97 protein-coding genes and 2 pseudogenes (1 of these 99 only partly in view) are annotated in these 114,378 nt (G+C 74.6%); 64 read left to right on the forward strand and 35 right to left on the reverse strand.

Features of this window, described 5'->3' with window-relative positions:
- Positions 1 to 150 precede the first annotated feature (150 nt).
- Positions 151 to 891 (reverse strand): SDR family NAD(P)-dependent oxidoreductase, encoded by a 741-nt coding sequence (locus tag ABD823_RS02140; protein ID WP_344855283.1) that lies wholly within the window; start codon positions 889 to 891, stop codon positions 151 to 153.
- A gap of 156 nt (positions 892 to 1,047) precedes the next feature.
- Here ABD823_RS02140 and ABD823_RS02145 point away from each other — a divergent pair, with 156 nt between their 5' ends.
- From ABD823_RS02145 to ABD823_RS02155, 3 genes are read left to right on the forward strand one after another with little or no spacing between them, the layout of a single operon-like run.
- On the forward strand, positions 1,048 to 1,320 hold the full coding sequence (locus ABD823_RS02145; RefSeq protein WP_344855285.1) for a WXG100 family type VII secretion target: 273 nt from the start codon (positions 1,048 to 1,050) through the stop codon (positions 1,318 to 1,320).
- 49 nt (positions 1,321 to 1,369) lie between these two features.
- Positions 1,370 to 1,600: a hypothetical protein gene (locus ABD823_RS02150; protein WP_344855287.1), complete on the forward strand. Its 231-nt coding sequence runs from the start codon at positions 1,370 to 1,372 to the stop codon at positions 1,598 to 1,600.
- Positions 1,597 to 1,743 carry a hypothetical protein gene (locus ABD823_RS02155; RefSeq protein WP_344855289.1) on the forward strand — a complete coding sequence of 49 codons (147 nt, stop codon included), beginning with the start codon at positions 1,597 to 1,599 and terminating at the stop codon, positions 1,741 to 1,743. The genes ABD823_RS02150 and ABD823_RS02155 overlap by 4 nt, the downstream gene beginning before the upstream one ends.
- Positions 1,744 to 1,748: 5 nt before the next feature.
- Here ABD823_RS02155 and ABD823_RS02160 read toward each other — a convergent pair whose 3' ends face one another.
- The gene (locus tag ABD823_RS02160) at positions 1,749 to 6,908 is read right to left on the reverse strand and encodes a type VII secretion EssC family protein (RefSeq protein WP_344855291.1); all 5,160 of its coding nucleotides are present in this window, start codon (positions 6,906 to 6,908) and stop codon (positions 1,749 to 1,751) included.
- Positions 6,909 to 7,767: 859 nt separating this feature from the next.
- Here ABD823_RS02160 and ABD823_RS02165 point away from each other — a divergent pair.
- The gene (locus ABD823_RS02165) at positions 7,768 to 8,472 is read left to right on the forward strand and encodes a hypothetical protein (RefSeq protein WP_344855293.1); all 705 of its coding nucleotides are present in this window, start codon (positions 7,768 to 7,770) and stop codon (positions 8,470 to 8,472) included.
- Position 8,473: 1 nt separating this feature from the next.
- A complete protein-coding gene (locus ABD823_RS02170) occupies positions 8,474 to 9,460 on the forward strand; it encodes a hypothetical protein (RefSeq protein WP_344855295.1) in 987 nt (328 codons plus the stop codon).
- Between the two features lie 75 nt (positions 9,461 to 9,535).
- Here ABD823_RS02170 and ABD823_RS02175 read toward each other — a convergent pair whose 3' ends face one another.
- Positions 9,536 to 9,757, reverse strand: coding sequence for a hypothetical protein (locus ABD823_RS02175; RefSeq protein WP_344855297.1), 222 nt, complete (start codon positions 9,755 to 9,757; stop codon positions 9,536 to 9,538).
- On the opposite strand from ABD823_RS02175, the pseudogene ABD823_RS02180 reads away from it, so the two are divergent.
- The 10 genes and pseudogenes from ABD823_RS02180 to ABD823_RS02225 all read left to right on the forward strand — a co-directional run.
- A pseudogene (locus tag ABD823_RS02180) lies at positions 9,672 to 10,499 on the forward strand (TadA family conjugal transfer-associated ATPase); the annotation flags it as partial. The gene ABD823_RS02175 and the pseudogene ABD823_RS02180 overlap by 86 nt on opposite strands.
- A gap of 451 nt (positions 10,500 to 10,950) precedes the next feature.
- Positions 10,951 to 11,838: a type II secretion system F family protein gene (locus ABD823_RS02185; protein ID WP_344855299.1), complete on the forward strand. Its 888-nt coding sequence runs from the start codon at positions 10,951 to 10,953 to the stop codon at positions 11,836 to 11,838.
- A complete protein-coding gene (locus tag ABD823_RS02190; protein ID WP_344855301.1) occupies positions 11,831 to 12,781 on the forward strand; it encodes a type II secretion system F family protein in 951 nt (316 codons plus the stop codon). The genes ABD823_RS02185 and ABD823_RS02190 overlap by 8 nt, the downstream gene beginning before the upstream one ends.
- A gap of 2 nt (positions 12,782 to 12,783) precedes the next feature.
- Positions 12,784 to 13,044 (forward strand): Flp family type IVb pilin, encoded by a 261-nt coding sequence (locus tag ABD823_RS02195; RefSeq protein WP_344855303.1) that lies wholly within the window; start codon positions 12,784 to 12,786, stop codon positions 13,042 to 13,044.
- Between the two features lie 4 nt (positions 13,045 to 13,048).
- Positions 13,049 to 13,555: a TadE/TadG family type IV pilus assembly protein gene (locus ABD823_RS02200; protein ID WP_344855615.1), complete on the forward strand. Its 507-nt coding sequence runs from the start codon at positions 13,049 to 13,051 to the stop codon at positions 13,553 to 13,555.
- Positions 13,546 to 13,989 carry a TadE/TadG family type IV pilus assembly protein gene (locus ABD823_RS02205; protein WP_344855305.1) on the forward strand — a complete coding sequence of 148 codons (444 nt, stop codon included), beginning with the start codon at positions 13,546 to 13,548 and terminating at the stop codon, positions 13,987 to 13,989. Before ABD823_RS02200 ends, ABD823_RS02205 begins: the two co-directional genes overlap by 10 nt.
- An 83-nt stretch (positions 13,990 to 14,072) precedes the next feature.
- Positions 14,073 to 14,468 (forward strand): pilus assembly protein TadG-related protein, encoded by a 396-nt coding sequence (locus ABD823_RS02210; protein WP_344855308.1) that lies wholly within the window; start codon positions 14,073 to 14,075, stop codon positions 14,466 to 14,468.
- 142 nt (positions 14,469 to 14,610) lie between these two features.
- Entirely contained in the window at positions 14,611 to 17,619 is a 3,009-nt protein-coding gene (locus ABD823_RS02215; RefSeq protein ID WP_344855310.1) for a BTAD domain-containing putative transcriptional regulator, read from the forward strand.
- Between the two features lie 74 nt (positions 17,620 to 17,693).
- Positions 17,694 to 18,455, forward strand: coding sequence for a hypothetical protein (locus tag ABD823_RS02220; RefSeq protein WP_344855312.1), 762 nt, complete (start codon positions 17,694 to 17,696; stop codon positions 18,453 to 18,455).
- Complete coding sequence (locus ABD823_RS02225; protein ID WP_344855314.1) at positions 18,452 to 19,363, forward strand: hypothetical protein; 912 nt, start codon at positions 18,452 to 18,454, stop codon at positions 19,361 to 19,363. The genes ABD823_RS02220 and ABD823_RS02225 overlap by 4 nt, the downstream gene beginning before the upstream one ends.
- A gap of 91 nt (positions 19,364 to 19,454) precedes the next feature.
- On the opposite strand, the gene ABD823_RS02230 is transcribed toward ABD823_RS02225, so the two are convergent.
- From ABD823_RS02230 to ABD823_RS02245, 5 genes are all read right to left on the reverse strand, one after another.
- Complete coding sequence (locus tag ABD823_RS02230) at positions 19,455 to 19,955, reverse strand: methylated-DNA--[protein]-cysteine S-methyltransferase (protein WP_344855316.1); 501 nt, start codon at positions 19,953 to 19,955, stop codon at positions 19,455 to 19,457.
- Between the two features lie 181 nt (positions 19,956 to 20,136).
- The gene (locus ABD823_RS02235) at positions 20,137 to 21,675 is read right to left on the reverse strand and encodes an Ada metal-binding domain-containing protein (RefSeq protein WP_344855318.1); all 1,539 of its coding nucleotides are present in this window, start codon (positions 21,673 to 21,675) and stop codon (positions 20,137 to 20,139) included.
- 106 nt (positions 21,676 to 21,781) lie between these two features.
- Positions 21,782 to 22,711 carry an NYN domain-containing protein gene (locus ABD823_RS02240; RefSeq protein WP_344855320.1) on the reverse strand — a complete coding sequence of 310 codons (930 nt, stop codon included), beginning with the start codon at positions 22,709 to 22,711 and terminating at the stop codon, positions 21,782 to 21,784.
- 101 nt (positions 22,712 to 22,812) lie between these two features.
- The gene (locus ABD823_RS34540; RefSeq protein ID WP_425566555.1) at positions 22,813 to 23,010 is read right to left on the reverse strand and encodes an acyl-CoA carboxylase subunit epsilon; all 198 of its coding nucleotides are present in this window, start codon (positions 23,008 to 23,010) and stop codon (positions 22,813 to 22,815) included.
- Positions 23,007 to 24,599 (reverse strand): acyl-CoA carboxylase subunit beta, encoded by a 1,593-nt coding sequence (locus ABD823_RS02245; protein ID WP_344855322.1) that lies wholly within the window; start codon positions 24,597 to 24,599, stop codon positions 23,007 to 23,009. The genes ABD823_RS34540 and ABD823_RS02245 overlap by 4 nt, the downstream gene beginning before the upstream one ends.
- A gap of 152 nt (positions 24,600 to 24,751) precedes the next feature.
- On the opposite strand from ABD823_RS02245, the gene ABD823_RS02250 reads away from it, so the two are divergent.
- The 3 genes from ABD823_RS02250 (at position 24,752) to ABD823_RS02260 (ending at position 29,962) form a co-directional block, all read left to right on the forward strand.
- Entirely contained in the window at positions 24,752 to 25,522 is a 771-nt protein-coding gene (locus ABD823_RS02250; protein WP_425566559.1) for an ABC transporter ATP-binding protein, read from the forward strand.
- Positions 25,498 to 27,249 carry a hypothetical protein gene (locus ABD823_RS02255; protein WP_344855324.1) on the forward strand — a complete coding sequence of 584 codons (1,752 nt, stop codon included), beginning with the start codon at positions 25,498 to 25,500 and terminating at the stop codon, positions 27,247 to 27,249. The genes ABD823_RS02250 and ABD823_RS02255 overlap by 25 nt, the downstream gene beginning before the upstream one ends.
- Positions 27,250 to 27,322: 73 nt before the next feature.
- Positions 27,323 to 29,962, forward strand: coding sequence for a phosphoenolpyruvate carboxylase (locus ABD823_RS02260; protein ID WP_344855326.1), 2,640 nt, complete (start codon positions 27,323 to 27,325; stop codon positions 29,960 to 29,962).
- A 147-nt stretch (positions 29,963 to 30,109) separates the two neighbouring features.
- Here the strand turns inward: ABD823_RS02260 and ABD823_RS02265 are convergent, their stop codons facing one another.
- The 5 genes from ABD823_RS02265 to ABD823_RS02285 all read right to left on the reverse strand — a co-directional run bounded on the left by ABD823_RS02265 (position 30,110) and on the right by ABD823_RS02285 (position 34,686).
- Positions 30,110 to 30,481 carry a type II toxin-antitoxin system VapC family toxin gene (locus tag ABD823_RS02265; protein WP_344855328.1) on the reverse strand — a complete coding sequence of 124 codons (372 nt, stop codon included), beginning with the start codon at positions 30,479 to 30,481 and terminating at the stop codon, positions 30,110 to 30,112.
- A 2-nt stretch (positions 30,482 to 30,483) separates the two neighbouring features.
- Positions 30,484 to 30,753, reverse strand: coding sequence for a type II toxin-antitoxin system Phd/YefM family antitoxin (locus tag ABD823_RS02270; protein WP_344855330.1), 270 nt, complete (start codon positions 30,751 to 30,753; stop codon positions 30,484 to 30,486).
- Positions 30,754 to 31,374: 621 nt separating this feature from the next.
- Positions 31,375 to 32,847, reverse strand: coding sequence for an MFS transporter (locus tag ABD823_RS02275; protein ID WP_344855332.1), 1,473 nt, complete (start codon positions 32,845 to 32,847; stop codon positions 31,375 to 31,377).
- On the reverse strand, positions 32,844 to 33,203 hold the full coding sequence (locus ABD823_RS02280; RefSeq protein WP_344855334.1) for a hypothetical protein: 360 nt from the start codon (positions 33,201 to 33,203) through the stop codon (positions 32,844 to 32,846). Before ABD823_RS02280 ends, ABD823_RS02275 begins: the two co-directional genes overlap by 4 nt.
- A 247-nt stretch (positions 33,204 to 33,450) precedes the next feature.
- Positions 33,451 to 34,686: a M24 family metallopeptidase gene (locus tag ABD823_RS02285; RefSeq protein ID WP_344855336.1), complete on the reverse strand. Its 1,236-nt coding sequence runs from the start codon at positions 34,684 to 34,686 to the stop codon at positions 33,451 to 33,453.
- A 130-nt stretch (positions 34,687 to 34,816) separates the two neighbouring features.
- On the opposite strand from ABD823_RS02285, the gene ABD823_RS02290 reads away from it, so the two are divergent.
- Positions 34,817 to 37,540, forward strand: a complete 2,724-nt coding sequence (locus ABD823_RS02290) for a helix-turn-helix transcriptional regulator (RefSeq protein WP_344855338.1) — start codon at positions 34,817 to 34,819, stop codon at positions 37,538 to 37,540.
- 9 nt (positions 37,541 to 37,549) lie between these two features.
- Here ABD823_RS02290 and fdhD read toward each other — a convergent pair whose 3' ends face one another.
- Positions 37,550 to 38,494 (reverse strand): formate dehydrogenase accessory sulfurtransferase FdhD, encoded by a 945-nt coding sequence (gene fdhD, locus ABD823_RS02295; protein WP_344855340.1) that lies wholly within the window; start codon positions 38,492 to 38,494, stop codon positions 37,550 to 37,552.
- Positions 38,491 to 40,737, reverse strand: coding sequence for an FdhF/YdeP family oxidoreductase (locus ABD823_RS02300; protein ID WP_344855343.1), 2,247 nt, complete (start codon positions 40,735 to 40,737; stop codon positions 38,491 to 38,493). The genes fdhD and ABD823_RS02300 overlap by 4 nt, the downstream gene beginning before the upstream one ends.
- Positions 40,738 to 40,929: 192 nt before the next feature.
- Here ABD823_RS02300 and ABD823_RS02305 point away from each other — a divergent pair, with 192 nt between their 5' ends.
- From ABD823_RS02305 to ABD823_RS02345, 9 genes are all read left to right on the forward strand, one after another.
- On the forward strand, positions 40,930 to 41,760 hold the full coding sequence (locus ABD823_RS02305) for a biotin--[acetyl-CoA-carboxylase] ligase (protein ID WP_344855346.1): 831 nt from the start codon (positions 40,930 to 40,932) through the stop codon (positions 41,758 to 41,760).
- 136 nt (positions 41,761 to 41,896) lie between these two features.
- Positions 41,897 to 42,514 carry a PH domain-containing protein gene (locus ABD823_RS02310; protein WP_344855348.1) on the forward strand — a complete coding sequence of 206 codons (618 nt, stop codon included), beginning with the start codon at positions 41,897 to 41,899 and terminating at the stop codon, positions 42,512 to 42,514.
- A gap of 53 nt (positions 42,515 to 42,567) precedes the next feature.
- Positions 42,568 to 43,578 carry an adenylate/guanylate cyclase domain-containing protein gene (locus ABD823_RS02315; protein WP_344855350.1) on the forward strand — a complete coding sequence of 337 codons (1,011 nt, stop codon included), beginning with the start codon at positions 42,568 to 42,570 and terminating at the stop codon, positions 43,576 to 43,578.
- A 147-nt stretch (positions 43,579 to 43,725) separates the two neighbouring features.
- The gene (locus ABD823_RS02320; RefSeq protein ID WP_344855352.1) at positions 43,726 to 44,811 is read left to right on the forward strand and encodes an S-(hydroxymethyl)mycothiol dehydrogenase; all 1,086 of its coding nucleotides are present in this window, start codon (positions 43,726 to 43,728) and stop codon (positions 44,809 to 44,811) included.
- Positions 44,808 to 45,419, forward strand: coding sequence for an MBL fold metallo-hydrolase (locus ABD823_RS02325; RefSeq protein WP_344855354.1), 612 nt, complete (start codon positions 44,808 to 44,810; stop codon positions 45,417 to 45,419). Before ABD823_RS02320 ends, ABD823_RS02325 begins: the two co-directional genes overlap by 4 nt.
- A 167-nt stretch (positions 45,420 to 45,586) precedes the next feature.
- A complete protein-coding gene (locus tag ABD823_RS02330; protein WP_344855357.1) occupies positions 45,587 to 45,766 on the forward strand; it encodes a (2Fe-2S)-binding protein in 180 nt (59 codons plus the stop codon).
- Positions 45,767 to 45,782: 16 nt separating this feature from the next.
- On the forward strand, positions 45,783 to 46,265 hold the full coding sequence (gene bfr, locus ABD823_RS02335; protein WP_344855360.1) for a bacterioferritin: 483 nt from the start codon (positions 45,783 to 45,785) through the stop codon (positions 46,263 to 46,265).
- Positions 46,266 to 46,591: 326 nt separating this feature from the next.
- Positions 46,592 to 47,260 carry a response regulator transcription factor gene (locus tag ABD823_RS02340; protein WP_012888073.1) on the forward strand — a complete coding sequence of 223 codons (669 nt, stop codon included), beginning with the start codon at positions 46,592 to 46,594 and terminating at the stop codon, positions 47,258 to 47,260.
- Between the two features lie 3 nt (positions 47,261 to 47,263).
- Positions 47,264 to 48,541 (forward strand): ATP-binding protein, encoded by a 1,278-nt coding sequence (locus ABD823_RS02345; RefSeq protein WP_344855363.1) that lies wholly within the window; start codon positions 47,264 to 47,266, stop codon positions 48,539 to 48,541.
- Between the two features lie 90 nt (positions 48,542 to 48,631).
- Here ABD823_RS02345 and ABD823_RS02350 read toward each other — a convergent pair whose 3' ends face one another.
- A complete protein-coding gene (locus ABD823_RS02350; protein ID WP_344855366.1) occupies positions 48,632 to 49,141 on the reverse strand; it encodes a GtrA family protein in 510 nt (169 codons plus the stop codon).
- A 271-nt stretch (positions 49,142 to 49,412) separates the two neighbouring features.
- Here ABD823_RS02350 and ABD823_RS02355 point away from each other — a divergent pair, with 271 nt between their 5' ends.
- A complete protein-coding gene (locus ABD823_RS02355) occupies positions 49,413 to 50,570 on the forward strand; it encodes a 5-(carboxyamino)imidazole ribonucleotide synthase (protein WP_344855368.1) in 1,158 nt (385 codons plus the stop codon).
- 109 nt (positions 50,571 to 50,679) lie between these two features.
- Positions 50,680 to 51,183, forward strand: coding sequence for a 5-(carboxyamino)imidazole ribonucleotide mutase (purE, locus tag ABD823_RS02360; RefSeq protein ID WP_344855370.1), 504 nt, complete (start codon positions 50,680 to 50,682; stop codon positions 51,181 to 51,183).
- A gap of 93 nt (positions 51,184 to 51,276) precedes the next feature.
- On the opposite strand, the gene ABD823_RS02365 is transcribed toward purE, so the two are convergent.
- Entirely contained in the window at positions 51,277 to 52,596 is a 1,320-nt protein-coding gene (locus tag ABD823_RS02365) for a UDP-glucose dehydrogenase family protein (RefSeq protein ID WP_344855372.1), read from the reverse strand.
- 144 nt (positions 52,597 to 52,740) lie between these two features.
- Here ABD823_RS02365 and ABD823_RS02370 point away from each other — a divergent pair, with 144 nt between their 5' ends.
- Together ABD823_RS02370 and ABD823_RS02375 are read left to right on the forward strand one after the other, a co-directional pair.
- The gene (locus ABD823_RS02370) at positions 52,741 to 53,904 is read left to right on the forward strand and encodes an acyl-CoA dehydrogenase family protein (protein ID WP_344855374.1); all 1,164 of its coding nucleotides are present in this window, start codon (positions 52,741 to 52,743) and stop codon (positions 53,902 to 53,904) included.
- A 162-nt stretch (positions 53,905 to 54,066) separates the two neighbouring features.
- Positions 54,067 to 54,396: a cold-shock protein gene (locus ABD823_RS02375; protein WP_344855376.1), complete on the forward strand. Its 330-nt coding sequence runs from the start codon at positions 54,067 to 54,069 to the stop codon at positions 54,394 to 54,396.
- On the opposite strand, the gene ABD823_RS02380 is transcribed toward ABD823_RS02375, so the two are convergent.
- The 3 genes from ABD823_RS02380 to ABD823_RS02390 form a co-directional block, all read right to left on the reverse strand.
- Complete coding sequence (locus ABD823_RS02380) at positions 54,359 to 55,648, reverse strand: MFS transporter (protein ID WP_344855378.1); 1,290 nt, start codon at positions 55,646 to 55,648, stop codon at positions 54,359 to 54,361. The genes ABD823_RS02375 and ABD823_RS02380 overlap by 38 nt on opposite strands.
- A gap of 46 nt (positions 55,649 to 55,694) precedes the next feature.
- Positions 55,695 to 57,011: a YcaO-like family protein gene (locus ABD823_RS02385; protein ID WP_344855380.1), complete on the reverse strand. Its 1,317-nt coding sequence runs from the start codon at positions 57,009 to 57,011 to the stop codon at positions 55,695 to 55,697.
- A gap of 80 nt (positions 57,012 to 57,091) precedes the next feature.
- The gene (locus ABD823_RS02390) at positions 57,092 to 57,262 is read right to left on the reverse strand and encodes a hypothetical protein (protein ID WP_344855382.1); all 171 of its coding nucleotides are present in this window, start codon (positions 57,260 to 57,262) and stop codon (positions 57,092 to 57,094) included.
- 303 nt (positions 57,263 to 57,565) lie between these two features.
- Here ABD823_RS02390 and ABD823_RS02395 point away from each other — a divergent pair, with 303 nt between their 5' ends.
- From ABD823_RS02395 to ABD823_RS02405, 3 genes are all read left to right on the forward strand, one after another.
- Entirely contained in the window at positions 57,566 to 59,398 is a 1,833-nt protein-coding gene (locus ABD823_RS02395; protein ID WP_344855384.1) for a GMC oxidoreductase, read from the forward strand.
- Positions 59,388 to 61,142: a patatin-like phospholipase family protein gene (locus ABD823_RS02400; protein ID WP_344855386.1), complete on the forward strand. Its 1,755-nt coding sequence runs from the start codon at positions 59,388 to 59,390 to the stop codon at positions 61,140 to 61,142. Before ABD823_RS02395 ends, ABD823_RS02400 begins: the two co-directional genes overlap by 11 nt.
- A 279-nt stretch (positions 61,143 to 61,421) precedes the next feature.
- Complete coding sequence (locus ABD823_RS02405) at positions 61,422 to 63,392, forward strand: sensor histidine kinase (protein ID WP_344855388.1); 1,971 nt, start codon at positions 61,422 to 61,424, stop codon at positions 63,390 to 63,392.
- A 48-nt stretch (positions 63,393 to 63,440) separates the two neighbouring features.
- On the opposite strand, the gene ABD823_RS02410 is transcribed toward ABD823_RS02405, so the two are convergent.
- Together ABD823_RS02410 and ABD823_RS02415 are read right to left on the reverse strand one after the other, a co-directional pair.
- Entirely contained in the window at positions 63,441 to 63,800 is a 360-nt protein-coding gene (locus tag ABD823_RS02410) for an STAS domain-containing protein (RefSeq protein ID WP_344855390.1), read from the reverse strand.
- Between the two features lie 58 nt (positions 63,801 to 63,858).
- Complete coding sequence (locus ABD823_RS02415) at positions 63,859 to 65,439, reverse strand: LCP family protein (RefSeq protein ID WP_344855392.1); 1,581 nt, start codon at positions 65,437 to 65,439, stop codon at positions 63,859 to 63,861.
- A gap of 65 nt (positions 65,440 to 65,504) precedes the next feature.
- Here ABD823_RS02415 and ABD823_RS02420 point away from each other — a divergent pair, with 65 nt between their 5' ends.
- Complete coding sequence (locus ABD823_RS02420) at positions 65,505 to 66,533, forward strand: glycosyltransferase family 2 protein (RefSeq protein ID WP_344855619.1); 1,029 nt, start codon at positions 65,505 to 65,507, stop codon at positions 66,531 to 66,533.
- A gap of 54 nt (positions 66,534 to 66,587) precedes the next feature.
- Here ABD823_RS02420 and ABD823_RS02425 read toward each other — a convergent pair whose 3' ends face one another.
- Entirely contained in the window at positions 66,588 to 67,361 is a 774-nt protein-coding gene (locus ABD823_RS02425) for an IspD/TarI family cytidylyltransferase (RefSeq protein WP_344855394.1), read from the reverse strand.
- Between the two features lie 186 nt (positions 67,362 to 67,547).
- Here ABD823_RS02425 and ABD823_RS02430 point away from each other — a divergent pair, with 186 nt between their 5' ends.
- The 6 genes from ABD823_RS02430 (at position 67,548) to ABD823_RS02455 (ending at position 73,525) form a co-directional block, all read left to right on the forward strand.
- Entirely contained in the window at positions 67,548 to 69,143 is a 1,596-nt protein-coding gene (locus tag ABD823_RS02430) for a CDP-alcohol phosphatidyltransferase family protein (protein ID WP_344855396.1), read from the forward strand.
- A gap of 47 nt (positions 69,144 to 69,190) precedes the next feature.
- On the forward strand, positions 69,191 to 69,796 hold the full coding sequence (locus tag ABD823_RS02435) for a DUF5941 domain-containing protein (protein WP_344855398.1): 606 nt from the start codon (positions 69,191 to 69,193) through the stop codon (positions 69,794 to 69,796).
- A 125-nt stretch (positions 69,797 to 69,921) separates the two neighbouring features.
- The gene (locus tag ABD823_RS02440; protein ID WP_344855400.1) at positions 69,922 to 70,656 is read left to right on the forward strand and encodes a phosphocholine cytidylyltransferase family protein; all 735 of its coding nucleotides are present in this window, start codon (positions 69,922 to 69,924) and stop codon (positions 70,654 to 70,656) included.
- Positions 70,657 to 70,661: 5 nt separating this feature from the next.
- Positions 70,662 to 71,702 (forward strand): iron-containing alcohol dehydrogenase family protein, encoded by a 1,041-nt coding sequence (locus tag ABD823_RS02445; protein ID WP_344855402.1) that lies wholly within the window; start codon positions 70,662 to 70,664, stop codon positions 71,700 to 71,702.
- Positions 71,680 to 72,447 carry a CDP-alcohol phosphatidyltransferase family protein gene (locus tag ABD823_RS02450; protein WP_344855404.1) on the forward strand — a complete coding sequence of 256 codons (768 nt, stop codon included), beginning with the start codon at positions 71,680 to 71,682 and terminating at the stop codon, positions 72,445 to 72,447. The genes ABD823_RS02445 and ABD823_RS02450 overlap by 23 nt, the downstream gene beginning before the upstream one ends.
- 196 nt (positions 72,448 to 72,643) lie before the next feature.
- Complete coding sequence (locus ABD823_RS02455) at positions 72,644 to 73,525, forward strand: glycosyltransferase family 2 protein (protein WP_344855621.1); 882 nt, start codon at positions 72,644 to 72,646, stop codon at positions 73,523 to 73,525.
- An 89-nt stretch (positions 73,526 to 73,614) separates the two neighbouring features.
- Here the strand turns inward: ABD823_RS02455 and ABD823_RS02460 are convergent, their stop codons facing one another.
- The 5 genes from ABD823_RS02460 to ABD823_RS02480 all read right to left on the reverse strand — a co-directional run bounded on the left by ABD823_RS02460 (position 73,615) and on the right by ABD823_RS02480 (position 80,609).
- Entirely contained in the window at positions 73,615 to 74,352 is a 738-nt protein-coding gene (locus tag ABD823_RS02460) for an acetoacetate decarboxylase family protein (protein WP_344855406.1), read from the reverse strand.
- Entirely contained in the window at positions 74,337 to 75,419 is a 1,083-nt protein-coding gene (locus ABD823_RS02465) for a glycosyltransferase family 4 protein (RefSeq protein ID WP_344855408.1), read from the reverse strand. The genes ABD823_RS02460 and ABD823_RS02465 overlap by 16 nt, the downstream gene beginning before the upstream one ends.
- A 100-nt stretch (positions 75,420 to 75,519) precedes the next feature.
- Positions 75,520 to 77,091 carry an acyltransferase family protein gene (locus ABD823_RS02470; protein ID WP_344855410.1) on the reverse strand — a complete coding sequence of 524 codons (1,572 nt, stop codon included), beginning with the start codon at positions 77,089 to 77,091 and terminating at the stop codon, positions 75,520 to 75,522.
- 262 nt (positions 77,092 to 77,353) lie between these two features.
- A complete protein-coding gene (locus tag ABD823_RS02475) occupies positions 77,354 to 78,907 on the reverse strand; it encodes an LCP family protein (RefSeq protein ID WP_344855412.1) in 1,554 nt (517 codons plus the stop codon).
- A gap of 214 nt (positions 78,908 to 79,121) precedes the next feature.
- Positions 79,122 to 80,609: a hypothetical protein gene (locus tag ABD823_RS02480; RefSeq protein ID WP_344855414.1), complete on the reverse strand. Its 1,488-nt coding sequence runs from the start codon at positions 80,607 to 80,609 to the stop codon at positions 79,122 to 79,124.
- Between the two features lie 91 nt (positions 80,610 to 80,700).
- Between ABD823_RS02480 and ABD823_RS02485 the strand changes: the two genes are divergently transcribed.
- The 6 genes and pseudogenes from ABD823_RS02485 (at position 80,701) to ABD823_RS02505 (ending at position 86,972) form a co-directional block, all read left to right on the forward strand.
- Positions 80,701 to 82,941: a hypothetical protein gene (locus ABD823_RS02485; RefSeq protein ID WP_344855416.1), complete on the forward strand. Its 2,241-nt coding sequence runs from the start codon at positions 80,701 to 80,703 to the stop codon at positions 82,939 to 82,941.
- An 8-nt stretch (positions 82,942 to 82,949) separates the two neighbouring features.
- The gene (locus tag ABD823_RS02490) at positions 82,950 to 83,903 is read left to right on the forward strand and encodes a hypothetical protein (RefSeq protein WP_344855418.1); all 954 of its coding nucleotides are present in this window, start codon (positions 82,950 to 82,952) and stop codon (positions 83,901 to 83,903) included.
- Between the two features lie 40 nt (positions 83,904 to 83,943).
- A pseudogene (locus ABD823_RS34545) lies at positions 83,944 to 84,489 on the forward strand (permease-like cell division protein FtsX); the annotation flags it as partial.
- 160 nt (positions 84,490 to 84,649) lie between these two features.
- Complete coding sequence (locus tag ABD823_RS02495; RefSeq protein WP_344855420.1) at positions 84,650 to 84,859, forward strand: hypothetical protein; 210 nt, start codon at positions 84,650 to 84,652, stop codon at positions 84,857 to 84,859.
- A 71-nt stretch (positions 84,860 to 84,930) separates the two neighbouring features.
- On the forward strand, positions 84,931 to 85,860 hold the full coding sequence (locus tag ABD823_RS02500) for a glycosyltransferase family 2 protein (protein WP_344855422.1): 930 nt from the start codon (positions 84,931 to 84,933) through the stop codon (positions 85,858 to 85,860).
- A 2-nt stretch (positions 85,861 to 85,862) separates the two neighbouring features.
- A complete protein-coding gene (locus ABD823_RS02505) occupies positions 85,863 to 86,972 on the forward strand; it encodes a glycosyltransferase family 4 protein (RefSeq protein ID WP_344855425.1) in 1,110 nt (369 codons plus the stop codon).
- Here ABD823_RS02505 and ABD823_RS02510 read toward each other — a convergent pair.
- Entirely contained in the window at positions 86,891 to 87,913 is a 1,023-nt protein-coding gene (locus ABD823_RS02510; protein WP_344855427.1) for a lysylphosphatidylglycerol synthase domain-containing protein, read from the reverse strand. The genes ABD823_RS02505 and ABD823_RS02510 overlap by 82 nt on opposite strands.
- Before the next feature lie 100 nt (positions 87,914 to 88,013).
- Between ABD823_RS02510 and ABD823_RS02515 the strand changes: the two genes are divergently transcribed.
- From ABD823_RS02515 to ABD823_RS02545, 7 genes are all read left to right on the forward strand, one after another.
- The gene (locus tag ABD823_RS02515; protein WP_344855429.1) at positions 88,014 to 88,868 is read left to right on the forward strand and encodes a class I SAM-dependent methyltransferase; all 855 of its coding nucleotides are present in this window, start codon (positions 88,014 to 88,016) and stop codon (positions 88,866 to 88,868) included.
- A gap of 5 nt (positions 88,869 to 88,873) precedes the next feature.
- Positions 88,874 to 89,932 carry a lysylphosphatidylglycerol synthase transmembrane domain-containing protein gene (locus ABD823_RS02520; protein ID WP_344855431.1) on the forward strand — a complete coding sequence of 353 codons (1,059 nt, stop codon included), beginning with the start codon at positions 88,874 to 88,876 and terminating at the stop codon, positions 89,930 to 89,932.
- Between the two features lie 313 nt (positions 89,933 to 90,245).
- The gene (gene manB / locus ABD823_RS02525) at positions 90,246 to 91,340 is read left to right on the forward strand and encodes a mannose-1-phosphate guanylyltransferase (RefSeq protein WP_344855433.1); all 1,095 of its coding nucleotides are present in this window, start codon (positions 90,246 to 90,248) and stop codon (positions 91,338 to 91,340) included.
- 9 nt (positions 91,341 to 91,349) lie between these two features.
- Positions 91,350 to 92,246 (forward strand): DNA-3-methyladenine glycosylase family protein, encoded by an 897-nt coding sequence (locus tag ABD823_RS02530; RefSeq protein WP_344855435.1) that lies wholly within the window; start codon positions 91,350 to 91,352, stop codon positions 92,244 to 92,246.
- Positions 92,247 to 92,549: 303 nt separating this feature from the next.
- On the forward strand, positions 92,550 to 95,141 hold the full coding sequence (locus ABD823_RS02535; RefSeq protein ID WP_344855437.1) for a bifunctional FO biosynthesis protein CofGH: 2,592 nt from the start codon (positions 92,550 to 92,552) through the stop codon (positions 95,139 to 95,141).
- 79 nt (positions 95,142 to 95,220) lie between these two features.
- Entirely contained in the window at positions 95,221 to 96,975 is a 1,755-nt protein-coding gene (locus tag ABD823_RS02540; RefSeq protein ID WP_344855439.1) for a substrate-binding and VWA domain-containing protein, read from the forward strand.
- Positions 96,976 to 97,084: 109 nt separating this feature from the next.
- Positions 97,085 to 97,396, forward strand: coding sequence for a hypothetical protein (locus ABD823_RS02545; protein ID WP_344855441.1), 312 nt, complete (start codon positions 97,085 to 97,087; stop codon positions 97,394 to 97,396).
- A gap of 116 nt (positions 97,397 to 97,512) precedes the next feature.
- Here ABD823_RS02545 and ABD823_RS02550 read toward each other — a convergent pair whose 3' ends face one another.
- The 3 genes from ABD823_RS02550 to cofD are packed head-to-tail and all read right to left on the reverse strand — an operon-like array spanning position 97,513 to position 100,675.
- The gene (locus ABD823_RS02550) at positions 97,513 to 98,331 is read right to left on the reverse strand and encodes a sugar nucleotide-binding protein (protein WP_344855443.1); all 819 of its coding nucleotides are present in this window, start codon (positions 98,329 to 98,331) and stop codon (positions 97,513 to 97,515) included.
- A 56-nt stretch (positions 98,332 to 98,387) separates the two neighbouring features.
- Positions 98,388 to 99,710: a coenzyme F420-0:L-glutamate ligase gene (locus ABD823_RS02555; protein ID WP_425566556.1), complete on the reverse strand. Its 1,323-nt coding sequence runs from the start codon at positions 99,708 to 99,710 to the stop codon at positions 98,388 to 98,390.
- A complete protein-coding gene (cofD, locus tag ABD823_RS02560) occupies positions 99,707 to 100,675 on the reverse strand; it encodes a 2-phospho-L-lactate transferase (protein ID WP_344855445.1) in 969 nt (322 codons plus the stop codon). Before cofD ends, ABD823_RS02555 begins: the two co-directional genes overlap by 4 nt.
- Positions 100,676 to 100,918: 243 nt before the next feature.
- Between cofD and ABD823_RS02565 the strand changes: the two genes are divergently transcribed.
- The 4 genes from ABD823_RS02565 (at position 100,919) to ABD823_RS02580 (ending at position 108,047) form a co-directional block, all read left to right on the forward strand.
- Positions 100,919 to 103,066, forward strand: a complete 2,148-nt coding sequence (locus ABD823_RS02565; RefSeq protein ID WP_344855447.1) for a hypothetical protein — start codon at positions 100,919 to 100,921, stop codon at positions 103,064 to 103,066.
- Positions 103,067 to 103,289: 223 nt separating this feature from the next.
- Entirely contained in the window at positions 103,290 to 103,550 is a 261-nt protein-coding gene (locus ABD823_RS02570; protein WP_344855449.1) for a WhiB family transcriptional regulator, read from the forward strand.
- Positions 103,551 to 103,728: 178 nt separating this feature from the next.
- Positions 103,729 to 106,596: a glycosyltransferase family 2 protein gene (locus ABD823_RS02575; protein WP_344855451.1), complete on the forward strand. Its 2,868-nt coding sequence runs from the start codon at positions 103,729 to 103,731 to the stop codon at positions 106,594 to 106,596.
- On the forward strand, positions 106,593 to 108,047 hold the full coding sequence (locus ABD823_RS02580) for a DUF5719 family protein (RefSeq protein WP_344855453.1): 1,455 nt from the start codon (positions 106,593 to 106,595) through the stop codon (positions 108,045 to 108,047). Before ABD823_RS02575 ends, ABD823_RS02580 begins: the two co-directional genes overlap by 4 nt.
- A 113-nt stretch (positions 108,048 to 108,160) precedes the next feature.
- On the opposite strand, the gene ABD823_RS02585 is transcribed toward ABD823_RS02580, so the two are convergent.
- A complete protein-coding gene (locus tag ABD823_RS02585; RefSeq protein ID WP_344855455.1) occupies positions 108,161 to 108,616 on the reverse strand; it encodes a metallopeptidase family protein in 456 nt (151 codons plus the stop codon).
- A 273-nt stretch (positions 108,617 to 108,889) separates the two neighbouring features.
- On the opposite strand from ABD823_RS02585, the gene ABD823_RS02590 reads away from it, so the two are divergent.
- The 5 genes from ABD823_RS02590 (at position 108,890) to ABD823_RS02610 (ending at position 112,966) form a co-directional block, all read left to right on the forward strand.
- Positions 108,890 to 109,255: a DUF3499 domain-containing protein gene (locus tag ABD823_RS02590; RefSeq protein WP_344855457.1), complete on the forward strand. Its 366-nt coding sequence runs from the start codon at positions 108,890 to 108,892 to the stop codon at positions 109,253 to 109,255.
- A gap of 85 nt (positions 109,256 to 109,340) precedes the next feature.
- Positions 109,341 to 110,705: a phosphomannomutase/phosphoglucomutase gene (locus ABD823_RS02595; RefSeq protein ID WP_344855459.1), complete on the forward strand. Its 1,365-nt coding sequence runs from the start codon at positions 109,341 to 109,343 to the stop codon at positions 110,703 to 110,705.
- A gap of 3 nt (positions 110,706 to 110,708) precedes the next feature.
- Entirely contained in the window at positions 110,709 to 110,882 is a 174-nt protein-coding gene (locus tag ABD823_RS02600; protein ID WP_344855461.1) for a Trm112 family protein, read from the forward strand.
- On the forward strand, positions 110,879 to 111,985 hold the full coding sequence (locus ABD823_RS02605; RefSeq protein WP_344855463.1) for an SIS domain-containing protein: 1,107 nt from the start codon (positions 110,879 to 110,881) through the stop codon (positions 111,983 to 111,985). The genes ABD823_RS02600 and ABD823_RS02605 overlap by 4 nt, the downstream gene beginning before the upstream one ends.
- 42 nt (positions 111,986 to 112,027) lie before the next feature.
- The gene (locus ABD823_RS02610; RefSeq protein ID WP_344855465.1) at positions 112,028 to 112,966 is read left to right on the forward strand and encodes a cation diffusion facilitator family transporter; all 939 of its coding nucleotides are present in this window, start codon (positions 112,028 to 112,030) and stop codon (positions 112,964 to 112,966) included.
- A gap of 109 nt (positions 112,967 to 113,075) precedes the next feature.
- On the opposite strand, the gene ABD823_RS02615 is transcribed toward ABD823_RS02610, so the two are convergent.
- Complete coding sequence (locus tag ABD823_RS02615) at positions 113,076 to 113,843, reverse strand: response regulator (protein ID WP_344855467.1); 768 nt, start codon at positions 113,841 to 113,843, stop codon at positions 113,076 to 113,078.
- Positions 113,840 to 114,378, reverse strand: partial view of a sensor histidine kinase gene (locus ABD823_RS02620; RefSeq protein WP_344855469.1) — the 3' portion only. The gene runs 661 nt beyond the window's last position; only the last 539 of its 1,200 coding nucleotides appear in the window; the start codon falls outside the window, past its right edge — the gene reads right to left on this strand; it ends in the stop codon at positions 113,840 to 113,842. Before ABD823_RS02620 ends, ABD823_RS02615 begins: the two co-directional genes overlap by 4 nt.

The following is a 114,378-nucleotide window of genomic DNA, read 5'->3' on the forward strand; positions in this document are numbered from 1 at the left end:
AGGCGCGGGCGATCCGCACGGCGATCTCACCACGGTTGGCGATCAGGACCTTCTGCACCGAGGTCGTTCCCTTCATGCACGCGGACAACGGGGCCGGACGGGCCTCCAACGGAGTGTAAGCGCCTCCTGATTCCCCGGTTCCGCCGGGTCTCACCTTCCGAGATACGCGCCGCCGTTGACGTGGATGACCTGGCCGGTTATGTGGCGCGCTTCCGGAGAGGCGAGGAATCGCACGGTCTCCGCCACGTCCTCGGGGGTGCCGGCGCGGCCGTTCCTCGTGTTCTCCACCCGGCGGCGTATGCCCTCTTCGGTGAGGCGGCCCCGGAAGAACTCGGTGTCCACGATCAGGCCGGGGGAGACGACGTTGGCGGTGATGCCGCGCGGCCCGAACTCGGCGGCCAGGTCGGCGGTCCACGCCTCCACGGCGGCCTTGGCGGCGCCGTACGACCCGGAGCCCGTCCCCCTGGCGGCGATCGAGCCGATCGTGACGATCCTGGCGTGGTCGGCGAGCCGGGGGGTCAGCGCGGTCGTGACGAGCACGGCCGACATCAGGTTGGCGTTGAGGTTGGCCCACCAGCCCTCGGCCACGTCCATCAGGTCGTCGTCGGCGGGCGCGCGGTCCAGGTCCGTGTTCCCTCCGGCGTTGTTGACCAGCACGTCCACTCGGGCGGGCAGCCTGTCCAGCGCCTCGCCCACGGCGACCGGGTCGGCCGCGTTGAAGGCGGCGTGACCGGCGCGCCCGGTACGGCCCGCGTCCAGCCGGTCGACCGCCTCCTTGAGCACCTGCTCCCGCCGCCCGGTGACGGTGACCCGGTCCCCCTGCGCGACGAACGCCGCCGCGATGGCGTATCCGATCCCGGTGCCTCCACCGGTCACCACGATCTCCCGCATTTCCGGCTGCCCCTCATATCGCGATAAACGGATAAAAAAACAACGGTGTCTGGCGGAGATCATAACCGCTGGGTATAACGCTGATAGCAAGTGATCCATGCGCGTACCGTGAGTTCGTTTGGTGACCCCTCTGACACCGATCCCGAAGGAGACGGCATGAGTCACAGCATGGTCGGTGGGAACCTGGAAGAAATGGACGCCATGGCCCGCCAGTTCCAGCAGCGGGCCGGCCAGGTGCAGGAGATCGTGGCCGCGCTGAACGCCGAGGCGGGAAAGGTCGGCGTGGCCTGGACCGGCCCGGGCGCCACGCGGTTCGGCGAGGCCTGGCAGAACTACCGGGTCGCCTTCGAGCGCATGGCAGAGGAACTCGCCGAGGCGTCGAGAGTGATCAACTCTTATCGTGGCAGGATCCACTCCGCCACGCAGTGACCCCGCCCGCCACAGCGCTGGTTCAGCGCTGACGTGCTGAACCAGCGCTGTGGCGACGATCCAGATCCGCGACATCCCCGACGGGGTCTGCCTCACCTACAAGGAGCGGGCGATGCGTGCCCGGCAGTCCTCGCAGGAATATCCGCTGGGCGAACTCGTCGCTGACGCCCGTCAGCCCAGCCTCGAAGAGATCCTCGAACGAGCCGAGGCCGGCGCGGTCGACACCGCCTCCCCCGAGGACATCCCGAGCGAGCCGGCCAGAGGAAGATCTCAAAAGTGATCGCGGCGGACGCGAGTGCGCTGGTCGAAGCGCCGGTGGGGAAAGGCGGATCGGCCGAGCCGCTGTCCTGTCCGTTGATCACCAGTGATGCGCGCATCGTCCGGGGTAACGGAGTGCGCTGCCAGATCGAGGTCTTCGCCTGACGTCATCACCCCGGCAGGGCCGTCTGGACCGGGGTCACCGTTCCCAGAGTGACGAGCAGGCCCCGGCCCGGAGGGCCGCCGACCGCGCCGCGCGGAAGCCGTACGGTGAACAGATCGCCGTCGGCGGGGCTCTGGACCGCCAGCAGCAGGCCGGTGCGGGACTTGCGGGCCTCGGCGACGAAGCCCCGGTAGGCGGTGGTCAGGTCGCCGGTGGAACCGGCGAGGATCAGGCCGTGCTCGCCGTCGCGGCCGGTGCGCAGCGCCTGTTCCAGGGCCGTGCCGAGCGGGCTGTCCGGGGAGAGCAGTTCGGCGTCGTCGACGAGCACCGCGTAGCGCTCCCGGCCCGCGACGGCCGCCGCCAGGTCACCCTCCCCGTCGAGCACGCCCAGCACCCCGTCGGCGCCCTCCAGCGCGCGCAGCGGGCTGCGCCTGGGGGTGACGAGGACGACCGGGGTGCCGTGGCCGAGCAGGGAGCGGGCGGCCGTCAGCAGCGCCGAGGAGCGGCCCGACCGGGGCGGGCCCGCGACGACCGCGCCGGGACCCTGGGCCTGCAGGTCGACACCGAGCGGGGCCAGGGAGTCGCCGCCGGCGCCGAGCAGCGCCCACAGGGGAGAGGGCGGCTCGAAGTCCGGCACCAGGCCCATCGCCTGCGTGGCGGTGATCCGCAGTGGCAGCGCGTCCACCCGCAGCGGCGGCTCGCCGTCCCAGATCCACACGGGCCTGCCCGGGACCTCGGCGGGCCGTGCGGTGCCGATCCGCTCCGCGGGCCCGGAAGGGCCGGAGGCGGCAGCCGCGGCGGTGCCGTCCGAGCCGGTCGCGGTGGTGCCGTCCGCGCTCTGCGCGGCGGTGCCGGCGGAGTGCACCTGAGGGGCGGCGGTGCCGGGGAACCGGTCGGGCACCGTCCGGGCGAGCGCCTGCACCACGGCGACCTGCGCGGGACCGGAGGGGTCGGCGTCGAGCAGGGCGATCTGGCTCTCGGTCAGGCCGTGCTCTCCCATGGACAGCGCCCGGCCGGGAGCGAGGGCGGCGGGCAGGTCCTTGACGGGCAGCCCGGCCAGCCCGTAGTCGGCGGGGTCGGCCAGGCGCAGGATCAGTCGGTCGTCGAAGACGGTGGAGATCTGCCCGAGCAGCGCGGACCGGTCACCGGTCACCACGGCGCGGAGCCCGACGGCCGGGCCCTCCCGAAGCAGCTGCAGCAGGGCGTCGACCAGCCGCCCGTAGTCGTAGCCCTCGAACGCCGCGACGAACCCCTCCCAGCGGTCGAGCATCAGCACCAGCCAGGGCGGCCGCGGGGCGCCGGAGGAGGCGCGCATCTCGGCCAGGGAGGCGTATCCGGCCTCGGCCAGCAGTTGCTGGCGCCGCCCGACCTCCGCCCGCAGGCGGGCCAGCAGGCGCTCGACCCGGTCGAGCTGGTCGCGGGTCACCACGGCGCCGCAGTGCGCCATCGCCACCAGGGGAAGCAGCGCCCCCGACCCGCAGTCGATCGCGTGCAGGTGCACGTCCTGCGGGGACGCGCCCGCGGCGATCGCCCCCGCCAGCGTGCGCAGCGCGGTGGACCGCCCGCTGCGGGCCGTACCGGCGATGAGCAGGTGCCCGCCGTGCGCCAGGTCGAGCTCCAGCGCCCGCCGGTCCTGTGCCCACGGCAGGTCGGTCGTCCCGAACACCAGCGGGGGCACCTCCTCACTCCCCACCAGGTACGGCGGGCGGCCGCCCACCGGCTCCCGGGGCGGGTCCGCGCGTCCGTCCGCCCGCCCGGAACCGTCCGCACCGGGGCGCGGAGCCGGACCCGGCCCTCCGGAGAGGGCCGGGCGCCCGGAGGAACCGGACGGGTCGGGCAGGTCCGGAAGGACGACGAGGTCGGGGAGCGGATCGAGCCAGGGGCTGGGCTGCTCGGGGATCCCGGCGATCCGGGCCGCCTCCCGCAGGGCGTCGACGAGCAGCGACAGGTCGGTGTCGGGGGAGCCCTCCGCCCCGGAGTCGGGCGCGGCCACCGGGTGGCCCAGCGCCCGCCAGCCGATCTCGGTCACCCGTGTCCGGGCCTCGCCCGCCGCGGCGGGGCTCCGCCCGCCGATCCGCGCGGTCTGCACCGCCACCGGGGCGCCCGCCCCCGAGCGCACGTAGCACCGGCCGGGGGTGGACTTGGCGATGCGGGCGGCGTCGGGGGCGCCGATGACGTCGGAGGACTCGGAGGCGTCGGTCACCCGCAGCGCGATCCGCAGCGAGGTGTTCGCCTGGATGTCGGGGGTCACCACGCCCGCGGGCCGCTGGGTGGCGAGGATCAGGTGGACGCCCAGCGAGCGGCCCCGCCGGGCGATGTCCACCAGCCCGGCCATGAAGTCGGGCAGCTCGCCGACCAGCGCGGCGAACTCGTCGATCACCAGCACCAGCCGGGGCAGCGGCGCGGGCGGCGCCGGGGGCGGCCGGTCACCGCCCCGGCCGCGCAGCGGCGTGACCGGGGCGGCGATCGAGGAGGGGCCGCCGGCCACCAGCAGGTCGCGGGAGGCGCGGGCCGTCCGGGCGTCGCGCAGCGCGTGGTAGTCCTCGATGTCCTTGGCGCCGGCCGCCAGCAGCAACCGCTCCCGGCGCCGGATCTCGGCCGCGAGGGAGGCCAGGGCCCGCTGGGTGAGGTGACCGTCCAGGTCGCTGACCATGCCGACCGTGTGCGGGAGCCGTACGCACTCCTTGAAGGCGGCTCCGCCCTTGTAGTCGATCAGCACGAACGTCATCTCGTCCGGCCGGTTGGCGACCGCGAGCGAGCAGATCAGCGTCTGCAGCAGCTCGGACTTGCCCGCGCCGGTGGTGCCCGCGATGAGCGCGTGCGGCCCGTCCCGGCTCAGGTCCACGGAGAACGGGCCGTCCGGCCCGACGCCGATCACCGCCTCGGTGGAGCGGCCCCACCGCTCGGCGAGCGCCGCTCCCGACAGGACGCCCGCTCCGGCGCCGCCCGCGGCGCCGGAGGGGCCGGGGGCCGCGGGGCCCGCAGCCGCGGGGGGAAGCGGGCTCCGCGGGCCGGGGGAGCCCGGGGAGACGGGCGGCCAGGGGGACACGGAGGACGTGCGGAGCTCCGGGGCCGGGTGGAGCCGGAGCAGGTCCAGCAGCCGGGCGGAGGAGGGCAGGGCCGAGCCCGCGTCGTCGCGGCTGACGTCGCGCACCGGGGCCAGGGAGCGGGCCAGCCGGTCGCACCAGGAGGGCGAGACCTGGTCGGCCAGGACCTCGCCGAGGTCGTCGAGGCCGCCGCCGCGCAACCGGAGCAGGCCGTCCGGCTCCGCCCGCACGACGGTGGCGCACTCCTCGGGCAGCAGCCGCTGGTCGTCGTCCAGCGCCAGGGTGTAGACGCCCGCGCGGGGGCCCTGGCGCAGCACCTGCGGCATGCCCGGCAGGGCGCGCAGCACCCGGGCGCCGTCCAGGAGGACCAGCACGTCGTGGGGGCGCTCGTCGTAGACGGGCGTCTCCGGGGCCGCCGTGCCGGCGAGCCCGCCCCAGCCGGACGGGAGGCGGGCGGCAGCCGCCGGTCGACCCTCCTCGCCGAGGCGCTCGTCGATCAGCGCGGTCAGCTCGCCGACCCGGCGGGCGGCCGCCTCCGGGTCGGCGCCGACCAGCGCCACGCAGTCCTCGCCGCCGTGCGGGGCGCAGTGCGGCAGCCAGCGGACCCAGTTCCACCGCTCCTCGCCGTCGCCGTGCGCCGACAGCACCACGATCGCCAGGTCGCGCGGGCTGTGCAGGACGGCGGCCTGGCCGACGAGCCAGCGGGCCAGACCCGCGGTGACGTCCCGGGGACCGGTCAGACCCGCCACGCCGAGACGCCGCATGGCCAGCGCCACCGGCACCGCCCGGCAGATCGGCGGCTCGGGCAGCGGCGCGTCGGGCGGGGCGGCGCGCTCCGGGACGAACTCCAGGTCGGCGGCCAGGTCGGCGAGGCCGATCCGGAGGCGGAGCGCGTCGGGGTCGTGGTCGCGGCGCTCCCAGAGCCGCCGCCGCGGCCCGGTCGCGGTCAGCAGCACCTCGGCCGGGTCGGGGGAGGCGGCGCGGCGCGCGGCCTCGTCGGCGGCGCGGGCCCGCTCCACGGCGGCCTCGAAGACCGCCAGGCGCTCGCGGTAGTCCTTCATCTGCTGCCGGTACCGCTTGCGGCCGTGCCTGCGGTCGCTCCACCACTGCCCGATCATGATCAACGGGCTCAGCAGCGCGAACAGCAGGAAGTACCACGTCTTGAGGACCCAGGCCATGCCCAGGCCGAGCAGGAGGGGCAGGGCCGCGGTCAGCAGCTGCAGCCGCATGGTCTCGGCCCGCCGGGGCTCGGCCGGGACCTCCAGGCGCCGCTCGGCCGCCGGAGGGCGGAGCCGGGGCGGCCGGTTGTAGGCGAGCCCGCCGCCGGGCCGGGGGTCCAGGTGCGCGTCGGGCGGCTCGACGGCCGTCAGCGTCAGCACCGAGGAACCGCAGGTCAGCACCGCGTGCTCGGGCCAGTCGACCGCCCGCTCCACCGGCTCGCCGTCCAGCAGGAGACCCGCGACGTCCTCGGGGGACCGGGGGCGGGAAGGAGCGGTGCGCTCCGCCGGGCCGACGTCCGGGGCCGAGCCCCCGCGCCGCGGGCGGCGCGGCCCCGCAGGGCGGCCGGAGGAGCCCCGCGCCGGGGGGAGGGAGCCCGAGGAGGCGCCCGTCCGCGGCACGACGGGCTCCACGGTGACGGCGTCGGGGGTGAGCCGCACGACGGCTGCCCGGGCGGGCAGGAGGGGATCGTGCAGGGCGACCGTGCAGGCGGGGTCGGAGCCGACGGTGTGCACGCCGAAGCCCAGACGGTGCACGGATCCGGCGGCCGGGCCGCCGGCCACCCGGATCTCCACGATGCCGCCGGGCTCGTCGGCGAAGGTCGAGACGGCCAGGCGCCGGTCGAGGGTGACCAGGTCGCCGTCGCGCAGCAGGCCGAGCACGGGTGCGTCGGGGGGAAGGGCGCGGCCGTCCCGCCAGAGCTCGGGCGGCGCGGTCCCCGCGCCGGAGCGGCCCAGGCCGTAGGGGGCCCGGCTGCGGGTCAGCCGGACCACGTTGGTGTGCCGTTCGCCCGCCTGCCCGGCGAGCGCCTCGGCGAGCCGGGCGACCGTGGTCGTCTCGTCACCCTCGACCAGGACGTCCCGGTCGGCGTGCTCGCTGAGCACGGTGAGCATGATCCGCATCGCCGCTCTCCTCGGTCAGGCCCCCTGCCAACCTAGCGACTGGGGACGGTCTGGGAAGGGGCATTCGCGGCAGACGCGCGCACTCGGGGGCGCTATGTGGAAAACCTCCCTTCCTGTGGACAACTTCCGGTCGGTGCCGACGTGTCGTGCCGTTTCCCGTGGACATCCACCATGCCGGAAACGGTCGGGCGCGCGGGGAGCGTCCGGCCCCATCTGTGGAAAACCTCCCCGCCTGTGGATAACTCACGGGGACGGGGGGCTTCCCCGGCCGGGGCGGCCCGCCGGAATCCCGTGGGGGCGAGGCGGTCCGCGGAGAGGCGGAAGCGCGCGAGGGCGGCTCACCGGCGGCCGGCGGTCCGCTGGGTGACCCGCGGGGAGGGGCGGGAGCCCGGTGGTGCGGGCGGGGAGAGGCCGCCGGTGCCCCGGCGGCCCTGCGGGCGGAGCCGCCCGACGGCCGCCCGGAGGGCGCGGCGGAGTCCTCCCGCGCCGGGCGGGACCCGCCTGGACCGCGTTGCCATGGTCCCAGGACGGCATGTCTTGAACGGGTTCAGAATGAGTCGGCGTGAAAGGTGGTGCACAACCAGGAAGGGTCGGGGTGAACTTCGCCCGGATGGCGGTGAAATGGCTGGTGTGGCCAGTGTGACGGTTGTTAAATGCATTTATTTCCGTCCGTATCGCTAGCCGGTCCCGATGTCATCCACCGGACGAGCAAGGTTCCTGTGAACTGGCATTGACAAGCTGTTCCTACCAAACGAGCATTGGTCCTCGCTTTTGCCCTACGGCACATCGGCAAGGTACGCATAATGGCGTAAATTCGACCAGTAACCCATACGTGATCACTCTGGGAGCCCCCTCGCCCATGAGGACGACAAGCGAGAAGCCATCAGGCCGCGCGCCGGTGAACGCGGACCGGACCGCTCCGGCGGGCGCCCTGTCGGGGCCGGCGGCACGGAAACTCCCCGTTCCCCCGCGCGAGCGCAAACCCGCGCTCGCGGCGCTCGCCGTCCTGCTCATCCTGGGCGGGGCGCTCGCCACCACCCTGCTGGTGCTGCGCAGCGGCGACCGGGTCTCCGCCATCCAGGTCGTCCAGCAGATCGGGACCGGGCAGCCCATCACCGAGGCGGCGATGCGCGAGGTCCAGATCGCCGACACCGGCATCGGCTACGTGCCCTACTCCGCGCGCGCCGAGGTCGCGAAGACCTTCGCCCGCGTCACCATCCTCCCGGGCACGCTGCTCACCGAGGCGATGACCCTGTCCGCCAGCGAGGAGCTCGGCCCGGGGAAGGCCCAGGTGGGCCTGGCGCTCAAGCCCGGGCAGATGCCCTCCACGCTGCGGGCGGGCGACCGGGTCCAGGTCGTCCACGTGCCCGCGCGGGGCGAGTCGAGCGGCTCGCCCGGTCGCGTGCTCGCGCAGAGCGCGCTCGTGCACAGCGTCGGCGCGCAGGGCCGCGGCGGCTCCGCCGGGCAGATCACGATCATCGTGGACTCCTCGATCTCCCCCACGGTCGTGGGCTACTCCGCCCGGGGCGAGATCGCCCTGGCCGAGCTGCCGGGAGCGCGCTGACGTGGCGCTCATCGTGCTGGCCGCGGACAAGGGCGCACCCGGCGTGACCACGGCGGCCACGGCGCTCGGTGCGGTCTGGCCGCGCCCGGTGCTGGTGGCGGAGTGCGACCCCGCCGGAGGGGACCTCGCCTACCGGCTGCCCGCCGCCGACGGCGGCGTGCTCAATCCCGGCCGCGGGCTGCTCACGCTGGGGGCCACGGCCCGCCGCGGCCTGACCCCCGCGCTGATCCACGAGCACACCCAGAAGATCGTCGGCGGGCTGGACGTGCTGGCGGGGCTCACCCACGGGGAGCAGGCGGCCGGCCTGACCTGGCTCTGGGGACCGCTCGGCCGGGCGTTCGCCGCGTTGCCCGGCGCCGACGTGCTGGCCGACTGCGGCCGCCTGGGCGGGCACCCCGAGCTGGGGGAGCTCGTCGCCGAGGCGGAGCTGGTCGTCCTGTTCACCCGGGGGAGCCTGGACCACGTCGCCCACCTGCGCGAGCGCCTGCACGTGATGCCGAGGGGGACGCGGGCCGGGGTGGTGGTGATCGCCGACCCCCGGCAGTATCGGGGGACGATCGACGACGTCCGCAGGATCGTCGCCGCGACCGGCAGGGACGTCTCCTTCGTGGCGGGGCTCGCGCACGACCCCAAGGGCGCCGAACTGCTGCGCGGGCAGTGGGGAGGCCGCCTGGACCGCTCGCTGCTGATCCGTACCGCGCGAGAGCTCGCCGGCCGCCTGGCCGCCGAGATCCCCCCGGACGCCCCGCCCTCCCGCGAGGTCTCGGCCCCGTACGGCCCGGCGCCCGCCCCGCCCGGTGATCCCGGTCCGTACGGCGGTGCCCCCGGCCCGCGGCGCGTCCCGGGCCCACGGGACGACGCCCCCGGTCCGCGGAGCGGTGCGTCCGCCCTGCGCGGTGACGCCCCCGGCCCGTACGGCCCGGCACCCGCCCCCCAGGGTCCCCCGGCCCCGTACCCCGCCCCGGCCGGATGGCGGGAGGGTACGTGAGCGGGCGGAGCGAGCGAGCCATGGGCGCGGCAGCCCTGCTCACGCGGCCGACGAAGGAGGCCGCGTGAGCATCGATCACACCCTGGTGAAGAGGTTCCGGCAGGAGGTCGGCGACCGGCTGGCCCACCAGCGCCGTCTGGACCAGGCCAGCGGCCTGCCCCCGATGACCGGCGAGGACGAGCGGCAGTTCGCCCGGGCGCTGATCGCGCAGGTGCTGGAGGAGTACGCCCGCGGTGAGATCGGCGTCGGCCGTACGCCGCCCACCGCCGAGGAGGAGGAGGCCCTCGCCTCCGGCATCCACGCGGCGCTGTTCGGCGTCGGCCGGCTGCAGCCGCTGCTCGACGACCCCGAGGTCGAGAACATCGACATCAACGGCTGCGACCGGGTCTTCGTCGGCTACGCCGACGGCCGGGAGGTCATGGGGGAGCCGGTCGCCGACTCCGACGAGGAACTGGTCGAGCTGATCCAGATCCTCGCCGCCTACAGCGGCCTGTCCAGCCGGCCCTTCGACACCGCGAACCCCCAGCTCGACCTGCGGCTCCCGGACGGGTCGCGGCTCTCGGCGGTCATGGACGTGACGGTCCGCCCGGCGGTCTCCATCCGCCGCGCCCGGCTCGGCAAGGTCTTCCTCAGCGACCTGGTGGGCAACGGCACGCTCACCCCGACCCTGGGCCGCTTCCTGTCGGCCGCCGTCGCGGCCAGGAAGAACATCATGATCGCCGGTTCCACCAACGCCGGGAAGACGACCCTGCTGCGCGCGCTGGCCAACGAGATCCCGCCGACCGAGCGGCTCATCACCGTCGAGCGCGCGCTGGAGCTGGGCCTCGACCAGTTCCCGGAGCTCCACCCGAACGTGGTGGCCTTCGAGCAGCGGTTGCCCAACTCCGAGGGCCAGGGTGAGATCAGCATGGCCGAGCTGGTCCGCCGCTCCCTGCGCATGAACCCCTCCCGGGTGATCGTCGGAGAGGTCCTCGGCGACGAGATCGTCACCATGCTCAACGCGATGACCCAGGGCAACGACGGGTCGCTGTCCACCATCCACGCCAACTCCTCGATGGAGGTCTTCAACCGGATCGCCACCTACGCGCTCCAGGCCGCCGAGCGGCTGCCGATCGAGGCCACCCACATGCTGATCGCGGGCGCGATCGACTTCGTGGTCTTCATCGAGAAGCGCAACGACTACGCCCGGGGCGGGCGGCTGCGGCGCTTCGTGTCGAGCGTGCGCGAGGTGGCCGGCGTCGACGGCCGGGTGCTGTCCTCGGAGGTCTTCACCGCCGGGCCGGACGGCCGTGCGACGCCGCACGCGCCGCTGTCCTGCCTGGAGGAGCTCGCCTACCACGGCTACGACCCCGGGGAGTGGACATGGCGGCCGCCGCGCGCGGCGCGGCGGGCGGACGGCCCGGCGCGGCCGTCCCGTGCGGCGCGGCGGGCGGACGGCCCGGTGCGGGAACGGCCCCGCCCCGCGGGCCGCGGCCGGGGAGGCGGTGCCGGTGATCCCGATCCCGCCGGGGCTGCTCGACCCGCTGGCGCTGCTCGCCGGAGCCGCCGTGGGCGGCGGCCTGTTCCTGCTGGGCCTGGCCCTGTACGGCGTGCGTCCCCGCCCGCCCGCCCCCGGCAGGAAGGCCGGGCGGCGCGAGCTGCTGAAGGCCCTGTCCACCAGGTCGGCCGCCGGGGCGATCGCCGGGGTGGCCGTGCTCGCGGTGACGGGGTGGCCGGTCATGGCGGCCGGCGCCGTACTGCTGGCCCTGGGCTGGCGCGGTCTGTCCGGCGGCGCTGCGGAGGAGCGGACGGCGATGCGGCGGCTGGAGGGCCTGGCCGCCTGGACCGAGTCGCTGCGCGACACCATCGCCGGGGCCTCCGGCCTGGAGCAGGCGATCCCGTCCTCGATCCGGGCCGCCTCCCCGATGCTCCGCCCGCACCTGCGCGACCTGGTGGACCGCCTGCACACCCGGATGCCGCTGCCCGACGCGCTCCGCCTGTTCGCCGACGAGCTCGACGACCCCTCGGCCGACCTGGTGGTCGCCGCGCTGATCCTCAACTCCCGGCTGCGCGGCCCCGGCCTGCGCGACGTGCTCGGCGCGCTCGCCGTATCGGCCCGCGAGGAGCTGGACATGCGCCGCCGGGTCGAGGCCGAGCGGCGCTCCACCCGGCGCAGCGTGCAGATCGTGACCGGTACGGCCGTCACCTTCGCGGCGGTCCTGGTGGTGTTCAACCCCGACTACGTGGCCGAGTACGACGACGCCCTCGGCCAGGCGGTGCTGGTCGTGGTGGCGGGTTTCTTCGGCGCCGGGTTCGCGTGGATGCGGCGCCTGGCCCGGTTCGACAAGCCCGCCCGCCTGCTGGGCCTGTCCTCCGGAGGCGAGGTGCGTGATGACTGAGGCGCTGTTCGCCGGGGGAGTCCTCGGCCTCGGCCTGTTCCTGCTGGTGCGGGCGCTCTTCCCGGCCCGGCCGGGACTGGTGACGCGGCTGCTGGCGCTGGACGCGGCCCGGGAGGGCACCGACGCCCCGCGCATGCGGCTGGTCCTGCCCGACGAGGAGGTCAGCGCGTTCCGGCGCGGACTGGGTGAGCGGATGGCCCGCCTGTACGCGGCCCGCGGCTGGGAAGTCCGGTCGGCCAGGGCCGATCTGGCGCTGCTCGGCAAGTCCTTCGAGGGGTTCCTGGCCACGAAGGCGCTGCTGGCCGCCTCCGGCCTGCTGGCCTTCCCGCTGCTGGCGGGCTGGCTGGCGCTGATGGGCTGGGGCGTCTCGCTGACCGTCCCGCTGTGGAGCGCGCTCGCCGTCGCCGCGGTCTTCTTCTTCCTGCCGGACCTGCAGATCCGGCGGGACGCCGCGCGGATGCGCCGCGATTTCCGGCACGTGGTCGGCGCCTTCCTCGACCTGGTGGCGATGAACCTGGCCGGCGGGCGGGGCGTACCGGAGGCGCTCATGATGGCGGTCTCGGTGAGCACGGCGAGTGCGGCGAGCACGGCGGATCCCGGGGAGGGCGCGAACTGGGCGATGGCCCGGATCCGCGAGGCGCTCGGCAACGCCCGGATCGTCGGCATCACCCCCTGGCAGGCGCTCGGCCAGCTCGGCGACGAGATCAACGTGGACGAGCTGCGCGACCTGTCCGCAGCGCTCGGCCTCGTCGCCGACGACGGGGCCAAGGTCCGCGCCTCTCTGACCGCACGCGCCGCGACCCTGCGGCGGCGTGAGCTCGCCGAGGTGGAGGGGCAGGCGGGCGAGCGGTCCCAGTCGATGCTCGTCGCCCAGCTCCTGCTCTGCGCGGGTTTCGTGATCTTCCTGAGTTTCCCGGCCGCTATGAAGATGTTGGGGTCCTGACCATGGTCAACCATCCGTGGGTCGTCTATACGGTCGCGCTGCTGAGCGTGCGGATCGACAAGGCGCGCAACGCCCCCACCCGGGGGGCCTCGGCCGTCGAGTGGGTCATCATCACCGCCATCATCGCCGGGGTCGCGCTCGGCCTGGCCACGCTCATCAGGCAGCTGGTCCAGGACAAGCAGGCGGAGATCTCCGACCAGTTCGGCGGCGGAGGCGCGGGCGGTGACACCGGAGGTGACGGCGGTGGCGGCACCGAGCCGTGACCGGGTGCGCGGCCGGGACCGTCCTGCCGGTGCCGGTGCCGGTGCCGGTGCCGGTGTCGGCGTTCGCGTCCGCGTCCGTGACCGTGACCGTGTCCGCGTCCGTGGTCCGGAACGGGAACGGGGGGCCACCGCCGTCGAGCTCGCCATGATCATGCCGGTGGTGCTGGTCGTCATCCTGCTCGTGGTGCAGTTCGCCCTCTGGTTCCACGGCCGCCAGGTGGCCGACGCCGCCGCGCGGGAGGGCGCACGGCTGGCCAGGGTCGACACCGACTCCTGGCGGGAGGACGCCGAGGCCCGGGCCGGCGAGGTGCTCCGGGCCGTCGGCCCCGGGCTGCTGTCCGGGGCCACCGCCACCGCCTGGGAGGACGGTGACCGGCGCGGTGTCGAGGTCACCGCGACCGCGGTCCAGGTCGTGCCGCTGCTGCCGTCCACGACGTTCACCGTCACCGCGCGCTTCGGCGGCCCGGTCGAGTGCTTCCGCCCCGACGACGGGAGTGAGGGATGCCAGTAGCCCGCCCGGCCGGTCGCCGTCCCCGGTCTCCGCACGTCCGGTGCGCGGACGGGGCCGAGCGCGGGTCGCTCTCGGCCGAGACGGTGCTGCTCGCCCCGGTCTTCCTGCTCTTCCTGCTCTTCCTGGTCGGCGCGGGCCGGGTCGTGGAGGCCCAGGGCGAGGTCAACGGCGCGGCCAGGGACGCGGCCCGGGCCGCCTCGGTCGAGCGCACCCGCGCCGACGCTGAGGCTTCCGCCGCCGACGCGGCCGAGGCGTCCCTGTCCGGTGAGTGCGAGCCCGCGGTCAGTCTGGACGGCACCCAGTGGCAGGAGGGCGGCCGGGTCAGGGTCGAGGTGTCCTGCTCCCTGGATCTCGGATTCCTCGGCTTCGGCGCGGCCAAGGAGATCCGCGGCGACTCGGTGGTCCCCCTGGAGCGCTTCCGGAGGGTGGAGTGAACCGGATCCGCGCGGGCCGTACCCGTTCCCCCCGTCTCCGCTTCCTCCGTGCCCCGGCCCGGTACGGCGGGGACCGCGGGTCGATGGCGGTCTTCACGGTGCTGTTCTCCGCCGTGGTCTTCCTGCTGGCCGGACTGCTGGTGGACGGCGGGGCCGCGATCAACGCCCGGCTGCGGGCCGCGGACGTCGCCGAGCAGGCCGCCCGGGCCGCGGCCGACCGGATCGACGTCGAGCACCTGCGGCAGACCGGCCAGGTCCGGCTGCTGACGGGTGAGGAGGTCTGCGCCGCCGCCGAGGAGATCGTCTCCGCCCACGCCGCCGCCGACGCCGAGCTCACCGCGTGCGAGCCGGGGGAGGCGGAGGTGGAGGTGACCGTCTCCGTCCGCTGGGAGGCGTTCTTCCTCGCCGCGCTCGGCTTCCCGGGGTCGGCGATGGAGGCCGCGGTCGTGGCGGGCCCGGACATCGGGGAGGAGGCGTAGTGCCGCGGGACCGGCGCCGGTTCCGGGCCGGGATCCAGACCGATCGGGTCGCCCGGGCGGCCGGGGCGGCGGCGGGCGGCGACCCTGGACACGGGAGCCCGAAGGAGGCTGAGGAACGCTGAAGGACAGGGAGGGGAGACGCATGCCGGCACGGCAGCCCGTGCGCATCAGGCCCAGGCGCACGCCCGGCGACCTGCTCGCCGGGATCGGCGCGCTGGCCCTGCTGGTCGCGCTGGTCGGCGGGGTCCCCTACGCGCTGCTCCGGCTCGCCGGGCCGCCGCTCCCGCCGGAGCTGCTCGACCTGGACCTGCTGAGCAGCCAGGTGGGCACCGGCACGGTCGTGGCGATCCTGGTGCTGCTGGTCTGGCTGGCCTGGCTGCAACTGGTCGTCTGCGTGGCCGTCGAGCTCTACGCCGGGATCCGCCGGGTCGGCATGCCCGCCCGGGTCCCGCTCGCCGGCGGCACCCAGGCGCTGGCCAACCGGCTGGTCTCGGCGGTCCTGCTGCTGTTCACGGTCTCGGCGGTGGCCGTCCCCCTGGTGCGGCCGACCGGCCCGCCCGCCGACCGCCCGGCGGCCGCCGCCGCGGCCGACGCCTCCCCCCTGGCCGCGCCGGTCACCGGGGAGCGGGCGTCGCTGGTGCCGGTGGAGAAGGCCAAGAAGGTCTACGTGGTCCAGCCGCCGCACGGGCGGCACCACGAGAGCCTGTGGGAGATCGCCGAGAAGTGCCTGGGCGACGGCCGCCGCTACCCGGAGATCTACCGGCTCAACCAGCACAAGGAGCAGCCCGACGGCAGCCGGTTGCGCATCGCGGACCTGATCCGGCCCGGCTGGGTCCTCGACATGCCGGACGACGCCAGGAACGTGCACGTCGTCCCAGCAGGCCAGTCGCGCCCCGACACGCTCCGGGAGCATCCCGGAGCGCCCGCCGAGCTGGACGGCCGCACCCGGTACGAGGCCCCCGGCCCGTCCGGCGCGCCCGCCGTGCGGTCCGAGCCGGCCCCGGACGCCTCGCGGGAGCGGCCCGCCGTACGGCCCGGCGCCCCGGAGCAGGTCCGGGAGCCGGTCCCCGAACGGGCCGCGGAAGGAGCTCCCGAGCGGCCTGCGGAAGGAGCTCCCGAGCGGTCCGGCCCGCCCGCGGCGGCCGACCCCGGCCCCGCCCAGGCCGGCCCCGCCGTCCCCGGCGGCGGGAGGACCGGATACCCCGAGGAGACCGGGAAGCCGGGCGATCGCGGTGCCCCGGGCGGCCCGGCCGACCGCGGTGGCCACGCCAACCACGGTGATCCCGGTGATCCCGGTGATCCCGGTGATCCCGGTGATTCGGCGCCGGGCATGCTCGACTATCTGGCCGCGGCCTCGCTGGCCGCGGCGGGGCTCCTGGCGGCGCTCGGGCGCAGGCGCCGGGAACAGCTCTGGCACCGGGCGTTCGGACGGCGGATCGTCCGCCCCCGGCAGGACGCGGCCGAGGCCGAACTCGCGCTCCGGCTCGGCGCGGACGCCCCCGGCAGCCGGATGCTGGACCTCGGGCTCCGGCTCCTGGGCCGCTCCCTGGCCGAGGCCGGGCGGGTCCCGCCGACGGTCTACGCCGCCCACCTGTCCCCGCGCCACCTCGACCTGTGGATCCACCCGCCGGACCCCGACGCCCCCGCGCCGTGGACCGCCTGCGACGGCGGGCAGGTCTGGCGGCTGCCCGCGCACGAGGGCAGGATGCTGGACGAGCGGGCGCTGTCCGACGCGCCCGCGCCGTACCCGGGGCTCGTCTCCCTGGGCGGGGACGGCGAGGGCCGGCTCCTCGTCGACCTGGAGGCCGCGCACGGCCTGATCGCCGTCACCGGGGCGCAGACCACCGCCGCGCTGGCCGCGCTCGCCGTGGAGCTCGCCACCAACCGCTGGTCGGACCGGATGCGCGTGACGCTCGTCGGCTTCGGCGAGGAGCTGGCGGTGATCGCCCCCGAGCGGATCCGGTGCGTGAGCAGCCTGGCGGAGGTCCTGCCGGAGCTGGAGGCCGAGGCGCGGGCAGCGGACGCCGGCCGCGGCGCCGAGGTGCTCACCGGGCGGATCCACGGCCGCGCCGCCGACCCCGTCTGGTCGCCGCACTACCTGCTCTCCGCGATCGCGCCGAGCCCGGAGGAGGCGCGGAGACTGGCGCTGCTCGCCCGCAAGGGGGTGCGGACGGCCACCGGCCACGTCGTCGCCGGTGACGTGCCGGACGCCACGTGGCACTGGGAGATCGGCCAGGACGGCCGCCTCCGGGTGGACGCGCTCGGCTTCGAGGTGACGGCGCAGCTGCTGCCCCGCAGGCAGTACCGGGCGCTGGTCGAGCTGTTCTCCACCGCCCGGGACCTCGGGGGTGAGCCCCTGTCCGACGACGCCGGGCCGGTCCCGCAGGACCCCTCGGTGGAGGTGCGGATCCTCGGCCCGGTCGAGATCGCGGGGCCGCCGCCGATGGAGGAGGGCCGGGCCGCGCTCGCCGTCGAGATGGTGGTCTACCTGGCCACCCACCCGAGCGGCGTGCACCCGGTCGTGCTGGGCGGCGTGCTGTGGCCGCGCGGCGTGCAGGCCGTGGTGCGGGACGCCACCATCGCCCGGGTGGCCGCCTGGCTGGGCACCGACTCCGCGGGCCGCCCCAACCTGTACGCCGACGAGTCCGGGCGGCTCCGCCTCGGCCCGCAGGTGCGGACCGACTGGATGCTCTTCCGCGACCTGGTCCGCCGCTCCCACGCGGACGCCGCGGCGCGCGCCGGGCTGCTGGAGCAGGCGCTCGGCCTGGTGCGGGGGCCGCTGCTGAGCGGCCGCCCGCGCGGCCGCTACGCGTGGCTGGCCGCCGACGACCTGGAGTACGAGGTGACGGCGGGGGTCGCGGACGCGGCGCACCGGCTCTGCGAGGTGTGGCTGGAGTACGGCGAGGCCGACCGGGCGGTGGCCGCGGCCCGCGCCGGGCTGCTGCTGGCCGCCGACGACGAGGGGCTCTGGCGCGACCTGCTCCGGGCCGCCCACCGGACCGGCGACCCGGCCCGCCTGCGGGCCGTGGCCGACGCCCTGCACCGGCGGGCCGCCTCCCACCCGTACGGCGGCGGCATGGCGCCGGAGACGGAGGCCCTGATCGACGAGCTGCTGCCCACCTGGCGGATGAGTTCGGCGCCGTCGGCGTGAGGGGAGGGGCGCGAACCATGCCGATCCGTGCATACCGGTGGCCGCGGACGGGAGCGGCTCCTAGCGTGGTCGGCGTGCGTGTGCCGACCGCGCCGGCCGTGCCGACCGTACCGGCCGCGCCGGCCGTGCTGATCACCGCGCTGGTCGCCGTGCTGATCGCAGGGACGGCGGGCTGCTCCTCGCGGCCCGCCCCGGCGTTCACGCCCGGCGACCTCCGGGCGGGCGCGTCCGGAGGATCCGCCGCGCCGGGGAGCGGCGGGACCTCCGGGAACCCCGGGGGGCGAGGGAACCCGGAGGGCCCCGGCGACCCCGCGAGCACGGCCTCCCCGGCGGCCGCCGCACCCGGGACGGAGACGGTCCAGGCCGCGCCCGGCGTGCGGGTGGCGGTGGAGGCGCCGGCCGCGGCGGATCCGGACACGGCGGGCATGGTGGCGGTGGTCCGCGACTACTTCGCCGAGTCCCTGCGGGCGATCGCGGGCGGCGGCGAGGACGACGCCTACCTGGGACGGCTGGAGATGGACGGCAGCCGGCAGGGCTACGACTGGGTGCACTCCTTCGTCGACGAGGGCCGCTCGGTGCGCGGCACCGCCCGGCTGTACGGGTTCGTCGTCCGCGCGGTGGACGGTCCCGGGGCGGAGCTGGGCCTGTGCGTGGACCTGTCCGGGATGCGGGTGCTGGACGCGCGGACCGGGAGGGCCCGCAGGCCGGAGTCCTGGATGCGCAGGCCGTACTTCCAGGTCGTCGCGGTCCGGCGGTACGACGACGGGACCCGCAGGATCCGGAGGCTCCTCTACTCCCTGCCTCCCGGCGACAGTGCGGAGGGATGTCAAAGATGATCATGAAAGCGGTCCTGGCGGGCGTCCTGGCGCTCGCCCCGGTGCCCCCAGGGGAGGGCTTCCAGGAGGGGCGGACGGCCGGAGTCCGCCTGCAGAACTCGCAGATCGTCATCACCGGGACCGGGCTCGGGGGCGGCCGGGGCGACGGTTACCGGATCAAGCGCCCCTGCTGGTACGAGCCGGGCAAGGACGCCGCCGGCATGCTCCGGACCCAGGAGGACCTGCGGGCCTGGTGGTTCCGGCTCACGCCGGGCGCCACCGAGGAGAAGTTCCAGGAGTTCCTCAAGCAGTTCAAGGACAAGGTCGGCGAGGACGGCCGGTGGTGGACGCCCGCCTACAACGCGGCCGACCCCGGCGGGAACGCCTGCTGGAACGGCCTCGAACCCTTCGTCTGGGTGCCGCCGGGCACCACCCCGCCCGCCGGGATCACCATCGCCGAGCTGGTCGAGATCGCCCGCGCCGCGCTGACCGTGCCCGAGCCGCAGGTCGAGCTCAACCCGGACGCCAAGAGCTACGTCAACCTGCCGACCTGGGTCTGGCTGGACGGGGCGGGGCAGACCACCCGCTCGGTGACCGCCACGATCCCGGGCTTCATGAGCGCGACCGTGACCGCCACCCTCGACGGGCTGAGGATCGACCCCGGCACGACCGCCGACCGCGCCGAGGTCAAGGAGGACTGCGGGCCGCGCGGCCGGCCGTACGCCAAGGGGGCGGAGTTCACCTGCGGGGTCCGCTACCTGCGCGCCTCGGCCGACCAGCCGCGCAAGGTCTACGAGCTGACGGTGACCTCGGTCTGGGAGGTCGAGGTGGAGGACGACGTGGTGCCGTTCGCCTACGACCCCGTCGAGGTGGGCGCCACCCGCGACGTCCCGGTGGGCGAGGTGCAGAGCGTCGTCCGCGGCGGCTGAGCGGCGCGGGTCCGCCCGCGACGGGCGCCGCGGGCGGCCCGCCACGGCCCGCCACGGCCCGCCACGGTCCGGCCTGGTCCGGCCGGGCCGCCTACAGGACGGCCTTCTCGTGCGCCAGCAGCCAGCGCTTGACCGGCGTGCCGTAGTAGTAGCCGCCGTAGCCGCCGGTCGACGGCAGCACGCGGTGGCAGGGGACGAACGGGGCGATGAGGTTGCCCGCGCAGGCCCCGCCCGCGGCCCGGGCCGCGGTCCGCGGCATGCCCGCCCGCTCGGCCAGCTCCGCGTAGGTGACGGTGGTGCCGGGAGGCACCTCGCGCAGGGCCGCCAGCAGCCGCTGCCGCCTCGGCGTGCCGGGCTGGCTGACCGGCACGCCGTCCAGGGCCTTCAGGTCGCCGTCCAGATAGTCGCGTACGGCCTGCGCGGCGGGGCCCAGGTCGGCGACGGGGGTCAGGCCGAGGCTCCGCAGCGCGGGCGGGAGCCGGGCGAACATGTCCTCGGCCTCGGCGGTGAAGCCGGCCGCGACCAGCACCCCCTCGTGGGAGAGCAGCGCCAGCGGGCCGGTGGGGGTGGGCAGGATCTGTGCCTCGATCATCGGAACTCCTCGGAAGGTGGAGGCCCCGGCCGTCAGGCGCGGGGAGAGGCCGGGACGCGTGCTTCGGTCGTCGTGGGGGAGCGCCCGGTGCCCGGCGGCGCCGGGCGGGGGCTCCCGGGGAGCGGGACGGCGGGGCCCGGCCTCGCGGAGGGCGGGCAGGGGCTCGATCCCGGTGCGGCGGTCATGCGGAGTTCCACAGGTGCAGGGCGGCGTAGGCCCGCCAGGGGCGCCACCGCTCGACGTGGTCGTCGGGGATGCCCAGGCACGCCATGGACCGCCGGAGCACGAGGTCGCCCTCCGGCCACGCGTCCGGGTCCCGCAGCGCCCGCAGCGCGATGTATCCGGCCGTCCACGGCCCGATCCCGGGCACCCGGAGCAGCGCGGAGACGGTCTCGCCGGGTTCCTGGGCCCCGTCCAGGTCGATCTCGCCGCCCACCACCCGCTCGGCCAGCGCCCGCAGGGTGGCGACGCGCCGCCCGGTCAGCCCGAGCCCGTCCAGGTCGGCGGCCAGGAGCTGCCCGGCGGTGGGGAACAGGAGGGCGAGGCCGTCCTGTTCCGGGGGAGCGTCCGCCGGGGCGGGGAAGGCGGGCCTGCCGGCCCGGGCGACGATGCGGCCCAGGAGCGTGCGGGCCCCGGCGACGGAGATCTGCTGACCGACCACGGCGCGCACGGCCAGCTCGAAGCCGTCCCACGCGCCGGGCACCCGCAGGCCCGGGCGGGCCTCGACGAGCGGGCCCAGCGCGGTCTCCCCGAGGGCGGCGGAGATGGCCACGGGATCGGCGTCGAGGTCGAGCAGGCGGCGGCAGCGGGCGACCACGCGGGCGAGGTGGCGGGTGTCGCCGAGGCGCACGTCCAGGCGGACGTGGCCGGGCAGCGGCGTCAGCGTGACCACGCCCTCGGGGACGGCCCGGGTGTAGCTCCAGCGCTCCGGCCCGGGCAGGCCGCGAGGACCGCCGGGCAGGTCGCCGTCCGGTTCGGGCGGGCCGTCGACCCGCTCCAGGCCGGGGATCGCCCGGGCGCGCAGGAACCGCATCATGGCCGCGGCCTCGTACGGCTCGCGCCGGTGCAGCCGGAGCGTCAGGGCGGCCCCGGGAGCGGTGGCGGTGCCGGGGCCCGCGGCGGGGCGGCCGGCCGGTCCCGTCCCGGTCCGGCCCGCGGTGGCCCGCAGCTCGCCGGGGGTGAAGCCGTAGGTCTCCTTCATGGTCGCGTTGAACTGCCGCACGCTGCCGAAGCCCGCGGCGAAGGCCACGTCCGTGATCGGCAGCGAGGTCTCGGTCAGCAGCTGCTTGGCCAGCAGCAGGCGTTTGGTCCGGGCGACGGCCAGCGGCCCCGTGCCCAGCTCGGCGGTGAACAGCCGGCGCAGGTGCCGCTCGGTGATGTGCAGCCGCCGGGCCAGCCCCGCCACCCCGGCGTCGTCGGCCACGCCCTCGTCGATCAGCCGGAGCGCCCGGCCGATCACGTCGCCCCGCAGGTCCCAGCCGGGGTCGCCGGGGCTGAGCTCGGGGCGGCACCGCTTGCAGGGCCGGAACCCGGCCGCCTCCGCGGAGGCGGCGTGCCGGTAGAAGCGCACGTTGCGCAGCGCGGGCGTGCGGGCCGGGCAGATCGGCCGGCAGTAGATGCCCGTCGAGGTGACCGCCGTGTAGAACCGCCCGTCGAACCGGGGGTCCCGCGCGACGACGGCGCGGTAGCAGGAGTCGGAGTCGAGTTCTCTCAGGGACACGCTTACGACGCTATCCCCAGCGCAGGCCGTACGGCTGGCGGGAATCGGACGTCACCGTGGCGGGTCCGGCCGCGGCCGCCCGTCCCGGCGGCGGGCGGGCGCCGGGTCAGCGGGAGGAGATGCCGACGCCCAGGTCGAACTCGCGGTAGACGCGGGCCCAGAAGCCGTCGCGGAGCCAGACGCGGGCCTCCGGGAACGGGCGCAGCGAGTGGCCCAGCTCCTTCTCCGCCTCGATCAGCAGCTCGGTGTCGATCACCGTGGGCAGGATCGGGCCGGGGAGCAGGTCGCGGATGTTGTCGCGGCCGCGGGTGAGGATCCATTTCTGCGCGACGTGCTCGCCCACCTCCTCGACCCGGGGGCGGCTGGGGCCGAGCTTGGTGACCCCGCCCGCCGGGACCTTGGGCTTGACGGCGGGAGCGCGGCCGGCGAAGACCTGGGCGGGGGAGGGCGTGGCCGGGGGGACCGGCACGGGCTGGGGGGCGCGGCTGAAGAAGTCGCGCAGGAAGTCGGCGCTGAGGATCTCGACGGTGTCGGCCTCCCAGACGAGCCGCTCGGCCTGGTTGGTGCCGTACGGCGGCTCGACGCCCCACAGGTGGATGCGCACGCCGTACGCCTGGGCGGCCTCGACGGCCGGCACCATGTCCTCGTCCCCGGCGATCAGGATGGTGTCGCTGACCGCGTGGTGCCGGGCCAGCGCCTCCAGGTCGCTGCGGATCTGCGCGTCGACGCCCTTCTGCTGGCCGCGGGCGTTGAGGTTGCCCAGTCGCACCTTGACCCAGGGGAGCTGGGCGATGACGCGCTGGTCCACCGTGGGCACGCGGTCGCGGGCGGCGTCGTACCAGTAGATCCGGAGCAGCTCGCCGTGGATGCGGGTCTCGGCGTGCTTCTGCAGGGCCTGGATCAGCTCGTCCGCGGCGACGCGGTACTCCTTGCGCTCCTTGGCGCCGAGGAGCACCTCGCCCGCGGCCGCGTAGAGGTAACCCACGTCGACCAGCACGGCGTACTTCGCCGCGACGGGGCGAGCGGTGAGGTCCATGTCGTCCTCCAGGCCTCGCGGCTAGCTGATCGGCTGACTATTTGCGCCCATTTCTTAGATGCTCCCAACTCTCACGCGACTTGACACCCCGTTCCGGGGATCTATCCCGGTAGTCCGCTCGATCTCCACGCGCCTTGTCCGGTAGGAAGAGGCTTTCGCATGCGATGGGCGGGATTTCGCCAGTTTTCCTGCTTTTGTGGGACTTTTGCTTCCGGAACGGCGCGCGACGCCAGGGCGACCACCAGCGCGGTGATCTCCTCCGGGGTCGCGTCCCCTCGGATGATCTTCAGATGCGTCACAGCGGAATGTTCCCGTGCTTCTTCGGGGGCAGCGAGGCGCGCTTGTTGCGCAGCGCGCGCAGTGCCCGGACGATCTGGACTCGGGTGTCGGACGGTCGGATCACCGCGTCCACATACCCTCTTTCGGCCGCGAGATACGGGTTGGCGAGGGTGTCCTCGTACTCGGTGACGAGGCGGGCCCGCTCGGCGTCCGGATCGGCGGCCGCGGCGAGCTCGCGACGGTAGAGGATGTTGACCGCGCCCTGGGCCCCCATCACCGCGATCTGCGCGGTCGGCCAGGCCAGGTTGACGTCCGCGCCCAGGTGCTTGGAGCCCATGACGTCGTAGGCGCCGCCGTACGCCTTGCGGGTGATCACCGTGACCAGCGGCACGGTCGCCTCGGCGTAGGCGTACAGCAGCTTGGCGCCGCGGCGGATGATGCCGTTCCACTCCTGGTCGGTGCCGGGCAGGAAGCCGGGGACGTCGACGAAGGTCAGGACGGGGATGTTGAAGGCGTCGCAGGTGCGCACGAACCGGGCGGCCTTCTCCGAGGCGGCGATGTCCAGCGTGCCGGCGAGGCTCATCGGCTGGTTGGCGACGATGCCCACCGAGCGCCCCTCGACCCGGCCGAAGCCGACGAGGATGTTCGGGGCGAACTGGGCGTGCAGCTCCAGGAACTCGCCGTCGTCCAGGACGGCCTCGATCACCGTGTGCATGTCGTACGGCTGGTTGGCCGAGTCGGGGATCACCGTGTCGAGCTCGCGGTCGGCGTCGGTGACGGTGAGCACCGCGTCGGTGTCGAAGACCGGGGCGTCGTCCATGTTGTTGGACGGCAGGTAGGACAGCAGCGCCCGGGCGAAGTCCAGGCAGTCGGCCTCGTCGGAGGCCTCGTAGTGCGCCACGCCCGAGCGGGAGTTGTGCGTGTGCGCGCCGCCGAGCTCCTCGAAGGTCACCTCCTCGCCGGTGACCGTCTTGATGACGTCCGGGCCGGTGATGAACATGTGCGACTTCTCCGAGACCATCAGCACGAAGTCGGTGAGGGCGGGCGAGTAGACCGCGCCGCCCGCGCACGGGCCCATGATCAGCGAGATCTGCGGGATCACCCCGGAGGCGTGCACGTTCCGCTTGAAGATCTCGGCGTACAGGCCCAGGGAGACGACGCCCTCCTGGATGCGGGCCCCGCCGGAGTCGTTGATGCCGATGACCGGGCAGCCGGTCTTGAGCGCGTGGTCCATGACCTTGACGATCTTCTCGCCGAAGACCTCGCCCAGCGACCCGCCGAAGACGGTGAAGTCCTGGGCGAAGACGGCCACCGGCCGGCCGTCGATCGTGCCGTGGCCGGTCACCACCCCGTCGCCGTAGGGGCGCTCGCGGTCCAGGCCGAAGCTGGTGGAGCGGTGCCTGGCCAGCTCGTCGAACTCGACGAAGCTGTCGGGGTCCAGCAGCGCGAGGACGCGTTCGCGGGCGGTCATCTTGCCCTTGGCGTGCTGCTTGGCCACCGCGCGGGCCGATCCGGCGTGGGCGGCCTCGTCCAGGCGGCGCTCCAGATCGGCGATCTTGCCTGCCGTGGTGTGGATGTCGATCCCGGGGGAAACCGGCTCAGCACTCATCAAATCGGCTCCTGCTCGCACGTCCGGCGGTCCATCCCCAGCAGGGTAACCAGTCGCTGACATCACGAACGAACGGGGGCGTCCGTTCGTTGCCCCGGGGAGGCGTAGGGTCAACAAACAAGAAACAATGCAAGGTAGGTGTCAAAGTGGACATCGCGCAGGCGGTGCGGACCCAGGGGCTGTTCAAGAGGTTCGGTGACCAGGTGGCCGTGGGCGGCGTCGACCTCGTCGTGCCGCAGGGCAGCTTCGCGGGGCTGGTCGGGCCCAACGGCGCCGGCAAGACCACCACGCTCAGCATGGTCACCGGCCTGCTCCGCCCGGACGGCGGGACGGTCTGGGTCGGCGGCGCCGACGTCTGGCGCGATCCGGTCGCGGTCAAGGCCCGCATCGGCGTGTTGCCCGAGGGCCTGCGCCTGTTCGAGCGGCTGTCGGGCCGGGAGCTGCTGTCCTACAACGGCCAGCTGCGGGGCATCCCCAGGGCCGAGGTGGAACGGCGCGCCGAGGAGCTGCTGCGGGTCATGGACCTGACGGAGTCGGCCGACAAGCTCGTCGTCGACTACTCCACCGGCATGCGCAAGAAGATCGGCCTGGCCGCCGCGCTGCTGCACAACCCCCGGGTGCTCTTCCTGGACGAGCCGTTCGAGGGCGTGGACCCGGTCAGCGCCAACACGCTGGTCGAGGTGCTGCGGCGCTACACCGCCTCCGGCTCGACCGTCGTGTTCTCCAGCCACGTGATGGACCTGGTGGAGCGGCTGTGCGACTGGGTGTCGGTGATGAGCCGCGGGCGGATCGTCGCGCAGGGCCCGCTGGACGAGGTGCGCGGCGGGCGGAGCCTCAACGAGGCCTTCCTCGACCTGGTCGGAGCGCACGGAAACGGCGACGGAGGGGAGGGGCTCTCGTGGCTGGGCGCGACCTCGGCATGAACGCCGGCGACCCCGCCGCGCCGGGCGCGGCGCTCCCCGATCCGCAGTCGGGCCCGGCGGTCCCCGCGGCCCCGGGCGCGCGGGCGGGCACGGGACGCCGACCGCTGGATGGGCCTGCTGCTCACGCGGCCCCGGGCGCGCCGGCGGGCGCGGCGCCCGTGGGGCCCGCGGTCTTCGCCCGGCTCAAGCTCCGGCTGGTCGCCGGGAACCTGCGCGGCGACACCGCGCGCCTGCTGGGCTTCATCCTCACCCTGGTGCTCGCGCTCCTCGTCGCGTCCGGCGGCTTCACCGTCATGGCGCTGCTGGGCGCGGCGCCCGTGCGGACCGCGCTCGACGTCGTGACCGTGCTGTTCACCGCGATGCTGGTCGGCTGGGTGGTCGTCCCGCTGCTCGCCTTCGGCCTGGACGACACGCTCGACCCGTCCCGGCTGGCGCTGTTCCCGCTGACCACCGCCCGGCTCGCGGCCGGCATGTTCACCTCCTCGGTCACCGGCGTCTGGCCGGTCGCCCTGCTGATCGTCATGTTCGGCGCGGTCGCCGGCCTGGCCCGAGGCCCCGGCGGCCTGCTGCTGGGCGCCGTCGCCGTGCTGCTCCTGTTCGCCCTCTGCGTCGTCACCTCCCGGCTGGTCACCACCGCGCTGTCCGGGGTGCTGCGCACCCGCCGCGGCCGGGACGTGCTCGCGGTCTCGGTGATCTTCTTCATCCTGGCCGCGCAGCTGCCCAACCTGCTGCTCAACAACGGCCTGACCGGCGACCCGGTGCGGATGCTGCACGACGTCGCCTCGGTGCTGCGCTGGACCCCGCCGGGCATGGCCGCGCACGCCCTCGCCGACGGCGGCCTCGTCGCCCTCACCGAGGTCCTCTTCCTGGCCGCCCTCGCCGTCGCGGTCGGCCTGCTCTGGATCGCGGCCCTGCGCCGCGCCATGGTCACCGCCGACGCCTCCACCCAGGCCGCCGCCTCCGTGCGCAACTCCCGCGGCCTGGTGGCCCGGCTCCTGCCCGACGGCCCGCTCGCCGCGGTCGTCGTCAAGGAGCTCAAGTACGCCCGCCGCGACCCCCGCGGCCGGGTGGGCTGGTTCGCCGCCCTCGCGATCACCGGGGTCATGGCCTTCTCCCTCAACGGGGACGCGGGGGCCACCCCCGGCCCGGTGCTCGCCATCGCCCCCGCGTGCCTGGGCGCGCTGATGATCGGCCTGCAGTCGTGCAACTCCTTCGGCATCGACGGCCGCTCGCTGTGGATGAACGCCATGGTGTACGGCACGGCCCGGGCCTGGCGGACCGACCTCGCCGGGCGGTACCTGGCGGTGGCGGTGATCGCGGTGCCCGCGCTCGCGGTGCTGTCCGTGGTGGCGGGCCTGCTCGCCGGCGACGTGCTCTGGGCGGTGCCCGCGGTGCTCACCGCCTGGGGCGTGCTCGGGGTCGGTCTGGGCGCGGGCGCGGTGACCAGCGTGCTCCTGCCGTACACGGTGCCCGAGCGGCTCAACGCCTTCACCGGTGCGGCGCCGGGCCAGGGCGGCCTCGCCTTCGCCGGCTCGTTCGGCGCGATGATCGGCACCGCCGTGCTGGCGCTGCCGGTCGTGCTGCCCGTCATGCTCGGCCTGACCTGGATCAGCGCGCTCGCCGTGCCGTACGGGGTCCTCGCCGCGATGGGCGGGCGCAGGCTCGCCGGGCGGCTCGGCTTCGACCGGCACCCGGAGATCCTGGGGGCGATCTCGCACCAGACCTGAACCGCCCATTGGTCTAGTCCAATAGGTGAGACCGGTCTCCGCGGGAGAAAACGCACTCGATACCCTGGCAATCATGTCCGCCAGCGCGCCCAACCAGGCAGAACGTTCTTCCGCAGTAACCGAGATGCCCGACGAGCTCCGCGCGGACGTGCGGCTGCTCGGCGGGCTCCTCGGCGAGGTCATCGCCGAGCACGGCGGCGACGACCTGCTCGCCGACGTCGAACGCCTCCGCAAGGCCGTCATCGCGGCCCGCCGCAAGGAGATCTCCACCGACGAGGTCGCCGCGATGGTGGCCGAGTGGCCGATCAGCCGGGCCGTCAAGATCGCCCGGGCCTTCACCTGCTACTTCCACCTGGTGAACCTGGCCGAGGAGCACTTCCGCATCCGCACGCTCCGCGCCCGCGACACCGGCGAGCGGCCGCTGCCCGAGTCGCTGGCCCAGGCCGTGCAGGAGCTCGGCCAGGAGCGCGTCGCCGAGCTGGTGGAGGAGCTGCGGCTGCACCCGGTGCTGACCGCGCACCCCACCGAGGCGCGCCGGCGCGCGGTGGTCACCGCGATCCAGCGGATCAGCGCCCAGCTCGCCGCCTACAACGCGCCCGGCGTCGGCGCGGGCGAGCGCGCCGAGACCCGGCGGCGGCTGCTGGAGGAGATCGACCTGCTCTGGCGGACCGCCCAGCTCCGGCACACCAAGCTCGACCCGCTGGACGAGGTCCGTACCGCGATGGCGGCCTTCGACGAGACGCTGTTCCGGATGGTCCCGCACATCTACCGCGCGCTGGACGCCGTGCTCTCCGAAGGCACCGGGACCCGCGCGCCGCTGGCCCGCCCCTTCATCCGCTACGGCAGCTGGATCGGCGGCGACCGCGACGGCAACCCCAACGTCACCGCCCGGGTCACCCGGGAGGCCGTGCTCATCCAGGCCGAGCACGTGCTGATCGCGCTGGAGAACGCCACCTCGCGGATCGGCCGGACCCTCACCCTGACCTCCGAGTACACCCCGCCCTCGCCGGCGCTGCGGGCCGCGCTGGTCCAGGCCGAGCACGACCACCCCGAGCTCGTCTCGGAGATGGCCACCCGCTCCCCGCGGGAGCCGCACCGGCAGTGGCTGCTGTTCGCCGCGGCCCGCCTCGCCGCCACCCGGCAGCGCAGCCTCGACCTGGCCTACCGCTCGCCGGAGGAGTTCCTGGCCGACCTGCGCCTGGCCCAGGAGTCCCTGGCCGCGGGCGGGGCGAGGCGGCAGGCCTACGGCGAGCTGCAGCACCTGATCTGGCAGGTGGAGACCTTCGGCTTCCACCTGGCCGAGCTGGAGGTGCGCCAGCACTCCCAGGTGCACGCCGCGGCGCTGGCCGAGCTCGCCTCGGGCGAGGTCTCCGAGCGGACCGAGGAGGTGCTGGCCACGATCCGCACCATCGCCTGGATCCAGGAGCGCTTCGGCGTGCGCGCCTGCTCCCGCTACGTGGTCTCCTTCACCCGCTCGGCCGCCGACGTCGCAGCCGTCTACGAGCTGGCCGCGCACGCCCTCGGCGACCGGGCCCCGGTGCTCGACGTGGTCCCGCTCTTCGAGTCCGGCGCCGACCTGGCCGCCGCGCCCGGCGTGCTCTCCGGGATGCTGGAGCTGCCCGCCGTGCAGGAGCGGCTGGCCGCGGGCGGCAGGCGGCTGGAGGTCATGCTCGGCTACTCCGACTCCGCGAAGGAGCTCGGCCCGGCCGCCGCCACCCTGAAGCTGTACGAGGCGCAGGAGGCGCTGGCCGCCTGGGCCGCCGAGCACGACGTGAAGCTGACGCTCTTCCACGGCCGGGGCGGCGCCCTGGGCCGCGGCGGCGGGCCGGCCAACCGGGCGGTGCTCGCCCAGGCGCCGGGGTCGGTCGGCGGCCGGTTCAAGGTCACCGAGCAGGGCGAGGTCATCTTCGCCCGCTACGGGCACGAGGCCATCGCCCGCCGCCACCTGGAGCAGGTGACCTCGGCGGTGCTGCTCGCCTCCACCCCGGCCGTCGAGGCCCGCACGGCCGAGGCCGCCGGCCGCTTCCGCACGGTCGCCCAGCAGGTCGCCTCCGCCTCGGAGAAGGCCTACCGTTCGCTCACCGAGGCGCCCGGCTTCCCCGAGTGGTTCTCGCTGGTCAGCCCGCTGGAGGAGATCGGCTCGCTCCGCCTCGGCTCCCGCCCGGCCCGCCGCGGCCTGGGCGCCCCCCGGTCGCTGGACGACCTGCGGGCCATCCCGTGGGTGTTCGCCTGGGCGCAGACCCGGGTCAACCTCCCGGGCTGGTACGGCCTGGGCAGCGGCCTGGCCGCGGTCGTCGCCGAGAGCGGCGCCGAGGAGCTGCGCGCCGCCTACCGCGAGTGGCCGCTGTTCGCGTCCCTGCTGGACAACGCGGAGATGTCGCTGGCCAAGACCGACCGCGACATCGCCTCCCGCTACCTGGCGCTCGGCGGCCGGGACGACTTCGCCGAGCAGGTCCTCGCCGAGTACGACCTGACCCGCCGCCTGGTCCTGGAGGTCACCGGCCACAGCCGGCTGCTGGAGAACCGCCGGGTGCTCTCCCGCGCGGTCCAGCTCCGCGACCCCTACGTGGACGCGCTCTCCCACCTCCAGCTGCGCGCCCTGTCGCGGCTGCGCGCCGACGAGGACCTGCCGGAGGAGGAGCGCGAGCGCCTGTCCACGCTGCTGCTGCTGTCGGTCAACGGCGTCGCCGCCGGCCTGCAGAACACCGGCTGACCGTCCCGCATGCCGTACGGTCCCCGCACCCGCCCGGGGACCGTACGGCGGGCGCGCGGTGGGAGGGGGCGGGCGGCCGCCGCGCGTGGCGACATCGTCACGTCATCCGCCCGGGGCCGCGCGGGACCCGTCGGTTCGAGGCCGCGGTCAAGCGCGCAGGAGCATGACGTCGTACTTCTGGATCTCCTCGTCCCGGGTGACCAGCGTCAGCCCTTCGCAGCGGGCCTGCGCGACGAGCATGCGGTCGAAGGGGTCGCGGTGGAGAGCCGGTAGCCGGGCCGCGGCGAGGGCGTGCGCGGGCGTGACCGGAAGCTCGCGCAGCTCGCATGCGAGGATCTTCTCCGGCAGGTCCGCCGGCGCGAGCTTGCCGAGGGCCTGCTTGATGCCCACCTCCCAGATGGTGGCCGCGCTCACGAAGACGTCGACCTCCGTGTCGATCAGGTCTTTGATCTCACCGGACAGCGTCTCGTCGTCCGTGAGCCACCAGAGGATGACGTGGGTGTCCAGCAGCAGCCGCATGGTCAGAGCCCGAACTCTCCGGCGATGCCCTCGTTCGTCCGCCGCGAGTCCCAGTCGTCGGCCATGACGAGCGTGCCGCGGAGGGACCCCCGGCCCCGGCGCCGGGTGGAGGTCCGCAGCGGGACGACCTTCGCGATGGGGGTGCCCGCGCGGGAGATGACCACCTCCTCGCCGCGCTCCACCCTTTCCAGGATCTTGGAGAGCTGGGTCTTGGCCTCGTGGATGTTGAACTGCTCCGCCGCCCCGGCCGCCATGGCCCTCCCCTCCGTCATGTCTCGCTGCCTTCCCTTAGCCAGGCTTAGTCTAGCTCGTGCCGTTCCTGCTGGTCAGGCGGAGACCTGGTGGATGCCCGGAGGCGGACGATCCGTGTACTCGTCGGCTGGCCGACGACGGTGGACGCCACCCGGTTCCCTCCGTGGCCCGGCCCTTCCGCCGGCGGCCGGAGGCCCGTGCGGTGTCCGCGCGCACCCGGCCCCCCGTACGGCCGGGTGCGCGCCGCCGTTCCCCGGCCGGACAGGCACGTCCCCCGTCAGGCGCGCCGGTGCGGCCGGGAAGACCCGCACGGCGGGCCCGGAGAGGATCGCGCCCTCCCGGGCGGAGCGGCCGGGGACGCGGGCACACCGCTGCTCCGCCTTCCTGCGGTGCGGAACGGGTGGGACCGGCGATCACTATCCCGGCCCGCCGCCGCCGGGGACAAGCGGAAACCGTCCGATGTGCGTCCGGGCATTGTCCAGACCTTTCTGGACAAATGAATCCCCAGCTCAGAGCTTTCCCGGTCGCCGTGCCGCCGCATCGGCCGCGTCTCGCCGGGCGGTCCGAACCGGTCACGCCGCGCACGGCCGTACGGCCCGCACCCTCCAGGGGCGCGTGCCGTACGGCTCTCTCCGGCGGGTTCAGTGCGTCTCGGACGCGCCCGGTCGGGCCCGTCTCGGCAGCAGGAAGCCGATGAGGAAGGTCAGCACGGTGATCCCGGCGGTCAGCAGCGCCACGAGCGCGGCGGCGTCCAGGAAGTCGCGCAGGTCCGGCAGGGGCCCGACGGCGCCGAAGTAGACGGTGCCGAGCACCGCGACGCCCAGGGAGGCGCCGAGCTGCTCGAAGGACGAGAGCAGACCGGAGGCGGAGCCGATCTCCCGGTCCTCCAGATCGCCCACGATGATGTCGAAGAGCGGGACGAAGATCATTCCCATGCCGAGGCCGAAGACGGCCATCGGCGCGGCCAGGTCCCCCGCGCCGAGACCGGTCCCGGCGGAGGAGAAGACGGCGTAGAGGATCGCGAGCCCGGTGCCCATGAGCGCCAGTCCGATGTGCAGGACGTTGCGGCCGAGCCTGTTCATCGTGGCGCCGCCGAACGCCGAGCCGAAGAACGCGCCGACGGCCCACACCGACATCGTCAGGCTCGCCTCCAGCGGGCTGTAGCCCAGGCCGAGCTGGAGGAACAGGCCGACGGTCAGGGAGAAACCGGTGATGGCGCCGTAGAAGAGCACGGCGAAGGCGACGCCGCCGGTGTAGGAGCGCTTGGCCAGCACGCTCAGGTCGACCAGAGGGGCGCGGCCCGAGCGGGCACGGCGCAGCTGGTGGAGGGTGAAGACGGCGAGCACGGGGACCGACGCGGCGAGCATGGCCAGCGACCACGCGGGCCAGCCGAGCTCATGCCCCTGCACCAGCGGGTGGACGAGCATCAGCACGCCGGTCCCGGCCAGCAGAGCGCCTCCCAGGTCCAGGCGCTGCCCGCGGGCGACGGGTTCTCCGTCGGGCAGCACCTTCCAGCCCACCACCAGCGAGAAGACACCGACCGGCAGGTTGAGCAGGAAGATCATGCGCCATCCGGTGCCGAACAGGTCGGCCTCGATGAGCAGCCCGGCGACGACGGGCCCCAGGATCGTGGCCAGCCCGATGACCGGGCCCAGCACGGCGAACGCCTTGCCGACCTCGCGGCCGAACAGGTCGCGCAGCAGACCGAAGGACTGCGGGATCATGACCGCGGCGAAGGCGCCCTGCAGCACCCGGGCGGCGATCAGCGTCTCCGGGGAGAACGCCAGGGCGCAGGCCATCGAGGTGATGAGGAAGCCGGCGATGCCGAGCGTCATCATGCGCTTGCGGCCGAACATGTCGCCGAGCCGCCCGCCGGTGAGCAGGCCCACGGTCATCGCCAGGGTGTAGCCCGCCGCGATCCACTGCAGGGTGGCGAGCGATCCGCCCAGCTCGGCGCGGATCACCGGGGCGGCGACGGCGCCCACGGTCGAGTCCAGCAGGTTGAGCAGGTCCGCCGCCAGGATGGCGAGCAGGCCGGTCCAGCGGCGCGGATGCCGCGGGGGCGGGGACTCCGCCGCGGCGGGGGAGGGGACGGAGAGGACGTCGGTGGTCACGGAGAACCGCCTTTCGAGGAGGGGCGACCGGAGAGGGCGCCGGGGAAGGGGTCACAGGGCCGCGCGGCCGGCCGATCCGGGCCGGCCGGGGAGTCGGCAGTGCGTGCGCGAGGTCCTGCGGTGCGCTGCGGTTGGGCGAAGGCCGACAGGTCGTCGTCGAAGTGCTTGAGGAACGCCGGGCGGCGCATCGGCTCGGCGCGGGCGGTGCGGTGGCGGTTCCAGCCCTTATCGCGGGTGGGTCCGGAGAAGCCGGATCCGGGCAGGGACGGGATGAGCAGGTGGAAGGCGTCGGCGGCGTGGCCGCCGTGGGCGCGCGGGTCGCTCAGCGGGCCGATCAGGTCGGGGTATTCGGCCACCGAGTCGGGCCAGGCGGTCGGCGAGGTCGTCCAGGGCGGTCTGGGGGGTCTCGGCGCGGAAGGGCGTGATCTCGGCACTGTTCTCCATGGGGGTTTCCTCCTTGTGCGGGCGGAGCGGTGGTCCCGCTCCGCGTCGGTGGGCGGACGGCGCGTTCCGGGGATCGGGTCATAAGGGTCGGGATCGGGGCAGAAGGGGTGGTGGGTCAGAGGTCAGAAGGGGTGGCGGGTCAGAGGTGGAGCGGGCGGGTCAGACGCGGAGCATGCGGGTCGTGACCGTGTTCAGCTCGACGGGCGCCGTCTCGCCGACGATGACGGTGCCGCCGACTCCGGCCGGCCTGCCCTCGACGACGCAGTCGGGCTTGAGGGCGAACACCATGCCCGCGGCGAGGGGGAGGTCGGAGCCGATGGTCGGCGGCGCCGCCAGCCCGTACGGTCCCGCCTCGGGCAGGGTGCGCAGCCCCGTGCCGGAACCGGCGACGGCGCCGTACGGGTTCAGTCCGTGCACCGGCGGTCCCAGACTCCAGGCGCCCGCCTCCTCCAGGGGGCGCCGCATGGCCGTGACGACCTCCCCGAAGGTGGCGCCCGGCCGCAGGGCCGACAGGCCGGCCTCGTAGGCGGCGCGCGCCGCCCGCGCGGCCCGGTCGACGTCCGGGTGCGCCTCGCCCACGGCGAGGGTCACCCGCTGGTGTGCCTCCCGCATGCCGTACATGCAGACGGTCTCGGCCAGGACGACGTCGCCCTCGGCGAGGACGCGGGGCGGCTGCGGCCGGTAGGACCAGGCAGGCGGCCCCGAGGAGACGAAGCCGGGCCCGGAGGAGAGCGAGAGGCCGGGAGCGGAGACCCCGCGCCGGAGCGCCTCGGCGACCGCGGCCGCGTAGACGTCCGCCTCGCTCACCCCGGGACGGGCAGCCTGCGCCATCGCGCGGGCCATCGCCTCCCCGGCCTCGGCGGCGTACCGCAGCACCGCCAGCTCCTCCGGTGACTGGCGGAGCGCGCGGAGCATGAAGCCGTGCCAGACGGGCTTGAACGTGACCTGCGGCAGCATCTCCACCAGGGACGTCCAGAGCAGGTGCGGCATGATCGGGTTGAGGTGGAACAGCGGGTACGGCTCCAGACCGAGCACCCCCACCGCCGCGCGGTGCAGACCGTGCTCGCGCAGGACCTCCGCCACGCCCGGGGCGTGCCTGCCCACGCGCATGTCGCGCGGCTCGACCCAGGTCGCCTCCCCCCGCCGGCGGGCCTCCATGTGGTCGCCGACGTGCGCGGCGGACGGGACCAGCACGACCGGGCCCGCCGTCCGGGGGAAGACGACGATGGTGCCGGGCCGGTCGTTGGTGAAGTAGGCGTCGAGGGCGAACGGCGCGGGCCCGCCGGACTCGCGCTCGCCGTACACCACGAGGGCGTCCACGTCCTCGGCGTCCATCAGCTCGCGGGCCAGCCGCCAGCGGCGGTCGCGTTCGGCCGGCGAGTAGGTGGGCGGCATGGGGTCTCCTGCGGTCGTGGGTCGGCTCCGGCGGTGACCACGACGTTAGGGAGAACCGAGATCCGGAGAATCAGTAACGCTTCATGACTTGTCCGGAGGAACGGGGAGTCGCATCGGTAAGGTGAGCCCCATGTTACGGGGGCGTACCATCGAGCAATCGGAGATCGACAGGCTTCTCGCGGAGGCACGGACAGGTAAGAGCGCGGCGCTGCTCATCAGAGGCGAGCCCGGCATCGGTAAGACGGCGCTGCTGGACTACGCCGCCTCCTCCGCCGACGGCGTCCGGGTGGTCCGGGGCACGGGGGTCGAGTCGGAGGCGGAGCTGCCGTTCGCCGGCCTTCACCTGCTGCTGCGGTCGGCGCTCGACCGCGTGGACACGCTGCCCGACCGGCAGCGCGAGGCCCTGCGGGGCGCGTTCGGCCTCGCGCCCGCCGAGTCGGGGGACCGGTTCCTCGTGGGACTGGCCGTCCTGTCGCTCCTGTCCGAACTGGCCGGTGACGCCCCGCTGCTCTGCCTCGTCGACGACGCGCAGTGGCTGGACCGGGCATCGGCGGAGGCGCTGCTGTTCGCGGCCCGCCGCCTGGAGAGCGAGGGCGTCCTGCTGCTGTTCGCCGCGCGGGACGACGACCGGCCCTTCCCCGCTCCCGGGATCGCGGAGATGCGGCTGGGCGGGCTGGACGGGGCGGCGGCCGGAGCGCTCCTGGACGAGTACGGCGGCGGCCTCGACCCCCGCGCGCGGGAGCGTCTGCTCGCCGAGACCGGGGGCAACCCGCTCGCCCTCATCGAACTGCCCGTCCTGCTCACGGCCGAGCAGCCCGGCGACAGCTTCCGCCTCGGCCCGGTGCCGCTGACGAGCCGGGTCCAGGCGGCCTTCCACCAGCAGGTCGCCTCCCTGCCCGAGGGCACCCGGACGCTCCTGCTGGTCGCCGCGGCCGAGGACAGCCGCGACCTCGGCGTGGTCCTGCGCGCGGGCGCCTCGTTCGGCCTGTCGGTGGCCGACCTGCAACCGGCCGAGAGGATAGGGCTCGTCGCCCTGCGGGACGGGACGGTGGCCTTCCGCCACCCGCTGGTCAGCGCCGCGGTCTACCACGGCGCGCCGCTCAGCCTGCGGCTGGCCGCGCACGCCGCGCTCGCCGAGGCGCTCGACGGGCCGGAGCAGGCCGACCGCAGGGCCTGGCACCTGGCCGGCGCGGTGACCGGCCCGGACGAGCGGGTCGCGGCCGAGCTGGAGCGGACCGCCGAGCGGGCGGGCGGCCGGAGCGGGCACGCCGCGGCCGCCGCCTACGAGCGCGCGGCCCGGCTGACCACGGATCCCGGCGCGATGACCCGCAGGCTCACCCTGGCCTCGGAGGCCGCGATCGGCGGGGGCGAGCACGACCGCGCCCGGGCGCTCGCCGAACGCGCCGCGAACCGGACCTCCGACCCGATGCTCCGGGCCAGGTTGAGCCAGGTGCGGGCGAGCGCCGACTTCGCGCAGGGCGCGCTGCGCAGCGCGCACGCGCTGCTCAGCGAGGGCGCGGCCGCCGTCTGCTCCGCAGGCTCCCCCGACCGGGCGTTCTGGATGCTCATGGAGGCCTGCCACGCCGCCTGGTTCCTCCCGCTCGACCAGGAGCTGATCGCGTCGAGCGTCGACCAGCTCGACACGCTGGACCTGCCCCCCGACGATCCGCTGATGTCCCTGGTCTGGCTGCTGCGCTGGGACACCGCGATGTCCATCGGCAGGACGACCGAGGGGTATCCCGGCCTGCCGGAGGTGCTGGACGGCGCACGCCGCGCGGCCAGAGCCGGCGGGCCGCGGGGCCTGATCTCGATCACCGGCTGCGCGCTGCTGGTGGGCCAGGACGCCGTCGCGCACGAGCTGTCCGCCTCACTGGTCGAGGAGAGCCGGACCCGGGGCGCGATCGGCTGGCTGCCCGCGGGACTGACCTATCTCGCCGAGGCCGAGCTGTTCCTCGGACGGCACCGCCGCGCGGTCGTCGGCGCCGCGGAGGCGCTGCGCATCGCGCAGGACACCGGGCAGCGGCAGTGGGCGCACCACGCCGGCGCCGTCACCGCCTACCTCGCCGCGGTCGAGGGGGCCGAGAAGCGCTGCCGGGAGGCCGCGGGCGAGGTGCTCGCCGAGTCCGCCCGCGCCGGAGGGGTGGCCGCCTCCTGGGCGCAGTGGGCGCTCGGCCTGCTCGACCTGGGCCAGGGCCGGGTGGAGTCCGCCTTCGCCCAGTTGCAGGCGCTCTCCCAGGGGCCCAGCCGCCACCAGATCCCGGCCGTGCGCAGCGCCCCGGACCTGGTCGAGGCCGCGGTACGGCTCGGCCGGCCCGCGGCCGCCGCACTCGCCCGCTTCGAGCAGTGGTCCGCCTCCCTGGGCCTGGCGTGGACCGACGCCCTCGTCCACCGGTGCCGGGCGCTGGCCGGCCCCGACGACGCCGCGGAGAAGACCTACGAGCGGGCGCTGCTCCTGCACGAGGAGGACGACCGCCCCTTCGAGCACGCCCGCACCCGGCTGCTGTTCGGCGAGTGGCTGCGGCGCGCGCGGCGCAAGACCGAGGCGCGGATCCACCTGCAGGCGGCGCTGGCGGCCTTCGAGCATTCCGGCGCCGTTCCGTGGGCGGAGCGGGCGCGGGCCGAACTGGGCGCCACCGGAGCCTCCGCGCCGCGGAACCGGGGGTCCGACGTCTTCACCCGCCTCACCCCGCAGGAACTGCAGATCGTCCGGCTGGCGGCCCAGGGGCTGTCCAACCGGGACATCGCCGCCCAGCTGTTCCTCAGCCCCAAGACGGTCGCCTACCACCTCTACAAGGCGTACCCGAAGCTCGGCGTCGCCTCCAGGACGGAGCTCGCCGCGATCGAGGAGCTCTGAGCGGCGGGCTCAGCGGACGCGGTCGGGGCGGGAGTAGACGTTGAAGCGCTCGCCGCGCAGGAAGCCGACCAGCGTGATGCCGAACTCCCGGGCCAGGTCCACCGCGAGGGAGGACGGCGCGGAGACCGCGCAGACCACCGGGACGCCCGCGGCCAGCGCCTTCTGCATGATCTCGTAGCTGGTGCGGCCGCTCACCATCAGCACGTGCCCGGCCAGCGGGAGCCGGCCTGCGGTCAGCGCCCAGCCGATGAGCTTGTCCACCGCGTTGTGCCGCCCGACGTCCTCGCGGAGCGCCACCAGGGCGCCGTCCGGGGTGAACAGCCCCGCCGCGTGCAGGCCGCCGGTCTTGCCGAACACGCCCTGGGCCCGCCCGAGCGCCTCCGGCAGGCCGTACAGGGTCCCGGGGGCCAGCAGCGGGCCCGGCTCCGTGATCGGCGCCAGGCGGCGGGAGCGCAGCGCGTCGAGGCTCGCGGTGCCGCAGACGCCGCAGGCGCTGGAGGTCACGAAGTGCCGGTCGAGGGCGGGCAGCGCGGGCAGGGCCGGGCCGCGCAGCCGTACGGTGACCGTGTTGCGGCGCGCCTCGGGCGGCACGCCGGCGTCCGAGCAGTAGGAGATCGCCGCGATGCCGCCGGGTGCCGCGAGGCCCTCGCCGTGCAGGAACCCGGCGGCCAGCTCGAAGTCGTGGCCGGGGGTGCGCATGGTGACGGCGACCGTCCGCCGGGCCCCGCCCGCCTGGACGCGGATCTCCAGCGGCTCCTCGGTGGCGAGGTCGTCGCGCCGGTCCCGGACGCGCCCGCCCGCGACCTCGCGGATGCGCACCCGGGTGGTCGGCCCGGGCCGCACGGCCGCCGCCCGGGGGCCCGGCGCGCGGTCCCGGGACGCCTCCCCGTCCGGGCGCGGGTCTCCGGCGCGGGAGGCGTCACCGCCGGGGAGACCGGTCCCTCCGGCGATCACGGGTCGAGCCTCGTGACCGTGACCAGCGCGTTGTAGTCGGGGATCCGGGCGTCGGGGGAGCGGCGGACGGGATCGAGCAGCACGTTCCCCTCCGGCCAGTGGATCTGCAGGTTGCCGGGCATCAGCGGGGCCCGCAGCACCCGGCCGCGGAACGTCCGCTCCCCGGCGGCCGAGCGCAGCTCCACCGGCGTGCCGTCGGCCAGGCCGAGCCGGTCGGCGTCGTAGGGGCTCATCAGCACGGCCTCGCGGGTGGCGCCGTTGAAGCCGTCGCGCCGCTCGTGGACCATGCTGTTGAACTGCTTGCCGCGCCGGGTGGCGACCATGAACGCCCCGTCCGGGCGCTCCAGGGCGGGCAGCGCGACGGGCGCGAAGCGCCCCCGGCCGTCGGGGGTGGGGAAGCGGCCGCCGGGGCACAGGTGCCGCCCGCCGTACTGGACGTTGTCACCGAACTCCGCCAGGCCGGCGATGCCCGCGTAGAACGGCACCGCGCGCTCGATGTCGGCGCGGATCTCGGCGGTGCCTGCGTAGCGGAGCCGGTCGGCCAGCTCCGGGCGGGCGCGGGCGGCCAGCTCGGTGAAGATCTGCCACTCCGGCCGGGCCTCGCCGATCCGGGGGCCGGGCACCTCGGGGGAGAAGATGATCCGCCGCTCGGTGGAGGTCTCGGTGACGCCGCCGGCCATCTCGTAGCGGGTCTGGGCGGGCAGCAGCAGCACGGCGCCGTCGCCCGGGCCCTCGCAGGGCACCAGCATCTGCGACGAGAGCACGATGTCGATGTGCACGCGCAGCTTCAGCCGGGACAGGGCCTCGCGGCAGTAGCCCGGGTCGGGCAGCACCTCCAGGAAGTTGCCGCCGCTGGAGACCAGCGCGTCCAGCCCGCCCGCGTGGGCGGCGTCGATCATGTCGGTGGCGGTCAGACCGGGCGCGGTCGGCACCTCGAAGCCCCACAGCTCGCCGAAGCGCCGGGCGTTGGCCTCGGTGACCGGCAGGCCGCCGGGCAGGCCGGTCGCGTAGGCGCCCATCTCGGCGCCGCCCTGCACGCCGCTGTGGCCGCGGATCGGCATCAGCCCGCAGTGGTCGCGGCCGACGAAGCCCCGCGCCAGCGCGAGGTTCACGATCGCCTGGACGTTGTCCTCACCGTAGGCGTGCTGGGTGATGCCCATCGACCAGACCAGCACCGCCGAGCGTGCCTCGCCGAGCAGCCGCGCCAGCTCGGCCATCTGCTCCCGGCTCGCCCCGGACAGCGCCTCCAGCTCCTCCCAGGACTGCCCGGCCAGGGCCCGCCGCACCTCCTCGAAGCCGGTCGTGCGGGCGTCCACCCACGCCTTGTCCACCCGGTCGTCCTCGATCAGGTGCTTGAGAACGCCGTTCAGGAAGCCGATGTCGCCGCCGACGTTCACCCCGAAGAAGTAGTCGGTGATCTTCGTGCCGAAGACGGCGGACTCGGCGTTGGACGGCACCCAGTACTTCTCCATGCCGGGCTCGCGGTAGGCGTTGACCATCGCGACCTTCGTCCCGGCCTTCTTGGCGTGGTAGAGGTACTTCATCGCGACCGGCTGGTTGTTCGACGGGTTGGACCCGATGAAGACGATCAGGTCCGAGCCGATCCAGTCGGTGTAGGAGCAGGTGGTCGCGGCGGCGCCGATCGCCCGCTTCAGCGCGACGGTCGAGGGCGAGTGGCAGATGCGCGCCGCGTTGTCCACGGAGTTGGAGCCCAGCGCCCGCACGGCCTTCTGCGCGGCGAAGTAGTTCTCGTTCGGCACGCCGCGGCTGGTCAGGTAGACCCCGAACCGGGAGGGGTCGCGCAGGTGCGGCGCGGCCAGGTCCAGCGCCTCGTCCCAGCCGATCCGCGTGAAGCCCGGCTCGCCCGCGCGCCGCAGCATCGGGTACGGCAGGCGCCCCAGGTCGCGCAGCTGCGCGCTGCTCATGCGCTCCAGGGCGGAGACGTCCGCCAGCGCCGAGACGTCGAGGGCGGGCATGGTGTTCAGCTTGAGCAGCCGGAGCCGGATGTTGCACAGGTGGATCTCGTCCATGGTCCAGTCGCGCATGCCCTTGGTGCCCAGCGCGCACCCGTCGCAGGTGCCCCGGGTGAGGATGCGCCAGGCGTAGCGGCGGTTGCCCTTCACCGACCGGAACGCCTTGACCAGCTCCAGGTAGTTGTTCGGCTTGCGCTCACCGATCCCGAAGGGCTTCCAGCCCGCCCAGTTGCGGGGGTCGAGACGTCTGCGCGCGCGCGTGCTCCTCATGCGTCCATTCTTCGCCCTCCCGCACCGGTCCGGCAGCCCGGGAGCCGATCCCCGGTCCGATCCGCGCTCCCGGTGCCGGCCGGCCGCCGCCCCGCTCGTGGTCCCGGCCGCTGCCCCGCCTGTGGTCCCGGTGCCGGTCGGCCGCCGCCCCGTCCGGACGGAGGACGCCCGCGCGGGCGGGACAATGGAGGGGTGGAGCCCTCGTCGTCCCCGTACACCGACCTGGACCGGCCGCCGCTGTCGCAGGCGGCCCTGAACCGCGCCCTGGTGCGCCCCGGCGGGCTGTGGTCGGAGATCACCGTCGTCGGCAGGACCGGCTCGACCAACGCCGACCTGGCGCGGGCGGCGCGCGAGGGAGCCCGCCAGGGGGCGGTGCTCGTCGCGGAGTCGCAGGTGGCCGGGCGGGGCAGGCTCGGCCGGGTGTGGACCGCGCCGCCGCGCTCCGGGCTGACGTTCTCGGTGCTCCTGCGGCCCGACCCGCCCGCGGCCCGGCAGGGCTGGCTGCCGCTGCTCGTCGGCCTGGCCGCGGCGTCGGCGGTGCGCCGGGTGGGGGAGGTCGACGCCCGGCTCAAGTGGCCCAACGACCTGCTGGTCGGTGAGCGCAAGCTCGCCGGGGTGCTCGCCGAGCGGGTGGACGGCGCGGTGGTCGTCGGCGTCGGGCTCAACGTGAGCCTGCGCGCCGGCGAGCTGCCCGTGCCGACCGCGACCTCGCTCGCCGTGGAGGAGGCCGCGTGCACCGACCGCGACCCGCTGCTGCGGGCGGTGCTGCGGGAGATCGAGACGCACTACCGCGAGTGGTCCGAGGCCGGTGGCGACGCCGACGCGTGCGGCCTGCGGGCCGCCTACCTCGCCGCCAGCGCGACGGTCGGGCGGCGGGTCCGGGTGGAGCTGCCGGGGGAGCGGGTGCTCACCGGGCGGGCCGCGGGCGTCGACCCCGCGGGGCACCTGGTCGTGGCGGCGCAGGGGCGGGAGCACGTGCTCAGCGCCGGCGACGTCGTGCACGTCCGCCCGGACGCCCCCTGACGCACGGCCGGTCCGTTCCGGGCGGCCGCCCGTCCCCGGCCCGCCCGGTCCCGGCTCGCCCGGTCCCGCCCTTCCCGCGGGGAGGAGCCCCGCGGCCCCCTGACGGAGGCGGCGGGAGCGTGCCACGATTCATCCCATGGGTCTCCCCGATCACCACCTGACGGAGGGGGAGCGGCGCATCCGGTCGTTCCACCCGCACTGGAAGCGCCTGGCCGTCCCGTTCCTGGCGCTGCCCGTCATCGCCGCGGCCTCGGGCGCCGCGATGTACTTCATGCCCGCCTTCGCCTACGAGGACCACGCGCGGGCCGCCGTGGCCGTCATCGCCGTCGGGCTGCTCACCGTGTGGACGTTCGTGCCGTACCTGCAGTGGAAGAACACCTCGTACGTGCTCACCACGCACCGGTTCGCGATCAGCACCGGAGTGCTGAGCAAGTCGCACGACGACATCCCGATGAGCAAGGTCAACACCGTCAGCGCGGACCAGACCCTGTGGGAGCGGCTGCTCGGCTGCGGCACGCTCGTCGTCGAGTCGGCGGGCGAGCAGGGCCGCATCACACTGCGCGACATCCCGCGCATCCAGGAGGTGCGCGCCGAGCTGTTCGGCGCCCTCGACGCACTGGACGGCGCCCATGACAGCGCCCATGACAGCGCCCACGACGGCGCCCACGACGGCGCCCACGACGGCGCCCACGACGGCGCCGCCGGCGACGGTACGGCCGGCGACGGGCCGGGCGACGCCCGCCGCCCCGCCTAGCCGGCGACGGGGAGACGGCCATGTGGCGTAACCTCCTGGGCGGGAGGGAGAAGATGGGCACTGAGGGAGCGGGCGCGCGGGAGCCGGACGGCCGTCCGACGGCCGAGCAGATCGAGCGCCTGTTCGTCGGTCCCCCGCCCCGCTACACGCGGATCCAGGTGGCCGAGATCTCCGGTGTCCCGCAGCGCGTCACCGAGCGGATCTGGCGGGCGCTGGGCTTCCCCACCCTTCCCGACGACGAGGTGGCCTTCACCGACGCCGACGTGGCGATCCTGACGCGGGTCCGGGCGATGATGGACGGCGGCCTGCTGGACGAGCGGACGATCATCCGGATGACCCGGGCGCTCGGCCAGACCACGGCCAGGCTCGCCCAGTGGCAGGCCGAGATCATCATCGGGGCCATGCTGGAGCCGGACCGGCCGCCCAGCGACGCCGACCTGGCGAAGGTGATGACGCTCGCCCGTGAGCTGCTGCCCGACTTCGAGCGGGTGCTGATCCACGTCTGGCGCGCCCAGCTCGCCGCGGCCGGGACCCGGCTGCTGGCCATCACCGACATGGGAGAGGAAGCGGTCCCGCCCACCCGGCTGACGCTCGCGGTGGGCTTCGCCGACCTGGTCTCCTTCACCCGGGTCGCCCGGGAGCTGGACGAGAGCGGCCTGGCCGAGCTGGTCGAGGGGTTCGAGTCGCGGGCCGCCGACGTGGTCGCCGCGTACGGCGGGCGGCTGGTCAAGACGCTCGGCGACGAGGTGCTGTTCACCGCGGCCGAGCCCGGCAGGGCCGCCGAGATCGCGCTGGAGCTCGGCGACGCGATCCGGGCGGACGGCCCCGACGTCAGGGTGGGGCTGGCCTACGGGCCGGTGCTGCCGATGATGGGCGACGTCTTCGGCACCACCGTCAACCTGGCGGCCCGGCTGACCGCCATCGCCCGCCCCGGCTCGGTCGTCGTCGACGAGGCCATGGCCGGCGCCGTCGAGGGGACCGGCGGGATCGAGGTGCGCCGCATCCGGCGCAGGCCCGCCCGGGGGCTGGGGGTCGTCCAGCCGTACGTGCTGCGCCGCGTGTGACGGCCGGGCGAGGCCAGGTGCACCGCGGGGCCGGGCCGGGTAGGCACCGGCGTGGAGGTACCGCCGGGTAGGCATTGACGCGGAGGCGCCCGGTGGAAAAGGCTTCCGTCCGAAGAGATCGAGAACCTCGAAGGCAAGGTGCAGCGTATGCCGTACACCGTGCAGGGCGTGGTCGCGCGTGGTAAAGGTCAGGCGGTCTCCCTGGAGGCGGTCCGGGTGCCCGACCCGGGACCCGGCGAGGCGGTGGTGAACGTGCAGGCCTGCGGGGTCTGCCACACCGACCTGCACTACCGCGAGGGCGGGATCAACGACGAGTTCCCCTTCCTGCTCGGGCACGAGGCCGCGGGCGTGGTGGAGGCGGTCGGCGAGGGCGTGACCGGGCTGGCCCCCGGCGACTACGTGATCCTCAACTGGCGGGCGGTGTGCGGCCGGTGCCGGGCGTGCCTGCGCGGCCGGCCGTGGTACTGCTTCGACACGCACAACGCGACCCAGAAGATGACCCTGGCCGACGGCACCGAGCTGAGCCCGGCCCTGGGCATCGGCGCCTTCGCCGACAAGACGCTGGTGGCGGCCGGGCAGTGCACGAAGGTGGACCCGGCGGCGGCCCCGGCGGTGGCGGGCCTGCTCGGCTGCGGGGTGATGGCGGGCATCGGCGCGGCGATCAACACCGGCGGGGTGACCCGCGGCGACAGCGTGGCCGTGATCGGCTGCGGCGGCGTCGGCGGCGCGGCCGTGCTGGGCGCCTCCCTGGCCGGCGCCTCGAAGATCATCGCGGTGGACGTGGACGAGCGGAAACTGGAGTGGGCCCGCCGGTTCGGCGCCACGCACACGGTGAACTCCCGCGAGAGCGACGCGGTGGAGGCGGTCCGGGAGCTGACCGGCGGGTTCGGCGCCGACGTGGTCATCGAGGCGGTCGGCCGCCCGGAGACCTACAAGCAGGCCTTCTACGCCCGCGACCTGGCCGGGACCGTGGTGCTGGTGGGGGTGCCCACGCCGGAGATGACGGTCGAGCTGCCGCTGCTGGACGTCTTCGGCCGGGGCGGGGCGCTGAAGTCGTCCTGGTACGGCGACTGCCTGCCCTCCCGGGACTTCCCGATGCTGATCGACCTGTACCTGCAGGGGCGGCTGGATCTGGAGGGGTTCGTCACCGAGAAGATCGGGCTCGGCGACGTCGAGGGGGCCTTCGCCAAGATGCACCGCGGCGAGGTGCTGCGCTCGGTGGTGGTCCTGTGATCGACAAGGTCGTCACCTCCGGAACCTTCTCGCTCGACGGCGGGACCTGGGACGTCGACAACAACGTCTGGCTGGTCGGCTCCGCGAGCGAGGTCCTCGTCATCGACGCCGCGCACGACGCCGCCGCGATCGCCGAGCGGATCAACGGCCGGTCGGTGGCGGCGATCGTCTGCACCCACGCGCACAACGACCACATCAACGCGGCGGCCGAGCTCGCCGCCCGGGTGGACGCGCCGATCCTGCTGCACCCGGACGACCAGGTGCTCTGGGAGATGGTCTACACCGGCACGCCGTACACGCCGCTGTCCGACGGGCAGGTGCTGAAGGCGGGCGGGATCGAGCTGACCGTGCTGCACACGCCCGGCCACTCGCCGGGCGCGGTCTGCCTGTACGGCCCGGACCTGGGGGCGGTCTTCACCGGCGACACGCTGTTCCAGGGCGGCCCGGGCGCGACCGGGCGGTCGTTCTCCTCGTTCGACACCATCATCGAGTCGATCAGGGAGCGGTTGCTGACCCTGCCGGAGCGGACCGTCGTGCACACCGGGCACGGCCCGTCCACGACGATCGGCGCGGAGGCGCCGCACCTGGAGGAGTGGCTGAAGCGCTGACGGAGCCGGCCGGCGGGCAGGGCCCGCCGGGCGCATGGCGGGCGGGGGACCGGGTACAGGAGAGTGGCGGGGGCCACGTAGGCAAGCCTAACCAAAGTGAGTTATCTTAGGTATGCCTTACCTGACTGACCCGTGCGGTCATCTGCCTGAGAGGTGGCTCGCCCGCCATGTACGTCTGCATCTGCCGCGCGGTGACGGAGAACGAAGTCCACGACTGCATCGCCGCCGGGGCGAAGAGCGCCCGGCAGATCCGCGACACCACGGGCGCCGGAGGGGACTGCGCCCGGTGTGTCCGGAAGATCTGTGCGATCCTGAAGAGGTCCGAAGACCTCATGGCGACCGCATAGCACGAGGAGCCCGCCGATGCAGGGCGACAAGCAGATCATCGAACTCCTGAACGAGCAGCTCACCGCCGAGCTGACCGCGATCAACCAGTACTTCCTGCACGCGAAGATGCAGGAGAACTGGGGATACACCAAGCTCGCCAAGTACACCCGCGAAGAGTCCATCGACGAGATGCGCCACGCGGAGCGGCTGACCGACCGGATCCTCTTCCTGGAGGGACTGCCCAACTACCAGCGGCTGGGCACCCTGCACATCGGCCAGACCGTTCCCGAGCAGCTCCGCGCCGACCTCGACGTCGAGCTGGAGGTGGTCAAGCGGCTGCGGCCCGCCATCGCCCTGATGCGCGAGAAGGGCGACATCACCTCCGCCCGGCTCTTCGAGGAGATCCTCGCCGACGAGGAGCACCACATCGACTACCTGGAGACCGAGCTGGCGCTGATCGACAGCCTCGGCGAGCAGCTCTACCTCGCCCGGTACGCCGAGCCGCCGTCGGCGGACTGACCGGTCCCCCGCCGTACGGCGTGCGGAACGGCCCGCCGTACGGCTCGCTTTCTCCTTGCCCCTTCCTGCTCTTTGCGATGAATCGCCGGAACACGCCCGTCAAGTTCACCGGGGCCGGGTGTGTCCGCCTTTGCCGGTGACGATCGTGCGGGCGCCGCCCCTTCCGGGGATTCGTCCGGACGGCCCCTACCTCCCCGGCGTGCCGCGCTGCCGGGTGTCTATCCGGGATTTATCAGTGTTTGCCCAGGTCAATAGATAGGTCAACGGCGAGTCAAACCGCGCGCTATGCCCGGGAAACGATCGCCTAAGGTCCTACGATCCTCAACATGACCTGCGTACTTCTCGCCGAGGATGACACCTCGATCTCCGAGCCGCTGGCGCGTGCCCTGCGCCGTGAGGGCTATCAGGTGGAGGTGAGTCCGGACGGCCCGCAGGCCCTGGAGCGAGCTCTATCGGGTGGCATCGACCTGATCGTTCTTGACCTCGGCCTGCCCGAGATGGACGGCCTCGAAGTGGCCCGGCGCATCCGCGCCGAAGGGCACGGCACGCCCGTGCTCATTCTCACCGCCCGCGTGGACGAGGTGGACACCGTGGTGGGCCTCGACGCCGGGGCCGACGACTACGTCACCAAACCGTTCCGCCTCGCCGAGCTGCTGGCCCGGGTCCGGGCCCTGCTGCGGCGCGGCACCTCGGAGACGCCCGTGGTCCAGGGCGTGCGCATCGACGCCGACTCGCGTCGCGCGTGGATGGGCGACAAGGAGCTGCACCTGACCACCAAGGAGTTCGACCTGCTGCGCGTGCTGGTCCGGGACGCCGGCAAGGTGGTCACCCGCGAGCAGATCATGCGCGAGGTGTGGGACACCAACTGGTGGGGCTCCACGAAGACCCTGGACATGCACATCTCCTGGCTGCGCCGCAAGCTCGGCGACGACGCCGCCAAGCCGCGCTACATCACGACGGTCCGAGGGGTCGGCTTCCGGTTCGAACGCGAGTAGGGAATGCGTCGCCGCCTGCTCTCCTCGACCCTGCTCGTCGCGGTCATCGCGGTGCTCCTGCTCGGCGTCCCCCTGGGGGTGGCGGTCAACCGCCTGATCCAGGAGGAGGCCATCCAGGAGCTGTCAGGGGAGGCGAAGAGCCTGCTCAACGAGGTGGAGTACGCCCGGATCCAGGAGCAGCCCATCACCCGCGAGCAGCTGGGGAGGAAGTACCCCGAGCGCTACGTGCAGATCTACGCCAGGGGCACGCCTCCCCAGGTGACGACGGTCGGCACCGAGCCGCCCGAGGACCGCAAGATGAGCGCCGACGCCCAGTCGGAGAGCGGCGTCTACGTCTCGGTCAGCCGTGACAAGACCCAGGTCGAACAGCAGGTCCGCGCCTGGCTCCTGCTCATCCTGGCGCTCGCCGCGGCGGCCCTCGCGGTGGCGGTGGGGCTCGCCGTGGTGCAGTCGCGCCGCCTGACGCTCCCGCTCCGCGACCTGGCCATGATCGCCGAACGGCTGGGCTCCGGCGAGGCCCGGCCGAGCAAGCACCGCTACGGCATCGGCGAGCTCGACCGGGTGGCCGAGGTGCTGGACCGCAGCGCGACCAGGATCGCCGACCTGCTGGCCCGGGAGAGGGAGTTCGCGACCGACGCCTCCCACCAGCTCCGCACGCCGCTCACCGGCCTGACGATGCGGCTGGAGGAGATCGTGGCGGCCGCGGACGACCCCAGTGTGGTCAAGGAGGAGGGCGAGGCCGCGATCGTGCAGGCCGAGCGGCTGACCGCGGTGATCGACGAGCTGCTCGCCGCGGCCCGGCGGCAGCGCCACGCCCAGACCGCGGTGGTCGAGCTCGACCCCCTGCTGGACCAGCAGTTCATCGAGTGGGGGCCGGCCTTCCGGCGGGAGGGGCGCAAGCTCGTGCTGGCCGGCACCCGCGGGCTCCGGGCGCTGGGCACCAGCGGCGGCATCAGCCAGGTGGTCTCCACGCTGCTGGAGAACTCCCTGCGGCACGGGGGCGGCCCGGTGACGGTGACCACCAGCAGCACCGACAAGTCCATCGTGATCGAGGTCGCGGACGAGGGCCCCGGCATCACCGACGAGCTGGCCCCCCGGGTCTTCGAGCGGAGCATGAGCGGGGCCGGGGGCACCGGTCTCGGCCTGACCCTGGCCCGGGCGCTGGCCGCCGCGGACGGCGGCCGCCTGGAGCTCGTACGGCCCCGCCCCGCCGCCTTCGCGATCTTCCTGCGCCCGGTCGGGGACCCCGGGCGCAACCGGGTGGTCAGCGGGCCGGCGTGAGCCCCGGCGCCGGGGAGAACGCCGCGGCCGGTCCGCCGGAGCGCGGCACGGGCGGCGCGGCGGGCGGCGTGGGCGGCACCGTCCGGAGGGTCAGCGCGGTCCGGCGGTCCGGCGGGTCCGCGCGTCCTCGTCGGCGGGCAGCTCGCGCGGGGTGTCGATGTCCTCGGTCGCGGCGAGGAAGACCCACTTCTTGTAGGAGAAGAAGCGGAACAGCGTGCCCAGGCCGATGCCGAACAGGTTGGCGACGTTGATGCTCAGCGGGTCGGACAGTTCCAGGGTGTAGCGGGTGAATCCGACGACGAGCAGGCCGATCAGCAGCGCGACGCCGTTCAGCAGGAAGAACAGGAAGTACTCGCGGGTCAGCCCGCTCTGCTCCCGGTGCCGGTAGGTCCAGTAGCGGTTGCCGAAGTAGGCGAAGGTGGTGGCGATCACCGTGGCGACGACCTTGGAGGTCAGTGTCCCCCACCAGCCCAGGACGTAGTGGAAGAGGTTGAACCCGCCCACGTCGATGACGAAGGCGAAGGCCCCGACGGTCCCGAACTTCGCCAGCTCGTGCACCAGATCGGCGAACCGCTCGTATGCCTGTCGAAGGAACTGCACGTCTCCTGCACGGTCCTTTCCCGGTCGGCTGCCGGTCCGCCACACGGGTGGGGACCTCGGGCACCCCCTCAGGCTATCGGGCGGCCCGGGGAGTCCGTACGGTGGTCGGCCAGATGGATATCTCATCCAACCGACAGTGTTTCCAGAAATATCCTGCAAAGACGGATAAATCAGTGTGCCGAGGTTACGCCGATCCCGTCGGCCGCGGGAAGCCCACCGGGGGACCGGCCGTTTCCCGCCGCCGGACCGGTGCCCGGTAAGCTCGGCGGACGTGAGCAGCCCTTCCCTGACCGGTTCCACCACCCCCGTCGTCGGCATGATCGGAGCGGGCCAGCTGGCCCGGATGACCCAGCAGGCGGCCATCGCCCTCGGCGTGGAGCTGCGGGTGCTGGCGGGCTCCCGTGACGAGAGCGCGGCCCGGGTGGTCGCCGACGTCCGCCTCGGCGACCACCGGAGCCTGCCCGACCTGCGCGACTTCGCCAAGGGGTGCGACGCGCTCACCTTCGACCACGAGCACGTGCCCACCGAGCACATCCGCGCGCTCGCCGCGGACGGCTTCGCCGTCCGCCCCGGGGCGGAGGCGCTGGTGCACGCCCAGGACAAGGCCGTGATGCGCGAGCGGCTGACCGCGATCGGCGCGCCCTGCCCGGCCTGGCGGCGCGTCGCCACCGCCGCCGACGTGGAGGCGTTCGCCGCCGAGCACGGGTGGCCCGTCGTGCTCAAGGCCGTGCGCGGCGGCTACGACGGCCGGGGCGTGTGGATCCGCCGGTCCGCCGAGGACGCCGCGGAGGTCCTGGCGAGCGGGGTGCCGCTGCTGGCCGAGGCGTTCGTGCCGTTCGAGCGGGAGCTGGCCGTGCTGGTCGCCCGCTCCCCGCACGGGCAGGGCGTCAGCTACCCGGTCGTGGAGACCGTGCAGCGCGACGGCATCTGCGTGGAGGTGCTGGCCCCCGCGCCGGGCCTCGACCCCGAGCGGGCCGCAGCCGCCCAGGGGCTCGCCCTGAGGATCGCGACCGAGCTCGGCGTGACCGGCCTGCTGGCCGTGGAGATGTTCGAGACCGCCGGTGGGCTCGTGGTCAACGAGCTGGCCATGCGCCCGCACAACAGCGGTCACTGGACCATCGACGGGGCCCGCACCTCCCAGTTCGAGCAGCACCTGCGCGCCGTCCTCGACCTGCCGCTGGGCTCGCCGACGATGACCGCGCCCGTCGTGGTGATGGCCAACCTCCTGGGCGGCGAGGACCCGGACGTCTTCTCCCGCTACGAGCACGTCATGGCCCACGACCCCGGCGTGAAGGTCCACTTCTACGGCAAGGAGGTGCGGCCCGGCCGCAAGATCGGGCACGTCACCGCCGCCGGCACGGACCTGGAGGAGGTCCGCGCCCGCGCCCGGCACGCCGCCGCCTACCTGACCGACGGCGTCTACACCTGATCCGGGACCCCGGGCACCGCACCGGGATCCCGGGACGGCCCCGGCCCGGCCGGGGCGGCACGTCAACGCACACGACACGGCCGGACGCGCGTCCGGCGGAGGAGGACGCATGGCAGACGTCGGCATCGTGATGGGAAGCGACTCCGACTGGCCGGTGATGCGGCTCGCCGCCGAGGCGCTCGCCGAGTTCGGGGTGGCGTTCGAGGCCGACGTGGTCTCCGCGCACCGCATGCCCGACGAGATGATCGCCTACGGGCAGGGGGCGGCGGAGCGCGGCCTGAAGGTGGTCATCGCCGGGGCCGGGGGCGCCGCCCACCTGCCCGGCATGCTCGCCTCGGTGACCCCGCTCCCGGTGATCGGCGTGCCCGTCCCGCTGAAGTACCTCGACGGCATGGACTCGCTGCTCTCGATCGTCCAGATGCCGGCCGGGGTTCCGGTCGCCACCGTCGCGATCGGCGGGGCCCGCAACGCGGGGCTGCTGGCCGTACGGATCCTCGCGGCGGCGGACGCCGGGCTGCGCGCGAAGATGGAGCGCTTCCAGGCGGAGCTGCGCGACCAGGCCCATGCCAAGGGCGCCCGGCTCCGTGAGGAGGCCGCCCGCCTCGGCGGCTGAGGGGCGGGCGGCGGCGCGGCCCCGGGCCGGTCGGGGGAGGACCGCGGCGCGGCCCCCCGGGTCAGGAGGGGCGGCGGCGCGGCCCCGGGCCGGTCAGGGGCGGCCGAGAGCGCGGTAGTGCCAGCCCGCGGCGCGCCAGACCTCGGCGTCGAGGGCGTTGCGGCCGTCCACGATCTTCCGGGAGGCGACCACCGAGCCGAGCTCCTCGGGGTCGAGGTCGACGAACTCCTGCCACTCGGTCAGCAGCAGCACGACGTGGGCGCCCCGGGCGGCGTCCAGGGCGGAGTCGCCGTAGGAGAGCTGCGGGTGGGCGCGGCGCGCGTTCTCCTGGGCCACGGGGTCGTAGACGGTGACCTTGCCGCCCTGCTGTGCGATCTTGACGGCGACGTCCAGGGCCGGCGAGTCGCGGATGTCGTCGGAGTTGGGCTTGAACGCCGCTCCCAGCACGGTCATCTCGCAGCCGTGGAAGGAGCCCCCGGCCAGCTCGCGGGCCAGGTCGACCATGCGGGCCCGGCGGCGCATGTTGATCGCGTCCACCTCGCGCAGGAAGGTCAGGGCCTGGTCGGCGCCCAGCTCCCCGGCGCGCGCCATGAAGGCGCGGATGTCCTTGGGCAGGCAGCCGCCGCCGAAGCCCAGTCCCGGGTTGAGGAAGCGGCCGCCGATGCGCTCGTCGTAGGACAGCGCCAGCGACAGCTGCTTGACGTCCGCGTGCGCGGCCTCGCACACCTCGGCCATGGCGTTGATGAAGGAGATCTTCGTGGCGAGGAACGCGTTGGCGGCGACCTTGACCAGCTCCGCGGTCGGGTAGTCGGTGACCACCAGCGGGGTGCCGTACCCCAGCATGGAGGCGTAGACCTCGCGCATGATCTTCTCGGGCCGCTCCGAGCGCACGCCGAGCACGATCCGGTCGGGGTGCAGGGTGTCCTTGACCGCGAAGCCCTCGCGCAGGAACTCGGGATTCCAGGCCAGCTCGGCCGCCTCGCCCGCGGGCGCCAGCCGCGCCAGCTTGTCGGCCAGGCGCTCGGCGGTGCCGACGGGCACCGTGGACTTGCCCACCACCAGGCACTCGCGCTTCAGGTGCGGAGCCAGGGACTCGATCACCGCGTCGAGGTAGGAGACGTCCGCGGCGTACTCGCCTTTCTTCTGCGGAGTGCCGACGCAGACGAAGTGCACGTCGCCGAAGTCCGCGACCTCCTCGTAGGAGGTGGTGAAGCGCAGGCGGCCGGCCGCGAGGTTGCGGCGGAGGATCTCCTCCAGCCCGGGCTCGTGGATGGGCAGGTCGCCGGCCTGGAGGCTGGCGACCTTCTCGGCGTCGACGTCCAGACCGAGTACCTCGAAGCCGAGCTCGGCCATGCACGCCGCATGCGTGGCACCCAGGTATCCGGTCCCCAGCACGGTCAGGCGGTAGGCCACGGTGGATCCTTTCGGTTCTGCCCAATCCGACCCGCACAGGGTATCCGCATCCTTGACTCTCGCTTTGCCGTCGCTGTCCGGCCAGCGGCATATGTCACAGGTGACGGGTCGGCCTCATATTGTTGGACGTCCTAGTATTTTCCCATGAGCTTCCCTCTCTACGCGCTGCCCGAGGAGCACCAGATGCTCCGGGAGACCGCACGCGCCCTCGCCGATGAGAAGATCGCCCCCCGTGCGGCCGAGGCCGACGAGACGGGCGAGTTCCCCTGGGACGTCTACAAGGCGCTCGTCGCCGCCGACCTGCACGCCGTGCACGTGCCCGAGGAGTACGGCGGCGCCGGCGCGGACGCGCTCGCCACCGTGATCGTCATCGAGGAGGTGGCGCGGGCCTGCGCCTCGTCCTCGCTGATCCCCGCGGTCAACAAGCTGGGCACCGTGCCGCTGCTGCTGTCGGCGTCGGAGGAGCTCAAGCAGCGCTACCTCGCGCCGGTCGCGCGGGGCGAGGCGATGTTCTCCTACGCCCTGTCCGAGGCCGAGGCGGGCAGCGACGCCGCCTCGATGAAGACCCGCGCGGTGGCCGACGGCGACCACTACGTGCTCAACGGCGCCAAGATGTGGATCACCAACGCCGGGGTGTCGGAGTACTACACGGTCATGGCCGTGACCGACCCCGGCGCGGGCGCGCGCGGCATCTCCGCGTTCGTGGTGGAGAAGGGCGACGAGGGCGTCAGCTTCGGGCCCAAGGAGAAGAAGCTCGGCATCAAGGGCTCCCCGACCCGCCAGGTCATCCTGGAGGACGTGCGCATCCCGGCCGACCGGATGATCGGCGAGCCCGGCACCGGCTTCAAGACCGCGCTGGCCACCCTGGACCACACCCGCATCACGATCGCCGCCCAGGCGCTCGGCATCGCCCAGGGCGCGCTGGACTACGCGCTCGGCTACGTCAAGGAGCGCAAGCAGTTCGGCAAGGCCATCGCCGAGTTCCAGGGCGTGCAGTTCATGCTCGCCGACATGGCGATGAAGCTGGAGGCCGCCCGCCAGCTGACCTACGCCGCAGCGGCCAAGTCCGAGCTGGCCATGCACGGCGAACCCCAGGCCGACCTCACGTTCTTCTCCAGCGCCGCCAAGTGCGCCGCCTCCGACGCCGCCATGGAGATCACCACCGACGCGGTGCAGCTCCTCGGCGGGTACGGCTACACCCAGGAGTTCCCGGTCGAGCGCATGATGCGCGACGCCAAGATCACCCAGATCTACGAGGGCACCAACCAGATCCAGCGCATGGTCATGGCCCGCCAGCTGCTGAAGTAGGCCGCTGGACAGCGGAGACGCTTCTCCTGCCGAGAGATCGCCCCGGGGCTCCGCCGGCCTCGGGGCGATCTTCATGAAGGCCCTGTTCCGTCCCTGTTCCGTGAGACGTGGAGCGGGGACGGAGCAGAAGGCGTCCTGTGCCCGTCGGAGGGAGCCCGCGTGATGGACGAGGTCACCGGAACGGTCGTGTCCTGGGACGGCGAGGAGGGCTGGGGAGTCCTGGCCTCCCCGGGTGTCCCGGGGGAGGTGTGGGTGCACTTCTCCGCGGTAGAGGGCCCGCCCGGCCGGTACCGCACGTTGAACGAAGGTGAGGAGGTCCTGTTCACCTGGGAGCACGCCATGCAGGACGGCTTCGCCTACCGGGCCGTCGCCGTGACGCGGCAGGGAGCGGCCGCCGGTCCCGGCGCCGGAGAGGCCGAGGAGGACACCGCCGCGTACTCGTCCTCACTGGAGATCACTTTCGACGGCCCGCATGCGGGAGCCGACACGTGAGCGGCAGGTCCCGGCGCCCTCTGAAGGTCCGGGTGAGCAGGCACGCGCCCGCGAGCGCCACGATGCCGAGCATGATCCACAGAGTGGCCCTGACACCGAGCCAGGTGCCCAGCGCCCCGGCGACGAGGGCGCCGACCGGGTAGACCCCGTTCAGCACGAACCGGGTGGTCGCGGTCACCCTTCCCAGCATCCCCGGCGGGGCGTAGGCCTGGCGGAAGCTGGCGACGATGACGTTGGTCACCGCGATCCCCGCGACGCACGTCGCCACGCCGGCCACGTAGAGGACGAGGCCCGGACCCGGCCCGGTGAGCGGGACGAGCAGGACGAACGGGATCACGAACGTCGAGTTGAGCAGCAGGCCGCGCGCCGTACCGAAACGGTCGACGACACGTCCCGCGACCAGCGCGCCGGCGACCGCGGCGACGCCGCCGACGGCCATCAGCAGGCCGACGGCCTCGGCGCCCACTCCGACGTCGCGGACCAGGAACACCACGATGAGCGCGTCGTAGCCGGTGAGCCCGAAGTTGGCCAGGGCCGCCCAGATCGTCAGCGGGCGGAGGTAGCGGTCCCCGGCGACGAAGCGCATGCCCTCGGCGACGTCCTTCCAGAGACGCCGGCGAGGCCCCGCCCGGCGCGCGGGCCGCTCCTGCGGGGCGCGGACGGCGAGCAGGCAGGCCGCGGAGACCAGGAAGCTGAGCGCGTTGAGCACCAGCGCGGTGGCGGCGCCCATCGCCCGCACGAGGAAGCCGCCCGCGCTGGAGCCGCCGAAACGGGCCACGCTCACGCTGGCCTGCAGCTTCACGTTGCCCTCCACCAGATCGTCCGCGGAGACCAGGCAGGGCAGCTGGACCTGGTAGGCGGTGTCGAAGAAGACGTTCACCGTCCCGGTGAGGAAGGCGACCGCGAGGACCTGCTCGATCGTCAGGACGTCCAGCCACGCGGCGACCGGGATGCTGGCGTAGAGCACCGCCGCCGCCAGATCGGTGACGATCATCACGGTCCGCGACGGGAGCCGGTCGATCCACGCCCCGGCGGGCAGGCCCACCAGCAGCCACGGCAGGAACGTGAACGCGGTGAGCAGGCTGACGGTGAAGGTGCTCGCGTCGAGGACCGACACGACCAGCAGTGACATCGCCACCACGGCCAGCGAGTTGCCGATCTCGCTGGTCGTCTCCCCGAGCCAGAACAGCCGGAAGTCGCGCTGCCGCAGTATCCCGCCGAATCCCCGGGCCCTCGCCACGCCGTCCCGCACCACCCTGCTCCCCGTCCCCGATCGACCGTCCTCAGGAAATCGGATGTCAGGGAATCGGCGCCCCTCCGGCCTCCGGAACCGGGGCGGCGGCCGCCCGGTCCGTCCGGGCGGATTCCCGGAGCAGTCTGCGCGCCCCCCGCCCGGTGGGCAGGACGGGGATCCCCGACCGGCTCAGGAAGAACGTCTCGAAACCGGGGACGAGGACCGTGACGACCGGAACCGGGGAGTCCCGTTCATTCCATCTCACGTAGTAGCACCGGAATCCTTCGCGGGCCAGGGCGCCGGTCGCGGCCGCGAGCCGGGCGGCGACGCCGGGATCGGTGCCGGCCGCCTCCCACCAGGACCGCGGGCGGCTCCGGGCGTGCTCCGACCGCGCGATGAGGTCGCCGGGGTCCAGGGTCGCGCAGCGCCGTAGGAGGGGCCATCCGCCGAGGCGGTCGAGCCTCCGGCGGAGGTGCCGGTCCCTGTCCGGATCCTCGGTGACGGTGACGTGCGCCTGGACGAGCTCGCCCAGGGCGCGTGCGAGCGCGTGGGCGGGGATCGGCGACGCTCCTCCGCCGCCCACGCCGAGGTGGGCCGGGCGCGAGGGCAGGGCGTGGAACGCGGGGATCCCGAGCCCGGTCGTGGTCTCCAGGATGAGCGGGGAGCAGCCGATCGCCTGCTCGACGTCGTCGCAGAGCCGTCGCAGGTCCGCGGGGAGGTCGTCGGGGCGGACCCTTCTCGGACGGCCTCCGGGATCCGCGTACCAGTCGAGGAGCGCGTGCGAGAGCGCGTCCCCTTCCACCGCCTCCAGGAGCGCGTGGAGCAGCGCCTCCGGCTCCGACGTCCCCGCTGCGGTGCCGAAGTTCGTCGCGTAGCGGAGGTAGGCGTGGTAGCCGGTCCCGTCGTCCACGACGGGATACTGCAGATACCACGGGAAGCGCGCGAATCCCGGATACCAGAGCGGGTCGGCGTCCCCGTGGACCGGGTCGAACCGCAGGCAGGCGATGCGGCTGTTCGGGAGGTCGGCGGCGAGCCGGTGCACCAGCGCGTCGTCGGCGAGGGCCGGCTGCCCGGCGATCTCGCCGGCGGGGATGCGCCGCATGCGGGTCCCGTCGTCCCGGAACGCGGCGAAGCCGCTCTTGTGGCAGTGGTGCTCCCAGGCCTCGAACAGCGCACCGGCGGCGGCCTCGGCGCCTGAGCCCCTGCCCGAGGAGCGTGCCACCACCCGGCCGCGGGAGTCCCGCAGGACGCAGCGGGTGACGCCGATCCCGCCGCGCTCCCGCTCCACGACCTCCGCGGACAGGCCGTGCCCGGCGAGCTCCGCCTGCAGCACCGCGACCGCGTCACGGAGCGGCATCCGCCGCGTGCGCAGCCCTTCCACGCGTCCCCCTTCCGGTCGCCCCGCCGGCCGCTCGGACGGCGGCGCCGGGCGTTCCCGCCGCCCGGCGCCGCCTGCCGGCGTCAGGCCCTTTCCGGGATGCCGCCGTACGCCTGCTCGAACATCGCCAGCTCGCCGGGGGTGATGGAGAACTCCTCCATCGGCCCGCCTTCTCTGCGCTGCACTTCGGGGTTCTGGCTGTTGGAGACCACTCGACCACCCATTCGTGTCGTGGGGACCGGTTCGGGTTCCACTCTCGGAATTCTCATGGTTCGAGTCAAGAGTTGTGAACGATCGTTTCAAGCAGGCGCCGCCCGCCGCCCGGTCTCGGTGCTCGCGGCCATCGCCGTCGGCGACGCCACCAACGGCGGTATCGCCGGTTGTACCGGGCGGCCTGGGCCGGCTCTATCCGGCCGACCGGGGCTGAGGAGCGACCGCCGCGGGCACGTCCGGTGGTTCGATGGGGATGGGTGGGGAATATCCGCTTTTTTCGTGTTATGTCATCAATTATCCCTTCGGGGGATGGGCCCGGGAACGGGCGCACGGGGGCGGGTGACATGGAGACCTTCGACGTGGTGGTGGTCGGCTCGGGCTTCGGCGGCTCGGTCACCGCGCTCCGGCTCGCCGAGGCCGACATGAGCGTCTGCGTGCTGGAGCGCGGCAGGGCCTACCGGCCCGGCGACTTCCCGCGCGGGGTGCGCGGCACGGCCGCGAACTTCTGGGCCCCCGACCACGGCCTGTACGGCATGTTCGACGTGTGGAGCTTCTCCAACCTCGACGCGGTCGTCTGCAGCGGGCTCGGCGGGGGCTCCCTCATCTACGCCAACGTCCTGCTCCGAAAACCGGAGAAGTGGTTCGTCCGGGAGGACCCCGCCGGCGGGTGCGAGTACTGGCCGGTGACCCGCACCGAGCTCGACCCCTTCTACGACCGGGTCGAGACGATGCTCGGGGCGCAGGCCTATCCGTACGGCCGGGAGCCGTACCGGGGCACACCGAAGACCGCCGCGCTGCGGGAGGCCGCGGACCGGCTGGGCCTGGAGTGGGGGCTGCCCCCGCTGGCCGTCACCTTCGCCGGCCCCGGCCGCGATCCGGCGCCGGGGGAGCCCGTCGCGGGGGGCGAGGACAACCTGTACGGCGCGCCGCGCTACACGTGCCGGCTCGTCGGCGAGTGCGACCTCGGCTGCAACGCCGGGAGCAAGAACACCCTCGACCTGACCTACCTCAGCGCCGCGCGGCGCCGGGGGGCCGAGATCCGGACCGGCTGCGAGGTCCGCTCCTTCGAGCCCGTCCCCGGCGGGTTCGCGGTCTCCTACCTGGTGCACCCGCCCGCGGAGGGGGTGTACGGCGCCCGCGGGGACCCGGGGCGCGGGGCCGGTCCGAGGCGCGGGGCGGATCCGGGCGCCCGGTGGGACGGCGGCGGTCCGGCCGTCCGGGGCGGCGGTCCGGAGCCCCCCGCCCGGCGCACGGTCAGGTGCCGCCGGCTGGTGCTCGCGGCGGGCGCGCTCGGCACGCCGTACCTGCTGCTGCGCAACCGCAGCGCCCTGCCGGGGATCAGCCCCGCGCTCGGCACGCGCTTCTCCGGCAACGGCGACTTCCTGGGCTTCGTCCTCCAGGCCGCGACCGAGGCGGCGGCCGGGCGCGCGAAGGGCGGCGGGCGCGTCCCCCGCCTGCTGGAGCCGACGTTCGGCCCGGTCATCACCAGCGCGATGCGCATGCCGGACGCGGTCGACGGCGGCGCCGGGCGCGGGTTCTACATCGAGGACGCCGGCTATCCGGAGCTCGTCGACTGGCTGGTCGAGCAGAACGTCCTGACGCTCTCGAAGCACCTGCTGCGGTTCCTGCTCCGGCGGGGCTGGTCCCTGCTCACCCGGAGCGCCCGGAGCCAGGTGGGCCGGGACCTGTCCGGCGTGATGGGCGCGGGGCTGCTGACCGCCACGTCGATGCCGCTGCTCGGGATGGGCAGGGACGTGCCGGACGGCCGGATGCGGCTGCGGGACGGCCACCTGGACCTGGAGTGGGACACCGATTCCTCGGGCCCCTACTACGACCGGATGAACCGGACGATGCGGGAGGTCGCCCGGAGGCTGGGCGGCTGGTACGCCTCGCGCCCGCTGGCCCGCCTCAACCGCCTGATCACGGTCCACCCGCTGGGCGGGGCCCCGATGGGCCGGGACCCGCGGGAGGGCGTGGTCGACTCCTTCGGGCGGGTGTACGGCTACGCCGGCCTGTCGGTCGCCGACGGCTCGGTGATGCCCGGCCCGGTCGGCCCGAATCCCGCGCTCACCATCGCCGCCCTGGCCGAGCGGGCGGCGGAACGGATCGCCGAGGACGCCGGACGGGCGCGGGCCCGCCCGCGCGCGGGCGCGCACGGAGGAACGCATGGCGGATGAGCGCGGCGGTCCCGGCGCGCGGGACGGGCGCGCCGGACTCGGCAGGCAGGGCGAGCACTCCGGACACGGCGGGTACGGAGGGCGCGCCGGACTCGGCGGGCAGGGCGGGCGCTCCGGGCGTGACGGGCGCGGTGAGCGCGCCGGGCGCTCCGAGCGTGACGGGCGCGGCGAGGGCGCCGGAGACGGCGGACGAGATGCCGGACGCGGCGCCGAGGACGGTGCTCCCCGCAGGGCGCTGATCCTGGCCGGGGGCGGCCTCAAGGTCGCCTTCCAGGCGGGCGTGCTCCAGGTCTGGCTCGACGAGGCGGGACTGCGCTTCGACCACGCCGACGGCGCGAGCGGCGGGGTGTTCAACCTGGCCATGTACTGCCAGGGGATGACGGGCCGGCGGATCGCCGACAACTGGCGCCGCCTGCGCCCGCTCCGCGGCGTCACGCCGAACTGGCGGGAGTGGCCCAAGGGGCCGTACGCCGCCTCGCTCCTCACCCTCGACGGCTACCGGCGGCACGTCTTCCCCGCCTGGGGACTGGACTGGGCGCGGATCCGCGCCACCGACCGGGTCGCCACCTTCAACCTGTACGACTTCACCGCGGGCGAGGTGGAGGCCGTGACCGCCGACCGGATGGACGAGGACCGCCTCGTCTCCGCGGTCGCGCTGCCCATGTGGTTCCCGCCGGTCGTCATCGACGGCCGGACGTACATCGACCCGGTCTACGTCACCGACGCGAACATCGGCGAGGCGATCCGCCGGGGCTGCGACGAGCTGTGGATCATCTGGACGGTCAGCCGGCGCCGCCGCTGGCGCGGCGGGTTCGTCGCGCACTACTTCCAGATCATCGAGGCGGCGGCCAACGGCCAGCTGCGGGAGTGGCTGCGCAGGATCGAGGCCGGCAACGCCGCCCTCCGCTCCGGCGGGCGCAGCGAGTTCGGCCGGCCGATCGAGGTGAAGCTGCTCCAGGCCGAGGTCCCCCTCAACTACCTGGTCAACCTCAGCGGGGACCGCTTCCGGCAGGCGGTGGAGCTCGGGGTGCGCGAGGCGCGGCGCTGGTGCGCGGAGCAGGGCCTGCCGCTGTCGGTCCCGGCCGGGGAACCGCCGGCGGAAGGACCGCCCGCCGACGGGACGCGGCTGCGCTTCGCCGAGCGGATGACGGGCACGATCACGTTCGGCGGGGCGGACGGCGGAGGCGCCGCCCGGTCAGCCGGGGGACCGGCGGAGGAGCTGTCCGTGCACCTGGTGATCGACACCGGGGGGCTCGACCGCTTCGTCGTGAGCCCGGAGCACGAGGCCGCCGTCACCGGGGAGGTCCGCTGCGAGGCGCTGGGCGGCCGGCTCCCGGTGGAGCGCGGGTGGTTCAACCTCTTCGTGCAGGAGGCCGACCCGGCGCGGCTGCGCATGCTGTACCGGCTCTTCTTCACCGACCGGGCCGGGCACCGGCTCACCCTCAGCGGGCGCAAGGACGTCACCGAGGACTCCCGGCTCGGGCTCTGGGCCGACACGACGACACTGCGGCTGCGGATCCTCCGCGGCCACGTGCGGGCGGACGAGGAGGAGGGGGCCGAGGCGGTGGCCTCGGGGGTGATCCGCATCCGCCTGCCCGACCTGGTCCGCCAGCTGGCGAGCTTCCGCGCGCAGGCGCCGACGGCCGCGGGCCGGCTCTCCGCGCTGGGCAGGTTCGGCCGGTTCTTCGCCGGCCGCCTCTGGGACGTCTACGCCCAGGACCTGCTGCCCTGGTCGCCGGTGTGAGGCGCGGATCCACCCGGACCCGGACCCGCGCGGACCCGGACCCGCGCGGACCCGCCCGGCCGTGGCGCGCCGCCGTACGGATCTTCCCCGGAGGGGGCGGGGACCGGAGCGAAGCGGCCTCCTCGCCGAGGAATGCGTGGGAAACCAGTGCTTTCCCCGCGGAATCCGTGAGAACGTTTCTCCGCGATCCGGTGTCTGACAAGTGTCCGCGGAGGTCCCGCGGGACATCGGATTCGGTACGACCGGCCCTGCGGGAAGGGTACGGAGAGGAAGGAACGCATGCGCCGCTCGGCGGTGGTTCTGGCGGCTGCGGCTGCGGCCGTGGCCGTGGCCATGGTGGTGGCGGGGGCGGCGGCGCGGTTCGCGCTGCCCGGCGGCGGGCCGCGCCCGGCCGTGCTGACCGGCGACGACGTGGTGGGGATCGCCTACCCGGTGCTGGGCGCCCTGCTCGTGCTGCGCCGGCCGCGGCTGCGGGTGGCCTGGCTGATGATCGCCGGCGGCTTCGCCACGGCGGTCCTCAGCCCCTCCCAGGCCGTCTTCGAGTGGCTCCGCCACGGAGGCGAGCAGGCCGCGACGTACTGGCCCCTCGCGGTCAACGCCGGGGTGGGCGCGCTCGCGGTCGTCCTGGTGGACCAGCTGCTCCCGCTGCTGTACCCCGACGGGCGGCCCCCGTCGCGGCGCTGGCTCCCCGTCACGGCGGCCGTGCCCGCCCTCACGCTGCTGCAGGCCGCGGCGTTCGTCTGCCGGCCCGTCCCGGCGGACTCCCCGCGCGGCCCCAACCCGCTGGCGGCGGCCTGGGCCGGACCGGTGAACGACTGGTTCGCGGCGCTGCCGGTGAACACCTACCACGTCGCCGAGGCCGTCTGCCTGCTCTCGCTGCTGTTCCGGTTCGCCTCCGCCGGCGCGGTACGGCGCCGCCAGATCGGCTGGCTGCTGTACGCGGTGGCGGCCAACCTGGCCGTCGAGTCCTGGGACCCCTACTCGACGGCGGCGATGGTGACGACCGCGGCCATCCCCGCCGCCGTCGTGGTCGCGGTCACCCGCCACCACCTGTACGCCATCGACACCCTGGTCGGCCGCACCGTGATCGCGGCCGCCCTGCTCGGCGCACTGGGCGCGGCCTACCTCGGGGCCGCGGCCCTGGCCGGGCTGCTCGTCTCCGGCCGCCACCAGTTCGCCGGGATGGCCGGGGCGCTGCTGGCCGGGGCGTTCTTCCGCCCGCTCCAGCGCGCCCTGCGGCGGCTGCTTGACCGGGCGTTCTACGGGCCGGGCGGGGATCCGGAGCTGCTGGCCGTACGGCTGCGGGAGGCGGTGGCCCACGCCGAGCCGGCGGGCGCGCTCGCGGTCGCGGCGGAGGCGGTCCGCGCCGGGATGTCCGCGGCCGGGGCGGCGGTGGAGGTGGACGGGGTGCGGACCTGCGCGGGCGAGCTGCCGGAGGTGGCCCGCGAGGTCCCGCTGGTCTGGCACGGCGTGCGGGTGGGGCGCCTGCTGGTCGGCCCGGCCGGTGCCCGGAGGCTGCCGGACTCCTACCAGGAGCGGGTGCTGGCCGCCCTGGTGCCCTACGTCGCCGACGCCGCGCACGCCGCGTGGCTGTCCGGCGCGCTGACCCGCTCCCGGGAGCGCGTCCTCGCCGCCCGGGAGGAGGAGCGCCGCCGCCTCTACCGCGACGTGCACGACGGCCTGGGCCGCTCGATCCACGTCATGGCCACGTCGATCAACGCGGCCCGGCTGTCCGTGCGGACCTCCCCCGAGGAGGTGGAGCTGACCCTGCGGCGGCTGCGCGCGGGAATGGACGAGGCCTCGGCGCGGATCCGCGAGCTGGTGTACGGCCTGCGCCCGCCCGTGCTGGACGACCTCGGGCTGGAGGGGGCCGTACGGGCCCTGGCGGACGGCGAGGCGGCCGTGGCGGTCACCGGGGACCTGGCCGGGCTGCCGGGGGCGGTGGAGGCGGCCGCCTACCGGATCGTGCGGCAGGCGCTGGTCGAGGCACGGGGGCGCGCGGGCGCGGCGGACGTGCGGGTGGGGCTGGACGGGGGCGGACGCCTGCGGGTCACGGTCGCCGTCGGGGGGAGGGGACTGCCCGGCGGGGCGGTGCCGGACATGATGCGCGAGTACGCCGCCGAGGCGGGCGGCACCTGCGCGGTCCGCGCCGAGTCCGGTGGCGGCACCGTGATCGAGGCCGTGTTCCCGGCGTTCCCGGCGTTCCCGGAGCCCTCGGCCTCCCCGGCCATCCCGGCCTCCCCGGCCTGAGGCGCGCCGGGCCGCCGCGCTTCAGGCCGGGCTCCGGGCCGCTGCCGTTCAGGCCGCGGCGTCGAAGGCGCCGAAGGCCTCCTCCACGCTGCCGTACGTCTCGAAGTGCCGGTCCAGGTTGGTGATCGTCAGCAGGTGGGCGATCATCCCCGGGGCGAGCGCGAGGACGAGGCGGCCGCGGGAGTCCCGGACCCGGGTGAGGGTGTTCACCATGATGCCGAGCCCGACGGAATCGCAGAACGGCACCTCCGTCAGGTCCATCACCAGGCAGGGACGGCCGGGCTCCGCCAGGACCCGGTCGATCGCGGCCCGGAGACGGGGGGCGACGGACATGTCCAGCTCCCCCTTCACCCGGATCACCGTGCAGGAGTTCTCACGCCGCGTCTGTACGTCGAATGCAGGGAGCACGATCATCACCTCCGCCCGCTTTCCTCTGCCCGGAGACGGGGGTGACATGCGTTTTATGTCAGTTTTTACAGATGTTCTGCGTCGCGGTCCTGGCGGTGGGGGAGGCGCTCGGAGCGGGGGTGGCCGCGGGGGTGGCGGGTCCGGCCGGCTCCGGCACGGCGACCTTCTTCGCCCCCGAGTACTTCCGCCCGACGATGAGCTCGATCCGGTCGCCGAGGTCGTCGACGCGGCGCAGCTCCGCCCCGGGAACGGCCGCGGCCACGGTCCTGGCCGAGTCCTCGCGGCCGGGACCGTACCGGACGACCGGGGCCTCGTAGTCCCGGCGCTGGGTGTTCCCGGCGGCCTCGGGCACGAGGAAGCCCGCGGCGACCAGGTCATCTCTGGTGCGCGCGCCCAGACCGGTGATCAGGGTGCCGTTGAGCACCTTCACGGAGATCCGCTCCGGCGGGACGGTCAGCGGGGCCGCGGAGGACGCGGGAGAGGAGGACGGGGAAGCCGCGGGCGCCCCGGTGGATGCGGTGGTGGCCGTCGCGGTGGACGCCGGCCGGGGCGTTGCCGGCGGCGTCGCCCCAGCGGAGCCCGCCGGCCCGGTCGGCGCGGTGAGCGGCTCGTCGGCGGCGATCCGGCGGAACAGCGCGCGGGCCGCGTCCTTGTCCCAGAGCACGGCCGACTCGCCGGTCGGCGTCTTGTGGTCGGGGTCGGCGATCGGGACCGTGGCGAAGGCCACGTCGTCGGTGGAGACGTCCTTGAGCTGGTCGGCCAGGCCCAGCAGGTCGCCGCGGAGGGCGTCGTCGACGCGGATCGTGGACAGCGCGCTGTCGAGGAACCTGGCGAGCTTGGCCGGGTCGGTCAGCGTGTCACCGCTCAGCGCCCGGTCCAGCAGGGCCGAGACGACCTGCTGCTGGCGGTCGATGCGGTCGAGGTCGGAGCGGGCGGTGGCCCGGGTGCGGGCGTAGGCGAGGGCCTTGGCGCCGTCGAGCTCGTAGGTGCCCGGCTGGAGCGTCAGGGCGGTCTTCGGGTCGTCGATCGCGACCGGGGTGCAGACCGAGACGCCGCCGAGCGCGTCGACCACGTTGATGAAGCCGAGCACGTTGACCTCGACGTAGTGGTGGATCGGCAGCCCGGTGGCGTCCTGCACCGTGCGCACCGCGAGCTTGGGACCGCCGAGCTGGTAGGCGGCGTTGATCTTGTGCTCGCCCTTGCCGGGGATCGTCGTCCAGGTGTCCCGGGGAAGGCTGACCACGGTGACCCTGCGGTGGTCCTCCGACAGGTGGATCACCATCATGGTGTCGGTCCGCTGCCCGCTCTCCCGGCCCAGCTTGAGCCGGTTCTGCTGCTGCCGGTTGAGGTCGTCGCGCCGGTCCACGCCGACGAGCAGGATGTTCATCGCCCCGGTGGCCCGGGTCTCGGTCACGCCCGCGTCGACCGGCCGGATCCGGCTCGTGGTGAGGTCGGTCAGAGCCCACGCGGCACCGGAACCGGCGAGCACCAGGAGGGAGAGCGCTCCGGAGGCGACGAGGTTGCGCCGCCGGGCGCGGGCGCTCCGGACGGGCCTGCGGCGCCGGGGAGGCACCCGGACGCCGCCGTAGGCGTCACGGCCCACGCGTACACCCGAGTCCTCGTCTTCCGGGTCGCGCATCAGCCCCCCTAGGCTCCTGACTGGGTCGATGAGGTACCCGTCCGTACAGTAGCGTGAGCGACGCCATGAAGCAGTTCCCCGACTCGCCCGCACAGGTGCCGGCGCCGTCCCCCGAGACGCGCGTCTGGCCGCCCATCTCCGTCGTCATCCCGGTGCTCAACGAGGAGCGCCATCTGCGGGAGGCGGTGGACCAGGTCCTCTCGCAGCGGTACGGAGGACCCATCGAGGTCGTTCTCGCGGTCGGTCCCTCCCAGGACCGCACCCAGGAGGTGGCCGACGCGATCGCGGCCGAGGACCCCCGGGTGACCGTGGTGCCGAACCCGACCGGGCGCACGCCCAACGCGCTCAACGCCGCCATCGCCGCCTCCCGGTACGGGATCGTCGCGCGGGTGGACGGCCACGCCATGCTCCCCGAGGACTACCTGAAGGTCGCGGTGGAGACCCTGGAGGAGACCGGCGCCGACAACGTCGGCGGCATCATGGCCGCCGAGGGGGTCACGCCCTTCGAGCAGGCCGTGGCGCGGGCCATGACCTCGAAGATCGGCGTGGGCGGCGCCCGGTTCCACACCGGCGGCACCGCCGGCCCGGCCGACACCGTCTACCTGGGGGTCTTCCGCCGCGAGGCGCTGGAGCGGGTCGGCGGCTACGACGAGCACTTCCTGCGCGCCCAGGACTGGGAGATGAACCACCGCATCCGCTCCACGGGCGGCCTGGTCTGGTTCCAGCCGCGGATGCGCGTCTCCTACCGGCCCCGGCCGAACGTCAAGGCCCTGGCCAAGCAGTACTTCCACTACGGCCGCTGGCGGCGCGTGGTCGCCCGCACCCACGAGGGCACGATCAACCTGCGCTACCTGGCGCCCCCGCTGGCGGTGCTGGCCATGATCGTCGGCCTGGTCGTCTCGCCGTTCTTCTGGCCCGGCCTGCTGATCCCCGGCGGCTACCTCGCGGCGATCCTCGCCGGCTCGGCGGTGACCGGCAGCGGCCTGCCGAAGGGCGCGCTCCTACGGCTCCCGCTCGTCTACGCCACCATGCACATCTCGTGGGGCTGGGGCTTCCTCACCAGCCCCCGCAGCCTCGCCAAGCCGCGCGGCTGACCCGGCCCCGCCGGACCCGGCCGGTGACGGGCTGCGGCGGCCGGGGCCGGGCGGTCACCGGTCCCGGCCGGCCGCCGGGCTCCGGCCGCCGGAGCCCGCGGCGAAGCGCAGGAGGGTCTCGGCGACGACGACGTCCACGGGATGGGTGACCTTCATGTTGAGCTCGCTGCCCGGCACGATGCGGATCGGCACGTCCGGCCGGTAGCGCAGCAGCACGCCGCAGTCGTCGGTGGCGGGCCGGTCTCCGAACCCGGGGTCGGCGAAGGCCCGCTCGTAGGCGTCGCGGATCACCTCCAGGCGGAAGCACTGCGGGGTCTGGGCCCGCCACAGCCGGCGCCGGTCCGGGACGTCGTGGACGGTCTCGCCGTCCGGCCCGGGCGCGGTGACCACGATCGTGTCGGAGCTCGGGATCGCCACCTCCACCGCCGGGTGGTCGCGCAGCGCCGCCACGCACGCGGTGATGACGTGCGGCTCCAGCAGCGGGCGCGCGGCGTCGTGCAGGAGCACGTCGCAGTCCCGCCCGGCCAGCGCATCCAGCGCCCGCCGGGTCGTCTCGGTGCGGGTCGCGCCGCCCTCCAGCACCGCGGTCACCTTCGTGAAGCCGTTGCGGGCGACGAGCCGCTCCACCTCCCCGGTGAAGCCGGGCGTCATCAGCACGAGGACCTCGTCGATCTCCGGAGCGCCGTCGAACACGGAGATCGTGTGCTCGATGATCGTCCTGCCGGCGATCTCGATGAGCTGCTTGGGGGTGTCCCGGCCGACCCGCTGGCCGATCCCGCCCGCGAGGACGACTGCGACGGCGCGGCGGCGTGGTTCAGGGGCGGTCACGGCGCGATCCTCCAGTGCTGCGGGTACGGAGGCGAGGGTAGCGGCCGGGCGGACCGCTCCCGCCCGGGGGCCCGCTGCCGGAAGACCGCCGCTCGCGCTCCCGTGATATCCCGTCAGGATCTCGCTACGCTGGGTGCGCACTCCCCGGTTCGTACGGTGACCCCGTCGGATGCGAAGGAGCCCGGCTTGCGTGACCCCGCCCCTGTCCCTCCGCCCGCGCCCCCGGAGTCCGGTGCCCCCGGGACGACCGCCGTCGTGCTCGCCACCACCGCGGCCGCCGCGCTGCGCTGCGGCGACGGGACCCTCGCCGACCGGCTGACCGCCCAGCTCGCCGCCCTCCCCGTCCGGGACGTGCACGTGGTGGGCAGGTCCGGCGCCGTCATCCGCGCCGCCGAGGGGACCCACCTGATCGGCTCGCACGGCTCCCGGGGGCTCGCCGACGACCTGCGCCGCGTCGCCCGGCTGGCGCGCGACTCCCCGGGCCCGGTGGCCGTGCTGGCGGGCGACCTGGTGGCCCACACGGAGGCGCTGGCCGTACTGCTGGGCCGTCCCGGGCGGGGCACCGGGGCGGTGGTCGCGACCGCGGACGGCGAGGACCCCGGCCCGCTCCGCCCGCCGGTCCGCGTGGAGGACGGCCGGGTGGTGGCCGCCGGCGCCTCCGGCGCGCCCCTCCCCGGCGCCAACGGCACCTTCCGGGGCGTGCTCCAGGTCGGCGAGTCCCACCTCGAAGCCCTCGCCGAGGTCGCCGAGGAGCTGGCCGCGCGGGCCGAGAGGAGGGACGGGCCGGCCGGGGGCTCCCAGGAGGCCGGACCGGACGGAGCCGGCACGGCGGCGGACGGCGCCGGAGCCTGCGCGCTGCTCCTGGACGGCCTGGTCCGCGCGGGCGTCCCGGTCCGCGCGGCGGCGCCGGGGCGGCTGCACTGCGACCGGGTGGCCGGGCAGCCGGCCGCCGACGCGGCCGTGCGGCGCCTGGCCGAGGTGGACGAGGACCGCGCCCGGCTGGAGGCGGCGGTCAAGGGCGACGACGGCTTCTTCACCACCTACTTCGTGAGCTCCTGGTCCCCGTACCTCGTCCGGCTCGCCGCAGAGCTGCGGCTGACCCCGAACGCGGTCACCGGCATCTCGGTCGGCCTGGCCGCGCTGGCGGCCGTCTGGTTCTCCGAGGGCACGCGCGAGGCGCGGATCGCCGGGGCCGTCCTGTTCTACCTGTCGTTCGTGTTCGACTGCGTGGACGGCCAGCTGGCCCGCTACACCCGCGCGTTCTCCGTGTTCGGCTCGTGGCTGGACGCCACCTTCGACCGGGTCAAGGAGTACGCCGTCTACGCCGGCCTGGCCTTCGGATACGCCGCGGGCACGGCCGCCGGGGGCGCCGGGGACGGCGCGGAGGACATCTGGCGGCTGGCCGTGGCGGCCCTGGTCCTGCAGGCGCTCCGGCACATGCTCGACTCGTCCTACACGGAGGCGCGGGCCGCCGCGGCCGCCTCCGGCGCGGCCCGCGCCCCGGGCACGGGCGACGCCCCGGGCGCCGCCGGTGCGGGCGGTGACCGGGACGCCGCCGGCGCGGCGGGCGGCGTGGCCGGGCTCTCCCGCCGCCTGGAGCAGGATTCCTTCACGCGCTGGCTGAAGAGGATGATCGTCCTCCCGATCGGGGAGCGCACGGCGCTGATCGCGGTGACCGCCGCGGTGTTCGACGCCCGGGTGACCTTCCTCGCCCTGCTGGCCTGGGGCGGCCTGGCCACGCTCTACATGCTCGGAGGCAGGATGGGCAGGTCGATGGTCTGATGGCCGGTTCCTCACCGCGTCCCCCGTGGCGCCCCTCTCCGCGCCCGGTGCTCTTCGCGCGCGGCGCCGTGGCGGTCCACCGCGACGACGGGGTGCCCTCCCGGGTGATGGGCGCCCTGGTGGCGGGGCAGCTCCCGCCGCTGCCGCCCGCCCTGGTCGGCATGTTCGTGACCGGCGTGCTGCTGAGCATCGGCGTGGCCGGCACCGACGACCTGGCGGTGTTCGCGCCCGCCGTCGCGCTGCTGCTGACCGGCCCGGGCAGCTCCCACCCGCACGACGGGCGGCTCGACTGGCTGGTCCCGCCGATCCTGCGCCTGACCGAGTACGGCTTCACCGCGGCGGTGGGCTTCGCGCACGGTGTGCCGCCATGGCTGGTCTTCGCGCTGCTCGGCGCGGTGGTCTTCCACCACTACGACGTCGTCAACCGGGTCCGGGAGGGCCTGCGCCCGCCGCTCTGGCTGGCCGCGGCCGGCCTCGGCTGGGACGGGCGCATGCTGCTGATCGCCCTGGGCGGGATCACCGGCCAGGTGGTCCCGGTCTTCGTGCTGCTCGCGCTCTACCTGTGGGGGCTGTTCGGCTGGGAGGGCTTCACCTGCTGGGCGCCCGTGCCCCGCTCCGGGCGGGGCCCCTCGGCGGGCGGCACGCCCGGCTGAGAGCCGCGGACCACCGGTCGGGGAACGGCGGGCGAACCCCGGATTACACGATCAGGGGTCAAAGGGAACTAACCTTTGGGGCCAGGAGAGCCCGCCGAGGGTCTCACTTGGATGAGGAGTGCACGTTGCTGGGAATGGTGCTGGCCGCCGGGGCCGGACGTCGCCTGCGGCCGTACACCGACACGCTGCCCAAGGCGCTCGTGCCGGTCGACGGCGACACCACGATCATGGACATCTCGCTGCGGAACCTCGCGGCGGCCGACCTCCGTGACGTCGTGGTCGTCGTCGGCTACCAGGCGCAGGCCGTACACGAGCGCAAGGCCGAACTGGAGCGGCGGCACGGCGTGAAGCTCACCCTCGTGCACAACGACAAGGCCGAGGAGTGGAACAACGCCTACTCCCTGTGGTGCGCGCGCGACTACTTCGACCAGGGTGTGCTGCTGGTCAACGGCGACACCGTGCACCCGGTCTCGGTGGAGCACACGCTGCTGTCGGCCCCGGCCACCAGCGACATCCTGCTCGCCGTCGACGACGTCAAGAAGCTCGCCGACGAGGAGATGAAGGTCGTCCTCGACGAGGACGGCCACCTGAAGCGGATCACCAAGCTGATGGACCCCGCCTCCGCCGCGGGCGAGTACATCGGCGCGACCCTGATCCGCCCGGGCGCCGGCGCGCGCCTGGCCGACGCGCTGCGGGCGACCTTCGAGCACGACCCGCAGCTGTACTACGAGGACGGCTACCAGGAGCTGGTGAACCGCGGCGAGAAGATCGCGGTCGCGCCCATCGGGGACGTCGCGTGGGTCGAGGTCGACAACCACGACGACCTGGCGAAGGCGCGGGAGATCGCGTGCCGATACTAGCCAGGATGCTCCCGGCCCCGCTGACCATGGAGGTACGGCGGGGCGCGATCGCGGAGCTCGGCTCGCTGCTGGCCGACAGCCGCGTGGCGACCTCCGGGCGGGTGGCGGTGGCGGTGGGCGCGGGCCAGGGCGACCGGATCGCCTCGGTGATCGCCTCCACGCTCGGCGAGGCCCAGGTCTTCCGGGTCCCCGACGGCTCGGTGGACGCCGCCGTCGCGCTCGGCGCCGACCTGCGCAAGGGCGCCTACGAGGCGCTCGTCGGCATCGGCGGAGGCAAGACCATCGACGCGACGAAGTACGCCGCCTCGCTGGCCGGGATCCCGATGGTGGCGGTCGCCACCAACCTGTCGCACGACGGGATCTGCTCTCCGGTGGCCTCGCTCACCCACGAGAGCGGCAAGGGATCCTTCGGCGTGCCCATGCCGCTGGCCATCGTGGTCGATCTGGACTTCGTGCACGACGCGCCGCCCGCGCTGGTCCGCTCCGGCGTCGGCGACGTGCTGAGCAACCTGTCGGCGATCGAGGACTGGCAGCTCGGCAACGCCGAGCGGGGCGAGCCGATCGACGGGCTGGCCTGCTCGATGGCCCGCACCGCGGCCGAGGCGGTCGTCGGCCGGAGCGACTCGATCGAGTCGGACGCGTTCCTGACCGTGCTGGCCGAGGCGCTCATCCTGTCGGGGATGGCGATGGTCATCGCCGGGTCGTCCCGTCCCTCCAGCGGCGGAGACCATGAGATCCTTCATGCCGTGGACCAGCTCTACCCAGGCACCTCCAACCACGGCGAGCTCGCCGGGATCGGCACGGCCTTCTGCTTCTTCCTCCGCCGGGACGCCGCCCGGCTGGCCCAGGTCGTCGACTGCCTGCGCGGGCACGGCCTGCCGGTCACGCCCGGCGACGTCGGGCTGAGCGCCGAGCAGTTCACCGCGGCGGTCGCGCTGGCGCCCTCGACCCGCCCCGGGCGCTACACGATCCTGGAGCACCTGCGCCTGTCGGAGTCGGAGATCAGGGATCGGGTTGAGGACTATGTCCGGGCCGTCGGTCGCTGAGCTCCGTGCGGTGGCCCAGCCGCACTCGACCATGGAGCGCAACAGCGGGGAGCACTGGGCCGGCGTGCTCTACATGCGCAAGCTGTCGATCTACGTCACGTGGCTGCTGGCCAAGACGCCGATCACACCCAACCAGACCACCTGGCTGATGATCCTGGCGGGGCTGGCGGCGGGCGCGGTCCTGGCGCTGCCCGGGCTCGGCGCGGCCGTGGGCGCGGCCCTGCTCGTCCAGATCTACCTGCTGCTCGACTGCTCCGACGGGGAGCTGGCCCGGTGGACCGGGCGGACCTCCATCACGGGCGTCTACCTCGACCGGGTCGGCCACTACTTCGCCGAGGCGGCGCTGCTGATCGGGCTGGGCTTCCGGGCGTCGCAGACGCTCCCCGACTGGTACACCGTGGCGGGGTTCGGCGCCGCGCTCGGCGCGATCCTGATCAAGGCGGAGACCGACCTGGTCGACGTGGCCCGGGCCCGCTCGGGCCTGGTGGCGGCGACCGAGTCCTCGGCCGAGCAGTTCCGGTCGCGGGGGCTCGGCCTGGCGCGCAAGGCCGCGGCGGCGCTGAAGTTCCACCGCATCGTGCAGGCGGTCGAGCTGTCGCTGCTGGTGGTGGTCGCGGCCGTCTGGGACCTGGTGAGCGGCGGCCTGGCCGCGACGCGGGTGCTGGTGGCGGCCTGCCTGGTGGTGGCGGTCCTGCAGATGGTCCTGCACCTGGTGAGCATTCTGGCGTCCCGGCGGCTGTCGTGAGGAACCGGACGGCGTCCCGGCGCGTCGTAGGTGCGAACACCCACCGGATCGGTGGGTGTTCGCCGGCGGTTCCGATACGCTTGTCCCCTGGTGAATCACCAGGCCGCACCTCCGCCAGAAACGCCCGCACCAGCAGACTCGGTGATCATGAAAGTATGCCCCGCACGTGTCCGCGACGCGTCAGGACGATGACGCGTTGAAGATCTCGTGCGTCATCCTCACCATGGGTAACCGGATCCCCGAGCTGGGCCGGGCGGTCGAGTCCGCGCTGAACCAGGACGACGGCGACGTCGAGGTGGTCATCGTCGGCAACGGCGCGGACGTCCCGGAGCTCCCGGTCACCGTGCCCCCCGGCTCGTCCGCGTCGATCAAGACCGTGCGGCTGGAGCACAACGCGGGCATCCCGGCCGGTCGCAACCGCGGTGTCGAGGAGTGCTCCGGCGACGTGGTGCTCTTCCTCGACGACGACGGCTGGTACGGCGAGCGGAACATCGTCACCCACCTGCGGGAGCGGTTCTCCACCGAGCACGACCTCGCGGTCGTCTCCTTCCGGGTGATGGACCCCGACGGCGGCGCCGGCCAGCGCCGCCACGTCCCCCGCCTGAGGGCGGGCGACCCCGAGCGGTCGTCCCCGGTCACGACCTTCCTCGGCGGCGCCTGCGCGATCCGCCGCTCGGCCTTCCTCCAGGTCGGCGGGCTGCCCGAGCGGTTCTTCTACGCCCACGAGGAGACCGACCTGGCCTGGCGGCTGCTCGGTGAGGGCTACCGCATCGAGTACGACGCGAAGACCGTCATGTACCACCCGCAGGTGCCGCCGACCCGGCACGCGGACTTCTACCGGCTCAACGCCCGCAACCGCGTCTGGCTGGCCCGCCGCAACCTCCCCTGGCCGCTGGCGGTCCTCTACCTGCTCAACTGGATCATCCTCACGCTGGTCCGCGAGCGCTCCGGCACCGCCCTGCGGGCCTGGTTCTCGGGCTTCCGCGAGGGGCTGCGCGAGCCGGCGGGGGAGCGGCGCCCGATGGGCTGGAAGACCGCCTGGCGCATGCTCCGGCTGGGCCGCCCGCCCATCGTCTGACCTGTCCGCCGTACGCCGCCGTGCGGCGTCCGCGGGCGTGCTCCCGCCGGGCGCCGGGCGGAAGGTCGCCGGAGGGCACTGAGGGGCCCTCAGAGGGTCTTGGCCTCACCGAAGACCATGGCGGTGCGGGCGACCGTGAAGGAGCCCAGGGCCCGCTTGGGCAGCCCGAGCTCGCTCAGCTCCCGGGCGACGGGATGGTTGCCCAGGCGGATCAGCGCGCCGCCGGGACGTGCCCGCACCCCGCGCGGGGCGACCGACCAGGGGATGCGGCGGGTGACGCCGTCGAGGTGGCTGTAGGCGTCGGCGGGGGTCAGGGAGCCGCGGACCGGCACCCTGAGCCCGGGCTTGACCAGCAGGTCGAGCACGAGCCGGCCGTCGCGGCGGACGACGCACCGCTTGTACGGCGAGTCCAGGCGCAGGTCCAGCTCGGCCAGCTCCTTGGGGAAGCCCCAGATCGCCCGGCCGGCCTCCAGGGTGAAGCCCTGGTCCACCGGGAGCCAGTGGACGAACGTGCCCGCCCCCGCGCGGCGCAGCTCGGCGAGGTTCGCGCGCAGCCCCCGGCGCGGAGCCGGCCCGGCCTCCGGCGGCCGGATCAGGAAGGCGACCCCGAACTCGTGGTAGGAGTCCAGGTCGCCGTCGGCGTAGTCGACGAACGCCAGCGTGCACAGGGCCTTGCCGGGCAGGACCTCGGCGGCGTCCAGCCCGGAGTAGGCGAGCACCGCCCGGGCCGCGTCGGCCCGCACCAGGTAGCAGGCGCCGGAGACAGCGGCCTCCCGGACCCGCACCGGCATGGTCACCTCGCGGCCCTGGATCAGATGGCGTGCCATGGTTCAAGTACACCAAGCCCACGGCCCGCCGTCACCGGTTTGCCCGCCCATTCCTCCAGCAGGGCCACGAAGGCGCCCGCGTGGTCGGGCCAGTCGTGGTGCAGGGCGGCCTCGGCGTGGCCGCGGGCGCCCATGGCCGCCGCGCCCTCCGGGTCGTCCCGGAGCCCCAGCACGGCCCGCGCCGCGGCGCCGGCGTCGCCGGAGGGCACGACCAGGCCGCAGCCGACCCGCTCGACCAGGGCGGCCGCGGCCGGTTGCGGGGTGGTGACCACCGGGACTCCCCGGGCCATGTACTCGATGATCTTTGTGGGCGCCGGCCGCGGGTCGCCGGGCACCGCGTGCGGGAGCGCGAGCCCGGCGATCGCACCCTCGATCATCCGCGCCGCGTGCCGGTTGGGCACGTGGCCGTACCAGTCGAGCAGGCCCCGGCGCTGCGCGTCCCGCAGCAGCGGCCGGGTCGCGGGGTCGGCGGGCCCGATCAGGTCCAGCCGGATCCCGTGCGGGGCCAGCCGCTCGGCCAGCTCGACCAGCTCCGCCGCGCCCCGGTCCGCGGAGAGCCCGCCGAGGTGGACCACCCGGTTCTGCCGCCCGGGCGGGAGCGGGGGACGCCGGGGCACGCAGGCGGTCTCGGGGACGACGGGGTGGGAGCCGGTGAACCGCTCCCGGTAGGCCTCCTCGGCCAGGATGAGGCGGACGCGCTGCTCGGCGCGGGTCCCGGCCCTGCCGAGCAGGGGCCCGCGCAGGGGCGCCGGGAGGCGGGTGCGGGCCGCCGCCGCGGCGGCGGTCTCCACGGGGTCCTCCCGCACGTCCCAGACGGTGACGGGGCGGCGCCGGGGCAGCCGGGACAGCAGTTCGGCGTCGTGGACGAGGAGCAGGTCCGCGCCGTCGACGCCGCGCCTCAGGGCGCCGCGGGCGGCCCGCAGCGCCCGGCCGCGGCGGCGTCCGGCCGCGCGGGGCACGTCGATCGCCCGGATCCGGGGGCCGGGGGTGACGTTGCAGTCGGTGAAGGGCGCGACGTAGGTGACGTCGTGCCCGGCGTCGAGGAGCGCCCGGATCTGCCGATGCATGATCCGGGCGTCTTCGGGGTGACGGACGACCGTCCCGATACATACCCGCATATCCCGATGCTGGGCGCCGGTTCCGTCGTCACCGCGTGTGTCGCGTTAACTACCGGGGAACGGCCGCTGAACTCTCCCTGGCCGGGGCCGGGGCCGGGGCGGGCTCGCCGCCGTCCCTGGACTCCGCGGGCCGCCGGTAGAGCCAGACCAGGCGCGGCTCCAGCAGCCACTTGAAGAGCGTGCGGGTCTCCGGCAGGCACAGGACGATCGCCAGGGCGAGGGAGCTGGAGGCGATCGCCATCACGCCGAGCGGGCCGTGCAGCCAGGAGACGTCCAGCCAGCCCTGGTCCTTGGCGATGAGCACCGGGACGCCGTGCAGCAGGTAGGCGTAGAGCGTGCGGGTGCCGAGGTCGGAGAACCAGGTCTCGCGCCGGGGCACCAGCGCCAGCAGCGCGAACGTCAGGGCCAGCGCGGCCAGCAGCATGGCTCCGCGCACGCCGAGCCCGAGCCACCACTCCAGGTCCATCTTCTTGAAGCTGTAGCGGAAGTAGACGGGCTTGAGGTTGACGTGCGGGGCGACGAGGATCGCCACCGCGGCGCCGGCGGCGAGCGTGATCCCGGCGGTGATCCTGACCCAGAGCGGCTTGAGCAGGTCGAAGTGCTCGGGCTTGAGCATCATGCCGATGACGTAGAACGGGAGCAGGCCGAAGAACCGGTCGAGGCTGAAGTCGCCGGAGATCTCCGAGAAGCCCGCGGCCAGGCAGATGACGAAGGCGACGAGGATCGGCTGCCGCATCCGGTGCCAGATCGGTGTGGAGATCCGCCAGAGCACCAGGGCCAGCAGATACCAGTTGAGCCAGGCCGGGTCGGTGATCGTGAGCGTCCATTTCTGGCCCAGCGAGAAGCGGAGGAGCGCGTAGCCGATCTCCACGATCACGTACGGCACCAGCATGGTGTCGACGAGCTTGTTGATCTTCGCGTTGGAGTTCCAGAAGTTCCGGCCGAGGTAACCGCTGATCAGCACGAACGCCGGCATGTGGAACGTGTAGATGAACATGTACGCGGCCTTGGCGGAGTCCGCGTCCAGCGTGGGGACCAGCGAGTGCCCGACCACGACCAGGGCGATCAGGACGAACTTGACGTTGTCGAGGTACGGCTCGCGCTTCTTCCTGGCCGGAGGGGCGGCGGGCTCCTCCTCCGGCGCGGCGTCCGCGCCGGTCCGGCGCGGGCCCTGCTCGCCGGGGGACGTCTCCCAGGCCGAGAAGGGCCGCTCGCCGGCGGCGGGCTGGGGTGCCCACGCGGGCGCGCGCTCCGGGGTGCGGACGGCGTCCTGCTCCCGGCCGCCGGTCCGCACGGCGCCCTGCGCGGCCGCGCCCGCGTCCAGCGGGCCGCGCGGCGCGGGCGGCTGCGCCTCCCGGTACGGCGGGTGGGCCCACGCGGTGACCTCGCCGGCCGTCTCCTCCTCGGGCCTGCGGCGGCTCCCCCATCCGGAGGCGGGCGCGCCGGAGTGCGGCGGATCCGGCCAGGAGGGCTGGGGCGCCGCAGACGGCTGCGCGTGCTCGGGCATCGGCCACGGGGCGGGTGGCCCGCCCCGCCCGTCCGACGGCCCCGCGGGACCGGCGCCGGAGGCGCCGTCGTTCCAGGGGGCCGGGACCGAGAAGGGTGATCGGGTGTCGCTCACGAGGGAAACGCTCAGCTATCTGTCGGAGACGGGGGCGGAGAAGACCGGCGGAGACGCCCCGGAGGATGCGGCCGCGCAGGGCCCGGCGGGTTCGCCTCGCCGACCTGCCAACCATAGTCCGCGGACGCGCCGTCTGTCGCACGGGAGCGGCCTTCACGCGGGGTTCGCGGGAAATCGTGACTCTCTCCGGAGCCCGCGGGGCCGTGCCGTCCGGACCGTGCCCGCGGGGACCCGGCGGGAGGCGGCCCGCCCGGCCGCCGCGTCACTGGCAGGGGTCGGTCTTGGTGTCGACGACCTGGTCCTTGAGGGAGTCGGGGATCTTGGTGGGCACCCGCACGCCCTTCCAGTCGTCGCCGATGACCAGCTGGATGATCGGTCCGGTGGGCGGCTCGGCGATCGGTCCGGTGGGCGGGGTGTACTTCTCCGAGCTGACCGGCCTGACCTTGCCCTCGGTGGGCGGCAGCTTGTCGCCGGACAGGCGGGCGGCCAGGGCGTCGGCGTAGTCGGGGCCCTGGGCGGCGTCCTTCTTGGCGTAGCGGACCGAGGTGTTCGGCACGTTGCCGGTGGCCGGGCGGGCGTTGCCGACCTGGGTCACCACGAAGCCCTGGGCGGCGAGTTTGCCCGCCACGTCGGCGGCCAGGCCCGGCTTGTCGGTGCCGTTGAGGACCTGGACCCGGACCTGCTCGTGCTTGACGGCGGGCTTGGCGGAGGCGCTGGGACTCGCGGTCGGGGTCACCTCGGTGTCGTTCTTGATCGACTCGAAGAGCTCGCTGGCCTGGGGCTGCTTCCAGACGACCCGGTTCTTGTCGGTGGGGTCGGCGCCCCACGGGACGGTGATGAACTTGACGCCGCTGGCGGTCAGCGCCTTGGCGCTCATCGCGATGTCGATCAGGGCCTGCTGGTCGTTGGCCAGCTCCTCGTCCATCCGGACGGACTTGGCGGCCTCGGAGATGAAGGACTGGAGCTTGACGGGATTGGTGAGCAGCTCGCCGCTGGTGGCCTTCTTCACGACCTGGGTGAGGAAGACCTGCTGGCGCTTGATCCGCTGGATGTCGCTGTTGTCGCCGTAGTCGCGCAGCCGCACGTAGCCCAGGGCCTTCTCGCCGTTGAGGTTGTGCCAGCCGGCGGCGAGGGTGAGTTTGGCCTTCTTGCTGTCCACCGGCTGCTTGAGGCAGATCCGGATGCCGCCGAGGGCGTCGACGATGTTCTTGAATCCGGTGAAGTCGACCTCGACGAAGTGGTCGATGCGGATGTCGGTGAGGTGCTCGATCGTGGCGATGGTGCAGGTGATGCCGCCCTCGTTGTACGCGGCGTTGATCATCTCGCGCCGGGCGGGGACCTGGTTGCCGTTCTCGCCTTCGCAGGCCGGCATGTCGACCATGGAGTCGCGGGGGAAGCTGACGAGCGTCGCCTTGTCCCGGTTGGGGGAGATGTGCATGAGGATGATCGTGTCGGTGCGCTTGCCCGCGTCGGCCATCTTCTGGCCGTACTTGAGGTTGTCGCCCTCGCGGGTGTCGGAGCCGACCAGCAGGACGTTGAGCGCGCCGGTGGCGTTCACCGGGCGATCGTCGCCGAGCTTGTCCGTGATCTTGACCTGCTTGATCTCGCCCAGGGTGTCCCGGTAGACCTTGTAGCCGCCCAGCGTGCCCAGCACCAGCAGGCCCGTCAGCCCGATGCCCGCCCAGCCGCCCGCGCCGATGCGCCCGGGGGGGCGGCCCTTGCCGCGGGGCGGCCGGTTGCCCGGCAGGGTCTCCTCGGGGGGAGGGGTGTCGCGGCCCGCGCGCCGTGCGGTGCGGGAGCGCGGGACGGACGGCATGGTCCGATCCTTCACGGCGACATGCCGGTGGTCGCTCATGCACCCTCCCTGCTCGGCGGCAACGCGCTGTGCTGCCTAGGCTCGCTCATCGCGCCCAAAGATTAGGTCACACGGTCAGGACGAGGGGTCGGCATGGGCTGAACTTGGTCATGCCCGTCCCTCCTGCTGGTCCCCGTGATGATCTGGGCGCTCAGCATACTCAAATTCGGACATTTCAGGGAACGTTTGATAGAGAAGCCCTGCTACCTGCGAGAACGAGGGCCAGGCAGGCGAGCGGCACGGCGGGCAGGACGTACCGGTAGTCGAACTCCGCGACCGCCGCCGGCATCACCAGCAGCAGTGACGCCACCGTCCACGGCAGCACCCACGCCGCGGCACCGGGGTCCCGCCCGGTCCGGGGCCCCGCCGTCTCCGCGTCGGACGCCCCCGCCGCCCCCGCCGCCCCCGCGCCCGGTGCCCGTCCGGGCCCGCGGTCCGGCCGGGCGCCCCGCCGGAGCCGCGGCAGCAGCCGCAGGCCCGCAGCCGCCGGCGGGACCAGCAGGACCACCAGCAGCACCGCGCCCGGCAGCCGGGCCACGTCCTGGTAGGCGCGCATCCAGCCGGCGTACGGCTCGGCGATCTCGGTCCCGATCGGCCCGCGCTCGTAGCGCTCGGCGAACTCCACGCCCACCGTGGCCGGGTAGCGGCCCGGCGGCGGGGGCGTCTCGGCCGGGAACTCGTAGTAGCCGTAGATCTCCGCGTCCGGGTAGACCGGGCGGTCCCAGGTGAAGGAGCGCGACAGCTCCTTGACGAGGGAGGCCAGGTAGTCGAGCGGCTGGCTGCGCAGGGCCAGCGCGGCGAACCGCCCGGCCAGCTCGTCGTTCTCCCGGCTGAAGGTGATGCCCGGCAGCTTCACCAGCGGGGAGTCGGCGCTCCAGATGTACTCCTGCGAGGGCGGTCGCCGCTCCGGCGGGCGGGGGTCGCACAGCACCGCCAGGTCCGCGGGCGGCTCCATCTCCGCGCAATCGGCGAACGCCATCGTGCGCGCGTAGAGGAAGACGCCGTTCGCGCCCACGATGCCGACCCGCTGGTACGTCGCGTGGAACCACGCCCCGTAGGCCAGGACCGGCACCACGGCCGCCGCCAGCATCACGCCGGCCACCGCCGTACGGCCCCGCGCCCGGTAGAGCAGCCAGGCGGCGAAGACGGCGACCAGCGGCAGGCCGACGGTCCTGGTGAGGGCCGCCGCCGCGACCAGCAGGCCGAGCCCGCACGCCGTGCGCCGGGTGACCTCGCGGGACAGGGCGAGGCGGACCGCCGCGACGACGAGCAGCATGAACAGGGTGTCGGAGACCAGCAGGTGCTCCAGCTCGATCTGGTAGGCGTCCAGCAGCACGGGGGCGGAGGCGAGCGCCGCCGCCCAGCCGGGCGCGCGCAGCCGCCGGGCGGCGAGGTAGACCAGCACGCCCGCCGCGAGCCCCAGCAGGTGCTGGGCGAGAGCCACCACGCCGAAGCCGTGGAACGGCTCCAGCAGCCGCAGGAACATCGGGTACCCGGCCGGACGGACCAGGTCCGGGCGCGGCTTCAGCGCCGTGACGACGTAGGTGTAGGAGTCGGGGAACCAGATCGCCGGCCGGTAGCCCAGCATCGTGACCGCCCGCAGCACGGCCCCGAGGCCCAGCAGCGCCGCGAACCACCGGTGCTCCCGCGCCCCTCCGACCACCCGCCGCCCCCCTTCGCGTGTTGCGCGTACGCTATCGGCTCCGGCGGGCCGGGGCCGTACCGGCGCCTCGCCACCACCCTTCGGGAGGATCATGAGGAGCACCTGGCCGGGACGCGCGCGCGGGCCCTCGGCGGGCGGGGTGCTCGCCGCGGTCTCGGCGGCACCCGCGCTCGTGCTGGCCGGCTGGCTGCTGGCCGGGCTCCCGCTGCTCCTACTCGGCTGGTTCCGGCCGCCGGTCGCGGTGCCGCTCGGCCTGGCCGCGGCCGCGCTGCTGTGCCGGTACGGCCTGCGCGGCCTGCCCGGCGCCGGGGCCGCGGGCACGCCGCAGGGCGCGGCCGGAGCCGGGACGGCGCCCGCGATCGCGGGAGCGACCGCGTGGCAGGTGGCCGGGGTGCTCGCCGCCGCGGCGGGCTCGGGGCTGTTCAACCTGCTGCTCCACAGCGAGCAGCTGATCGTCCGGCGCGACCCGGCGACCTACGCGCAGTACGCGGTCTGGCTGGCGGAGCACGGCTCGCTGCCGATCCCGTACGGCGAGGCGGCCTTCGGCGGGCCGGACCCGGCGCTCCGCTTCGGCAGCGTCGGCTTCTTCGACCACGGCGGCGCGGTCGTGCCGCAGTTCATGCCGGGCCCGCCGCTGGTCTACGCGCTGGGTCACTGGCTGGGCGGCCTGGCCGGGCTGCTGCTGGCCCCGCCGGTGCTGGGCGCGCTGGCCGTGCTCGTCCTCGCCGGGACCGTCGCCCGGCTGGCCGGGGCCCGGTGGGCGGTGCTCGCCGCGCCGGTGCTCGCCGTGTGCATGCCGGTGCTGTACACCTCGCGGACGACCTTCAGCGAGATCCTCTCGCTGATCCTGCTCTTCGGCGGGCTCTGCCTGCTGCTGGACGCGCGCTCCCGGCTCCGTGCGGCCCCGCCCGGAAGCGGCGGGGCGGGGCAGCCCGGGAGCGGGCGGGCGGCGGTGGCCGGGGCGTTCCTGGCCGGGCTGGTGCTCGGCCTGGCCGTGCTGGTCAGGATCGACGGGCTGCGGGACGTGCTGCCCGTGCTGGCCTACGCGGGAGCGCTGATCGCCCTGCGCCGGGCGGGCGCGGCCGCCGGTTCCGGGGGCCCGGCGGCGGGGGAGCCCGCGGCAGGGGAGGCGGGCACGGCCGGGGGCCGCCCGGACGGGCGGCTGGGGGCGCCGCTGCTCGGCGGGCTGCTGGCCGGATCGGGCCTGGGCTTCGCCGCCGCGTTCCTGCTCGCCGAGCCGTACCTGGAGTATCTGTCGGGCTCGTGGCGGCCCCTGCTGGCCGTCTGCGCGGCCGTGCTGGCGCTCGCACTGGCCGCCGCCGCGCTCGGGCCCCGCCTGGCGGGGCCGCTGCGCCGCCTCGCGCGCGTCCGGCGGCTGCCGGAGGCCGCGGCCGGGCTGGTCGTCGCCGTGATGGCTGCCTTCGCGCTGCGGCCCCGGCTGCAGACCGTGACCCGGGTGCCCGCCACCCCCGAGGACCGGACGACCGCGGACTTCATCGCCAAGACCCAGGCGGCCAACGGGCTGGCCGCCGACGGGACCCGGCTCTACTACGAGGACTCGCTGCACTGGGTCGCCTGGTACCTCGGGGTCCCGGCCGTGCTGCTCGCCACGCTGGCCGCCGCCGTGCTGGCCCACCGGCTCGTGCGGGGGCGGGCGCCCGAGTGGCTGCTCCCGCTGACGGTCGTCGGCTGGACCACGGTCACCACGCTCTACCGCCCGGCCATCACCCCCGACCACCCGTGGGCCGCCCGGAGGCTCGTCCCCGTCGTGCTGCCCGGCCTGGTCCTGCTCGCCGTCTGGGGCCTGCGCTGGGTGCTGCGCCGGGCCCGGGAGCGGGGGTACGGCCCGGCCGCGCGGAAGGGCATCGCCGTCGCCGGCGTCCTGCTGCTGGTGGTGCCGGGCGCGGTCACCTCCATCGGGACGGCCTTCACCCCGGTCGGCCGGGGGGAGCGCGCGGCGGTCGAGGCGATGTGCGCGGCGCTGCCGGACGGCGCCGCGGTGCTGGTCGTGGAGCGGGTCACCGCCGACCGCTTCACCCAGCTCGTGCGGGGGGTGTGCGGGGTGCCCGCGGCCGAGGTGGCGCAGGTGCCCGGCACGGACCTGGCGTCCCCGGCCGACGTGGCCCGGCTGACCGGCCGCGTCCGGGCGGCCGGCCGCGTCCCGGTGCTGCTCGCCGCCGAGGCCGGGCAGGTCGCGCCGTACGGCACGCCCGTCCAGGTCATGCGGCTGCGCACCCGCCAGGACGAGCGCTCCCTCACCGAGGCCCCGGACGGCACCTGGTCGCTCGCGGTCGACGTCTGGATGGCGGTTCCCCGGAACGGTTCGGCATAGTTTCCTGGATGTCAGGTCATGAGGAGCTTTCCTTCGGCGGTGGGGATCCGGACCGGGAGCCGTGGCTGGAGGCCCGGCTGCGAACGGTCCGGGAGCGGTCGGCGGCGTGCCGGGAATGGGCGAGAGCACACGTCCGGGTGCTGACCGTCTGCGCCGTGGTGCCGGCGGTGCTGGGGGCGGCCGGGTTCGGGGGCCTGTATCTGTACGAGCGCTCCCGCGAGCCGCTGCCCCCGCCCGACGCGCCGCTCCCCGCCCAGCTGCGGTTCGTGGTCTACCCGTGCGGCAGGATGATGGGGGCGAACTGCTCCGGGGGCGGAGACGCGGAGGCCAACGCCCGGGTGGTCGCGGAGCGCATGCGGTCCATGCCCGAACTGGCCGAGGTCGTCCCCGTGAGCGAGGAGGAGAGCCGCCGGGAGGTGCTGGCCTACTACGCGGACGCGGGCGAGGAGCTCCCGCAGGGCATGGGGGCCGGTCACCCCGTCGTCAGGGCCCGGCTCCACCGCGGCGGTGACTTCGCCGAAGTGGCCCGGCGGCTGAGGGGGATGCCCGAGGTCGAGACGGTGTACCGCGAGCTCTCGGACTTCTGGGCGGGCAAGGCCGACCTCGCCGTCCGCCTGTGCGGGAAGGCGATGGAGTGGCAGCACTGGGACCGGTGCGCGGAGAACCGGTCCGGCGGGGCGGAGCACCCCACCACCGCGGAGGAGAAGGAGGCGATCCTCGACCGGATCTGGGACCTGCCCGGGGCGGAGACGGTCTACCTGCAGAGCCGCGAGGACAGCATCCGGCTGGACCGCCACTACTACCCGGAGGAGCCGTCTTCCAGCCGGATGTTCCGGTGGGACAGGGCGGTGGAGACCTTCTACGTGAAGCTCTCCGACCCGGCCGCCTTCCCCGCCGCCGCCAGGGCGCTGAAGTCCCTGCCCGGCGTCGGCTGGGTGAGCCGCGTCGGCTCGGACGGCTAGCGGCTTGCCAGGGAACCGGAAGATCGACATAGTCGGGCGGGTGGAGTCCGAGAAGCCGTCCCCCGCACGTCCGTTCCGCGCGTCCCGCGCGGGTGCCCGGCGTGGGCTGTTCGCCGCGGCCGTCACCGCCGCCGCCTTCGCGTTCCCCTCCGCGACACCGGCCGGGGCCGAGGAGCCGTCCTCCGGTGGAACGCGAGCCCAGGCGACTGCGGCGGCGGACGGCCCCTGGGCCGGCGGGCGGAAGGTCTTCCCGCCGCCGGACGGCCCCTGGCCGCAGGAGGCGGAGTTCAGCGCCTTCCTGTGCCGTGCGGGTGACGGTGAATGGCACAGACGATGCGGCAAGCGAGGGGTCACCCCGAGGCAGCGGCGTGCGCTCCAGGCGAAGCTGGAGGCGATGCCCGAGGTGAAGGAGGTGGAGTTCGAGTCCCGAGAGGAGGCGTGGCAGAACTTCAGGGAGAGCAGCAAGGGTGATGCGGATCTGATCTCGGCGGTGCTTTTCGAGGACATGCCGGAATCGTTCCGGGGCACGCTCCACCGGCGGGCCGACGCCGAGCGGTTCGAGGCCGCGCTCGGCAAGCTGCCGCAGTTCACCAACGTCCTTGTCGTCGGAGGCCGGTTCTGGGAGGGCAAGGCGGACGTCGAGATCACACTGTGCGGCCGACGGCTCCCCTACGAGAGCCCGTGCGCCGAGCGCGGGCCCGCCACGCGGCGGGAGAAGGAAGGCGATCGAGGCCAGGTTGGTCGCCATGCGCGAGGTCGAGCAGATCTACTTCGAGGACGCCGCGCACGCCGGGCGGGTGCTCGACTTCTTCCTGATGCGCAAGAGCTCAAAGAATTCAGCCGAATTGGAGTCCTACTACGTCAGGCTGGTGGATCCCCGCCACGCGCACACGGTGATCGGAGCGGTCGAGGGCATGCCGGGCGTGGCCGAGGCGGCTCCCGTCGTCACCCGGTGATCCGCGCCGGAGCGGCCCGAAGCGGGTGATGTGAGTCCGGGCCACGGTGTCAGGGAGTATCCTCGCCGGTCGTGAGCACGCCCGAGACCCCCGAGAGTGGACCAGCTGTGGACGCAACGCCGTACGTCACGATCGTCCTGCCCTGCTACAACGAGCAGGACCACGTCATCGACGAGGTCGAGCGCATCTGCCGGGCCATGGACGGCAGCGGCTACACCTACGAGCTGGTGGCCGTGGACGACTGCTCCACCGACCAGACCCTGGCCCGGCTCCAGGAGGCCGCGCCGCGGTTCCCGAACATGCGGATCCGGGCCTTCCACCGCAACGGCGGGTCGGGCACGGTCCGCCGGATCGGCACGCAGGAGGCGCGCGGCGAGATCGTCGTGTGGACCGACGCGGACATGACCTACCCGAACGAGCGCATCCCCGAGCTCGTGCGGATCCTGGAGAAGGACGCGACCGTCGACCAGGTCGTGGGCGCGCGCACCACCGAGGAGGGCTCGCACAAGTTCCTGCGGGTCCCGGCCAAGTGGTTCATCCGCAAGGTCGCCGAGCTGCTGGCCGGGCAGAAGATCCCCGACCTCAACTCGGGGCTGCGGGCCTTCCGCAAGTCGGTGGCCCGGCCCTACCTGCGGCTGCTGCCCCCCGGGTTCTCCTGCGTCACGACGATCACGCTGTCGTTCCTGTCGAACCAGCACGACATCTACTACCTGCCGATCGAGTACAGCAAGCGGGCGGGCAAGTCGAAGTTCGGCTTCGTCTCCGACGCCTACCGCTACATCCTGCAGGTGCTGCGGATGGTGATGTACTTCAACCCGCTCAAGGTGCTCATGCCCCCGGCGATCTGGCTGGTCGGCATCGGCATCGCGAAGGGGGTCTACGACAACGTCAAGACCCCGTTCTACCTGGCCAACAACACCATCATCATCTTCGTGACCGGGCTGCTGATCGGCTCGCTGGCGCTGCTGGCCGACCTGATCGTGCGCTCCCGGAGCGAGTAGGCATGCGGATCGCGATCGTCGGGCCGACCTACCCGTACAAGGGCGGCGGGGCCGCGCACACCACCGAGCTGGCCCACCGCCTTTCGGCCGCCGGGCACGAGGTGGTGATCGAGTCGTGGCGGGCGCAGTACCCGTCGTTCCTGTACCCGGGGCGGCAGACCGCCGACAGCCCCGACGGCGAGCCGTTCGGGAACGTCCGCAGGCTCCTCGACTGGCGCCGCCCGGACGGCTGGCTCGCCTGCGGGCGGCGGCTGCGCTCGGCCGACCTGGTGGTCCTGGCCGTGCTCAGCCCGGTCCAGGTCCCGCCCTACCTCGGCATCCTGTACGGCCTGCGCCGCCGGACGAAGGTCGTGGCGCTGTGCCACAACGTGCTGCCGCACGAGCGCAAGCCGTACGACGTGCCGCTGATGCGGGCGCTGCTGCGGCGGGCGGACGGGGTCCTGGCGCACTCGCGGGCGCAGGCGGACCTGGCCCGCGGCCTCGCCCCGGTGCCGGTGACGGTGGCGCAGATGGCGCCGCACCTGCCGGTGAAGGCGCAGCGCAGGGCCGCGGAGGCCCGCCTGCACCGGCGGCTGCTGTTCTTCGGGCTGGTCCGGCCGTACAAGGGGCTGGACGTGCTGATCCGCGCGCTGCCCGACGGCGTCGCGCTCCGCGTGGCGGGCGAGTTCTGGGGCGGGCAGGCCGAGACGGAGGCGCTCGTCGCCGAGCTGGGACTCGCCGACCGGGTGGAGCTGCGCCCGGGCTACGTGGCCGCCGAGGACGTGCCCGGTCTCTTCGCGGACGTGGACGCGCTGGTCCTGCCGTACCGCAGCGGTACGGCCAGCCAGCAGGTCTGGCTCGGCCACGAGCAGGGCGTGCCGGTGATCGCGACCCGGGTGGGCACGCTCGGCGACCACGTCACCGACGGGGTGGACGGGCTGCTGGCCGAGCCGGGCTCGGTGGACTCGCTCCGCGAGGTCCTGATCCGGTTCTACGCGCCGGGCGAGCCGGAGCGGCTGCGCGCCGGGGTGAAGGCCGTGGACCCGGAGCCCTACTGGGCGGCGTACGTCGAGGCGCTGGTCTCGGCGGCCTCCCCGCCGCCGGGGCCCTCGGCGCCTCCGGCCGGGGGCTGAGCCCGGCGGCCGAGCAGCCAGCCGATCCCGGCCCAGGCCACGTCGCAGGCGGTGAAGGCCAGCCGGGAGACGACGGCGACGACGAGGGCGGCGCCGGTGGCGGCCTCGGCGCCCGGCGCGCCGGCCGCGGCGATCGGCGCGGTGAGCACCAGGACCATCGCGCCCTCGCGCACGCCCACGCCCGCCGGGACGAACGCGGCGAGCAGGCCGGTGGCCCAGGCGAAGGCGTAGGCCCCGGCGCCGACCGGGTAGAGCGAGAAGTCGCCGGTCAGGTCGCCGAGGACCAGCCAGGTGTGCAGGCCGTACAGCAGCCAGCCGGCGAGCGTCCAGGCGACGCAGGAGACCAGGGCGCGGCCGGGCAGGACCTGGTCGACGACGTCCCGGCGGGCGAGCCGCAGCACGAGGTTCAGGCCCCAGGCGAGCACCTTCGGGTGCAGGCAGACGATGATCACCGGGATGATCAGGGCGAGGTACCACATGCGCCCGGCCACCTCGCCCGCGGTGAACGGCAGCGTGGCGGCGGCCAGGCCGACCGCGCAGCCCAGGGAGATCACCAGGGCGATGGAGGTGCCGCTGAAGGTGCGCCGGGGCGGGCAGCCGTGGTCGCGGCCCAGCTCCATCATCGCGGCGTAGGCCCAGACCGAGCCGGGGACGTACTTGCCGAGCTGGCCGACGAAGAGCACCCGGGCGGCCACGGGCAGGGGCAGGGGCGAGCCGAGACCGGCGATCACCCGCTGCCAGGCGACCATCATGCAGCCCGCCCCGGCCATCACCGCGGCGACCGCTCCGGCGACCGACCACCAGGAGAGCCTGCCGAGCGCGGAGACGGTCCCGTCCCAGTTCCTGGCCAGGCCGTAGCCGACGAAGGCCAGGGCGACCAGGGCCAGCAGGATCCGGAGCAGGCGGCTCGCGCGCAGGCGGCCGAGCAGACGGCTGAGCATCCGCACAGAGTACGACGTGGGGGTTACCCGGCGGTAGGGTCGCGCCGCGCCGGTAGCCTGGAGCACCGCGCGCGAGAGTGGGCGACGAGGAGCGGAGCGGATGATGGCGGGCAGGGCGGATGCCGGACGGCAGGCGCAGCTGGAGTACTCCGAGTTCCAGGCGGCGATGCTGGACGAGGAGAAGCGCCGCCGCAAGGCCGCGAAGATCGTGGCCGTGCTCGGCCACTTCCTGGGACGCGACAAGGACGTCCTGGAGGGGCTGACGGTCGCCGACATCGGCTGCTCGGCCGGGTTCATCGCCGACGAGCTGGCGAACGCGGGCGCGGCCCGGACCTTCGGCGTGGACATCGACGTGCCCGGCCTGCGCAAGGCCGCCGCGCGCTTCGGCGAGCGGGTCGAGTTCGTCTGCGCGGACGGCACCGCGCTGCCCTTCCCGGACGGCTCGGTCGACGTGCTGGTCTTCAACCACATCTACGAGCACGTGGTCGACCCCGACGCGATCATGGCGGAGATGCGCCGCGTGCTGGCCGACGACGGCGTGCTCTACCTGGGGCTGGGCAACCGGCTCGGGGTGATGGAGCCGCACTACAGGCTGCCGTTCCTGTCCTACCTGCCGCCCGCGCTGGCCGACCGCTACGTGCGCCTGTTCGGCCGGGCCGACAGCTACTACGAGCGCTACCGGACCCGGCGGGGCCTGCGGAAGATGGTGCGCGGCCTGCGGGTGTGGGACTACACGTTCCCGGTGCTGGCCACCCCGGCGGCCTTCGCCGGCTCCGAGCTGTTCCCCGGCGCGGCGGGGCGGGCCGCCCAGGCCGTGCTGGCCCGGCTGCCCCGCGCGGTGCTGCGCGCGCTGCTGCCGGTGGTGCCGACCTACCTGTGGGTGGCGACCAAGGGCACCCGCCGCCCGGCCGGGCCGGGCCTGCCGCAGCCCCCCGAGCCGGTCCGGCCGCTGTGACCCGGGTGTCCCCCGAGGTGCCCGCCGGGCCGGCGCCGTCCGGGCCGCCGCCCGGCGGGGCGCGTCCCGCCCGGCTCCGCAGGCTGGTGCGGGTCGCCTTCCTGGTGGCGGCGCTGGGCTTCGGGGCGTGGGCGGTGGCCTCCCAGTGGGACGAGGTGCGCGCCGGCTTCGCCCGCCTGTCGTGGCCCGCGCTGCTGGTCTCGCTGGTCACGGTGGTCGCGGCGCTGGGCGGCGGGATGATGACGTGGCGGGCGCTGCTGGCCGACCTCGGCTCGCCGCTCCCGCTCCGCCCCGCGGCCAAGGTCTTCTTCGTCGGCCAGCTCGGCAAGTACATCCCCGGCGCCGTCTGGCCGGTGCTCGCCCAGATGGAGATGGGCCGCGCGCTGGGCGTGCCCCGGACGCGGAGCGCGGCGGCGTTCTTCCTGACCATGCCGGTCCAGCTCGGCAGCGGGCTGCTGATCTCGGCGGTGACCCTGCCGGCCGCCCTGCCGGGGTCGGCGGCGCCGTACGCGTGGGCGTTCCTGCTGGTGCCGGTGCTCGCGGTGGCGTTCGAGCCCCGGGTGGTCAACGCCGTGATCGGCTTCGGGCTGCGCAGGCTCGGGCGGCCGCCGCTGGAGCGCCCGCTCACCCGGCGGGGCATGCTCACCGCCCTGGGCTGGGCGCTGCTCGGCTGGAGCGCGTACGGCCTGCACCTGGCTGCGATCCTGTACGAGCTGGGGCCCTCGGGGCCGGCGGTGGCGGTCTTCTCGATCGGGGTGTTCGCGCTCTCCTGGTGCCTGGGGATCATGACGTTCGTGGTCCCGGCCGGAGCCGGGGTGCGCGAGGTGGCGATGGTCGCCGTGCTGTCCCCGGTGCTGGACCGGGGCTCGGCCATCACCGCGGCGCTCTGCTCCCGGATCGTGATCGTCCTGGGAGACCTGGTCTGCGCGGGGGCCGCCGGTCTGGCGGCGCGGCGCCGGGCCGTCGCGGGGCCGGACGGCTCCGCCCCCGCAAGCGGCGGCCCCGGGAGCGGGGAGGAGGGGGCCGGTCCCGGCGGGGACCACTCCGGCGGTGAGGCGGTGTGATTCACCTCACGGTCTGAAGCTCCCGGCGGTTATGGTGGCGGGTGGGGGCCCGGCGGGTCGGGTCCTCCGGGGTCCGGTGAGGGGAGCGCCGTGCTGACGGGTCGATTCCGCGGAAGGGCGGCGAGGCGACCGTCCGTGCGGGGTCGGGCGCGGATAGCATCGCCGTCGGACCGGACGCGCCGCGGCCGCCGCGGAGGTGCCGGGAGGGACCGCCCGCCGGCGTGGCCGGGGACGGTGAGCCCGCCGGGTGCGCCCCGGTCGGGCCGCACCCGCCGTATCAACACGCTGTTGAATAGTGGGCTAATCTCGCGAGATGACGGAGACCCCTTTGTCGGATCTTGAGGCGATTCTCCTGGTCGGAGGTCAGGGAACGCGGCTGCGTCCGCTGACGCTCGGCACCCCCAAGCCGCTGCTGCCCACGGCGGGGGTGCCCTTCCTGGCCCACCAGCTCGCCAGGGCCCGCTCGTTCGGCGTCCGCCGCATCGTGTTCGCGACGTCCTACCGCGCGGAGATGTTCTCGGAGGCGTTCGGGGACGGCTCGGCCTTCGGGCTGGAGATCGAGTACATGACGGAGGAGACCCCGCTCGGCACCGGCGGCGCGATCCGCAACGCGGCCGAGGCGCTGACCTGCGCCCCGGACGCGCCCGTGCTGGTGCTCAACGGCGACATCCTCTCCGGCCACGACATCGGCGGCCAGGTCGCCCTGCACACGGCCAGGGGGGCCGCCGTTACGCTGCACCTGACCGAGGTCGAGGACCCTTCGCGCTTCGGCTGCGTGCCGACCGACGACGAGGGGCGGGTGACCGCCTTCCTGGAGAAGACGCCCAACCCGGTCACGAACCTCATCAACGCCGGCTGCTACGTCTTCACCCGCTCGGTGATCGACACCATCCCGGAGGGCCGGGTCGTCTCGGTGGAGCGGGAGACCTTCCCGGGGCTGATCGAGGCCGGCGCCCTGGTGCTCGGCTACGCCGAGGCGTCCTACTGGCTGGACGTGGGCACCCCGGCCGCCTTCGTCAAGGGCTCGCGCGACCTGGTCCTCGGCAGGCTGGCCTCGCCCGCGCTGCCGGGGCCGCCCGGTGACTTCCTCGCGCTGCCGGGCGCCATGATCTCGCCCGAGGCCGTGGTCGCCGACGGGTCGGTGGTGGGCGCCCGCGCGGTCGTGGAGGCCGGGGCCCGGGTCAGCGGGAGCGTGCTCGGCGACGACTGCGTGGTCCACGCCGGGGCCGAGGTCGTCGACTCGGTGGTCGGCATCGGCGCCCGCGTCTCCTCCGGCGCGGTCCTGCGCGACGTGGTGATCGGCGACGGCGCCGTGGTCGGCTCCGGCAACGAGCTGCTGGCCGGCAGCCGCGTCTGGCCGGGCGTCGTGCTCCCCGAGTGCGCGGTCCGCTTCTCCAGCGACGTCTGAGGGCCGCCGGTGCGGGAGCGGAGCTGGCGGTGGGAGGGCCCGCTCGACCTGGAGCTGGTGCTGCTGCCGCACCGGCGCGGCACGTGGGACCCGGCCTGGCGTCGCACGCCCGACGGGGCGGTCTGGCGGACCTGCCGCACCCCCGACGGCCCGGGCACGCTCCGGATCGCCGGGGGCGGCGGCCGGGCGGTGGGCACCGCCTGGGGCCCGGGGGCGGAGTGGCTGCTGGAGACGCTGCCCGCGCTGCTCGGCTCCGGTGACGACGCCTCGGGGTTCACGCCCGGGCACGCCGTGCTGCGCGAGGCGGCCAGGCGCCACCCCGGCCTGCGGATCGGCCGGACCTTCCGGGTGCTGGAGGCGCTGGTGCCGGCCGTGCTGGAGCAGAAGGTCGTGCTGGCCGAGGCGCGGCGGGCGTGGCGGTGGCTGCTGCTGCGGTACGGCGAGCCCGCACCCGGACCGGCCCCCGAGGGCATGCGGGTCTTCCCCGCGCCCGAGGTGTGGTGGTCGATCCCGTCGTGGGACTGGCACCGGGCGGGCGTGGAGGCCGTGCGGGCCAGGACCGTCGCGAACGCGGCCCGGCACGCGGCGAAGCTGGAGGGGGCGGAGGGCAGCGCCGAGGCCGACCGGCTGCTGCGGGCGCTGCCCGGGGTCGGGGTGTGGACCTCGGCGGAGGTCCGCCAGCGCTCCCACGGCGACCCCGACGCGGTCTCGGTGGGCGACTACCACCTGCCGTCGCTGGTGGGCTGGTCGCTGGCGGGGGAGCGGGTCGACGACGAGGGGATGCTGCGGCTGCTGGCCCCCTACCGGGGGCACCGGCACCGGGTCAGCCGGCTACTGAGGCTGGGCGGTGCGCGGCCGCCCGCTCGCGGGCCGCGGCGGCCGGTGCGGGACTACCGGTCGTTCTGAACCCGTCGGAGCCGGGGCCGTAGGGCTCGGGACCGGAGGGTCTCCAGTCGCGGCCGTCGCGCGTGTCGGCGCCGAACAGCGGGGCGAGGACGGCGGCGGCGGCGAGGAGGGCGAGGAACCAGATCATTTTCCACTCCTTGGGGTTCCGTTGGGACACCTTGACTGTATGCAAGCGCAACCATTTACGTCTATCGAGATTCCCTTCACCGATCTGTTCAGTGATGCTGAACGGTTGCCGGTTCGGACCGGAACGGCGGCGGACCCGGCACCCGCCCGGCGGGCGCGGGGCCGTACTGTGCGGTCATGAGCGTGACTCCCACCGACGCCGCGATGCGCCGGGCCCTGGCCCGGGCGCGCGACGGCAAAGCCCTCGACCTGTCCGAAGCCACCGTCCTGCTGCACGCGAGGGACACCGACCTCGACACGCTGCTCGGCCACGCCGGGCGGGTCAGGGACGCCGGTCTGGAGGCCGCCGGACGGCCCGGGATCATCACCTACAGCCGCAAGGTCTTCATCCCTCTCACCCGCCTGTGCCGGGACCGGTGCGGTTACTGCACGTTCGCCACCGCCCCGCACAAGCTCGAATCCGCCTTCCTCAGCCCCGACGAGGTCCTCGGGATCGCCCGGCAGGGCGCGGCCATGGGCTGCAAGGAGGCGCTGTTCACGCTCGGCGACCGGCCGGAGGACCGCTGGCGCCAGGCCCGCGAGTGGCTGGACGCGCACGGCTACGACGACACGCTCTCCTACGTGCGGGCCATGGCGATCCGGGTGCTGGAGGAGACCGGGCTGCTCCCGCACCTCAACCCCGGCGTCATGACCTGGCGCGACCTGCAGCGGCTCAAGCCGGTCGCGCCCTCGATGGGCATGATGCTGGAGACCACCTCGCGCCGGCTGTTCGAGGAGAAGGGGCAGCCCCACCACGGCTCCCCCGACAAGGACCCCGCCGTGCGGCTGCGCGTGCTGGAGGACGCCGGACGCTCCAACGTGCCCTTCACCAGCGGCATCCTCATCGGCATCGGCGAGACCGCCGAGGAGCGGGCCGAGTCGCTGTTCGCGCTGCGGAAGGTGGCCCGCGAGTACGGCGGGCTCCAGGAGGTCATCGTCCAGAACTTCCGCGCCAAGCCCGACACGGCGATGCGCGGCATGCCCGACGCCGACCTGCAGGAGCTGGCCGCCACGATCGCGGTGGCCCGGCTGGTCCTGGGACCGAAGGTCCGCCTGCAGGCCCCGCCGAACCTGGTGGACGCCGAGTACGGCCTGATGATCCGGGCCGGGATCGACGACTGGGGCGGCGTCTCCCCCCTCACGCCCGACCACGTCAACCCCGAGCGCCCCTGGCCGCAGATCGACGAGCTGGCCGCGCGCACCGCCGCGGCCGGGTTCGCGCTGCGCGAGCGGCTGACGATCTACCCGGAGTACGTGCTGGCCGGGGAGCCCTGGCTCGACCCCCGGCTGACCGCGCACGTCGCCGCGCTCGCCGACCCGGAGACCGGGCTGGCCAGGGAGGACGCCGAGATCACCGGACGCCCCTGGCAGGAGCCCGACGGCGGCTTCGCCTCGCTCGGCCGGACCGACCTGCACACCGCAGTGGACGCCGAGGGGCGCACGGGCGACCGCCGCGCCGACTTCGACCACGTCTACGGGGACTGGGAGGCGCTGAAGGACCGGCTGCCCGCCGTACCGGCGGGGTCGGTCTCCGGCGACGTGCGGCAGGCGCTGCGCCGGGCGGAGAGCGACCCGGCGGGACTGACCGAGGCCGAGGCGCTGACCCTGCTCGGCCTGGCCGGCGGGCCGGACGGCTCCGGGGCCGACGACGCCGCCCTGGAGGAGCTGTGCCGGGTCGCCGACGGGCTGCGCCGCGAGGCCGTCGGGGACGACGTCACCTACGTGGTCAACCGGAACATCAACTTCACCAACGTCTGCTACACCGGCTGCCGGTTCTGCGCCTTCGCGCAGCGCCGCACCGACGCCGACGCCTACACGCTCTCCCTGGACCAGGTCGCCGACCGGGCGGAGGAGGGCTGGCTGGCCGGGGCGACCGAGGTCTGCATGCAGGGCGGCATCCACCCCGACCTGCCCGGCACCGCCTACTTCGACATCGCCCGGGCGGTCAAGGCCCGGGTCCCGGAGATGCACGTCCACGCGTTCTCCCCGATGGAGGTCGTCAACGGCGCCAGCCGGACGGACATGTCGATCGCGGACTGGCTGGCCGCGGCGCGGGAGGCGGGCGTCGACTCGCTGCCCGGCACCGCCGCGGAGATCCTCGACGACGACGTGCGCTGGGTGCTGACCAAGGGCAAGCTGCCCGCCGCCGAGTGGGTGGAGGTCGTCACCACCGCCCACCGGCTCGGCATCCCGACGACCGCCACGATGATGTACGGCCACGTGGACACCCACGCCCACTGGGTCCGGCACATCCGCCTCATCCGCCGCATCCAGGAGGAGACCGGGGGGTTCTCCGAATTCGTGCTGCTGCCGTTCGTCCACCACAGCGCGCCCATCTACCTGGCCGGGATCGCCCGCCCCGGGCCGACCGCGCGGGAGAACCGGGCCGTGCACGCGCTGGCCCGCATCCTGCTGCACGGCGCGATCGGCAACATCCAGTGCTCCTGGGTGAAGCTCCGCGACGATCTGTGCCGCCAGGTGCTCTCCGGCGGGGTCAACGACCTGGGCGGCACGCTGATGGAGGAGACGATCAGCCGGATGGCCGGGTCGGAGAACGGCTCGTTCAAGACGATCCGCGAGCTCGAGGCCATGGTCGCCCCGACCGGGCGGCCGGTCCGGCAGCGCACCACCTCGTACGGCGTGCCGAGCGCGGAGCGGCTGGCCGCGGCGGCGGCCAGCGATGGAGTTTGTCAGAGTGTGCGTAACTTCGTGCCGCTTGAGCGTCTATAACAAGTTCTCTCCTTACTTGCGCTTCGTCAGGGGGGTGTTGCGAGAATTGTCACTCCCCCTGCGATCGTGAGGTAGCAGCGTGCCCTCTCCCGGCCGACACCGCGTCGCCGCCGGTGCCGAACGGCGCCGGCGGCAGGCGCTGACACGGGTTGCACTCGCCGCGACCGCCCTGGCGGTCGCCGCGGCCGGGGCCGTGGTGCTGATCACCGGCCGGGGCGCTGGAACGTGTTCCGGCGACCCGGTCCTGGTCCAGGTCGCCGCCGCGGTGGACATCGCGCCCACCGTGATGGAGGCCGCCGGGCGGTTCAACGCCCGCAAGGAGCAGGCCGACGGGCGGTGCGTGCTGGTGCAGGTGACCGAGCAGCCCCCGGCCACCGTGCTGCGGACCCTGATCGGGGACACCGCGGGAGTGCTCGAAACCCGCCCCGACGGCTGGATCGCCGACTCCTCCGCCTGGATCCGGCTCGCCCGCAAGCAGGGCGCCGCCGGCATGGCGGGCACCGAGACCGTGGTGGCCACCTCCCCGCTGGTCTTCGCCACCCGCACCTCCCTCGCCGAGCGGTTCGCGGTCGGCGAGACCGAGATGAGCTGGGAGATGGTCTTCCCCGCCACCACCCGGGGGCGCGTGCGGCCCACCGAGGAGGAGCCCGACGTGGTGCGCGTCCCCGACCCCTCGCTCGCCGGGGCGGGCATCGCCACCGTGGCGGCGGCCCGGGACCTGGTGGGCACCGGGGCCGAGGCCGACCGGAGGCTCACCGCGTTCGTCCGGTGGGCCCAGGCCGGGGCGGCGCCCGACTACCGGACCATGCTGGACGCGCTCGGCGAGCGCTCCTTCTGGAAGCGGCCGGTGGTGATCGTCCCCGAGCAGTCGGTGTGGCAGTACAACCGGCGGCCCTCCGCCGACCCGGTGGTCGCGCTCCACCCCCGCGAGGGGACCGTCAACCTCGACTACCCCTACGTCGTCACCTCCCCGGACCCGGTCAAGGCCGCCGGGTCGCGGGCCTTCGCCGCCTGGCTCCGCTCCCCGGAGACCCAGGACGCGGTCCGCAGGGAGGGCTTCCGCTCGGCCGACGGGGTCCAGGGCCCCTACTCGCCCGGGCCCCAGATCCCCACCGAGGCGCCCAGCGCCCGCGCGAGCATCCTGCCCGCGACGATCGACGAGGCGCTGGAGGCGTGGAGCAGGCTGGCCCCGCCGACCAACATCCTGGTCCTGGCCGACGCCTCCCGGCACATGGCCGAGCCGATCAAGGGGGAGAAGGGCCGGACCAAGCTGAGCGTCGCCCTCGACGCGGCCCGGCTGGGCCTGCAGCTGTTCCCCGACTCCACTCACATGGGCATGTGGGAGTTCGCCGACGCCGAGGGCCGGGGCGGCGACCACCGCGAGCGGGTGGCCCTGGGGCCGATCACCGAGGCCGAGGGCGGGAAGGTCATCCGCCGCGGCGCGCTGGAGGAGCTCACCCGGACCATGCGCGCCGACGCGGGGCGGTCCAGCTCCCTGAACGACGCGATCCTGGCCGGGTTCCGCGAGCTGACCGAGGCCTACGACGAGGGGATGAACAACACCCTGCTGGTCATCACCGCGGGCAAGGACGACGGCAAGGGCCTGTCCGGGGGCGAGCTGGTCCGGCGGCTCCGCGAGGAGTGGGATCCGCAGTACCCCGTCCAGGTCGTCGTGCTCGCCTTCGGCGACGACCTCGACCGCGCCACCCTGGAGCAGGTCGTCTCGGTGACCAACGGCTCCCTGCACGTCGCCCGGGAGCCCGGTGAGATCATCGACGTCTTCCTGTCCGCGCTCGCCCGCCGCCTGTGCCACCCCACCTGCCGCAAGGCCTGACCTCCGCAGGGACCGCCCGTCCCACCTGCCGGAACGCCTGGTCGGGAGGGCTCCCGGACGGGTTCCGGAGATGGAGACAAAAGCAGGGCATATCGGGCATGATGCCGGTGTGATGCGAGAGCGTGAGGCGTGGGACGGGGCGAGCGGCGGCTCGCCGGCCGGCGCGGAGGAGGCGGCCCGGCGGGCCGGGGGTGCGCAGGCCGTACGGGACCGGCGGAGTGTCCGCGTCGACTACCGGCGGACGCGCCGCGACTGGCGGGCGACCTTCCCGGACCTGCCAGGGTTCGAGATGCGGGGCCGTACGCTCGCCGAGACCCGGCGCCTCGTCCGACAGGAGCTGACCGGCCGGTTCGGCGCCCAGGTGGTGGTCTCGGACCGGGTGGTCGGCGCCTCCCGGACGCACAAGCCCCTGCGCGGCTGACAGCCGCCGGCCCCGAGGCGGGAGCGACCCGGAGCGGGAACGGTCCGCCCCGAGGGCGAGCGGGCCCGTCGGCTCTTCCGCTCCGCCCGCCGCAGGGCCGGGACCACCGGCGGGCCTCAGCGCAGGAACTCCCGCGCGCCACGCAGCCGGGTCCGCAGCCGCCGCCGGGTCGTGCCGCAGTCCAGGCGCACGTCCAGCGGGCCGGGCACGCCGCTGTCCGCCCGCCGGCCCGGACGCAACCGGTCCGGGTCGAGCCCGTCGCGCCGGGCGACGAGCAGCCCCAGCTCGTACCGGCTCACCGCGTCGGCCCCGGCGACATGGTGGACGCCGTGGTGCCCGGACACGGCGAGTTCGAGGAGCGCCGCGGCGAGATCGGCGACGTGCACGGGGCAGCGCACGTCGTCGGTGAAGAGCACTCCTCTCTTCCCGCCGGTGGCCAGCGCGTGCACCAGCGCCTCGTGCGGGGAGCCGCCGTCGCCGATGATCAGGGACGTCCGGGCGATCACCGCATCCGGGTCGATCGCGGCCACCGCCGTCTCGGCGGCGGCCTTGGCCGCGCCGTACGGGCTGATCGGGTCGGGGACGCAGGTCTCGTCATAGCGGACCGCGGCGCCGGAGAAGACCGCGTCGCTGGAGACGTGGACCAGACGCCCGCCCGTCGCACGGGTGGCGAGGGCCACGTTCGCGGCCCCGGCCGCCGTGGTCGTCCAGTCCGCCTGCCGGTAGGCGGCGTTGACGACCAGCTCCGGCCGGAACGCGCCGACCAGCGCCTCGACGGCCTCCCTCCGGCGCACGTCGAGCGGCGACCACTCGACGCCCCCGGCCTCTCCCGGCCGGGTCAGGTAGGTCGCGGCCACCTCGTGCCCGGCCGCCGCGCACCGCCGGACGAGCTCGCCGCCGAGGAAACCGCTGCCGCCGGCGATGAGGACCCTCATGGCCGGTCACCGTAGCCGATCGGCCGTCCGGCGGCCCCGCCCCCGGCCGGGGGACCTCACAGGGTGACGATGAAGTCGGCGGCGGTGCGGGGGGCGCGGTCGCGGGGCGGGGCGGCGGGGCGGCCGATGGCGACGGCGCCCATCGGGTCCCAGTCGGCGGGCAGGCCGAGCACCTCGCGGACCACCTCGCGGCAGAACATGGTGGACGACACCCAGGCCGAGCCGAGGCCCTCCACCGCGAGCTGGACCAGGAAGTTCTGCACGCCCGCGCCCGCGGCGACCACGAACATCTCCCGCTCGGCGGCGTTGCGCCGCTTGTCGCGGTAGGTGTGCGAGCCGTCCATGACCAGGCAGGGCACCGCCAGGTAGGGGGCGTTGCGCAGCACGTCGCCGCGGCGGGTCCGCCTGGCGATGGACTCCTCGGAGAAGCCGTCCCCGCGCAGGTCGGTGATCCACGCCTCGCGCATCGCGTCGAGCAGCTTCTCCCGGGTCCCGGCCGACTCCAGCAGCACGAACCGCCACGGCGTCGTGTGGTGCGGCGCGGGCGCGGCGATCGCCGCGGCGACCGCCCGCCGTACCTTGGCGCCGTCCACCGGCTCGGCGGAGAACTCCCGGATCGTACGGCGGGCGAAGACCACGTCGCGCGAGCCGTACCGGAACATGTCCTCCTCGGACTGGCGGACCACCTCGCGGATGCCGGGGCCGTCGTCGGAGGTGGTGTACTCGGCCATGCCGCGGACCAGGGCCACCGGCGTCTGCGCGACCTTGCCCTTCGCCAGGTCGCCGGCGGCGGCGAACTCGTCGGCGATGGCCGTGACGGTGACCTCCAGCGGGTTGCCGTGGTCGTCGGACAGGCCCCGGTAGTCGAGCATGGGCGGCACCCCCGCCACGCCGACGGCCATGTCGGTCTGGCCGTTGCGCCACGGGCGGCCGAAGGTGTCGGAGACGACCACGCCGACCGAGACGCCGAGCCGCTCGCGGACGCTCGCGCGCACCGCCCGCGCGGAGGCGTCGGGGTCGACGGGGAGCAGCACGACGGTGCCGGGCTCGGTGTTGGAGGCGTCCACGCCGGCCGCGGCCATGACGAACCCGTGCGAAGTCTCCGCGATCACGGTCTCGCCGCGGCGGGCGACCACCCGGGCCGTCTCGTCCCGGACGGCCTCGGCGCGGGTGACACCCTGGCGGATGCGGCCCTCGGCCTTGCTGAGGATCTTGGAGGTGACCACGAGGATGTCGCCGTCGCGCAGGTCGGGCCGGGCGGCGGCGATCAGCGCGCCGACGTCGTCCCCCTCCCGCACCTCGGGGATGCCGTCGATCGCGTGGATCTCGATCCGGACCTCGGTGGGCTCCTCCTGGCGGGAGCGGCGGATCCTGCTCACCGTCCCTCCTCCCCGGAGACCGCGACCGGGGCGCCCAGCTCGCCCGCGAGGCCGAGGGCGGCCCGCGCGATCTCGGCGGCCGCCCCGGCGTCGTGCATGATCAGCGGGCGGGCCACGACGCGCACGCCGTCCAGGCTCACCCCGGCGTCCTCCTCGGCGACCAGCCAGCCGTCGATCAGCGCCGCGCCGTACAGCTCCAGGACGGCCTGGGCGGTCGTCTCCACGCCGATCGCGGACAGGCAGGCGTCGGCCATGCCGCGGACCGGGGCGCCGCCGACGATGGGGGAGACCCCGACGACGGTCTTGCCCTCCAGCGCCTCGCGAATGCCCTTGATCTGCAGGATCGTGCCGATGCTGACCACCGGGTTGGACGGGGGCAGGATCACCGCGTCGGCATCCTCGACGGCCTGGAGCACGCCGGGTGCCGGCTTCGCCTCGTCGGCGCCGACCAGGATGATCCGCTCGGCCGGGACGGAGGCGCGCATGCGCACCCACCACTCCTGGAAGTGCACGGCCCGGCGGCCCCGCTCGTCGTTGATCACGATGTGGGTCTCGGTCCGGTCGTCGGTCATCGGGATCAGCCGCACGCCCGGGTTCCAGCGGGTGCACAGCGCCTCGGTGACCGCAGAGAGGGGGTATCCGGCGTCGAGCATCTGCGTGCGCACGATGTGGGTGGCGAAGTCGCGGTCGCCCAGGCCGAACCACTGCGGTTCGACGCCGTAGGCGGCGAGCTCCTCCTTGACGACGTGCGTCTCGTCCCGCCGTCCCCATCCCTGCTCCTCGTCGATGCCACCGCCCAGGGTGTACATCACGGTGTCGAGGTCGGGACAGACCCGCAGGCCGTACAGGGTGATGTCGTCACCGGTGTTGCCGATGACGGTGATCTCGGCGTCGGGGGCCGCGGCACGCAGGCCGCGCAGGAAGCGGGCACCGCCGATGCCGCCGGCGAGGGACACGATGCGCATGCCCCCAGTCTCCCATCGGGCCGCGCCGGTCCGCTCCCGCGGGGCGCGGCGCGCGCCGCCGGAGCCGTCTTCTCTCGATCGTTACCTGGACCGTTCCCGGGGACGGGGACCGCTCACCACATGCCCAAAGTCGTGGTGAATCTGAGGCAATGAGAGACTTGTAGGATTCATGCGCTTCCTGGGTCCGCCGCCGATGAAGTCGGCCATGTGTAAAACTTGGCCCGGGTTTACCCAAGGACCCTAATGGGGGTAGTTGTGATCAACGTCGATGCGGGCCGGCTCCGGGAGCCCGCCGCGTGGCTCATGGTCGCCGCGGCGTCCGGCGGCGTGCTCGTCGGCATCGAGCGGCTGCTGTTCGGCGGCTCGTCCTTCGCGATCCGCGCCAACCTGTACCTGCAGCAGATCGTCTCGCCGGTCTCCGCCGCCCTGCTCGTCGGCGCGATCCTGCTGGCCGGCGGCCTCGGCCCGGCCACCGCGCGGCTGCGGCCGCTGGCGTACACGGCGGCCGGCACGCTGGGCCTGTCCGCGCTCTTCGGCGTCATCGCACTGCCGGTCGGCCTGTTCACCGGGGCGACCGACCTCATGGAGAAGATCGAGTTCCTCCTCCTCGGCGTCCCCGCGCTCGCGCTGGTCGTGCTCGCCCTCCTCTACCTCCTGCCGAAGACCGCCCCCGCGCGGAGCGGGGCGGCCGGGTTCCGCTTCCAGGAGCCGCAGGTGCCGCAGGGTTTCCACCCCGACGGCGGTCTCGGCGGCCGCTCCCAGGAGCACGGCGCCGGCTACGGGGACCCCTCCGGCTACGGAGCCCCCTCGCACCGGCAGGAGCCCGTGCCGCAGGGGCAGGCCCCGCACCCGGCGTTCCCGCAGCAGGAGCAGGCTCCGCAGGGCTTCGCCGAGGCCCCGGGCGCCCAGCACGGCTTCCCGGAGGCCGCCCCCGCCTCCGCCCCGCAGTCGTACGGCCCCCCGGCGCTCCCGCCCGCGCCGGGCGGCGCCCCCGCCGACCAGTACGGCATGCGGCACGACGGCGGCCACGCCCCGCAGCAGGAGGGCGTCTACGCCTCCCAGGGCGGTGACGGCCACCCCGGCCAGGCCCTCCCCTACGGCGCGTCCGCCGACAGCCTCCACGGCGCCTCCGCGGAGAACCGGCCGTACGGCTCCGAGCAGTCCTACGGCTCCGAGCAGTCCTACGGCTCCGAGCAGTCCTACGGCGCTCCCGCCGAGCAGCAGTACGGCGCGCCGTCCCCCGGCTACGAGCAGGCACCCGCCCAGCCCGCCGAGCCGCAGCCCTACACCCCGAGCCCGTACGTCGCGGCGGACGTCAAGCCCCAGGCCCCGGTCTCGCCGTACGAGCCCCCGGCGGGCTCCTACGAGCCGCCCGCCCAGACGTACGGCACGCCCGCCGAGCAGTCCGGGGACTACGCCGACCAGACGCAGGGCTTCCGCGCCCAGCCGCAGCAGGCCGCCCCGCAGGGATACGGCGACTCCTCGCCCTCGAACTACGTGCCGCAGGACTCCTCTCCGGCGGCCTACGCCCCGCAGGACTCCTCGCCGTTGAACTACGTGCCGCAGGACTCCTCTCCGGCGGCCTACGCCCCGCAGGACTCCTCTCCGGCGGCCTACGCCCCGCAGGACTCCTCGCCGTTGAACTACGCCCCGCAGGACTCCTCGCCGGTCGACCCGGCGGCCTACGCGCCGCAGCCGACCGACCCGCGGGCGGCGGGCTACGGGCAGCCGGGCGAGGCGCAGCCGTACCCGCAGCAGCCCGAGCCGCAGGCCCCGTTCTACCCGCAGCAGCCCGCGCCGTACACGCCGGCCGACAGCCGGCCGAACCTGCCGTTCGACGGGCAGGGCTCCTCCTTCCCGCAGCCGCCGGAGAACTACGGTCAGCCGCTCACCGGCTACTCGGGGGCGGAGTTCGCCCGGCAGGCCGAGGCCGGCCTGCCGTACCCGGACCCGGCGGACCCCCGCTCCCAGCAGATCGCCCAGGCGTACCAGCAGGCGGAGAGCTACCAGCAGCAGCCCGGGACCGAGCCTCAGCTGCGGGTGCCGGAGTACGCCCCTCCGGCGGGCGGCGGCTACGACGACCCCTTCGGGCACCCGCAGACGCCCTCGCCGGCGCAGCCGCAGGGCGGGCAGTGGGACGCGCCCGCGGACACGACGATGCGCTTCGACCCGAACGCCTACCAGGGCGGCGACGCGCTGGGCGGCCCCGCTCCGGGGCCGGGCCAGGCGGGCGGGACCTGGGACTCGGTGCCGCCCATCGACCCCACCGCGATCTACACGCCGGAGCGCCCGGGCCAGGCAACGGGAGAGGAAAACGTCGACAGGGAGAGGACGGGACCTGGTCAGGAGCCGAACATGTCCTGGTACGGTTCCGACCGTCGAGAGCACTGAACGCCCAAGGCGATCTTCACGATCGCCGGGTGCAATTGCCATCGTCGCAGGCACACGCCTCAGAGCCGGGGAGAGCGGGTCTTTCCCCGGATAGCGGCATGCCGCTTGACGCCACACCAGCCACGCGCGTGTAATTACAGGCGTGTTGTTACGTCTCCCTCCGGGTGGGTAAGGGGGAGGCGTTCATAAGGGGGCTCCATTGCGGGCGGCAAGGAGGTGTGCAGTGGCCGACCTGGTCATCGCACAGGACGGCGGCACTGAAGAGCAGCTTGGTTGGCAGGAGCGCGCGCTGTGCGCGCAGACCGACCCGGAGGCGTTCTTCCCGGAGAAGGGGGGATCCACTCGGGAGGCCAAGAAGGTGTGCCGTTCCTGTGAGGTGCGTGCCGAGTGCCTGGAGTACGCGCTCGAGCACGATGAACGGTTCGGCATCTGGGGCGGGCTTTCCGAGCGAGAACGTCGCCGGATGAAGCGTCAGGCCGTCTGAGGGACGGGTCGGACGCTCCGGAGGAAATCACGGCGCCCCACGGGGCGCTTGTCGATATCGCGGTGAGGTCACGCGGTCAACGACCGCGTGGCCTTTTTCGTATCTCCCGGATATATACGCGGATATAAGGTGCCGTATCGTGGTCGCTCTGATCATCCCCTCCTAGACCACGGGCCGCATGTCCACCACCGACTCCCGCCACACGCACCACACCGTCACCGCGATCGTCGTCTCCCACGACGGGACCCGCTGGCTGGGGGAGACCCTGAGCGCGCTGCTCGGGCAGACCCGGCCGGTGGACCGCGTCGTCGCGGCGGACAACGGCAGCCGCGACGGCAGCGCCGACCTGCTGGCCCGCACCCTCGGCCCGAACGCCGTGCTCGCCCTGCCGCGCTCCACCGGTTTCGGCGAGGCCGTCGCCGAGGTGCTGAAGCGGCTGGAGCCCGCCGGGGGGCGCGAGTGGATCTGGCTGCTCCACGACGACTGCGCGCCGGCCCCGGACGCCCTGTCCGAGCTGCTGCGGGCCGCCGACGCCGACCCGAGGGCGGGGGTGCTCGGGCCCAAGCTCCGCGACTGGCTGGACCGGCGCCTCCTGCTGGAGGTGGGCGTCACCGTCGACCGGACGGGCCGCAGGGACACCGGCCTGGAGCCGAGGGAGTTCGACCAGGGGCAGTACGACGGCGTGCGGGACGTGCTGTCGGTCTCCACCGCCGGGATGCTGATCCGCCGCGACGTCTGGGACGAGGTGGGCGGTCTCGACCCCTTCCTGCGGATCTTCCGCGACGACCTGGACCTGTGCTGGCGGGTCAGGAGCGCCGGGTACCGGGTGCAGAACGTCACCCGCGCGGTCGCCTGGCACGCCGAGGCCGCCTTCCGGAGGCGGCGCCGCATCACCGTCAGCGGCGCCCACCCCCGGCGCCTGGACCGCCGCAACGCCATCTTCGTCGTCCTGGCCAACCTGCCCGCGGGCCCGCTGCTGCGCGCGCTGCTGCGCAACACCGCGGGCTCGGCCCTGCGCGCGCTGCTGTTCCTGCTGGCCAAGCAGCCGGCCAACGCGCTGGACGAGATCGTGGCGATCGGCTCGGTGCTGGCCCACCCCGGCCGGCTGCTCCGGGCGCGCCGGGCGCGGGCCGCGGGCAGGGCGCGCAACCACGCCGCGGTCAAGCGCCTGCTCACCCCGCCCGGCGCGGGCTACCGGCGCCTGGTGGACCGGCTCCAGAGCTATCTGGCCGGCGGGCCCGTGGAGACCGCCGGCCGGCACCACGCCGTGCCGGCCCGCGCCCGCGAGAGCGGGGAGGAGCTGCTCACCGACGACGCCGGGGCGACCCGGCGCGTCCTGGGCAACCCGGGGGTGCTGCTGTTCACGGCGCTGCTCGCGGTCACGCTGGTCGCCGAGCGGGGGCTGCTCGGCGGCACCCTGCTGGGCGGCGGCGCGCTCGTCCCGGTGACCGGTGGCGCGCAGGACCTGTGGCGGCTGTACACCGAGGGCCACCACCAGGCCGGCCTGGGCAGCGACGCCTGGGCCCCGCCGTACGTGGCGGTGCTGGCCGCGCTGTCGGGGGTGCTGCTCGGCAAGACCTGGCTGGCGGTCTCCGTGCTGCTGCTCGGCTGCGTCCCGCTGGCGGGGCTCTCCGCCTACGCCGCGACCCGGTCCATCGTCCCCGGCCGGTGGACCCGCGTCTGGCTGGCCTCCTGTTACGCGCTGCTGCCGGTGGGGACCGGCGCGGTCGCCGCCGGGCGGCTCGGCACCGCCGTGGTCTTCGTCCTGCTGCCCGTCCACGCGGCGCTGGCCACCGTCGTGCTCTCCGGTGAGCGCCGCCGGGCCCGCCGCGCCGCCTGGGGCCTCGGCCTGCTCCTGGCGGTCGGCACGGCCTTCGCCCCGATCGTCTACCCGCTCACGCTGCTGCTCGGCGCCCTGGCCGCGCTGGCCTTCCCCCGGCGGGGCGTCGGCGTCTCGGTGGCCGTCGTGTTCGGCGTCCCGGTCGCGCTGCTGCTGCCCTGGCTGGTCCAGCTCGCCGCCGACCCCGGCCGGATCCTGCTGGAGGCCGGGCTCCACCGGCCCGAGCTGGTCGATCCGGCGCTGCCCGCCGAGTCCCTGCTGCTGCTCAGCCCCGGCGGACCGGGCATGCCGCCGCTCTGGGTGACTGGCGGCCTCATCGCCGCGTGCCTGGCGGCGCTGCTCATGCGCCGCGACCGGATGGTCGTCGCGATCGGCTGGGGCGTGGCGCTCTTCGGCGTGCTGGTGGCCGTCCTGGCCGGCCGCACCTCCGTCACCTCACCGGGCGGCGACGCCGAGGCCCCCGCCTGGCCGGGCGTGCCGCTGGCCTTCGCCGCCCTCGGCATGCTCGTGGTGGGGGCCCTCACCGCCGGCCGGATCGCCGAGTTCCGCGCCGCCGGGGGACTGCGCCGCCTGGCCGCCCTCGGCGTCGTGGCGGTCGCGTTCTCCACCCCGCTGCTCGCGGCGGGCCTGTGGGTCGCCCGCGGCACCCCCGGGCCGATCAGCGGCAACGCCCGCGACGCCGTACCCGCGCTGGTCGCCTCCGCCTCCCGGAACGGCGAGCGGACGCTGCTGCTGCGCTCCCGCGCCGACGGCCTGACCTTCACCGTGCTGAGCGGCCGCATGCCGCTGATCGGCGAGGCCGACATCCCCTCGCCGGAGGGGCCGCGCGACCTGGTCGCCGTGGCCGCGGCCGGGCTGGTCTCCGGCCGGGGCGGCGACGAGGCCCGGGTGCTGGCCGCGCACGGCGTGCGGTTCGTGGTGGTGGCCAGCCCGGTCGGCGAGGAGATCAGCCGGGCCCTCGACTCCCAGCCCGCGCTGGCCAGGATGAGCCTGTCCCGGGACCTCGGCGTGTGGCGGCTGACCCAGCCGGTCGGGCCGCCCCCCGCCCCCGAGGGCGATCCCTGGCACGCCCGCTGGCTGTGGGTGCAGGCGCTGCTGGTGCTGGTGGTGGCGGTCCTGGCCGCGCCGGGTTCGCGGGCCGACGGCGCCGCGGACGGCGTGCCGCAGGACGCGCCCGACACGGAGAGGGAGCCGGTGGCCCGGTGAAGTCCCTGATCGAGAACCGCTTCGGCCTCCTCGTCCTGGTCCTCGTGGCGCTGCTCGCGCTGTACGGCGTGGGCACCGCGACCCGGCCCGACCGGGCGGCGCGGGCCGCCCCCGAGCCCCGGAAGGTGCCCGTCTCCTCGGTGACCGTGGTCTGCCCCGCCCCCGCCGGGGCGGATGTCGGCGTCGTCACCCCGCCGGAGGGCGAGGGCCCCGGAACGGCCACGATCACCGCGGCGGCCGGCGGGAAGGACGGGAAGGACGCCGGGGGTGCCGAGGGCAGGGTGCTGGACACCCTGAACACGCCGGGACGGCTCTGGCATCGCGAGGCCCCCGACGGGAGCGGTCCCGTCACGGTCACCGCCACCGGGAGCAGCGCGGCGGGCCTGGAGGCGGCCCAGACGCGCCGGGAGACGTCCGGCGGGCAGCGGGGCCTGGCCGGGGCGCGGTGCGTGGAACCGGCCGCGAGCACCTGGCTGGTCGGCCCGGGCCCGGCCGCGGCCGACGTCACGCTGCACCTGGCCAACGCCGATCTCGCCCGGGCCGTCGTCGAGATCCTCGTCTACTCCGGGGAGGGCCCGGTGGTCGCCGACACCGGCGGAACCCTCACCCTCGGGCCGGGCGAGAGCCGTACGGTCGACATGCGGGACCTGGCGCCCTCGCCGCTCGTCATGGCGGTCGAGGTGCGCACCGTCTCCGGCAGGGTCGCCGCCGCGGCCCGGGCGGTCATGGAGGGCGGCGAGGGCGTCGACTGGCTGCCCGCCGCGGCCCCGCCGGCCACCCGTGTCGTGGTGCCGGGCGTGCCCGGCGGCGGCGGGCGGCGCGAGCTGCTGGTGGCCTCCCCCGCCGAGACCGGCACCCTGGTCGAGGTCAGGGCCCTGACCTCCGACGGGACCTACGCGCTCAAGGACCGCGAACTGGTCGAGGTGCCCGCGGGGTCCGTCACCGCGGTGGACCTGTCGAGCGGCATCGGCGGCCAGCCCGCCGCGCTCGTGCTCACCTCGGAGACGCCGATCGTGGCCGGGCTGGCCGCCACCGGGACGGGGAAGCGGCCCGACGTGGCCTTCACCGCCGGGGCGGGCCCGATCGACCTGGGCAGCGTGGTGGCGGACAACCGCACCGGGAAGAAGAAGGGCTCCCGGCTGCTGCTGGCCGCGCCGGAGACGGCGGGCAAGGTCAGCGTCCAGGTGCTGCCGCGCGAGGGCGAGGCGCCCGAGCCGTTCGAGGTGGGCGTCGCGGCCGCGCGCGTCAAGGAGGTCGAACTGCCGGACGTGGACGGCGCCTTCGCGGTGGTGGTGCAGCCGCTGCCGGGATCCGGCCCGGTGTACGGCGGGCGGGTGATGGACGAGCGCCTGAAGGACGGGCTCGCGCTGACCGTCCAGCCGCTGGCGACCGCCCGGATGTGGGCGGTGATCCCGCCGATCGAGGAGTCGGTGGCGACGGTCCTGCCCTGAGCGGCCGGGGTGCGGTCCGTGCCTTCCCGGGACGGGGCGGAGCCGAGCGGGGCGGGGCCCGAGGCCCGGAGCGGGGGCGGGGCCCGCTGTGCGCGGCCCGGAGCGGGGCCGGGTCAGTCGCGGCCGTCGTAGCCGGGGTCGACGGACTCGGGGGACAGGCCGAGCAGCCCGGCGACCTGCTCCACCACGGTGTCGTGGACCATCGCGCCGAGCTGGTCGCGGTCGCGGGCCCTGGCCTCCAGCGGGCGGCGGTAGATGACGACGACGGCGGGGCGGTCGGCGGCGGCGGGCTCGACCCGGCCGAACGGGACCGGCTCGCCGGTCAGCAGGCCGGGGCCGTCACCCAGCTCGCGGGCGGGCGGCACGTCCTCGACCGCGAACTCCATGGCCGCCAGCTGCTTGCTCCAGCGGGGCCTGAGCCGGTCCACGGCGTCCAGCACGAGGTCGTCGAAGCGCTCGCTGCGGGACTTGGCGATCGGCACGTGTGAGGGCGCCAGCGGGCCGCGCATGCCCCGGCCGTGCCGGTCGCGCCTGCGCGGAGGACGGGGTGTTCCCGGTGCCGAACTCACGGGCCAAGCTTAGACGGGCGGGTCGAGAGGCCGCGAGGCGCCGCCGGGCGGCCCCGGGGCGCCCGGCGGGCGGGGGCGGGGCGGTGCGGCACGGGGATACGCGGGGTCGCCGGAGGCGGCGAGAGGGGGACACGGAGGCCGTCGGAGGCGGCGCGGGGGTGGCGGGCCGTACACCTGGGCAAAAGCCGCGACAGGTGTCCGAATTGTGGCGACACGCTCGTTAAGAGCGCTCAGATAGTGGCGCCTCGGACGCTTACCGGATACGGTCCCACCGTGAGCCCCGTCCGCCGCTGTTCCCGCACCGCGTGCAGTCAGCCTGCCGTTTTCACGCTCACGTACGTCTACGCCGATTCGACCGCCGTCCTCGGACCCTTGGCCACGTACGCGGAGCCGCACTGTTACGACCTGTGCGCCGAGCACGCCGAGCGCCTGACCGCGCCACGCGGCTGGGAGGTCGTCCGCCTTCCCACCGACGGGGCACCGCCCAGTACGGACGACTTGGAGGCCCTCGCCAACGCGGTGCGCGAGGCCGCCCGGCCCGCCCCGGGCGGCGGCGAGCCCGTGGGTCAGGGGGTCGAGGTCGGGCGGCGCGGCCACCTGAGAGTGCTCCGCTCCGCGCAGCCGCAGCGCGACCGCTGAGCGCCGGGCGTGGATCGCCGGGCCGGAGGGCCGCAGACCCCCTAGGCTGGGGACCAGCAGACATCACACAAGGGGCGGAGCTGGAGTGGGCGACCTCGCCAAGATCTTCAAGGCGTACGACGTGCGCGGTGTCGTGCCGGACGAGTTCGACGAGGAGACCGCGGAGGCGGTCGGGGCCGCGTTCGTGGAGGTGACCGGGGCCGGGAGACTCGTCGTGGCCCACGACATGCGCACCTCGTCCGAGCCGCTGGCCGGGGCGTTCGCCCGGGGGGCGGTCGCGCGGGGCGCCGACGTGGTCCACGCGGGCCTGGGCTCCACCGACCTGCTCTACTACGCCAGCGGCCACCTGGGGCTGCCCGGTGTCATGTTCACCGCCAGCCACAACCCCGCCCGCTACAACGGCATGAAGATGTGCCGGGCGGGCGCCGTGCCGATCGGCGGCGAGACCGGCCTGACCGAGATCCGCGACCGGGCCGCGAAGATCCTCGCGGCCGGCGGCCCCGGGGGCGGCGGCGCCGGGCGGGTGGTCCGCGACGACCTGCTGGAGGGCTACGCCCGGCACCTGCTGACGCTGGTGGACCTGTCCGGCGTCCGGCCGCTGAAGGTGGTCGTCGACGCGGGCAACGGCATGGCGGGGCACACGGTCCCGGAGGTGCTCGGCCGCCGGGCCGGGGCGCCGATCGAGCTGGTCCCCCTCTACTTCGAGCTGGACGGGACCTTCCCCAACCACGAGGCCAACCCGATCGAGCCGGAGAACCTCCGCGACCTGCAGAAGGCCGTGCTGGAGACCGGCGCCGACATCGGCCTGGCCTTCGACGGCGACGCCGACCGCTGCTGGGTGGTGGACGAGCGCGGGGAGTCGGTCTCCCCGTCCACGATCACCGGGCTGGTCGCCGCGCGCGAGCTGGCCAAGCACCCCGGCTCCGTGATCATCCACAATCTGATCACCTCGCGGAGCGTGCCCGAGATCGTCGCCGAGCACGGCGGCCGGCCGGTCCGCACCCGGGTGGGGCACTCCTTCATCAAGGCCGAGATGGCCCGGACCGGGGCGGTCTTCGGCGGCGAGCACTCCGCCCACTACTACTTCAGGGACTTCTGGTTCGCCGACTCCGGCATGCTGGCCGCGCTGCACGTGCTGGCCGCGCTGGGCGGGCAGGACCGGCCGCTGTCGGAGATGCTGGCGGCCTACACCCGATACGCCGCCTCCGGGGAGATCAACAGCACCGTCGCCGACCAGGCCGCCGCGGCCGAGCGCGTCCGCGCGGCCTTCGCGGGCCGCGACGGCGTCACCTTCGACGAACTGGACGGCCTGACCGTGTCCGGTCCCGGATGGTGGTTCAATCTTCGTCCGTCCAACACCGAGCCGCTGCTCCGGCTGAACGCCGAGGCGGCCGACGAGATGCAGATGGCAGCGATCAGGGACGAAGTCCTGGCTGTCGTGAGGAGCTGAAGCGTGAAGATCGACGACTGGCTGCTGGAGATCCTGGCCTGCCCGAACTGCAAGTCCCCGCTGCGGGCCGAGCCGGAGTCGGACGAGCTGTCCTGCACCTCCGCCGGCTGCGGGCTGGTCTACCCCGTCCGTGACGACATCCCCGTGCTCCTGGTGGACGAGGCGCGGAAGCCGTGAGCTGGGACGCCGCCCGGCTCGACGACCCCGGACGGCTGGAGGAGGCGGATCCGGCGGGCATGCTGCGCGCGGTGGCCTCCTCCGCGGCTCAGGTGCGGACCGCCTACCGCGCCGCCCGCGAGGCCGGGGTGGCCGCGCTGGCCGGTGACGGCCGCCCGCGGGCCATCGCGGTCGCGGGGATGGGCGGGTCGGGCATCGCCGGTGACGTCCTCGCCGCGGTCTGCGGGTACGGCGCGCCGCTGCCGATCGTGACCGTGCGCTCCCACCGGCTGCCCGGCTGGATCGGCCCGACGGACCTGGTCATCGCGGTGTCGTGCTCGGGGGCCACCGAGGAGACGCTCGCGGTGGCGACCGAGGCGGTGCGCCGCGGGTGCCGCCTGCTCGCGGTGGGCGGTCCCTCCTCGCCGCTGGAGGCGGTCGCCAGGCAGGCCAGGGCGCCGTTCGTGCCCGTCACCGTGGGCGGGCAGCCCCGCTCCGGCGTCTGGGCGCTCTCGGTCCCGCCGGTCGTCGCCGCGGCCGAGCTGGGCCTGGTCCGGGTGGACGAGGAGGTCTTCGAGGCGGTGGCGGGGCGGTTGGAGGAGATCGCGCACCGCTGCCGCCCGGCGAGCGAGTCGTTCATCAACCCGGGCAAGTCGGCGGCCATGGCGCTGGCCGAGACGGTGCCGATGATCTGGGGCTCCTCTCCGCTGGCCGCGGTGGCGGCCCACCGGTGGGCCTGCCAGCTCAACGAGAACGGCAAGTACCCGGCGATCTGGGGCGAGCTCCCGGAGGCGGGCCACAACCAGGTGATGGCTCTCGACGGCCCGCTCGCCGAGCGCGACATCTTCGCCGACGAGGCCGGGCGCTCGCTCCGGCTGGTCGTGCTCCGCGACACCGAGGAGCATCCGCAGGTGGCGCGGCGGCGCGAGGTGGCGCTCCGGCTGGCGCAGGACCGGAACGTGCCGGTCACCGAGATCGTCGCGGAGGGCGGACATCCGCTGGAGCGGCTGGCCTCCCTGATCGGGCTGGGCGATTACGCGAGCACCTATCTGGCACTGGGATACGGCATCGATCCGACCCCGGTATCCGTGATCACGGAGTTGAAGGCGAGAATCTCCCAATAGGATTGGCTGGCATTTTTTCCTGATATGTGAGTGGAGGCTGCCGTGAGTGCGGGCGGCGGTACAAAGGCGATCATTGCGGCGTTGGCCGCCAACCTGTCCATCGCGGCGGCCAAGTTCGTGGCGTTCGCGTTCACCGGCTCCTCGGCCATGCTCGCGGAGGGCATCCACTCGGTGGCCGACTCGGGCAACCAGGCGCTGCTGCTGGTCGGCGGGAAGCGGGCGGCCAGGGCGCGCACGCCGGAGCACCCCTTCGGCTACGGCCGGGAGCGCTACTTCTACGCCTTCGTGGTGGCGGTGGTGCTGTTCACCATCGGCGCGCTGTTCTCGCTCTACGAGGGCTGGCACAAGCTCAGCGCGCACGAGCCGCTCGAGTCCCCGCAGTGGGCCTTCGGCGTGCTGATCTTCGCGATCATCGCCGAGGCGTTCTCCTTCCGTACCGCGATCAAGGAGTCGAACGCGGTCCGCGGGAACCAGTCCTGGTGGGCGTTCATCCGCCGCTCGAAGTCTCCCGAGCTGCCGGTCATCGTCCTGGAGGACCTGGGCGCGCTGCTCGGCCTGATCTTCGCGCTCTTCGGCGTGACGATGGCCGTGGTGACCGGTGACCCGGTCTGGGACGCCATCGGCACCCTCATGATCGGCGCCCTGCTCGCGGTCATCGCGGTCATCCTGGCGTTCGAGACCAAGTCGCTGCTGATCGGCGAGGGCGCCGGCCCCGAGGTCGAGGCCCGCATCGCCGACGCCCTGGAGAGCACCCCCGAGGTGAGCCGGATCATCCACATGCGCACCCTCCACCTGGGCCCGGAGGAGATCCTGGTCGCCGCCAAGATCGCGGTGGAGAACGACGACACGGCCTCCGAGATCGCCAAGGGCATCGACGAGGCCGAGAAGCGCGTGCGCGCCGCCGTCCCGGAGGCGCGGGTCATCTACCTGGAGCCCGACCTGTACCGGGCGGACGCCGCGGCCGGCGGCCCCTCCGCCTGACCCGCCCCTTCCCCCGGCACGCGGACGCCGCGCCCCCGTCTTCCGGACCCCTTCCGGAGGCGGGCGGCACGGCGTCCGTTCTCGTTCCCGCGGCCGTCCGGTGCGCCCCTCAGCGGCCCGGTGAGACGAGGCCCGTCTCGTAGGCGTGGATCACGGCCTGGGTGCGGTCGCGCAGGCCGAGCTTGGCGAGCAGCCGGGCGACGTGGGTCTTCACGGTGTGCTCGGTGACCACGAGGGCGGCGGCGATCTCGGCGTTGGACAGGCCCCGGGCGATCAGGCGGAGCACCTCGGTCTCGCGCGGGGTGAGCGGTCCCGGTCCGGCTCCGAGCGGTCCCGGGCCGCTTTCCGGCCGCTGCCGCCGCCGCTGCCGGGAGAACTCCGCGATCAGCCGCCGGGTGATCTTCGGAGCGAGCAGGGCGTCGCCCCTGGCCACCGTGCGGACCGCCTCGGCCAGATCGTTCGCCCGGACGTCCTTGAGCAGGAACCCGCTCGCCCCCGCGGTGAGCGCGTCGTACACGTAGTCGTCCAGGTCGAACGTGGTGATCATGATGATCCTTGCCGGTCCGTCCGCCAGGATCCGGCGGGCCGCCTCGATGCCGTCCATCTTCGGCATCCGGATGTCGAGCAGGACGACGTCCGGGCGGGTCTCCCGCGCCAGCCGTACGGCCTCCGCGCCGTCGCCCGCGGCGCCCACCACGGCGAGGTCGGGCTGGGCGTCGAGCACCGCGGTGAAGCCCCGCAGCACGACCGGCTGGTCGTCGGCGACGAGCACCCGGACCGGGCCGCTGCGGGCGTGCGGGGCGGGATCCGCCCCAGGGGCGGTCGCGGTGTCCGCCGGGGGCCCGTCCCGGTGCCGGGAGGAGGGGGAGGCGGTCATTCCAGCGGGAGCCCGATCCGGATCAGGAAGCCGCCGTTCGGGCCGGCGCCGGCGGTGAACCAGCCGCCGAGCGCCAGGGCGCGCTCGCGCATGCCGACCAGTCCGTGCCCGCCGGAGTCCTCGGCTGCGGGGCCGGGACCGTCGTCGGCGATCCGCAGCGCCAGCAGGGCGGGGCGGTAGGCGATCTCGATCGAGACCCGCGCGCCCGGCGCGTGCACGCGGGCGTTGGTCAGCGCCTCCTGGACGATCCGGTAGGCGGAGACGTCCACCGCCTGCGGGAGCGGGACAGGCTCCCCGACCACGTCCAGGTCCACCTCGCCGCCGTGCTGCCCGATCAGCTCGGGCAGGCGCTGCAGCCCCGGCTGGGGCGCGGTCTCCGGCCCGGTGGGGACGTCGGCGCGCAGCACGCCGAGCAGGCGGCGCATCTCGGTGAGCGTGTTGCGGGCGCTCGAGGCGATCTCCGCGAACTCCTGCTTCGCCCGGTCGTCGAGGTCGGGGATCGTGTAGGGGGCGGTCTCGGCCTGGACGGCCACCA

It is taken from the genome of Planomonospora alba (assembly GCF_039534085.1).
In the GTDB taxonomy this organism is placed as follows: Bacteria; Actinomycetota; Actinomycetes; order Streptosporangiales; family Streptosporangiaceae; genus Planomonospora_B; species Planomonospora_B alba.

Excerpts from the sequence above, each read along its gene's own strand:
- ABD823_RS02140 (WP_344855283.1), bottom strand. The coding sequence starts at position 891 with ATGCGGGAGATCGTGGTGACCGGTGGAGGCACCGGGATCGGATACGCC.
- ABD823_RS02145 (WP_344855285.1), top strand. The coding sequence starts at position 1,048 with ATGAGTCACAGCATGGTCGGTGGGAACCTGGAAGAAATGGACGCCATG.
- ABD823_RS02160 (WP_344855291.1), bottom strand. The coding sequence starts at position 6,908 with ATGCGGATCATGCTCACCGTGCTCAGCGAGCACGCCGACCGGGACGTC.
- ABD823_RS02165 (WP_344855293.1), top strand. The coding sequence starts at position 7,768 with ATGAGGACGACAAGCGAGAAGCCATCAGGCCGCGCGCCGGTGAACGCG.
- ABD823_RS02175 (WP_344855297.1), bottom strand. The coding sequence starts at position 9,757 with ATGCCGGAGGCGAGGGCCTCCTCCTCCTCGGCGGTGGGCGGCGTACGG.
- ABD823_RS02190 (WP_344855301.1), top strand. The coding sequence starts at position 11,831 with ATGACTGAGGCGCTGTTCGCCGGGGGAGTCCTCGGCCTCGGCCTGTTC.
- ABD823_RS02195 (WP_344855303.1), top strand. The coding sequence starts at position 12,784 with ATGGTCAACCATCCGTGGGTCGTCTATACGGTCGCGCTGCTGAGCGTG.
- ABD823_RS02205 (WP_344855305.1), top strand. The coding sequence starts at position 13,546 with ATGCCAGTAGCCCGCCCGGCCGGTCGCCGTCCCCGGTCTCCGCACGTC.
- ABD823_RS02210 (WP_344855308.1), top strand. The coding sequence starts at position 14,073 with ATGGCGGTCTTCACGGTGCTGTTCTCCGCCGTGGTCTTCCTGCTGGCC.
- ABD823_RS02215 (WP_344855310.1), top strand. The coding sequence starts at position 14,611 with ATGCCGGCACGGCAGCCCGTGCGCATCAGGCCCAGGCGCACGCCCGGC.
- ABD823_RS02225 (WP_344855314.1), top strand. The coding sequence starts at position 18,452 with ATGATCATGAAAGCGGTCCTGGCGGGCGTCCTGGCGCTCGCCCCGGTG.
- ABD823_RS02230 (WP_344855316.1), bottom strand. The coding sequence starts at position 19,955 with ATGATCGAGGCACAGATCCTGCCCACCCCCACCGGCCCGCTGGCGCTG.
- ABD823_RS02240 (WP_344855320.1), bottom strand. The coding sequence starts at position 22,711 with ATGGACCTCACCGCTCGCCCCGTCGCGGCGAAGTACGCCGTGCTGGTC.
- ABD823_RS02245 (WP_344855322.1), bottom strand. The coding sequence starts at position 24,599 with ATGAGTGCTGAGCCGGTTTCCCCCGGGATCGACATCCACACCACGGCA.
- ABD823_RS02260 (WP_344855326.1), top strand. The coding sequence starts at position 27,323 with ATGTCCGCCAGCGCGCCCAACCAGGCAGAACGTTCTTCCGCAGTAACC.
- ABD823_RS02265 (WP_344855328.1), bottom strand. The coding sequence starts at position 30,481 with ATGCGGCTGCTGCTGGACACCCACGTCATCCTCTGGTGGCTCACGGAC.
- ABD823_RS02270 (WP_344855330.1), bottom strand. The coding sequence starts at position 30,753 with ATGACGGAGGGGAGGGCCATGGCGGCCGGGGCGGCGGAGCAGTTCAAC.
- ABD823_RS02285 (WP_344855336.1), bottom strand. The coding sequence starts at position 34,686 with ATGCCGCCCACCTACTCGCCGGCCGAACGCGACCGCCGCTGGCGGCTG.
- ABD823_RS02290 (WP_344855338.1), top strand. The coding sequence starts at position 34,817 with ATGTTACGGGGGCGTACCATCGAGCAATCGGAGATCGACAGGCTTCTC.
- ABD823_RS02300 (WP_344855343.1), bottom strand. The coding sequence starts at position 40,737 with ATGAGGAGCACGCGCGCGCGCAGACGTCTCGACCCCCGCAACTGGGCG.
- ABD823_RS02310 (WP_344855348.1), top strand. The coding sequence starts at position 41,897 with ATGGGTCTCCCCGATCACCACCTGACGGAGGGGGAGCGGCGCATCCGG.
- ABD823_RS02315 (WP_344855350.1), top strand. The coding sequence starts at position 42,568 with ATGGGCACTGAGGGAGCGGGCGCGCGGGAGCCGGACGGCCGTCCGACG.
- ABD823_RS02320 (WP_344855352.1), top strand. The coding sequence starts at position 43,726 with ATGCCGTACACCGTGCAGGGCGTGGTCGCGCGTGGTAAAGGTCAGGCG.
- ABD823_RS02330 (WP_344855357.1), top strand. The coding sequence starts at position 45,587 with ATGTACGTCTGCATCTGCCGCGCGGTGACGGAGAACGAAGTCCACGAC.
- bfr (WP_344855360.1), top strand. The coding sequence starts at position 45,783 with ATGCAGGGCGACAAGCAGATCATCGAACTCCTGAACGAGCAGCTCACC.
- ABD823_RS02340 (WP_012888073.1), top strand. The coding sequence starts at position 46,592 with ATGACCTGCGTACTTCTCGCCGAGGATGACACCTCGATCTCCGAGCCG.
- ABD823_RS02345 (WP_344855363.1), top strand. The coding sequence starts at position 47,264 with ATGCGTCGCCGCCTGCTCTCCTCGACCCTGCTCGTCGCGGTCATCGCG.
- purE (WP_344855370.1), top strand. The coding sequence starts at position 50,680 with ATGGCAGACGTCGGCATCGTGATGGGAAGCGACTCCGACTGGCCGGTG.
- ABD823_RS02370 (WP_344855374.1), top strand. The coding sequence starts at position 52,741 with ATGAGCTTCCCTCTCTACGCGCTGCCCGAGGAGCACCAGATGCTCCGG.
- ABD823_RS02375 (WP_344855376.1), top strand. The coding sequence starts at position 54,067 with ATGGACGAGGTCACCGGAACGGTCGTGTCCTGGGACGGCGAGGAGGGC.
- ABD823_RS02395 (WP_344855384.1), top strand. The coding sequence starts at position 57,566 with ATGGAGACCTTCGACGTGGTGGTGGTCGGCTCGGGCTTCGGCGGCTCG.
- ABD823_RS02400 (WP_344855386.1), top strand. The coding sequence starts at position 59,388 with ATGGCGGATGAGCGCGGCGGTCCCGGCGCGCGGGACGGGCGCGCCGGA.
- ABD823_RS02405 (WP_344855388.1), top strand. The coding sequence starts at position 61,422 with ATGCGCCGCTCGGCGGTGGTTCTGGCGGCTGCGGCTGCGGCCGTGGCC.
- ABD823_RS02415 (WP_344855392.1), bottom strand. The coding sequence starts at position 65,439 with ATGCGCGACCCGGAAGACGAGGACTCGGGTGTACGCGTGGGCCGTGAC.
- ABD823_RS02420 (WP_344855619.1), top strand. The coding sequence starts at position 65,505 with ATGAAGCAGTTCCCCGACTCGCCCGCACAGGTGCCGGCGCCGTCCCCC.
- ABD823_RS02445 (WP_344855402.1), top strand. The coding sequence starts at position 70,662 with ATGCTCCCGGCCCCGCTGACCATGGAGGTACGGCGGGGCGCGATCGCG.
- ABD823_RS02450 (WP_344855404.1), top strand. The coding sequence starts at position 71,680 with ATGTCCGGGCCGTCGGTCGCTGAGCTCCGTGCGGTGGCCCAGCCGCAC.
- ABD823_RS02460 (WP_344855406.1), bottom strand. The coding sequence starts at position 74,352 with ATGGCACGCCATCTGATCCAGGGCCGCGAGGTGACCATGCCGGTGCGG.
- ABD823_RS02465 (WP_344855408.1), bottom strand. The coding sequence starts at position 75,419 with ATGCATCGGCAGATCCGGGCGCTCCTCGACGCCGGGCACGACGTCACC.
- ABD823_RS02475 (WP_344855412.1), bottom strand. The coding sequence starts at position 78,907 with ATGCCGTCCGTCCCGCGCTCCCGCACCGCACGGCGCGCGGGCCGCGAC.
- ABD823_RS02485 (WP_344855416.1), top strand. The coding sequence starts at position 80,701 with ATGAGGAGCACCTGGCCGGGACGCGCGCGCGGGCCCTCGGCGGGCGGG.
- ABD823_RS02490 (WP_344855418.1), top strand. The coding sequence starts at position 82,950 with ATGTCAGGTCATGAGGAGCTTTCCTTCGGCGGTGGGGATCCGGACCGG.
- ABD823_RS02495 (WP_344855420.1), top strand. The coding sequence starts at position 84,650 with ATGCGCGAGGTCGAGCAGATCTACTTCGAGGACGCCGCGCACGCCGGG.
- ABD823_RS02505 (WP_344855425.1), top strand. The coding sequence starts at position 85,863 with ATGCGGATCGCGATCGTCGGGCCGACCTACCCGTACAAGGGCGGCGGG.
- ABD823_RS02510 (WP_344855427.1), bottom strand. The coding sequence starts at position 87,913 with ATGCTCAGCCGTCTGCTCGGCCGCCTGCGCGCGAGCCGCCTGCTCCGG.
- ABD823_RS02515 (WP_344855429.1), top strand. The coding sequence starts at position 88,014 with ATGATGGCGGGCAGGGCGGATGCCGGACGGCAGGCGCAGCTGGAGTAC.
- manB (WP_344855433.1), top strand. The coding sequence starts at position 90,246 with ATGACGGAGACCCCTTTGTCGGATCTTGAGGCGATTCTCCTGGTCGGA.
- ABD823_RS02535 (WP_344855437.1), top strand. The coding sequence starts at position 92,550 with ATGAGCGTGACTCCCACCGACGCCGCGATGCGCCGGGCCCTGGCCCGG.
- ABD823_RS02550 (WP_344855443.1), bottom strand. The coding sequence starts at position 98,331 with ATGAGGGTCCTCATCGCCGGCGGCAGCGGTTTCCTCGGCGGCGAGCTC.
- cofD (WP_344855445.1), bottom strand. The coding sequence starts at position 100,675 with ATGCGCATCGTGTCCCTCGCCGGCGGCATCGGCGGTGCCCGCTTCCTG.
- ABD823_RS02565 (WP_344855447.1), top strand. The coding sequence starts at position 100,919 with ATGGGGGTAGTTGTGATCAACGTCGATGCGGGCCGGCTCCGGGAGCCC.
- ABD823_RS02575 (WP_344855451.1), top strand. The coding sequence starts at position 103,729 with ATGTCCACCACCGACTCCCGCCACACGCACCACACCGTCACCGCGATC.
- ABD823_RS02615 (WP_344855467.1), bottom strand. The coding sequence starts at position 113,843 with ATGACCGCCTCCCCCTCCTCCCGGCACCGGGACGGGCCCCCGGCGGAC.